The following is a 115343-nucleotide window of genomic DNA, read 5'->3' as shown; positions in this document are numbered from 1 at the left end:
CTACGCCGGCGAATGGATCTACCGCGTCGGCATCCCCGCCAAGAGCGGCGTCGGCGGCGGCATTTTGGCGGCGCTGCCGGCCCGGCTCGGGCTCGGCAGCTACTCGCCAAAGCTCGACAAGCACGGCAACAGCGTGCGCGGCATCAAGGTCTGCGAGGCGTTGTCGGCGCATTACGACCTGCACATGCTGAACCGCAGCGATGACGCCCGCCACAGCATCATCGCCGACTACAACATCGGCAAGAACCCGTCGCGGCGGGTGCGGCGGCCGCAGGAGCAGGAGATCCTGGCAAGGCACTTCCAGGAGGTGCGCGTGATCGAGCTGGTCGGCACGCTGTCGCTCTCCAATGTCGACTATGTCTCGCGCCGCCTCGCCGGCAGCCCGCGACCGGAATTCGTGATCTTTGACCTGCGCCGCGTCACCGCGACCACCCGCGCGGGTGCCCGGCTGGTGGCGGAAGCCTTCCAGGAACTCGCCGAGCTTGGCGTCACCGTGATCCTCTCCGGCATCAAGCGAACCTCGCGTGAATGGACCACGATCAGCGAGTGGACCAACCGGCTCGGCAACATCAGGGATTTCTATCTGCTCGACACCGCGATCGAATGGGCCGAGGACCAGATCGTCTACCGCTATGGCGGCTCGATCGACTTCCTCGAGACCACAGAGCTGTCCGAGCAGCCGCTGCTCGCGGGATTGAGTGAGGCTGAGATCGCCGATCTCACCACGCTCTGCGCGGTCAGGACCTACCAGCCCAACGAGAAGATCGTTGCCGCGGGCAGTGAGGCGACGTCGCTGTTCTTTTTGCGCAGCGGCGTGGTCCACGTCACCCTGCCCGACGGCATCCGGCTCGCGACGCTGACCGCCGGCATGGCGTTCGGCGAGATGGCGCTATTGGAGCCCAAGCGCTCGGCGGACGTGCTCGCCGACATGTCGGCTACCGCCTACGAGGTGGAGATCAGGGATTTCGAGCGCTTCCGCGAGCAGCACCCACGCGCCGGCGAACGGATCATGCGCAACCTCGCGCAAATCCTCGCCGACCGGCTGATCGTGGCGAATGCGAAGGTCAATCTGCTGACATCGGGGTAGGTGCATAATTCACCCTCTCCCCGTTCTTACGGGGAGAGGGCTGGGGTGAGGGGCTGCTTCAGCAAAATGACTTCGAGTCGGACTCGCGGAGACTCCCCCTCACCCGGATCGCATTTCATGCGATCCGGCCTCTCCCCGCAGGCGGGGCGAGGCGAAGAACTCCGCGGCGCGAGCCGTTCAGCTCACCACTTCCGTCACCGGCTGCATGTCGATCTCGAACGTCTCGAGAAATTTCGACGTCATGATGTAGAAGCCGACCGAGAGCTGCAGCTCGATCAGCGCGGCCGGCGTCAGCAGCGCCGCGATCGCCTTGAAGGTCGCATCCGTCGGCTTCTTCAGCTTGACGATCTCGTCGGTGAAGGTCAGCGCCGCGCGTTGCACCTCGTTGAAGCAGCTCGCGGACTGCCAATTCTCCAGCGCGGCGTTCTGCTCGTCGGTGACGCCGACATTCTTCCCGATGCGCTTGTGTGCGACGATCTCGTATGGCGCCTCGCAGAGAATGCCGGTGCGCGTGATCGCGAGCTCGCGCACGATCGGATCGAGCTCGCCCTTGTGGCGGATCGCGCCGCCTAGCCGGCAATATTGCTCAAAGTAGCTTGGCGAATGCGCCATCATGCGAAAGATGTTGGCGTTGCGGTTCTTGTCGAGGATCTCGCGGGTGCGCGGGCTTGCCTTCGCGGGATCGGAGTAGTCGATACGGGCCATTTCCTAACCTTGATCGCTGTCGTTTCTGTCTGGTTCCGAAACAGTATCCGCCGGCCGTCGCAGGAGCAACACGCGCGAGTCAAATTGCCGCCGCATTCCCAGACAACCCTGACACAGTCGATATTCGCTGAGTGGGGACTCATCAAAAGCGAATGCTCGACGCGGGGTGTTCCGAGTAAAAATCTGGCCGTCGTTCGCGCAATTTGCGCCACGATGAGTCACGCCCAGTCTAGGGGAAACGCATGAAGGAAGCCACCAAGAGGGCGGCCTCGGAAGCGCTTGCGCAAATGCTGGCGGTGACGGCGATGCTCGTCATCGCCAGCTTTGTCTTTTATTGGCGATAGTATCTTGAAACCATGAAGGGCAAGAGCGAACCAATTCAGCCTGGTCTTGCGTTCTGACCGGTTCGTTCAGCCTCTCATTTTGCCCTTGCGAAATACGGAACCAGCCGTCCCGCGAATTGCGTGAAGCGCGCCAAAACCTTGTCGCCGATGGCGAGGTCGTTGTCGCCATGCGCCATCATGCGAAAGCCCTCGTCGGCATCGACAAGCACGATGTTGTAGGGCACATGCGCCCGGGTGTCCGGTGTCGCGGCGCGACAGACCAGCGACGTCGCATACACGGTCGCTGCTCCGCTCGCGCGGTGCTCGGCGAGATCGGGCGAGCCGCAGGCCGCGCAGAAGCTGCGGCGGAAATACTGCCGCGCGCCGCAGGCGTTACAGGTCTGATAGACGATGGCTTCCGCGCCCCTGGTCCCGTCAATGATCGGTCCGCTCATCGCACGCGCTCCAGGAACATGCTGACATGGGAGGACAGCACGCCGCCGTCGCCGTGCAGCAGTGCGACCGAGGCATCGCGCACCTGGCGATTTCCGGCGCGACCGGTCATCTGCAGATGGGTTTCGACCAGATGCGCCATTGCGCCGCCGACGCCGCAATGGCCATAGCTGAGCAGGCCGCCATGGGTGTTGAGCGGCAGCTCGCCATCCTGATTGAAATAGCCGGCGCGCACCCGCGCTGCGGCCTCGCCGCGCTTGGCGAGGCCGAGATCTTCCAGCAGCATCGCCAGCGTGATCGTGAAACTGTCGTAGACCGCAGCGTAACGCACATCTGATATCGCGACACCCGATGCCGCTTTCGCCTTCGCGATCGAGATCTCCGCGCCGAGCTCACTCAGCGCGGGCGCGGCCGTGACGTGCTGATGGGTATGCGCCTGGGCGCAGCCGCGGATGCGAACCCGCCGCTCGCCGGTCGGCTCGCGGCTAATCACGCAGGCCGCGCCGCCGTCGGATACCGGGCAGCAGTCGAGCAGCTTCAGCGGCATCGCCACTGGTTTCGAGGCCATCACGTCGGCAACCGTGATCGGTTCGTGGAATTGCGCGCCGGGATGCATCAGCGCGTGCTTGCGCATCAGCACCGCGAACTCGGCGAGGTCTTCCTGCGTGAGGCCGTACTCATGCATGTAGCGCGTCGCGACCAGGCCGTAATAGGCCGGGATCGTCGGCCCCAGTGTCACCTCGTAATCGGGATGGCCAACCTGGGCCAGTGCCTGGATCGAGGCGTCGCGGCTCTGGCCGGTCAGCCGGTTCTCGCCACCGACCACCAGCACATGCTTCGCCACGCCGGCATCGACGAGGTGATGCGCCAGCATGGTCATCGCGAGGCCCGTGGCGCCGCCGACCTGCACGGCATGGGCATAGGACGGACGAATACCGAAATGCTCGGCGAATACGGTGGCCAGCATGATGTGCGGCGAAACCGTGGAGTAACCGCACAGGATGCCGTCGATGTCGGCACGCTTCAGCCCGGCATCGGAGATCGCAAGCTCGGCCGCCTTGCTCATCAGGTCGAGCGAGGACAGGCCCTCATGCTTGCCGTAGGATGTGAGGCCGACGCCGGTGACGAAGCTCATGTCAGCGTACCTCTAAGTGCGTCATTCCGGGGCGCGCGTAGCGCGAGCCCGGAATCCATACTGACGATCGTGGTTATGGATTCCGGGCCTGCGCCTCGCGGCGCATCCCGGAATGACGAATGGAAATATCTGTCGCTGACCATCAATACGACTTCGGAAGGCCGAGCACCTTCTCGCCGATGAAGCTGAGGATGAGCTGCGGGCTGATCGGTGCGATGCGCGGGATCAGCGATTCCCTAAAATAGCGCTCGACATGATATTCCTTGGCATAACCGAAGCCGCCATGGGTCATCACCGCCTGCTCGCAGGCGTGAAAGCCGGCTTCCGCCGCGAGATATTTTGCCGCGTTCGCGGCGGGGCCGCAGGGCAGGTTCTGGTCGTATTGCCAGCCGGCGCGTAGCACCATCAGCCACGCAGCCTCCAGCTCCATCCAGCACTTCGCCAGCGGATGCTGGATCCCCTGGTTCATGCCGATCGGGCGGTTGAAAACGATGCGGCCCTTGGCATATTCCGACGCCCGCTTTAGCGCGATCTGGCCGAGGCCGACCGCTTCGGCTGCGATCAGGATGCGCTCGGGGTTCATGCCGTGCAGGATGTATTCGAAGCCGCGGCCTTCCTCGCCGATGCGGTCCTCGACCGGAATCTCGAAATTCTCGAAGAACAGCTCGTTGGAGTCGACGGGCTTGCGGCCCATCTTCTCGATCTCGTGCACGGTGACGCGCTTGCGGTCGAAATCGGTGTAGAACAGGCTGAGGCCGTGGGTCGGGCTGCGCACCTCCTCCAGCGGCGTGGTGCGCGCGAGCAGCAGGATCTTGTTGGCGACCTGCGCGGTCGAGATCCACACCTTCTGGCCGTTGACGATGTATTTGTCGCCCTGGCGCACCGCGCGGGTCTTGAGCTGCGTGGTGTTGAGGCCGGTGTTGGGCTCGGTCACCGCAAAGCAGGACTTGTCGCGGCCGTCGATGATCGGCGGCAGCATGCGCTGGCACTGCTCCCTGGTGCCGAACACCACCACCGGATTGAGCCCGAACACGTTCATGTGCACCGCTGACGCGCCGGACATGCCAGCGCCGGATTCGGAGATCGTGCGCATCATGATCGCGGCATCGGTGATGCCGAGCCCGGAGCCGCCATATTCCTCGGGGATGCAGATGCCGAGCCAGCCGGCATCGGCCAGCGCGCGATGGAAGTCGGCCGGATAGCCGCCTTCCTTGTCCTTCTTCAGCCAGTAGGTCTCGTCAAAGCGGGTGCAGATCTTGGCGACGGCGTCGCGGATCGATTCCTGGTTGGCGGAGAGTGCGAAATCCATCTGTCGTGCTCCTATGCCTTCACCACTTTGGCCGCGCCGTCGCGCACCATCGCCGCGATCTCATCGGTCGAGAAACCCGCCTCGCGCAAAATCTCCGCGCTGTGCTCGCCGAGCCTGGGCGCCAGCCGGCTCGGCTCCACCTTGGTCTCCGACCAGCGCGCCGACGGCGTCATGCTGCGGATGCGGCCCTCGGTCGGGTGATCGACCACGGGGAAGACGCCGGTCGCGACCATATGCGGGTCCTCCAGCAGGCTCTCGAGATCGTGCATCGGCATCACGGGCACATCGGCCTTCTCCAGGATCTCGTTCCACTCGGCCGTGGTCTTGGTCTGCAGGATGCGCGCAAGCTCGGCGTAGACGACATCGATGTTGGTGGCGCGGCCGGCGAAGGTCGCGAATTTCGGATCGCTGCGCAGATCGTCGCGGCCGGTCGCCTTGAAGAAATTCTCCCACTGCTTGTCGTTGTAGACGATCACGCAGATATAGCCATCCAGCGTCTTGTAGGGCCGCCGGTCCGGCGACAGATGCCGCGCATAGCCGCCTTTGTCGAGCGGCGGATCGTAGGTCAACCCGCCCATGTGGTCGCCCATGACGAAGCCGGCCATGGTCTCGAACATCGGAATGTCGACGCGCTGGCCCTGCCCCGTGCGATCGCGATGCACGAGGCTCGCGCAGATCGCGCCGACGGCGGTGAGGCCGACGATACGATCGACCAGCGCATTCGGTACATAGCGCGGCACGCCGTCCGAGGTCTGCGCCATCAGCGCCGGCAGCGCGGTGGCGCCCTGGATCAGGTCGTCATAGGCGGGCTTGGCTGCGTATGGTCCCTCCTGGCCGAAGCCGAACACGCCGGCATAGATCAGCCGCGGATTGACCTTGGCGACGACGTCGTAACCGAGTTGCAGCCGCGCCATCGCCTGTGGGCGCACATTGTAGACCAGCACGTCGGCCTGCGCGATCAGCCGCAGCACGGCCTCGCGCCCCGCCGGCTTTTTGAGGTCGAGGCAGACCGAGCGCTTGCTGCGGTTGGTGTTGAGGAACACCGGTCCCATGCCGGGATGCCGTGTCGGACCGATCTGCCGCGTCACGTCGCCGTCGGGCGATTCCACCTTGATGACGTCGGCGCCGTAGTCGCCGAGCATCTGGGTGGCATAGGGTCCCATCAGCACGGTCGTCATGTCGACGACCTTGATACCCCGCAGTGGTCCCATCGTCCTGTTCGCTCCCGGAATGTTCTGGTTACGCAGCTAGTAACGGGAGCTCTTCGCCGAGATCAAGCTGCGCCGGGCGTATGGGCGTATGCGCGGCGTCGGCCGGATCGTTTCCGCGCGGCGGAACGCAGGCCGGGCAAGACGAAGCCCACCGCCGGCCCGAGGCCGGTTACTGCCCGGTCATCGCCTCGCGCGCCTTCAGGAGCCTTTCCAGTTCCGCGTTCTGCTGCTCGAGCCGCTCGGCGATGCGCTCCTCGACTTCGGCGCCCGCGGCGCCTGCGGCCTGCTCGATCAGCTGCCTGATATTGTCCCGGAGGATCGCGATGCGATCGTTCACTTCCGACAGCGACAGCGACGTCTCGATTCCCATGGTCCGTTCTCCCGGTGGCGGGCGCAGGCAGCTTAGCGCGACGGAAGGCGGCGGCCTATCCCCTAACCGCTTTGGTGACCCCAATCCCTACTGTGCATGGGGTTGTTTTCGATGTTTTCGATTCAACCCGGCCTCATCGCGCTTTTGCCCATGCCCTTGGCCATCATTTCCCGCAAAGCGGTCTTCAGCACCTTGCCGTAATTGTTCTTCGGCAGGGCCTCGAGATAGACGTAGCGCTTGGGCCGCTTGAAGCGGGCGATCGAGGCCAGACAATGCGCGTCGAGCTTGCCGTCGTCGGCGATGGCACCGTCCGCGAGCACGACGCAGGCGACGACGATCTCGCCCCATTCCGGATCAGGCACGCCGATCACCGAGACCTCGCGGACATCAGGATGCGTCAGCAGCGCCTCCTCGACCTCGCGGGGATAGATGTTGGTGCCGCCGGAGATGATCACGTCCTTGGAACGGTCCGACAGCGTCAGGAAGCCGTCGGCATCGAGGCGGCCGACATCGCCGGTGCGCAGCCAGCCGTCCTTCAGCGTCTCTTCATTGGCCTTCGGATTGTTCCAGTAGCCGAGCATCACGGTTAGGCCCTTAACCTCGATCTCGCCGGTCTCGCCCGCGGGCAGCGGCTTGCCGTCCTTGCCGGTGATGCGCACGGTGACGACGCTCTGCGCGGTGCCGACCGAAGCCAGCCGTTCGAGATACCGGGGATGATCGCTCGCGCGGTGCCAGTCACGCGACAGCGCCGTGATCGTCATCGGCGACTCGCCCTGGCCATAGATCTGCACGAAGCGCTGGCCCATGGTCGCCATCGCATCCAGGATGTCGGCGCTGTACATCGGCCCGCCGCCATAGATGATGGTGCGCAGTCCCTCGCCGTTCTCGCCACGCTTCTTGGCGGCATCGACCAGGCGGCGCACCATGGTGGGTGCCGCGAACATCACGACATTGTCGAGCTGGCGGCCGAGGTTGAGCACCTCGTCCGGATCGAAGCCGCCGGTTTCAGGAACGACGTGGCGGCCGCCCATCCGGACATGCGGGAAGTTGTAGAGGCCCGCACCATGCGAGATCGGCGCCGCATAGAGCGAGGCATCGTTCGGCGTCGCAGGATCGACGTCGGCGAGATAGCACAGCGACATCGCAACCAGATTGCCGTGGCTGAGCATCACGCCCTTGGGTCGACCTGTCGTGCCCGAGGTGTAGAACAGCCAGGCAAGATCGTTGCTTTCGCGCGGCAATGGCGCAGCTGGCCCCTCGCCGCTTCGCATCGTCCTGTACGCGTCGCTGTCGACCGACAGCATGGTCATGCCGGCGGGGCAGTCGTCCTTTGCTTCGGTCAGCGCGCCGATCGTGTCGTCGGAGACGAAAGCCAGTTTGGCGCCGCCATTGCCGCAGATCCACGCCGCCTCGCGGCCGTGCAGCTTGGCGTTGATCGGGATCGCCGCGGCGCCGATCCACCAGATGCCATAGAGGCATTCGAGATATTGCGTGCAATTGCCGGCAAATAGCGCGATGCGGTCGCCGGCGGCAATGCCGTGATCGCACGCCAGCGCCGCCCCGATCGAGGCGGCGCGGCGGGCAAAGGTTGCATAATCAGCGTCGAGATCGAAGCCAGTCAGCAGCGCCGGCGCATCGGGACGCGCCCGTGCCGTCGCCGCCAGCCATTCGGCAATGTTCAAGCTACTTCGCCGGCTCGAGGATCGAGACGTAGTTGGCGACCGCGGCGCCGCCCATGTTGAAGATGCCGCCAATCTGCGGGTGCTTGAGCTGCATGCCCTCGGGCGCCTGTCCCGTGAGCTGCATCGCGCTCATCACGTGCATGGAGACGCCGGTGGCGCCGATGGGATGGCCCTTGGCCTTGAGGCCGCCGGACGGATTGACCGGCAGCTTACCGTCCTTCTGGGTCCAACCTTCCATGATCGCGCGCGCACCCTGCCCCTTTGGCGTCAGGCCCATCGCTTCATATTCGATCAGCTCGGCGACGGTGAAGCAGTCGTGGGTCTCGACAAAGGAGAGATCGGAGAGCTGCAGGCCGGCCTTCTGCAGCGCGCGCTGCCAGGCGACGGTGCAGCCTTCGAACTGCAGGATGTCGCGCTTCGACATCGGCAGGAAGTCCTGCGCATGGGCAGTGGCGCGGATGTTCACCGCCTTGCCCATGGTCTTGGCGGTCTCGGCATCGGTCAGCACCAGTGCCGCGGCGCCATCGGAGACCAGCGAGCAATCGGTGCGCTTCAAGGGACCCGCGACGAACGGATTCTTGTCGCTCTCGGCGCGGCAGAAATCGAAGCCGAAATCCTTGCGCATCTGCGCATAGGGGTTGGCGACGCCGTTCTTGTGGTTCTTGGCGGCGATCATCGCCAGTGCATCCGACTGGTCGCCGTATTTCTGGAAATAGGCCTGCGCGATCTTGCCGAATACGCCCGCGAAGCCGCCGACCGTGTCGCCGTCTTCAGGCAGATAGGACGCCTTCAGGAGGTTCTTGCCGATCTCCGGACCTGGCGTCTTCGTCATCTGCTCGACGCCGACGACGAGCACGATCTTCGCGGCTCCCGCCTCGATGGCGCGGATGCCCTGGTGCACGGCGGCCGATCCGGTGGCGCAGGCGTTCTCGACGCGGGTGGTCGGCTTGAAGCGCAGCGCCGGATTGGCCTGCAGCACAAGAGACGCCGTAAAATCCTGCGGCGAGAAGCCGGCGTTGAAATGGCCGAGCATGATCTCGTCGACATCGGACGCGGCAATGCCGGCATCGGCGAGCGCCTCGTTGGCGACCTTGACGACGAGGCCCTCGACGGTCTCCGCGTCAAACTTTCCGAATGGCGTGTGCGCCCAACCCACAATGCTGGCTGCTGTCATGGCCGTATCTCCCTGTTCCGGTTCGGGAGTCATGTAGCGCATCTCGAGAGCGTTTTCGAGCGAAGTGGACACCGGTTCGCGTGAAGAAAACGCGTCAAAACCAGAATCTAGAACCCCGTTCCTATCGGAACGGCGTTCTAGCCGGCTTTCAGCGTTTTCATCGCCTTCGCGCACATGGCGGTTATGCCTTCCCAGTTGCCGGCGCGGATATCGGCCGCCGGGCACAGCCAGGAACCGCCGACCGCCAGCACATTGGGCTCGGCGAGCCAGGTCGCCGCGTTGGCCTCGCCGATGCCGCCGGTCGGACAGACCCTGACGCTCGGGAATGGACCGGCCAAGGCGCGCAGTGCCTTGATACCGCCGGCCTGCTCGGCGGGGAAGAATTTGACGACGTCGAAGCCGTGCGCCAGTGCCTGCATCAGCTCAGAGGCGGTCGCGATCCCCGGCGCGAAAGGCAGCCGGCTGGCAGCCACCGCCTTCAGCAGCTCGGGCGTCGCGCCCGGGCTGATGCCGAATTTGGCGCCGAGCGCCTCGGCGCGCGCCAGATCGTCGGCATTGAGGATCGTGCCGATCCCGACCACAGCATCGGGCACCTCGGCGATGATGGCCTTGGCCGCATCGGCCGCGACCGCCGTACGTAGCGTCACCTCGAGCGTCCGCACGCCGCCCGCGACCAGCGCCTTGGCGAGCGGCACCGCATCGGCAAGTCGCTCGATGGTCAGCACCGGGATCACGGTGGCCTGGCGGATCAGCTCGGCGATCCGGTCCTGCTTCGATGTCGTTGTCATTGCGAGGCCTTGCGGGATGGTGGGGGACGAGGCGCCTTCTTCGGCGGCATGGCATAACGCGGAATGATCGCACCAGGATAGCACACCACGACCCCGGCCAGACGATGGCCGGCGCGGGCCGCCTCCTCGGGCTCCGCCCCGCCGAGCCGCGCGGCGAGATAGGCCGCGGCAAAACTGTCGCCGGCCGCCGTGGTATCGACCACGGGCTTCGGCAGCGGCTCCGCCCTCACCTCGCGCGTTCCGCCGGCCGAACGCACGATGCAGGCGGGCTCGGCGAGCTTCAGCACGACCTCGGGGCTCGAGATGCCGGCGAGCAATGCCGTATTGCTCTCGCCGGGATAGAGCGGCGCCAGATCCTCGGTCGAGGCCAGCACGATATCGGCGGTCTCGAATGCGCTGCTGAAGACCTTCCGCGCAAGAGCCAGGTCAGGCCAGCCGCGGGCGCGGAAATTGGTGTCGAACGCGAAGCGCGTGCCCAGCAGCCGCGCGCGCTTCAGCGCCGCCATCAGGCGGTTGCGTCCGTCCTCGCGCAGGATCGAGAGCGTGATCGCCGAGAGATAGACGATGTCGTAAGTCGCGAGCGAGTTCAGGGTGTCGTCCGTCTCGGGCAGGTCCATCAGCTCGCGGGCGGCGGCGCTGTCGCGCCAGTGGAAGAAGCGCCGCTCGCCCTTGTCGTCGGTCTGGATCAGATAGAGCCCCGGCAGCATGCCTGCCAATCGCGCGACATGCTTGGTGCCGATGCCTTCGCTCGCCCAGCCCGCGATCATCTCATCGCTCAGCGCATCATCGCCGAGCGCCGTGATGTAATCGCTGTGGACACCGAGCCGGGACAGATAAACCGCCGTGTTGAGCGTGTCACCGCCATAGGAGCGCGAATACAGCCCTCCGGGCTGACCGCCCGGAGCCTGACGCAGCTCGATCATGCATTCGCCGATGCTGGCGACCCTGGTCATACCAAGACCCGCGTGCCTGAGCGGAGCTAGGCGGCGAACTTGCCGCCCAGCTCGTCCTCGATGTGGATGCGGATGATGTCGTCGAACGTCTTTTCGGCCGTCGTGAAGCCGAGCTTCAGCGCGCGGTCCGTGACGAAATCGCGCGGCCAGCCCGAGACGATGCCGATGATGGTCGGATCGGGCACCCGCTTGATGCGCGCGGTGACGTTCCTGCCGGCGACCCGTTCCAGCGCCTCAATCTGCTCGCCGACGGTGACGGACATCCCGGGCATGCTGAGATTACGCCGCGGTCCGATCGCATTGAGGTCCATGGTACCGGCATGGACCAGGAAGCCGACCGCCGATTTCGGCGAGGCGTGCCAGTGCCGCACGTCCTCCGACACCGGCAGCACCGCCTCCTCGCCCGCCAGCGGCTCGCGGATGATGTTGGAGAAGAAGCCGGACGCCGCCTTGTTCGGCTTGCCCGGACGCACGCAGATCGTCGGCAGACGGATCGATATCCCGTCGAGCAGGCCCTTGCGGGTGTAGTCGTTGATCAGCAGCTCGCAGATCGACTTCTGCGTGCCGTAGCTCGTCAGCGGCGTATGGAAGAACTCGTCGCCGATCTTCTCCGGGAACGGCGCACCGAACACCGCGATCGAGGAGGTGAACACCAGCCGCGGCTTGTAGCCGCCGCCGACGGCGCGGATCGCGTCGATCAGGTAGCGGGTGCCGTCGAGATTGATCCGGTAGCCCTTGTCGAACTCGGCCTCCGCCTCGCCCGAGACGATTGCGGCGAGATGGAAGATCACGTCCGGGCGCCCGGCGATCAGGGGCGCGGCGGCGCCGGCATCGGCGAAATCGGATGCGACGACATTGACCGGGATCGAGGCGTTGGCGGGCTTGGCCGGCGCGACCACGTCCTGCAAGGTCATCCTGCTGATGTCCTGCTTGCCGAGGCGGCCCTCGCGCAGCAAACGCTCGGTGAGCTTGCGGCCGACCATGCCCGCGGCGCCCAGAATCAGAATGTGCACGACCCTGCTCCTTTTCTTCTCTTCTTCGAATTCAGCTGCGGGCCTTGCGCGCTTATTCCTTCACGGCACCCGTCATCGCCGAGACATAGTGCTCAACGAAGAAGGCGTAAAGAATAACCAGCGGCAGCGAGCCGCATAGCGCCCCTGCCATCAGGGAGCCCCAGCGATAGATGTCACCGTCAACGAATTCGTTGACGATGGCGACCGGCACGGTCTTGTTCGGGGTCGACTGCAGGAACGTCAGCGCGTAGATGAACTCGTTCCAGCACAGCGTGAAGCAGAAGATGAAGGCCGAGATCAGGCCGGGAATGGCAAGCGGCAGCACGATCTTGATCAGGATCTGCCAGCGGCTGGCGCCGTCGATCAGTGCGCACTCCTCGAGCTCGAACGGGATGGTCTTGAAATAGCCCATCAGAAGCCAGGTCGAGAACGGGATCAGGATCGTCGGATAGGTCAGGATCAGCGCCATCGGCGAGTCGAACAGGCCGTACTGGAACACGACGGTGGCGAGCGGAATGAACAGGATCGACGGCGGCACCAGATAGGCCAGGAAGATCAGCCCGCCGACGACGTTGGCGCCCTTGTAGCGCAGCCGCACGATCGCATAGGCCGCGAGCACGCTCGCGATGATCGACAGCACGGTGGCACCGATCGCCACATACATCGTGTTCCAGAGCCAGTGCGGATAGTAGCTCTCGAACAGCAGCTTGTGGATGTGCTTGAAGGTCGGATTCCAGGTCCAGAACGGATTGTACCTGTCGAGGTCGAGCAGCTGGTCGTCCGGCTTGATCGCGGTCAGCCCCATCCAATAGAACGGGAACAGCAGGATGATGACGATGATCGACAGCGGAATGTAGAGCGTCACGATCCGCCGCGGCACCGACTGCAAATAGCTCATCCCCTCGCTGTTGTCGGCGCGCGCCGGCGTCGACAGGATGGACTTGAGATCGACCTTGGGGGCCGGAAGGTCAGTCATTGCTTTCTCCCTGCTGCCACTTCCTGCGCTGCAGGCCGAACCAGGACACCATGATCGCGGCGAGCAGGAACGGGATCATGGCACTCGAGATCGCGGCCCCCTCGCCCAATTGTCCGGCGATGATCGCGCGCTGGTAGGACAGCGTCGCCATCAGATGGGTGGCGTTGACCGGGCCGCCGCGGGTCATCGCCCAGATCAGCTGGAAATCGGTGAAGGTGAACAGCACCGAGAACGTCATCACGACCGCGATGATCGGCGTCAGCAAGGGATAAGTGATGAAGCGGAACATCTGCCAGCGCGAGGCGCCGTCGAGCGTCGCCGCCTCGTAGAGCGAGGGCTGCACGGTCTGCAGGCCTGCCAGCAGCGTGATCGCGACGAACGGCACGCCGCGCCAGATATTGGCGAAGATCACGCAGATGCGGGCCCAGGTGGTGTCGCCGAGGAAATTGATGTTCTGGGTGATCAGGCCGAGATGCTTCAGCGACCAGGAGATGATCGAGAACTGCGAATCGAAGATCCACCAGAACGCCAACGCCGACAGCACGGTCGGCACGATGAAGGGGATCAGCACCGCGGCGCGCAGCAGCGCCTTGAACGGCATGCGCTCGTTGAGCAGTAGCGCGAGATAGAGCCCGACCGCGAATTTCACCGCGCTCGCGACGGAGGTGTAGAGCAGCGTGTTGAACACCGACAGCCAGAAGATGGAATCATCCCACAGCCACTCATAGTTCTCGGTACCGATGAAATGACCGACGCGGCCGATGCGGGTGTCGGTGAAGGACAGCCAGATCCCGAGCCCCAGCGGATAGGCCAGGAAGAAGATCAGGAACGCCATCGCCGGCACCATGAACCAGAAGCCGAGCCAGTTCTTGTTGTGGCGCAGCTGATCCCAGGCGGTCGCTTCGCGGATTTCGGTCTTCGCACGTCGCGGCGCAAGGGCGATGTCAGCCATAGGCGATGTCCCGATTGCTCAAAGGATTGAGCATGACTACGCAATATTCCAGTGATGGCATTCCAATGACGGCGCGGGCGGCGGTCGTCCGCCGCCCGCGGCCATCACATCAGCGATAGATCCGCTTCAGCTGCCGCTCGGCCTCCGCCATCGCGGTCTTGCCGTCCTTGGCGCCGGTGCAGTAGTTCGCGAACATGTCGACCACGATGAAGTCGGCGATCGCGGTCGCCGCCTTCTCGCCGGGCGTGCCGATGCCGGAGGCCGGCAGCGCGCGCTTCGAGGCCTGGCCGAACACCGCGTTCTTCGGGTCGGCGGTCCAGACCGGCGCCGTGTCGTAGGCGTTGAGCGTGTGGGTGAGGTAACCCCGCGCGCCCGACAGCCACTTCTCGAAATTCTCCTTCTCCAGCATGAAGGCGATGAACGCCTTTGCCGCATTCGGATATTTGCAGAAGTTGAAGGCGAGGATCGGAACCGCGAGTTGCAGCTCGGTCGGCTTGCCGATCGGGCCGACCGGCCACAGCGCGTGGTCGATGTCTTCGGCGAGCTCCTTCTTGCTCGGGTCGTCCTTGGCCGCGACGTAGATCGAGATGCCATTCGAGGTCAGGTACAATTCGCCGGACAGGAACGCCTTGTTGTTGGAGGAATCGTTCCAGGATGCGACACCGGGAATGAAGGTATCCGACAGCGCCTTGGCGTATTCCAGCGCCTTCATCGTCTCCGGCGAGTTGATGATGACCTTGTCGTCCTTGTCGACGGTCCAGCCGTTGAAGCCCCAGAGGATGTTGTGGACCCAGGCATTGGCGTCGCCGGTGGCATGGCCGAGCGCGAAGCCGGCCGGCGTGTTGTTCGCCTTCAGCGCCTTGCAGAGTTCGAGATAGGCCGGGAAGTCGGACGGCACCTGCTTGAAGCCGGCCTTCTCGACCGCCGACTTGCGATAGGTCAGATAGCCGCCGATGGTCGCGACGGGAATGCCGAGCCAGTCATCGCCCTGCTTGCAGGTCTTGGCCGCGGCCTCGGTCCAGCCGCCGTACTTCTTGCCGAGATAATCGGCAACGTCGTTCATCTTGAGAACCTTGGTCGGGAACAGCTGCGGCAGCGTGTGCAGGCCCCAGGCAAGGTCGAGACCCGAGCCGGTGTTGGCGGCGACCGAGGCCTTCGGCTGCACGTCCTCGAAGGACTCGCTGAACACGTTCATCTCGGTGCCGGTTGCCGCCTTGAAGGCCGCCACCATGGCATTGAAGGCATCGTCTTCCGCGGGCACGAAGCGCTTCCAGCGCATCACGGTGAGCTTGGCGCCGGGCTCCGCCTTCCAGGGCGCGCTTTGCGCCCAGGCCTTGGCGAAGTCAAACAGCGCCGGCCCGGTCAGCATCCCGGTTGCGGCCAGCGCGGTGCCGCCCTGAAGTAGCGAGCGGCGAGTAAAATCGTGCATCGTCCTTCCTCCCAAATGACTGTGTTTTTCTTGTTTTTGATCTGGCCTGTTGGTCGGCCATTCAGATCGATCAGTCGGTCAGCTATTCAGTCGTTTCCCCGTCGAATCGTCGAACAGATGGACCAGCGCCGGATCCGGCTTGAGCCGAACCTTGTCGCCCGGGTTGAACTGATGGCGTTCGCGGAACACGGCGACGACCTGCTCGCCGCCGAGCTTGGCGAACACCTGGGTCTCCGAGCCGGTCGGCTCGACCACCACGATCTCGGCTTCGGCGCCGTCATCGGCGATGGTGAAATGCTCGGGCCGCACGCCGTAGACCGCGGGCTTGCCGTCGGAATTGGCCGGCGCCGATTTCAGCGGCAGCTTGACGCCGTTCGGTCCCTCGAAATAGGCGGCACCGTTCACCTTCACCTTGCCCTTGAGGAAATTCATCGCCGGCGAGCCGATGAAACCGGCCACGAACTGGTTCTCCGGCTTGTCGTAGAGCTCCAGCGGCGAGCCCATCTGCTCGACGATGCCATCATGCATCACCACGATCTTGTCGGCCATGGTCATGGCCTCGATCTGGTCGTGGGTAACGTAGACGGTCGTGGTCTTCAGCCGCTGATGCAATTCCTTGATCTCGGTGCGCATGGCAACGCGCAGCTTGGCGTCGAGGTTCGACAGCGGTTCGTCGAACAGGAACACCTGCGGATCGCGCACGATGGCGCGGCCCATCGCGACACGCTGGCGCTGGCCGCCGGAGAGCTGGCGCGGATAGCGCTCGAGCAGCGGCGTCAGCGCGAGGATTTCGGCTGCGCGCTTGACCCCGCTCGAGATTTCCTCGGGCTTGGCGCCGCGCAGCTTCAGCGAGAAGCCCATATTGTCGGCGACCGTCATGTGCGGGTAGAGCGCGTAGTTCTGGAACACCATCGCAATGTCGCGCTCTTTGGGCTGGACATTGTTGACGACGCGGTCGCCGATCGAGATCGTTCCGGAGGTGATGTTCTCAAGTCCGGCCAACATGCGCAGCAGGGTCGACTTGCCGCAGCCGGAGGGGCCGACCAGAACGACGAACTCGCCGTCCTCGATCGGGATCGACACGCCGTGCAGGACTTCAAAATTGCCGAACGACTTCCGCACGTCGCGAATCTGGACCGACGACATCCACTTCCCTCCCTCAAGTTCCCGACGGCGTACGACGAGTGCCGCCACCGCTCTGCTTTGTTCCGGCCACGCTGGGTGCGCGGCTCTGTTGGACTTGCGTTATTGTCCGCAGTTTATCCGGTTTTGGCAATCGTTCGATTAGCAATCGCTTGGTAGCGCTGTCAATATCGGTTTGTCTGCAACGAACGTCGTGATATGAGCGGCAAATGGCCCGAAAACACATCACGCCAGGCAAGATCCGGCTCGCCGAAGTCGCGAAGCTTGCCGGCGTCAGTCCGATCACGGCCTCGCGTTTCTTCAGGAATCCGGATGCACTCTCGGCCGGCAAGCGCGCCCGGGTCGAAAGTGCGGCAAAAGAACTCGGTTACGTGCCCAATCTCGCGGCACGCGCGCTTGCGTCGCAGCGCACCGAGGTGATCGGTGTCCTGATCCCGTCGCTGACCAACAACGTGTTCGCCGACGTGCTGCGCGGCATCTATGACGCGCTCGACGGCAGCCGCTACAGCATTCAGCTCGCCAACACCCGCTACAGCATCCTGCAGGAAGAGCGCCTGCTGCGTCTCTTTCTGGCACAGAAGCCGGCCGGGCTGATCATCACCGGCATCAACCAGACCGCCGATTCCCGCCGCATCATGGAAACGGTCGATTGCCCGATCGTGCAAATCATGGAAGTCGGTCCCTCCCCGATCGACATGATGATCGGATTCTCGCATTTTGACGCGGCAAAAGCCGCAATCGCCCATCTGCTCGCGCAGGGCAACCGGCGGATCGGCTTCCTCGGCGCGCGAATGGATCCGCGGGTGCAGCGGCGGCTTGACGGCTATCGCGCCGCGATGACCGAGGCCGGGCTGTTCGATCCGCAGCTCATTGTCACGACGGCGATTCCGACCTCGGTGACATTGGGTGGGACGCTGTTTGCCGACCTGCTCGCCAAGACGCCCGACATCGACGCCGTGTTCTGCGTCAATGACGACCTGGCGCTCGGCGCGCTGTTCGAATGCAAGCGCCGTCACATGGCGGTGCCAGAGCAGATGGCGATCGTCGGCTTCAACGATCTCGAATTCATGGCATCGAGCGAGCCGACGCTGAGCAGCGTGCGCACCAATCGCTACGAAATGGGCAGAAACGCTGCCATGATGGTGATCGAGACGCTCGAAGGACGCCGGCCCGCCGAGCCCGTCGTCGATCTCGGCTTCAGTGTCATGGAGCGGCAAAGCTCGGCGCGACGCAGCTGACATCCACCCGACACCATCCGGTCAGGAGTGACGCGAAAAATGACAAAATGGTAGCGCAACCAAGCGCCTTCAACTAAGGTCCAATCCATCCAGTGAAACACCTGTGCGTGATCGTCGAGGTTTGTAGTGCGTGACGATTTGCGCCAGGTAGAACACGTTGAACCAGAGCCCTTGAATGGGCCCATCAAGAGTTTGCATTGCGGGAGAAACCAATGACAAAACCCCACACCAACGGGCACAGCGCCGCAGGCGAGACCAAGACGGGCAAGGGCCGCAGGCTCCGCTCCCAGGAATGGTTCGACAACCCGCACAATCCGGGCATGACCGCGCTCTATCTGGAGCGCTACCTGAACTACGGCCTGACCCGCGAGGAATTGCAGTCCGGCAAGCCGATCATCGGCATCGCCCAGACCGGCAACGACCTGTCGCCCTGCAACAGGCACCACCTTGAGCTCGCGCACCGCGTCCGCGAGGGCATCCGCGCCGCCGGCGGCATCGCGATGGAGTTTCCGACCCATCCGATCCAGGAGACCGGCAAGCGCCCGACCGCGGCGCTCGACCGCAATCTCGCCTATCTCGGCCTGGTCGAGATCCTGTTTGGCTATCCGCTTGATGGCGTGGTGCTGACCACCGGCTGCGACAAGACCACCCCGGCCTGCATGATGGCGGCTGCGACCGTCAACCTGCCGGCGATCGTGCTGTCGGGCGGCCCGATGCTGAACGGCTGGCACGAAGGCCAGCGCACCGGCTCCGGCACGGTGGTGTGGAAGGCGCGCGAACGGCTCGCCGCGGGCGAGATCGACTATGAGCAGTTCATTGAGATCGTGGCCTCTTCGGCGCCCTCGGTCGGCCATTGCAACACGATGGGCACCGCCTCCACCATGAACTCGCTCGCCGAGGCGCTCGGCTTCTCGCTGCCAGGCTGCGCGGCAATCCCGGCGCCCTATCGCGAGCGCGGCCAGATCGCCTACGAGACCGGAAAACGCATCGTCGACATGGTCTGGGAAGATTTGAAGCCGTCGGACTTCCTGACTCGCGAGGCGTTCGAGAACTGCATCGTTGTCAACTCCGCGATCGGCGGCTCAACCAATGCGCCGATCCACATCAATGCGCTGGCGCGCCATGTCGGCGTCGAGCTGTCGATCGACGATTGGCAGAAATACGGCCATGACGTGCCGCTGCTGGTGAACATGCAGCCGGCCGGCTTCTATCTCGGCGAGGAATATCACCGCGCCGGCGGCGTGCCCTCGGTGGTGCGCGAGCTGATCAAGCACAAGCGCATCCATGAAGGCGCCCTCACCGTCAACGGCCGCACCATGGGTGAGAACTGCAAGGAAGCGCCGAAGCCCGACGGCGACGTGATCTGGGGCTACGACAAGCCGCTGGTGAAGGACGCCGGCTTCCTGGTCTTGCGCGGTAATCTCTTCGATTCCGCGATCATGAAGACCAGCGTGATCTCGAAGGAATTCCGTGACCGCTATCTGTCCAACCCGAAGGACCTCAACGCCTTCGAGGGCCGCGCCATCGTGTTCGAGGGCCCGGAGGACTATCACACGCGGATCGAGGATCCCGCGCTCGACATCGACGAGCACTGCGTCCTGTTCGTTCGCGGCACCGGTCCGATCGGCTATCCCGGCGGCGCCGAGGTCGTGAACATGCAGCCGCCGGCGGCGCTGATCAAACGCGGCATCCTGTCCCTGCCCTGCATCGGCGATGGCCGGCAGTCCGGCACCTCGGGCTCGCCGTCGATCCTCAACGCCTCGCCGGAAGCCGCCGCCGATGGCGGGCTCGCGATCCTCAAGACCGGCGACAAGGTGCGCATCGACCTCAACAAGGGCAGCGCCAACATCATGATCTCGGAGGATGAGCTGCGTACCCGCCGCGCCGAGCTGAAGGCCAAGGGCGGCTTCCCGCACCCGGCCAACCAGACGCCGTGGCAGGAGCTCTACCGGCAAACCGTCGGTCAGCACGCGACCGGCGCCTGCCTCGAGCTCGCGACCCGCTACCACGACATCGCCGGCAAGGTCGGCGTGGCGCGGGACAATCACTAGCTCCGCATCGTCATTGCGAGCGCAGCGAAGCAATCCATTTCCCCGCCGCGGAAGTATGGATTGCTTCGTCGCTTCGCTCCTCGCAATGACGGCGGCAGCAAATTCAATCAAAACTTCGAGGAGACTTCCATGTCAGACAGACTGAAGGGAAAGCGCGCCGTTGTCACCGCCGCGGCGGCGGGCATCGGGCGCGCATGCGCGATCGCATTCGCGCGTGAAGGCGCGACCGTGATCGCCACCGACATCAACGAGAGCGGAATCGCCAACCTCGCCAAGGACGGCGTCGCCGAAACCGCCCGTCTAGACGTTCGCAGCACCGCTGATGTCAACGCTTTCGCCAAGCGCGTCGGAAAGATCGACATCCTGCTCAATGCGGCGGGCTTCGTACACCACGGCACCATCCTGGAGTGTTCCGACGAGGACTTCGACTTCTCGTTCGACCTCAACGTCAAGTCCATGCACCGGACCATCAAGGCGTTTCTGCCGGCGATGCTGGAAGGCGGCGGCGGCAGCATCGTCAACATTTCGTCCTGCGCGGCGTTGCGGCCGCCGGCCAACCGTTATGTCTACAGCGCGTCGAAGGCGGCGGTCTCGCTGCTGACGCGCGCGGTTGCGCTCGACTTCATCACCCAGGGCATCCGCTGCAACGCGATCTGCCCCGGCACCGTTGAGACGCCCTCGATGCTGGAGCGCGCGGCTGCCGCGGGCCCAGACGGACGCGAGAAATTCGTCGCGCGCCAGAAAATGGGCCGGCTTGGCACCGCCGAGGAAATCGCGGCCATGGCGGTCTATCTGGCAAGCGACGAAGCTGCATTCACCACCGGTGTCGACATGGTCGTCGACGGCGGCTTCATGCTCTGACGTTTCCCGATCAAAGGCATTTGGCATGAACAAGATCGATCTCAACGGCCGCTGCGCCGTCGTCACCGGCGGCGCGCAAGGGTTCGGCCGCGCCATCACCGAGCGCTTCGTCGCATCCGGCGCCAGGGTCGCGATCTGGGATTTCGACCAGCCGCTGGCAGAGAAGACCGCCAGGGCGATCGGCGAGAACGTGATCGCAATCAAGACTGATGTCACCGATCCCGCCGCGGTCGACGCCGCGTGCGATCAGACGCTGCGGGCGTTCGGCAAGATCGACATTCTCGTCAACAACGCCGGTATCACCGGAGCCAACAAGCCGGTATGGGAAACCGATCTCGACGATTGGCGCAGGGTGATGCGCATCAATCTCGAGGGTCCCTTCATCTGCTGCAAAGCGATCGTGCCGACCATGATCGGCCAGAAATACGGCCGCATCGTCAACATCGCCTCGATCGCCGGCAAGGAAGGCAACCCGAACGCCGCGCATTATTCGTCGTCGAAGGCCGGCCTGATCGCGCTGACGAAATCGCTCGGCAAGGAACTCGCGCAGCACGACATCCTGGTCAACGCGGTGACCCCGGCCGCGGCAAAGACCGCGATCTTCGACCAGATGACGCAAGCGCACATCGACTTCATGCTGTCGAAGATTCCAAAGGCCCGGTTCGTCCAAGTCGAGGAACTCGCTTCGATGGTGGCGTGGCTGGCCTCGGAGGATTGCGCGTTCTCGACCGGCGCCGTGTTCGACATCTCCGGCGGCCGGGCGACGTACTAGAGCGTTTTCGAGCGAAGTGGACGCCGGTTCGCGTGAAGAAAACGCGTCAAAATAAGAAGCTAAAGCTTCGGTTCTGATTCAATCAGAACCGAAGCTACTGCGCCCCGCTTGGCGGGTTGTCGCAGCGCTGCGACGAGATGATCTGCGAGCAATGACGCCGCGCGCGCAAGATTCGGCGCGCGGTGCAGACGGATCTCCGCGCGCGGCAGCCGCGGCATGCCATCGCGCGCGGTCAGGCGGCGCAACGACGGCGGAAAGGTCCCCGACTTCACGACCGTCACGGCGAGGCCCTGTGCCGCGATCGCCTCGACCGCGGACAGGCTGTGGCTGACAAAGGCGAGCCGCCACGGCCGGCTCGCTTCATCCAGCGCCTGCATCGCCCAGCTCCGGAACAGGCAGCCCTGCGGATAGAGCGCAACCGGCAGCGGGTCGAGTTCCTCGACACGATGCGTGGCGCTCGCGGCCCACACCGCCTGCTCGGTGCGCAGCCATTCGCCCTCGCCGCGCCCTTCAGGGTGCATGGCGATCACGAGGTCATAGGCTTCGCCGAGCCGGTCCGTCATCGACGATGTCAGCCCGGTCTCCATCTCGACATGGATCAGCGGATAGTTGGCGACAAAATCCTTGAGCAGCGGCGGGACGATCAGCGTCCCGTAATCGTCCATCACGCCAAGGCGTACCCGCCCGCCGGTGCCGTGCGCGCGCACCCGGCCGACAGCCTCCGCATTGAGGCTCAGAATGCGGCGGGCGTAACCGAGCAGCCCTTCGCCGGCCGCGCTCAGATCGACGCTGGACGTGCTGCGGTGAAACAGCTCGGCGTGCAGCCGTTCCTCCAGCCGCTTCACCTGCATGCTGACGGCCGATTGGGTCCGGTTCAGCGCCGCGGCGGCGCGGGTGAAGGAGCGATGATCCGCCACCGCGACAAAGGCCTGCAGAAGATCCGGGTCCAGGACGGGGGTACTCATCACAATCTGTGATTTAGTTGATCAAATTTATTTCATTCAATGATTATCGCCCCTTCCCTAGATTGCGCAAGCAAAACAGAGGGGTCGAAGCGGGATGGGCGAGATCTGGGGGGTGTTGGCCGCGGTCGGGTCGAGCGCGCTCGGCGGAACCTCGATCGGAGCGACGCGGTTTCTGGTCGGCGCCATAGACCCACTGGCGATCGGCGCCTTCCGCTTCGGCATCGGCGTCCTGCTGCTGCTGCCGCTGGCGCTGTTGCAACGTGGAAGCTGGCCGCCGCGGCGCGACTGGCTTGGTGTCACCGGCCTCGGCCTCTTGTTCTTTGCGGCGTTCCCGGTCCTGTTCAACGCCTCGCTGATCTTCACCACCGCCGCGCGTGGCGCGCTCGCGCTTTCGACGCTGCCGCTGCTGACCATGCTGGTCGGCGCGGCGCTTGGTGCCGAGCCGCTCACCGCGCGAAAAACCATCGGCGTGCTGGTGACGATCCTGGGCGTCTCGATGGCGCTGCTCTCCGGCCTCGCCACGGCGCCGCCGGGCGCCTGGCGCGGCGATCTCCTCATGGTCGCGGCCGCGCTGTGCATGGCGCTCTACAGCATCTGGTCGAAGCCCTATATCCGCCGTTCCGGTCCGATCCCCTTCACCACCCTCGCCATGGCGGCCGGTGCGATGGTGCTCATTACCGCCTCGCTGCTGCGCGGCAGTTTCGCGCCGGTCGCGGATTTTGGCGCGCCGCAATGGTTCGGCGCGACCTATCTCGGCGCGTTCGGCGCAGCGCTCACCTTCTATCTCTGGGCCTTCGCGCTGGAGCGGACGACGCCGACCCGGGTGGCGATCTCGGTCACCGTCAATCCGATCGCCGCCTCGCTGGTCGGCGCAGCCTTGCTCGGCGAGCCGCTGAGTTGGAATCTGATGGCCGGCATCGTCACCGTCTTCGCCGGCATCTGGATCGCGACCACCCAGCCGCAACAGGCACGCGTGGTCGCGCCGGACACACACTGACCCGCCGCAACGCCCCCGCAAGGCCGTCAGCGAATCCGTGCTAGCCTGAGGGTCCGGTCCAAGCGAACCCGAGGCGGCACGCATTGAACATTTCCCTTTACGACATCTCCGTCTGGGTGCTGCCACTGGTGATCGCCATCACGTTCCACGAGGCGGCACACGGCTTCGTCGCGCACCGGCTCGGCGACGACACCGCCTGGAAGCTCGGCCGCGTCAGTTTCAATCCGCTGAAGCACATTGATCCGTTCGGGACGCTGATCCTGCCCGCGGTGCTGCTGTTCGCGCATTCGCCGTTCCTGTTCGGCTACGCCAAGCCTGTGCCGGTGAACTTTCGCAAGCTGAGCCATCCCAAGCTCGACATGGTGTGGGTGGCGCTGGCCGGACCGGTCATCAACATCATCCTGGCGACCGCGGCGGCGCTGGCATTCCACGCGCTGCCATTCGTGCCGTCCGATGCGGCACAATGGACCTCGGACAATCTGAAAAACGCCTTCCTGATCAACATCGTGCTTGCGATCTTCAACATGATGCCGATCCCGCCGCTGGATGGCGGCCGGGTCGCGGTCGGACTGCTGCCTCGGCCGCTGGCGGTCCCGCTCGCCCGGCTGGAGCCCTACGGCATGCTGATCCTGATCGGGTTGTTGATCCTGCTGCCCGTGATCGGCAGGCAGATCGGCCTAAATCTTGATGTTATTTCAACGATACTGCGAACTCTGACCGGCTATGTAATCAACGCCCTTCTCCTCGTTACCGGAAACACATAGCCTTTGATCTGGCGCATAATCTGGCCGGAAATCGATGCCACTTTCCGGATCATGCTCAGGGATGGGAACGCTTCGAGGCCATGGTGATCAAAGCTGCCGATATGCTGATTGCACGACGCGCCGACACCCGCGCGCGGGCTGACTTTGCAACCTGGAAGATGATGGCGAAGCTGAACGGCGCCTCTGCCCTGCCGCCGGAGGCGCAGAATTTCCTGGCCATCCACAAGAGGCTGCTGGACCAGATGAGCGACGGCGAGGCCAGCGAGGCGACGATCCAGGAGATGTATCGCACCTACTATGCGGAGATGGGCGGCGCCGGCAAGGCACCCGAGGTTCCGGCACGCTCGCGCGAACCGGCCGCCGACACCGGTAACGTCACCGCGTTCCGCCGCCTGCCCGCCAAGAAGACGGCCGCCGCTGCCCCGAACGCCAAGCGTCCGATGCCGGTGGCGCTGATCTTCGCCTGCCTCGTCGTGGTCTACGTCGCGATCCGCTACTACTGGAAATAGCGCGCTCCGCGCTGCAAGCCATCCCTCGCTTTCATCGTCGACGCGCGCACGCTGCGGCGTCCCGTCGCGCGTCACTGGCCGCTCAATCGCCGCAGCGTGGAATATCGCTCGCGATCGATCGCGCCCGTGCCCTAGGCGATACGCCCGATGCCGGGCATAATGAGGAACTCAAGAACAAAAATCATACTGGAGGGAAGATGAAGCGTTCCATTGCAGCCTCGGCCAAGACAGCCTTGGTGATGATTACGAGCCTCGTGTTCGCCGGCAGCGCGTCGGCGCAGACGATGGACAAGGTCGCCAAGGTCGGCGCCCTCGGCGATCAGTCCGGGCTCTATCAGGATATCGGCGGTCCCGGCTCGACGGTGGCGGCGCAGATGGCAATCGAGGATTCCGGGCTGCTGGCGAAGGGCTGGAAGATCGACCTGATCTCGGCCGATCACCAGAACAAGCCCGACGTCGCGGTCAACATCGGCAAGCAGTGGATCGATGTCGAGAAGGTCGACGTGTTCGTTGATCTCGCGGCCTCCAATGTCGGGCTCGCGATCGCCAACCTCGCCAAGGAGAAGAACGTCGTCAACCTCAACTCGGGCTCCGCCTCGTCCGACCTCACGGGCGCGCAGTGCTCACCGAACACGGTGCACTGGGTCTACGACACCTACATGCTCGCCAATGGCACCGGCAAGGCGCTGGTGAAATCCGGCGGCGACAGCTGGTTCTTCCTCACCGCGGACTATGCGTTCGGTCAGGCACTCGAGCGCGACACCTCAGCGGTCGTCACTGCGAATGGCGGCAAGGTGCTCGGCAGCGTCAAGCACCCGCTCAACAACGCGGACTTCTCGTCCTTCCTGCTGCAGGCGCAAAGCTCGAAAGCCAAGATCGTCGGTCTTGCCAATGCCGGCGGCGACACCACTAACGCAATCAAGCAGGCCGCCGAATTCGGTATCGTCTCGGGCGGCCAGCGGCTTGCCGGCATGCTGCTGTTCATTACCGACATCAACGCGCTCGGCCTCAACGTCGCGCAGGGCCTGAACTTCACCGAGACATTCTACTGGGACATGAACGATCAGACCCGCGCCTTCACCAAGCGCTTCATGGAGCGCTTCAAGAAGAACCCACCGACCATGGTGCAGGCCGGCGTCTATTCCTCGCTGATCCATTACTTCAAGGCATTGGAGGCGCTCGGCGGCAATCCGCATGACGGCCGCGCCGTGGTTGCCAAGATGAAGGAGCTGCCGACCGACGATCCGCTGTTCGGCAAAGGGGCCATCCGGATCGATGGCCGCAAGATCCACCCCGCCTATCTGTTCGAGGTGAAGAAGCCGTCGGAGTCAAAGTATCCGTGGGACTACTACAAGCTGGTCGCCACCATCCCTGCGGATGAGGCCTTCCTGCCGCTCGAGAAGAGCGCCTGCCCGCTGGTGAAGAAGAGCTGAGCCGATATCATCCGGGCCTCGCGAGACGAGCGCCCGGAATCGGCTGGCAGCACATTCGACGCCGAAATGGATTCCGGGCTCGCGACTTCGTCGCGCCCCGGAATGACGCAGGCTCCTGATCGAGCCTCGGCTCGCTACGACTTCGGCTTGTTGAATGTGACGGGAAGAGTGAAGGAGAACTGGTCCTCGGTCAGTCCGGCCGGCGGCGCGGGCACCGGATCGGAACGGTGAACCATCGAGATCGCGGCGTCGTCGAACGCGGCGTCTCCGGACGTTTCCATCACGGCAACGGACAAGACCTTGCCGAGACGATTGAGCACCAGGGCAAGCTTCACCTTGCCCTCCTTGGCTTTGCCGTTCTCCGGGAATTTCTTGTGCAGGTCGAGATAGGCGCTGATCTTCTTGCCCCATTTGGCCGTCAGCGCGAGCTTGTCCCTGCCAATCCCGGGGTTGGGCGCCTTCGTCGTCTCCGACTGACGCGCGTCCTCCAGCTTGGTTGGCGCGGCCGCTTCTGAAGCCTGTTGCGCTTCCTGCGCGTTGGTCTCGACCTTGGCGACCTTGGCCTCGTCCTCCTTCTGCTTCTTGGCGGTGTCCTCCGTCACGATGCGATCGGGGTCGTCGGCCTCCATCGGCTTGGCCTGTGGCAGATCGGTGTCCTTCACCTCCGCCTTCTGCTGCGCCATCTCCTGCACGGCCTGCTGTTCGTCGGCCGGCGCTCCGGGCGGTGCAGCATCATCGGGCACGTCAGGAGAGGCGAGTTCGACGGCGTATTCCGCACCGGCAGCACCGAGCCCTTCGCCGCCGTCGTCGCGCAAATTCGTCAGCGCCAGCGCCGCGCCGCCCAGATGCAGCCCGACGGCCGTCACCGCGGCGATCACCCAGAGCCGCTTCGACGTCCGCAGATCAAGATCGGGGTTGGTGGACATCGCTGTTCGCCGTCAGGGTTTGGCCGGCTCGCCCTGCGCCGCCGCAGGCGCTCCAGGCAGGCCCTCGAGCGCAACCAGCTTGACATGCGTGTAGCCGCCGGCGCGCAACAGCTCCATCACGCCCATCAGTTCGCCATAGGGCACCATGCGATCGGCCCGCAGGAACACGTATTTGTCTCTGCTCATGTCCGGCACCGCATCGAGCGAATTGACCAGGTCGACCCGCTTCACCGCGTTCTCCCCGATCGCCAGCGTCAGGTCGGGCTTGATGCTGACATAGGTCGGCTTGTCCGGCTTCTTCTGCGGCGTCGCGCTGGAGGTCGGCAGATCGATCGGCAGGTCGACGGTCGAGAGCGGCGCCGCCACCATGAAGATGATCAGCAGCACCAGCATGACGTCGATGAACGGCGTGACGTTGATCTCGTGGGATTCCGCGAAATCGTCGTCGCCATCGTTCTCGGAGATCGAGACTGCCATCGCCTACTCCGCCGCCGCGGCGCGCGGATGCGCAGTGCGCGGAACGTCGCCATGGGTGCGATCGAGATCGCGCGACAAGAGCCGTCCCGCCGCGCCCGAGGCGCGGTTGACGAGTTCGAGATAGACCTTCGTGACGCGCGAGAAATGGTTGTAGATGATGACCGCCGGGATCGCCGCGACGAGGCCGATCGCGGTTGCGAGCAGCGCTTCCGCGATGCCCGGCGCCACCACGGCAAGGTTCGTCGTCTGCGACTTCGAAATGCCGATGAAGCTGTTCATGATGCCCCAGACGGTGCCGAAGAGGCCGACGAAGGGCGACGTCGCGCCGATGGTCGCGAGCAGCCCCATGCCGACGCGGATCTTGCGGGCTTCGGCGCGCACGATCTCGGCAAAGCTCGATGCCGCGCGCTCCTTGATGCCGGCATCGCTGGAGATGCCCGCCGACAGTCGTCCCTCGCGCATCGCAGCCGCAATGAACGACGACAGCACGCTGCCCTTGGCGCCGAGCGCGAACTGCGCTTCCGCCAGCGACCGCGATTCAGCGATCTTGGCGAGCGCGCCGCGCAGCTTGCTCTGCGCCACGGTCAGCTCGACCATCTTGGCGATGAACACGGTCCAGGTCACGAGCGAGGCGAAGGCGAGACCGAGCATCACCGCCTTCACGATGATGTCGGCGTTCAGGAACATGTTCCACGGCGACAATTCGTGCAGGCCGGTCGAGGTCGACTTCAGCACCTTGCCGTCGCCGTTCGCCGGCCCGGCCGGCGACGCATCGAGCGCCGTCGGTGCCGGAGCCGCCGCGGCGGGTGTCGGCGCGGCCTGAGTTTGCAGGGCCTGGGCTTGCGGCGCAGCGGGCGCCGGCTGGGCCACCGGCGCGGTCTGGGCAGCTGCCGCTGGCTGGGCCTGCGCAGCCGGCGGTTGGGCCACGGGAGCGGACTGGGCCCGGGTCACCGGCGCGGGCTGCGCGGCAGGCGCCGTTTGCTGCTGCGCCGAAGACGGCGCAGCCAACATCAGCATCGCCAGCGAGGCGATCAGGGCGGATGCAGCGGGGAACTTGAATGTCATCATCAGTTACACTTCAGCCCAGTGGCGGATCAGGTTGTGATAAATCCCGGTCAATTTGACCGTTTCAGGGTCATCGCGGCCCAGCCGCTCCACCAGAGCCTGGATCGCAGTATCGAGATCAAAGATCAGGCTGCGCGCGTGGGCATCCCGTACCATGCTCTGCAGCCAGAAAAAAGACGCTACCCGGGTCCCCCGCGTGACCGGCGTGACCAGATGCAAGCTGGACGCAGGATAAACGACGAGATCGCCTGCCGGCAGCTTAATTTCATGCGATCCATAGAGATCTTCGATGACGAGCTCACCGCCATCGTACTCCTCCGGCTCCGATAAAAACAGCGTGACCGAGAGGTCGGTGCGGATCCGCAAGCCTGTCATTTTGTCGCCCCGCACCGCATTATCGACATGCAGGCCGAAATGGTGCCCGTCGCTTGCGGCGTAGCGGTTGAACAAGGGTGGAAAGATTTGAAGCGGGATCGCCGCCGAGATGAAGCGCGGGCTTGCCGACAACGCCGACAGGATCCGGTTGCCGAGCTGCCGCGCGACCTCGCTATCGGGCGGCAGCTGCTCGTTGCGCTTGACCATCGCTGAAGCAGCCCCCGCGGTCGAGCGGCCGTCCTCCCAATCGCTGGCGTCCATGATGCGGCGAAAGTCCGCCACATCAGCCTTGCTCAATACGTCGGGAATGCAGACCAGCATCTTGTGTCGCGAAGCCTCTGTCAGTAACGCGCAGACACAACCAGATACGCAGCGCGCCCCGGCGCTTCCAGAACGAACGGTGCTGCGCTCTGGTACAGCGCGTCGTAGTAGCGCTTGTCGAAGATGTTGTTGACGAACAGCTTCATGGTCCAGTGCTTGTCGATCTTGGCCTCGGCAAAGGCGTCGAAGCGCCAATAGCTCGGGATCGACGTGCCCTGGTTGGCCGCGAGCAGCGTGCCGCCATAGACCTTCGAGCGGTACACCGCCTGCCCGCCGAGCTCCCACATGTCGGTGAGCTGGTACTTGGTCAGCATGCTGAACGACTGATGCGCGACGTTGGCGAGCGGCAGCCCGACATTGCTCGAGTACAGGATCGTGTTGGCCGGCGGCGCCAGCGACTTCGTCACTGCCGACTGCATCAGCACGAGACCGCCGAACACGCTCCACTTGTCGGTGATCTTGCCGCCCACGCCGAGATCGATGCCGCGGATGCGGTAAGCGGCGCCTGCCGTAATGCAGGACACGTTGCCGGTCGTGTTGGCCGGATAGGTGCAACCCAGTGGGATCGACCCGGCCGGCGTCGTGTTGCTGATATTCTGCGCTTCGCGCGCGTTTTCCTTCTCGGTCTGGAACAGCGCCGCCGTCACCAACAAATGCCGGTCGAACAATTCCCACTTGGTGCCGACCTCGATGGCCTTGTTCTTTTCCGGCCCGAAGATCTGGTTGTTGCCGCCGGCAAGAACCGGATTGATGCCGCCATAGGCGGTGCTGGTGCCGTCGAACTCGGCGCCGACCGGGTTGGACGAGGTCGCGTAGGCCGCATAGACGCTGCCGTTCGGGAGCGGCTTCAACGTGAGGCCGACGTTGAAGTTGGGCATCCCGAACTCGGCCGATTGTCGGCCGAGGGTGCCATTGGTGGCATAGGCGGAGGTGTTGATGCTGTAGTCGTCGTAACGGACGCCGCCATTGAGAATGACGAAATCGTTCCAGTTGGCGGTGTCCATGATGTAGCCGCTGACCGTATCGATCCCGATCTTGGTCGGCATCCCGGACAGCCCCGAGGGAATCGGGAACGGAATGTTGGTGTATTGCGGATTGAACACGCTGACGCCGGAGAGCGAGCCGCTTCCCGTGAAGGCCGATGTGCCGGTCGTGACTTCGGAGCTCAGCCCGAGATATTTGTCGATCGACGACCGCTCGTTGTCGTATTCGACGCCGGCCGTCGTCGTATGCTTGAAGCCGAGCCCGTCGACCGACTTGTAGGTCGCCTCGGTCTGGTTGGCGAACACGTCGGTGACCTGATAGCGGCTCTGCGGATTGAGACTGAGCGTGGAGGCCGACAGCGGATCCTTCAGCACGGGGCCTTCAGGCAGCGTGCCGATGTAGTTCTGGGTCGAGCGCGATTCCCTGATCTTGTTGCTGATCACGAGGTCCGGCGTGACCTGCACCTCGGCGTTGATCGTGCCGATGTCCTGCCCGGTCCTGAAGAAGTCGCGATTGACGAAGCCGTAGAAATTGTTGCGGTTGACGCCGAAATCCGGGAACGGGCCGCCTGCCGTGCTCGCCGTGCTCGGCCGGTAGTACGGCACGCCGAAATCCGGGATGCCGGTGAGCTCGGTGTGAATATAGTTGCCGGTGATCTTCACCGCATCGACCGGCTTCCAGGTGCCGGCGACGAACGCGCCGTCGCGGTTGTCGGTGACATAGCTGCGGCCGGCGACGCCGGCATCCTGGAACAGGCCGCCGGCGCGGATCGCCAGCGTCGGGCTGATCACCTGGTTGACATCGAGCGTCACCCGCTTGGTGCGATCGGTGCCGAAGGTGGTGTCCATGTTGTAGAAGCTGTTCTCCGTCGTCGCCTGCTTGGTGACGATGTTGATCGCGCCGCCGGTGGTACCGCGGCCGGCAAAGGACGAGCCGGGACCGCGCAGGATCTCGACCTGCTCGGTGAAGAAGTTCTCGCGGACACTGACGCCGGCATCGCGGACGCCGTCGATGAAGATATCGTTGCGCGCGTCGAAGCCGCGGATGAAGAAGCGGTCGCCGAACGCGTTGCCGCCCTCACCCGTGCCGAGCGTGACGCCAGCGGTCGACAGGATCGCCGATTTCAGCGAGGTCGCGTTCTTGTCTTCGAGCACGTCCTTCGTCAGCACCGTGACCGACTTCGGCGTGTTCAGGATCGGTTCGGGAAACTTGCTGGATGCCTGCAAACGGTCGCCCTTGTACGGCGCAGCCGGATCGGCATAGGGGTCGCGGTCGGCGGGAAGACCGCCGGCGTTGGGAAACGGCACAGGCGCCTGCTGGGCCTGCTGGTTGGCGCGCCGCGCGGCGCGGCGCAGCGCATTGCGGGCGCGGACCTGGTCCGATGTCGGCTTTGACGAGACGGGCTTCGGACGAGCGACCGGGGCATCGACATTCACCGGCGGCAGGTTGGTCTGCTGCGCCTCAGCCCCCAAAAACGACGCCACCGCGATCAAGCTGGCGACAGCGGAGACCTTCGTGGCGGAATAACTGGTATCATCAGCCGAACCGATCGCCGCATCGAAGCGCAGCGATCTCGGCGCCTTCACATTGCTCATTTCATGCACGCCCCAAAAAGCGAGTCCGTTCGCGAAATCACCGTGCGACGAACTGTCTCTTTCGGTTATCGAGCGCGCCTTTGTTTGTCAATGCGATCAGCGCCACAGTCTGCTTGAATCGCCCCAATTCAAAGCGATTCTAATCTGTGGTTTGAAACCGTTCTAAACTTGAGTTTTTAAGCGTTCTAATAATGGTTCTAAATCGGTGCCGAGACGCCTCGCCGATCATTCGGCGCTTGGTGGCTTCATCAGCGAGAACAGCTCGTCGATGGTCCGCTGCGCGACCTGCCGCACGCGGTCGCTGTTCTCGAGGCCGGCGATATTGACGCCGTTGACGACGGCTTTGATCTCGTCGCGGAAGTCGGTGAGAAAGCGCAGCGGGTCACGCTGCTCGTTGGCGACACGCGCGATCAACCCCGTGACCAGGATCTGGCATGCCATCATGCGTCCGTTCAACTCATCCATCGCTGCCCTCATCCTGTCGCATCGTCGCTGCGCGATATGAACGACATCCCGCGGCGTTTCAACCGCGTCGCGCAAATTGCATCAGGTGAACAGATGGAGAGCAGGTCGCGGCGACGCTCGCGCTATTTCGCGGCGATGTCCGCGGCATCCTCGCCGAGCGCCTTGATGCGATCCTTGACCTCGCGCAGCGTGGCCAGTCCGCTCTCGACATGTTTGTCCGATACGTCGCGGAGCACGTCGCCGGCGATCGCATCGCGCAGACTGTCGAGATCGTCGACGAGGCGGCGCCCGCTCTTCGTCAGGAACAGCCGATTGGCGCGGCGATCCCGGGGATCGGGACGGCGTTCGAGCAGGCCATGTTCGACGAGGCGGTCAAGCAGCCGCACCAGCGAGATCGGCTGCAACTCGAGCACGTCGGCAAGGTCGACCTGGGACAATCCCTCCTGCTCGCGCAGGCGGAACAGCACGATCCATTGGGCCCGCGTGGTGCCTCGCGCCTTGGCGCGATGATCGATATAGTTGCGCAGCAGCCTCGAACTCTCGACGAGCTGCGCAATGAACTGGCGTTTGAGATCGAGCGACATAGGGTCCTCGGTGGGTTTCCCAGACAGAATATTTCTGCTCGTTTCTGGCCTAAACCTTTCCGAATGTTTAGGATTCTCAAGCCTTGGTGTGTTTACACATTAAGTGCACGCATATTATATCCGCAAGCTCTGTGAACCGTTTCGATCACCCTTTATTGTTACGTCGAACCCAAGAGTCCGTATGTCAAAGTCACGCACCATCGGTTGGGTTTTAGTGATCGCTGCGGTCGGCGCGGCCGGTTATTTCGGCTGGCAGAAATACACGAGCAACCAGCAGGCGGCAGAAGCCGCGCAAAAGCGTTCCGCCCAGCGCCCGGCCGTGCCGGTCAAGATCGCGCCGGTCGAGAAGGCCGACTTCCCGGTCTACCTGACCGGCCTCGGCACGGTGCAGGCATTCAACACCGTTCAGGTCCGCACCCGGGTCGACGGCCAGATCACCAGGATCGCGTTCAAGGAAGGCCAGTTCGTCAAGGCGGGCGACACGCTGGTCGAGATCGATCCGCGGCCCTACCAGGCGACGCTCGACCAGGCCAAGGCCAAGAAGGCCCAGGACGAGGCCAACATCGCCAACGCCAATCTCGACCTGCAGCGCTACACCAAGCTCGGCGAGTTCGCGACACGCCAGCAGCTCGACACCCAGCGCTCCACCGTGGCCCAGCTCACGGCCCAGATTGCGGCCGACGATGCCGCCATCTTCAATGCCCAGACCCAGGTCGACTACGCCACCGTGAAGTCGCCGATCGACGGCATCGTCGGCCTGCGACTGGTCGATATCGGCAACATCGTCAATGCCTCGGCGGCGACCGGCATCGTGACGATCACCCAGATCGAGCCGATCACGGTGATCTTCACCGCGCCGGAAGACCAGCTGCCCGATATCAAGGCGGCACTGGCCGTTGCGCCGCCCAAGACCATTGCCCTGACCACCGACGGCAAGCGGGTGCTGTCCACCGGAACCCTGGCGCTGATCAACAATCAGGTCGACACCACCAGCGGGACTGTCCGGCTGAAGGCGGTGTTTGATAACAAGGACCATGCGCTGTGGCCGGGCCAGTCGGTCTCGACCCGGCTTCTGGTCAGAACCTTGAAGGATGCCACCGTCGTCCCGGATGACGCGGTGCAGCATGGCACCGAAGGCCTGTACGCGTATTCAGTCAATCAGGAGAACAAGGCCGAGCTTCGCAAGCTCAAGGTCAGCCAGTCGATCGACGGCAAGTCGGTGATCGAGGATGGCCTGTCGCCGGGACAGCAGGTGATCACGGCGGGCCAGTACAAGGTCTCGCCGGGAACCCTGGTGACGACGGCGGTGGCGAGCACGGACCCGTCCCAGTCGAAGGTTACGCAGGAATGAGCGACGGAATTTCCGCACCATTCATTCGCTTCCCAATCGGCACCTCGCTGCTGATGGCCGGCATCCTGTTCGTCGGCCTTGTCGCCTATCCACTGCTGCCGGTCGCGCCGCTGCCGCAGGTTGACTTCCCCACCATCCAGATCACCGCGACGCTCCCGGGCGGCAGCCCGGAGACAATGGCAACTTCGGTCGCCCAGCCGCTGGAGCGCCAGTTCGCGCAGATCCCCGGCATCGCACAGATGACCTCGACGAGCTATCTGGGCACGGCGTCGGTCACGATCCAGTTCGACCTCAACCGCTCGATCGACGGCGCCGCCAACGACGTGCAGGCCGCCATCAACGCCGCCAGCGGCCAGTTGCCGAAGAACCTTCCCTCGCCGCCGACCTATCGCAAGGTCAACCCGGCGGACGCGCCGATCATGCTGCTGTCGGCAACCTCCGACACGCTGCCGCTGACCACGGTCAGCGATTCCGTCGACGCCCAGCTTGCCCAGCAGATCAGCCAGATTTCCGGCGTCGCGCAGGTCATCATCGGCGGCCAGCAGAAACCGTCGGTTCGCGTCCAGATCGACCCGGCCAAGCTGGTCGCGAAAGGCCTGTCGCTGGAGGACGTCCGCGCCGCGATCAACATCGCAACCGTCGACAGCCCGAAGGGCAATATCGACGGCGCCACCCGCGCCTACACCATCTATGCCAACGACCAGCTGCTCACGGCGGACCCGTGGAACGACGTCATCATCGCCTACCGCAATGGCGGGCCGCTGCGCATCCGTGACATCGGCCAGGCCGTGACCGGACCTGAGGACGCCAAGCAGGCCGCCTGGGCCAACGGCAAGCGCGGCGTGTTCCTCGTCGTGTTCAAGCAGCCCGGCGCCAACGTCATCGACACCGTCGACAAGATCAAGGCGACGCTGCCGCGGCTGGTGGCGGCGATCCCGCCGGCGATCAAGATCGAGGTCATCTCCGACCGGACCACCACGATCCGCGCCGCAGTGGAGGACGTCCAGTTCACCCTGCTCCTGACCATTTTCCTGGTCGTCATGGTGATCTTTGCCTTCCTGCGCAGCTTCTGGGCGACCGTCATCCCTGCCGTGACGGTGCCGCTGGCGCTGCTCGGCGCCTGCGCGCTGATGTGGGTGTTCGGCTACACGCTCGACAATCTGTCGCTGATGGCGCTGACGATCGCGGTCGGCTTCGTGGTCGACGACGCCATCGTGATGCTGGAGAACATCAGCCGCTACATCGAGGAAGGCGAGAGGCCGATGGCCGCCGCCTTCAAGGGTTCCAAGGAAATCGGCTTTACCATCGTCTCGATCAGCATCTCGCTGGTCGCGGTGCTGATCCCGCTGCTTTTGATGGGCGGCATCATCGGCCGCCTGTTCCGCGAATTCGCGGTCGTGCTGGCGATGACGATCTTCGTCTCGATGTTCGTCTCGCTGACGCTGACGCCGATGATGGCCTCGCGCTTCCTGCGCGCCCACAACGAGGAGAAGCACGGCCGCTTCTACCAGCTCAGCGAGCGCGGCTTTGACGCCATGCTGCGCGGCTATCAGAGCGGGCTCGACCTCGCGCTGCGCTGGAGGTTCACCACCCTGATGATCTTCTTCGCGACGCTGGCGCTGTCGATCTACATGTTCGTCATCATCCCGAAGGGCTTCTTCCCCCAGCAGGACGTCGGCCTGATCACCGCGACGTCGGAAGCTAGCCAGGACATCTCGTTCGCTGAAATGAAGGGGAAGCAGGAGGAGCTCAGCAAGATCGTCATGCAGGATCCCGGCGTGGCGACGGTCGCGATGGCGATCGGCGGCAGCGGCCGGGCCGGCAACAACGGCAACATGTTCATCACGCTCAAGCCGCTGAACGAGCGCGATGCCAACGCGCAGCAGATCATCGCCCGCCTGCGGCCGAAGCTCGAGAAGGTGCTCGGTGCCCGGCTGTTCATGCAGGCCGCGCAGGACGTTCGCCTCGGCGGCCGCCCGACCCGCACCCAGTTCGAGTTCACGCTGCAGGATGCCAACCTCGCCGAGCTGAACGAATGGGCGCCGAAGATTCTCGGCAAGATGCAGACGCTGCCGCAGCTGCGCGACGTCGCCACCGACCAGCAGACCAACGGCACCACGGTCGAGCTGAAGATCAACCGCGACACCGCCTCGCGCTATGGCATTCAGCCGCAGCTGATCGACGACACGCTCTATGACGCGTTCGGCCAGCGTCAGGTGACGCAGTACTTCACCCAGCTCAACAGCTACCACGTCATCCTCGAGGTGCTGCCGGAGCTGCAGGGCTCGGTCGACACGCTCAACAACATCTACATCAAGTCGCCGTTGACCGGCGAACAGGTGCCGCTGTCGACCTTTGCGAAGTGGACCACCGTTCCGGTGCGGCCACTGTCGATCAGCCACCAGGGCCAGTTCCCGGCGATCACCATCTCGTTCAACCTGGCGCAGGGTGTCGCGCTCGGTCAGGCGACGGAGGCGGTGCAGAAGGCCATGATCGACCTCGGCGCGCCGCCGACTCTGAGCTCAAGCTTCCAGGGCACCGCGCAGGCGTTCCAGCAATCGCTGTCGACCGTGCCGCTGTTGATCCTGGCGGCGCTCGTGGTCGTCTACCTGATCCTCGGTATTCTCTACGAGAGCTACATCCATCCGATCACCATTCTGTCGACGCTGCCCTCGGCCGGCGTCGGCGCGCTGGCGATCCTGATGTCCGCCGGCTTCGACTTCTCGCTGATCGCGTTGATCGGCATCATCCTGCTGATCGGCATCGTGAAGAAGAACGGCATCATGATGGTCGACTTCGCGATCGCCGCCGAGCGCGATCAGCACATGGAGCCGGTGGCGGCGATCCGCCAGGCCGCCCTGCTCCGCTTCCGCCCGATCATGATGACGACGATGGCCGCGATGCTCGGCGGCGTGCCGCTGATGCTAGGGACCGGCACCGGCTCCGAAATCCGCCAGCCGCTCGGCTACGCGATGGTCGGCGGCCTGATCGTCAGCCAGGCGCTGACATTGTTCACGACGCCCGTGGTTTATCTCTATCTGGACAGGCTCTCCAACGCGTTTGCGAACTGGGGCCGCTCGCCGCCCGCCGACCACGATGCCGACGATGGCGAGGATCGGTCGGTCAAGCAGGCCGCCGAGTGACTTGACTTTTGCCCGCATACCGGCACACCCGAAAGATGTTCGTTTCGGAGCCGGTATCGTGAAGATTGTCGCAAAATCGCTCTTCGTCCTGTTCACCGTGTTCGGCATGGCCGGCCTCGGCCACGCCCAGGTCCCTAAGGGCAAGAATGCGCCCGCGCCGGTTCCGGCAGCTGCTCCCGCGGCTCCTCAAGGTGACGCCCCGGCCGGGAACAATACCGGCTGGGTCGCGCGCTGCACCAGCGCGAGCCGCGACGCGCCGCTCGAATGCGCGATGGAGCAGACCGCTGTTCTCACCAAGACCGGCCAGCTCATCGTGCTGGTCAATATCCGCGTTCCCGGCGACACCCGCGCGCCGGTTGCGCTGATCCAGCTTCCACTTGGGTTGAACCTGCCCGTCGGCGCCAAGCTGCAGGTCGACGACGGCAAGGCCGTCGATGTGCCGATCCAGACCTGCGAGGCGCGCGGCTGCTACATCAATGCGCCGATCGCGGCCGATGTCCTGACCCAGCTGAAGTCGGGCAAGCAGCTCAAGGTGTCGTTCCAGAATCTCGGCAAGGAAACCATCAGCATCCCGATGCCGCTCGCAGATTTCGCGACGGTGTACGACAAGATCAAATAATAGCGCGGAATTGTAGGGCGGGTTAGCGAAGCGTAACCCGCCGCCCTGCCTCGAGAGAAATGGTGGATTACGCTTCGCTAATCCACCCTACGCCTACGACGCTGGCGTTCGTCTACTGCCGCGCCATCTGCGCATTCCCGACGCCATCGCCATCGAGCTTCTGGTCGTCATGCATGACGACCGTCACCTGCAACAGCTTGCCGGTGAATTCGAACGGCCCCGCGTAGTGCGAGACCGGACTGCCGCGATCGCGGCCGATGTCGAGTCCGGACCATGAGATGAAATTGTGGAAGCCGAGCTGGGTCTGCATCGATCCCACCGGCTCGCCGTCGATCGTCAGCGTGTATTCGGTGACGCCGGTCCGCGCGCCCTTGACCGGCGGCTCCTTGCGCAGCAGCCGCTTGACATGCACGCCGAGCCGATGCGCGCCCGCAGGCACCTTGCGGCTGGAGGTGACGAGTTCATGGCCGCCGCCGACATTGAGGTCGTGCACCAGAAAGCCATCCTTGATGTAGAGGCTGTAACCCGAGGTGGCGTCGCCATGCGCGATCAGCACGCCGCTCGCGCCCTCGGCGATCTCGACATGCGCCTCGATGGTGTAGCTGCGGCTGCGGACATCCGGCGCGACATCGGTCGGCACGTGCCCCATGCCGGCATGAAAGGTGAACTTCGTCCGCGCGCCGTGAAAGCGCGCCGCGTTCTCGGCAAAGCGCGGCCCGAAACGATCGTCGAGCGGCAGCACGTTGTGCGCCTCGGCCTCGCTCCACCACTGTTTTGTCATCTGCTCCAGACGTTCGGGTTCCTTCGCTGCGAGGTCATCGACCTCGGAGAAATCCTGATCGAGATGATACAGCTCCCATGTGTCGTTTTCGAACGGCGTGCCGGAGGGATGAAACGACACTGCCTTCCAGCCGTCCTTCCAGAGACCGCGATGGCCGAACATCTCGAAATACTGCGCCGATGTCTTCGACGGCGCCGCGGCGTCGTCGATCGACCGCGCAAAACTCTCGCCTTCGAGCGGCATCTGCGGGCAGCCCGCGACCTCGGCCGGCGCGGAGATCCCGATCAGATCGAGCAGCGTCGGCGTCAGGTCGCAGGCGTGCACGAATTGATGACGCAGTTCGCCTTTGGCCTCGATGCGCTTGGGCCAGCTCATCACGAAGGGATCGCGGATGCCGCCGCCATGGGTGTTCTGCTTGTAGCGCCGCAGCGGCGTGTTCGAGGCCATCGCCCAGCCGTGCGGAAAGTTGGAGTGCGTGTCCGGCCCGCCGATGTCGTCGATCCGCTGCAATTTCGCCGGCAGCGGCTCAGGCCGGAAGTTGTACGGCCCCATCGCGTTGACGAAGCCGAGCGGCCCGCCCTCCTGGCTCGCGCCATTGTCGGACATCACGATGACCAGCGTGTTGTCGCGAATGCCGGCCTTGTCGAGGAAAGCGATCAGCCGCGCCAGATGCCGGTCGGCGTGGTCGAGCATGCCGGCATAGGCCGCCTGCAACCGCGTGAAGACGCGCTGCTCGTCGGCCGAATGTGCGTCCCACGCCTTCACGCCGTCGTTTCGCGCCGGCATCTGGGTGGCTTCCGGCACCAGCCCCATCGCCTTCTGACGCGCCATCCGTTGCGCGCGCTCGACGTCCCAGCCATGGGCAAAGGTTGCGTCATAGCTCTTGATGATATCGGCGGGCGCCTGATGCGGCGCATGGCAGGCGCCAAGCGCAAGCCACGTCAGCCACGGCAGATCGGGACGATCGGCCACGTGATCGGCGATGAAGCGGATCGATTGATCGACCAGATCGGACGTCAGATGATAGCCGCTCTCGTATGTGCCCGGAGGATCGATCTGGGTGTTGTCCGACACGAGCTCCGGCGCATATTGATCGGTCTCGGCGTCGAGGAAGCCGTAGAAGCGATCGAAGCCGCGGCCGAGCGGCCAGCCGTCGAACGGACCGGTGGCGCCGCTCTCGGTCAGCGGCGTGACGTGCCACTTGCCGACCATGTAGTTGCGATAGCCGTGCTGCCGCAGCATCTCGGCAAGCGTCCCCGCCTCGCGCGCGATCTTGCCGCGATAGCCGGGATAGCCGGAATCGAAATTGGCGAGGCAGCCGACGCCGACCGAATGATGGTTGCGCCCGGTGAGCAGCGCCGCGCGCGTGGTCGAGCACATCGCGGTGGTGTGGAAGCCGCTATAGCGCAGGCCCTCGGCGGCGAGCCGGTCGATGGTCGGCGTCCGGATCGGTGAGCCGTAGCAGCCGAAATCGGAGAAGCCGACATCGTCGAACAGCACGACCAGGATGTTCGGCGCGCCGGCCGGCGGCTGACGCGCGTCGGGCCACCACGGCTTCGAGGTCGCAACCGTCTTGCCGATGCTGCCTCCGAACGGCGGCTTCCGATGCTCGCTCATGGCGCTCTCCCTGTCCTCGCCGCGGCTGACCCACCGCCCGTTCCGGCACGATGCGGCCGGATTGCTTCAAATGATAATCCGAATTATGATTATGAAAATCAGGAGACGCAAGCGCAAATGCCGCGGCTTTCGGACCAGTTCGATCTTCCCGGCGTCACCCCGTCGCGCCAGAAACGCAGCCGCGAGACGACGCTGGCGCTGCTCGATGCAGGCGCCGAGCTGTTGCGGACGCGGAGCCTTGCGGAGTTGTCGATCGAGGCCTTATGCGGCAAGGTCGGCGCCACGGTCGGCGCCTTCTACAGCCGCTTCGAGAGCAAGGAAGCCTACTTCAACGCCCTGATCGCGCTGGCGGCGCAGGACGGCGCGCGGCATCTCGCCCGGATGGACAGTCCCGCCGGCAATCTCGCGCTCGAGGACCTCTGCCGCCGCGTCGTGTCGGGCGTCATCGGATGGATCCGCGCCCATGAAGGCGTGCTGCGCGCCGCGCTCCAGCACGACGACACCAGGCCGGACAAGTGGACCACCTTCAAGAGCCTCGCACGCGCGACCACCGAACACGCCACCCCACTCCTGCTGCCTGCGATGGGCAAGGGCCGCAAGGCGGCGAAGACCCGCACCATCGCCTTCGGCTTCCAGGTCGTGTTGGGCACACTCGTCAACGCGATCCTCAACGATCCCGGCCCACTTTCGCTGCACGACAGGGAGATCGAGCAACGGCTGGCCGATTGCCTCGCGCTGCTGCTGAAGGCGGAGATCAGATAGCGCGCGGCAGGCGTTGGCCGGCCGCTATCGCTCGCGCTTGTAGAGGAACGCGTTGTCCGGCTGCGGCATGCCGATGGTCTTGTAGAACCCGATCGAGTCGGGCGCCGACAGCAACAGGCACATCGATTCAGGTCCGGCGTGGCGCCGGGTTTCCGCGATCAGGCGCTTGCCTATGCCATGCCCCTGAAATTCTCGATCGACCGCAAGGTCCGACAAATAGCAGCAATAGGCGAAATCGGTCAGCGCGCGCGAGACGCCGACGAGCCTGGACGCCTTCCGCGCCGTCACGATCAGGTTCGCATTGGCGATCATGCGCGCCATGCGGTCGGCATCCGCCAGCGGCCGCCGCTCGCCGAGGCCCGACTGGCGCAGCACCTCGATGAACTCGTCGACGCCGATCGACGGTTCGCGGGCATAAAGAATTTCGTTCATTACCTTCAACCTCTGTCGCAACAAGCTGCACCACAGGCGCGAGACCATGGTGGATTACGCCGGGCTAATCCACACTGGACGCCGTGACGGCACAAGCCATCTCACGTGCGGCACGCCATCGGGAGCCGGCCGCAACGAGCAATCATCGGGATTTCAGAGGATGGTCGGGGCCACGGAGGCAGATTGGCTGGGGAACCTGGATTCGAACCAAGACAAACAGAGTCAGAGTCTGTTGTGCTACCGTTACACCATTCCCCAAGAATTGTCCGTGGTATCAACAGCTTAGCTGGATGACTGGACATCTCGGTACAGCGGGTTCGCCTGCCAAATCAGCGCCCGCGCGAGTGCGACCTTCTACCCGCTTGGTCCCACGCTTGGCAAGCATTGATGGCGTGGAATGGACGTGAAAATCGCGGCCGGGACGAGCGATCAGCGTTCGGCCAGAGGTTTACATTTCAGCGAGCAGTTCAATCAGCACTTCGGGGCAGGCTGCAAGCAGCGGCCCAAGGCCAAATCCTGCAGTGCCGAGCGCGATGGCACCAATCCAGCTGTGCCACGCCGATCCAAGGACCGCGCCCATCAGGGTTGCGGCCCCAACCACGAGAACGGTCCAGATCAGCCGTACTACGACAAGCAGCGCCTTGATCATCGCGATCCACGGCTCAACATGCGCGGACGCGAAAGGAAACACCGCGCTTCAGGGGTTCTCCGGTCGAGGCCTCAATTTTGGGTCGGCGTCGCGCGCGGCACGTTCAACCACGGCGGCGTGATGCGCCCTGACAAAGCGCCGCACCACCCGAACCGCGAATGCCCTGCCGTTTGGGCTCAATACAGCCCGCTTGGACTGGACTGCATGACCGCACGGCCCGCGTCCGGCGGGATAGCCTGCTGGGTCCCGTCGATCACGTCGGTGCCGGCGACCAACGTCGGATCATAGAACGGCGGCGCCTGGCCCGGCTTGAAGGCTTCGAGCACCACGCCCCGGTTCTGACCAGGCGTGGCGCGCAGGCCGGTCTTGGCATCGACCAGCACCAGCCGGATGCCGACCGGCTGCTTGAACGGGGTGGCGGGCTTGTCGGCCAGCGCGAGCTTCAGGAAGTCGCGCGCGATCGGCGCCGCGGTGTGGCCGGCCTGCGCGTTGCGGCCGAGCGAGCGCGGCTTGTCGTAGCCGACATAGAGACCGACCACGAGGTCCGGCGAGAAGCCGACGAACCAGAGGTCCTTGGCCTCGTTCGAGGTGCCGGTCTTGCCGGCGAGCGGTTTGCCGACGTCCTTCAGCGCGGTGCCGGTACCGGCCTGAATCACGCCTTCCATCAGCGAGGTGATCTGGTAGGCAGTCATCGCGTCGAGCACCCTTTCGCGGCGGTCGACGAGCTGCGGCTCGGGCTGGTTCTTCCAGCCCTCCGGCGCGTCGCAGCCGCGACATTCGCGCTGGTCGTGCCTGAAGATGGTGTGGCCGTAGCGGTCCTGGATGCGGTCGATCAGGGTCGGCTTCACGCGGACGCCGCCATTGGCGATCATCGAATAGGCCGTGGCCATCCGCATCACCGTGGTCTCGCCGGCGCCGAGCGCGTAGGCGAGATAGTTCGGCAACTCGTCATAGACGCCGAAGCGCTTGGCATACTCGCCGATCACAGGCATGCCGATTTCCTGCGCCAACCGCACGGTCACGGTGTTGAGCGACAGGCGGAGCGCGTTGCGCAGCGTGACCTGGCCCTGATACTTGCCGGTGGAGAAGTTCTCCGGCCGCCAGATGTTGCCCTGCCCCTGGTCGATCTCGATCGGCCCGTCGATCATCACGGTCGATCCGGTGTAGCCATTGTCGAGCGCCGTCGAATAGACGATCGGCTTGAAGGTCGAGCCGGGCTGCCGATAGGCCTGCGTCGCCCGGTTGAACTGGCTCTGGTCGAACGAGAAGCCGCCGACCATCGCGAGCACACGGCCGGTGTGCGGATCCATCGCCACCATCGCGCCCGACAGTTCGGGGATCTGGCGCAGCCGGTACTGGCCTTCGACGGCCTTGCCGTCCTTGAACAGCGGATCGGCGTAGATGACGTCGCCGGGCTGCAGCACCTGCGCCACCGATGTCGGCGTCTTGCCCTTGTACGGGCCCGACAGCGCCCTCGCCCATCGCACGCCTTCCAGCGTGACGATGCCGGTCTCGCGCTGCTTGCTGATGGCGCCGCCGAGCTCGCGGCCGGGCTGGAAGCCGATCCGCGCCGACTGGTCGTTGCTCTCCAGCACCACCGCCATCCGCCATGGCGAGATGTCCGAGAGCGACTTGATCTCGGCGAGCGGAACGCCCCAGTCGCTGGTGAGGTCGAGCTTCTGGATCGCGCCGCGATAGCCCTGTTGCTCGTCATAGTTCACGAGCCCCGCCACCATGGCCTTGCGCGCCATCACCTGGACCTTGGGGTCGAGCGTGGTGCGCACCGACAGGCCGCCCTCATAGAGCTTCTTCTCGCCATAGCGCTCGAAGATGTCGCGGCGAACCTCTTCGGAGAAATATTCGCCGGCGAAGGTGTGCGCGCCGTTGCTGCGGTTGGTCACCGTCAGCGGATCCTTGCGCGCCTTGTCGGCATCGGCAGCGGTGATCCAGCCGTTCTCCTGCAGGCGGTCGATCACGTAGTTGCGCCGCTCGATGGCGCGCGCGCGGTTGCGTACCGGATGCAGGCTGGCTGGCATTTTCGGCAGCGCCGCCAGATAGGCCGCTTCCGAGATCGTCAGTTCGTTGACGGATTTGTCGAAATAGACCAGCGAGGCCGCCGCGATGCCGTAGGCACCGAGGCCGAGGTAGATTTCGTTGAGATACAGCTCGAGGATCTTGTCCTTGGAATAGGCCCGCTCGATTCGCATCGCCAGCAGGGCTTCCTTGATCTTGCGGGTGAACGACACCTCGTTGGTCAACAGGAAGTTCTTGGCGACCTGCTGGGTGATCGTGGAAGCACCCTGCGGACGGCGGTTGGAACCGAAGTTCTGGATGTAGGAGACGCCCGCACGCGCCATGCCGGTATAGTCGATGCCGCCGTGCTCGTAGAAATTCTTGTCCTCGGCCGCGAGGAACGCGTTGATCACGAGCTTCGGCACCGCCTGGATCGGGAGGTACAGCCTGCGCTCCTTGGCGAATTCGCCCAGCAGCGATCCGTCGGCCGCGTGCACGCGGGTCATCACCGGCGGCTCGTAGTTCTGGAGCTGCGAATAGTCGGGCAGGTCCTTGGAAAAATGCCAGAACAGCGCTGCGACCGCGGCGAGACCAGCCAGGAACAGGATGGTTCCTGCGGTGAACAGGAACCCGAAGAACCGCAACAGAAATTTCATCGACCAGATTTTCCGTGGCGAATACGTCGCTCGTTCTGAGTGCGCTGCGTGCCACTTAGGCCGCCCGGTATATCGGTCGCACCATGGACCTGCAATTCAACACAGGAGAATTAAAGCGCGCCAGGCGTCAAACTTATGCCATAGAGCCCGGCTCGGGCGCGCAGCCAAATCAGCCCCTCCCGGCTCTTCGGACGCTCCGCAGGACTGCATCGCCCCAGCCTTCCGTCCCTCGATTCGCCGCGCGCTCGGCGGACGGCATGCCGGTCACCACTCGCTGCGCTTGCGCGGTGAGCCGCTTGCGAAAGAAAAGCGCGGGCCGGACCGAGTGCTAGCACTACCCGGCTGCCGTTCGAGGTGCCGTGTCGTCAGAAACCAGTGGACAGTGCCGGCCGGCCGACAGGATCAATGGTTTGTTAACCATAACTACCGCAAGTTGTTGTCACACACGCGACTCGCGAGGGCTGGTTTGCATGGCACTGCGCGGATTTAGACGGCCTTTTCCGGCCGACCCGAATGTCCTCGGATTTCCGAGACCTCCCACATCGGCGATGGGCACGGAAGCCTTGGACCTCGTCTATCAGGCGGCGGACCTGTTCCGCAGCATCGAGGACCGGGCCCGTGCCGGCGAGGCACGCGCCGAGGCCGCCGAGCAGGCGCAGCTCGAAATCATCGCTGCCACCGAGCGCAAGCTGAGGGATGCGTCCCGGGCGCTCGAGGAAGCCCGACGGCGCATCGAGTCGCAGCAGGAGCAGCTCGATGCCGCCGAGTTCCGGGCCCAGGCCGCCGAAGCCGAGGCGCGTGAAGCCAGGCAATCGCTGGCCCTGGTCGAGGATGCGATCCGCCGGCGCCTGCTGCTCACGAGCGGGCACGACGACGGCAGGTCGACGGCCGTCGCCTGACGCACCACGGGTTTTGCAAGCGGCGCTCCCTGGCTGTCCCGGCGCGATCGCGCAACGACAATCAGTAGCCGGCGGCAAGCCCCGAATTGCGGCGCGGATCGTTCGCCCCATAGAAGCGGTTGTTGCCGACCGGCTTGCCGTCCAGCGACGGCGCCCCGATGATGATGACCGCGAGGTGATTGGCAGGCTGCGGCGGCCCGAACTTCTGGCCCATGCCTTCCAGAATCTTCCGCGTGTCCGGCGATAGCGTGAAGTCCTCGAGGTTGGTCGCCTCAGGAAGCCATTGCTGGTGGAAGCGCGGCATGTCCACGGCTTCCTGTGCGTTCATGCCATAGTCGATGGCATTGATCATCGTCAGCAGCACGGCGGTGATGATGCGGCTGCCGCCCGGAGTCCCCACCACCATGACCGGCTTGCCGTCCCTGGTGACGATGGTCGGGCTCATCGAGGACAGCGGACGCTTGCCGGGGAAGATGGAATTGGCCTCCCCCTGCACCAGGCCATAGAGGTTCGGCACGCCGACCTTGGCGGTGAAGTCGTCCATCTCGTCGTTCAGGAGCACGCCGGTCTTGGCCGCGGTCACCTTGGCGCCGAACCAGTCGTTGAGCGTGTAGGTCACCGACACCGCGTTGCCGTCCTTGTCGGCGATCGAATAGTGCGTGGTGTTGCTGCCCTCGTGCGGCGGAACGCCTGGCTTGATGTCCTTGGACACGCCGGCCTTGGCCGGGTCGATCACGGCGCGGATCTTCGCGGCGTAGTTCTTGTCGAGCAAACGCTCCAGCGGATTCTTCACGAAGTCGGGGTCGCCGAGATAGCTGTTGCGATCGACATAAGCGTGGCGCATCGCCTCGATCTGGTAGTGCACCGCCTGCGCGGAATGGTAGCCGAGCTCCTTCAGGGGATAGCCCTCGAGGATGTTCAGGATCTCGCAGATCACCACGCCACCCGAGCTTGGCGGCGGCGCCGAGACCACATGGTAGCCGCGATAGTCGCATTCGACCGGCGCGAGCTCACGAACCTTGTAGTTGTCGAGATCCTCCTGCGTCAGCAGGCCCTTGCCGGCCTGGCTCGAGGCGACGATCGCCGCCCCCACCCAGCCCTTGTAGAAGCCGTCGGTGCCGCGCTTGCTGATCTCGCGGAGCGTTTCGGCGAGTTCGTGCTGCGTCAGCCGCTCGCCGACCTGGAACGGCTTGCCGTTGTTGAGGAAGATCGCGGCCGAGGCCGGATCGTCCCGAAAATCCTTGGTCGAGGTCTGCAGCATGCTGACGTCGCCCTGGTCCAGCACGAAGCCGTCCTCGGCGAGTTGCAGCGCCGGCGCGATGACGTCCGCGCGCTTCATCGTGCCGTATTTCTCGCGTGCATATTCCATGCCGGCCACCGAGCCGGGCACGCCGACGGCGAGATGCCCCTTGGTTGACAGGTCATTGATGACGTTGCCGTCCTTGTCGAGATACATGTTGGCGGTGGCGCCGTTCGGCGCCGTCTCGCGGAAATCCAGGAAGGTCTTGCGGCCGTCGGCAAGCTGGATGGTCATGAAGCCGCCGCCACCGAGATTACCGGCCGCGGGATACGCCACCGCCAGCGCGTAACCGACCGCAACCGCGGCGTCGACCGCGTTGCCGCCCCGCTTCAATACCTCGATGCCGACCTGCGTCGCGAGATGCTGCGCGGATACCACCATGCCGTTCTCGGCGGCGACCGGCGCAACCGACGCGGCGTGGCCGGGAGCTGACGTCGTGACGCCGATCGCGACAATGGCCGCGACCATCCATCGCGCGCCCGTTTGTGGATTTCGCATTGGAGTTCCCCCGATTGCGCCGTTTGGGTGCGGCGTATGTTCCTTCTATCGGAGCGAGCAAGTGTAGCAGGCCGCGCGCCCGCGCACTATAGGCTCGTCGCGCGCCGCATCGGCCTTGACTTTCCGTCAGCCCGACGCGCGCTGTGGCTTGCCCGGCCGCGATCGATCTGAAGCCGCACAACGATGCTGCGACGACGATAGCATCCTGATCCGCGCCGCCGCCGATACATTGATGATCTCACCGCCCCTGGTCATCGCCCAGGACCAGATCGAGGCGATCTTCGCAGCGATCCGCCGCGCGTTGCACGCGATCGAGTGAACCTTTGGCCGCGGACGTTTGACTTTCAATGCCGCAACAAATTCGGTGTCGTCCCTGCGAAAGCAGGGACGCATAACCACGAATGTTGATTGGTTTGCCTCGTTGGAACAACGAATCCCATCCACAACACCCGCCGCGGCGTATGGGTCCCTGCCTTCGCAGGGACGACAGCTTCTTCGCGGAGACGGGCTCGCAGTATCCCACACAAGGCGGATCCTCGCCGCGCTTACACCCCACCCCTCGCCCGCAGCCGGCTGTGGCGTCTGCCGTAGGCCGCATAGATCACAAGCCCGATCACGAGCCACACCGCGAGCCTGATCCAGGTGTCGAGCGGCAGGCCGAACATCAGGAACAGCGACGTTCCAGCGGCAGCCGGCGCCACCAGCCAGATCGCCGGCGCCCTGAATGGACGCGGCAAGTCCGGATCGCGGACACGCAGCACCAGCGTTCCGATCGAGACCACGGTGAACGCGAACAGCGTGCCGATCGAGACGAGCTCGCCGACCAACCCGATCGGCAGCAGCCCGCCGAGAACAGCAGCGACGCTGCCGGCGAAGATGGTCGAGACATAGGGCGTCTGGAAGCGCGGATGGATCCTTGCGGCGATGCCCGGCAGCAGCCCGTCATGCGCCATGGCGCGGAAGATGCGCGGCTGCGCCAGCAGCATGATGAGGATCACCGACGTCAGCCCGAACAGGATGCCGAGCTTGATGAAGGGACCGAGCCAGCCGATGCCAACGGCATCGATGCCGACGGCGATCGGATCGGGCACGCTGAGCTTGTCGTACGGTACGATGCCGGTCAGCACGAAGCCGACCGCGACATAGAGCGCGGCGCAGATCACCAGCGAGCCGAGAATGCCGATCGGCATGTCGCGCTCCGGCGTCTTCGCCTCCTGCGCCGCGGTCGAGATCGCGTCGAAGCCGATATAGGCGAAGAACACCACCGCCGCGCCGCGGACCACGCCGGACCAGCCGAATACGCCGGGACCGGCGTTCGGCGGGATCAGCGCGCCTGACGGATTGCCTGCCGTCACCCAGTTCGCCAGCGATACCGAGGAGGCTGCGGTCGCGAGAAACAATGCGATGACGACGAGCTTGACCACGACGACGAAGCTGGTGAAGCGCGCGGACTCGCGGATGCCGACCACGAGCAGCGCGGTGACGAAGGCGATGATCGCCATCGCCGGGATGTTGATGACCGCGCCAGTCGACGACCACGCACCGCTGTTGGCGTCGTAGGCGAGCGGCGCCGAGGTGAATTGCTGCGGCAGGTTGATGCCGAAATCGCGCATGAAGCTGACGAAATAGCCGGACCATCCGACCGAGACCGCGATCGCGCCGACCGCATATTCGAGGATCAGGTCCCAGCCGATGATCCAGGCGATCAGTTCGCCGAGCGTGGCATAGGCGTAAGTATACGCGCTGCCGCAGATCGGCACGGTCGACGCCATCTCGGCGTAGCACAGGCCGGCGAAGGCGCAGGCGACGGCACCAAGCATGAAGGAGAGCGTGACGGCGGGTCCGGCATTGGCGGCCGCCGCGTGCCCCGTCAGCACGAAGATGCCGGCACCGATGATGCCGCCGATGCCAAGCGTGACCAGCTGCAACGCCGAGAGCGAGCGCTTGAAGACCGGCGTCTCCGCGTCGCCATCGGCACGCGCCGCTTCCCGCAACAGCTCCGCGGTCGACTTTCGGTCCCAGAAACCGGCCAGGGTGTCTGTCACGCCAACTGTCCTCCACCGCTCGGGTCCGGCGGGACCCGACACGATCATCGGACTATAACGCGTCCGACGTCCAGGCGTTCGGGCACAGGGTGATGGCTGGCGTGCTTATCCACCGCGAAGCGGGATGCGGCGCCCTATTGGCAGGGATGGCGGCGGCCGTCGCGGCCAAGGAAGGTGCCGGACGCCGGATCGAAGGAATGGTAGCGTGCGCAAGAGGACGATGGTGCCGCGGGTATGGCGCCATAGGCATTCGCCGGGTTGCCGCCGCGTTGCGCCGCCTGCTGGGCCTCGCCCCATGGCGTCAGGGCGCCGCCGTTGATCGCACTCCGCCCCGGATTCTGCGCGTCGAAAAGTGCCGGCTCCGACATCTGGGCCGCGACTGGCGTGAACGTCATTCCCACGAGCAGCACAGCGGCTGCAACGGCCTTGAGTCCGGCCATAGGACCTCTCCGATGGATCAATTGAAATTTGTCCAAGAAACTACGCAAGGGCGGCAGCGCCGTCCCTGTGCCCAGAACTGATGTGGTGACGGCCAAACTCCCGATGCAGGGACCACCAGGTCACAATGCCGCGAGGCAGCCGCCGGCGCGGCACGACGACCGCGACGCGCAATGGCCGCCCGGCCCGCGCTTCACCGATTATGCACGTCAGGCCGCGGGTCGGAGACGAACCCGTCTCGGTTCGGCATTTTGACGGCGGCGAGCGACTTCGCATCGAGCACCGCGTTGGCGGAGACGACGCCGTTGAGGCTGAGGATGTAGGCGGACACCGCGTAGACATCCTCATTGCTCAGCGACTGCGGCGCGTTCTGCGGCATCGCGCGTCGGATATAGTCGAACAACGTCGGGGCATAGGGCCAGTAGCTGCCGACAGTGCGGATCGGCTTTGGGCTCGCCAGCGTACCCTGCCCGCCGACCAGGCGATCACCGACGCCGCCCTGCCCGCTGTCGCCATGGCACGCCGCGCATTGCTCGCTGAACACGATGCGGCCGCGCTCGACGCTGCCGCTGCCCGGCGGCAACGCCGCGCCGTCACGGCCGATATCGATGTTCCAGCCGGCGATCTCCGCCGGCGTCGCCTCGCGGCCGATGCCGTAGCGCTCCTCGGCATGAACAGCGACGCCGAGCATCGCGATCGCACTCACCAGCGCGGCGGTCTTCAGATTACGCCTGGCCATTGGTCACCTCGCCATTCGCATCGATGCGCCAGGGCCAGATCGCGTTGTTGTGGTAGAACGAGTTGAGACCGCGCACCGCCACCAATTCCGCCAGCGTCGGCTGCGCATAGCCGGTCTCGTCGATGGCGCGGCTCTGGATCACTGCGGGGGTGCCGTCCCAGTGCCAGGGCAAGCGGAAGCGCGTGAGCGCGCGCGTCAGCACCGGCTCCTGCAGCTCGGCCTGTTGCCAGCTCTTGCCTTTGTCGAGCGAGATCTCGACGCTCTTGATCTTGCCGTGGCCGCTCCAGGCTATCCCGGTGATCTCGTGAAAGCCGTGCGTGGCCAGCTTCTGGCCGCCGGACGGCCGCGTGATGATCGACTTGGCCTCCATGTAGAAGGTGAATTCGCGCGACGTGCCGTCGGGCATCGGGTCGGTGTATTTCGAGGTCTCCTCGCGCGAATAGACCGGCTCGGCGACCACCTTGAGCCGGCGCAGCCATTTCACGTTCATGTTGCCCTCGAAGCCCGGCAGCAACAGGCGCAGCGGATAGCCCTGCTGCGGACGCAGCCGCTCGCCGTTCTGGCTGTAGACCAGCATGGCGTCGTCGAGGCACTTCTCGATCGGGATCGAGCGCGTCAACGCGGCGGCGTCGGCGCCTTCGGCGACGATCCATTTGGCGCCCGCCTGCAGGCCCGCTTCGTCCAGCACGGTCTTCAAAGGCACGCCGGTCCATTCGGCGCAGCTCAGCAGGCCGACGAGGTCGGAAGCCGTCTTGCCGTAGGGCTTGGTGTAGACCGGATTGCCAGAGCACTCGATGAAGTGGATGCGCGACTGCGACGGAAAGCGGCGGATGTCCTCCATCGTGAACACCAGCGGGCGATCGACCATGCCGTGCAGCATCAGCCGGTGCTCGGCCGGATCGATGGTCGGCACGCCGCCATGGTGACGTTCGTAGAACAGCCCGTTCGGCGTGATGATGCCGTCGAGCTCCTGCAACGGCGTGCGGCCCGACGCGGAGATATATTGCGGCAGCGTCTTCGAGATGTTCTTGACCACGCCCTTCTCGTAGACCGATGGCGCGCCATAGGGCTGGCTTCCCATCGGATCGCCGGGCGCTTTCATCCATTCCGGCACGTTGGGCGGAAGATTATTCCCCTGTTCGGCAAGCGCGATAGAACCGGCAACTCCAGATATCGCGGAGCCGCCGGCCAGTGCTGCGCCCGCCTGAAGAAATCGCCTGCGAGACGCCTCTCGCACGCGCTTGTCCGTCGTGTGTTCGCTCATCGACGTTTTCCTCTGACGTTACCAGAGCATGATCCGGAAAAGTGCGAAGCGGTTTTCCGAAAGGATCATGCCAGGACAACAACCTGAAGCACGACGATTCATCGTGCTCCAGTGCAGCCTAACACCAAACGCCCGAGGCGGGGCAACGCTCGCGCGCGCAGGGCTGTATCGACGGCGCGTCGTGGCCATTGCCCCCGCGGTCCTGACCTGCATGGCCACTCACATCCGTTCGCCGGGCAATTGACCGGCTTGCTTCACCCAGGCGGTGAACTGGGCTTCATCGAGCTCGTCGTTCTCATGAATATCGAGATAACGCGTGTGCTGCTGCTTGGACTCGCCCGGCGGCACCGGATGCAGCGATGCGCCGCGAAAGAACGCCACTTTTACGTAGCGCGTGAAGACATGGATGCCGAGGAACCAGCCATCGCCTTCGATGCCGTAGAGCGGCGAGTTCCATTTCACCGCCTTGTGCACGCCGGGGATGGTACGCACGATGAGCGCGTCAAGCTTGCGCCCGACGTCGCGCTTCCACCCCGGCATCGCCGCGATAAAGGCTTGCACCGGAGCGTCACCATACCCCTTTGCGATCTGCGGATTGCCGCCTGCGAGCAGGCGCGGCTTTGCAGCCCCGCGCTTCGCAGCTCCCTTCCTTGCGCGCTTCGCCGACGTCTTGGGCGTCCTGCCAGCCATTGTGCCTGTTCTCACCGTTCACGCGTCGCGCGCGACGTAGCGTCCGCCCTCTCAAAGCGGATTATACCGGATACGCATCCATGTTGTCGTCCGACCGCGCGTGTTCGAGGCGACGGATCGATGCGCGGGGTCAGTTTGCTTGCGGCGGTCGAGCATCTAATCGATCACCGGCGGCGTGCCGTGGGTGTGGAACGACTCGATCGTCTTCAATCCCCAGGCCTGGCCCTTCTTGCGCTCCTCCTCGGTCCACACGATCGGCTTCCAGTCCGGCGCGAGGATCAGGCGGGCTCCTGCATTGGCGACCTCGACGCGATTGCCGCCGGGCTCGTAGACGTAAAGAAAGAACGTCTGCTGGATCGCATGCTTGTGCGGTCCGGTTTCGATATGCACGCCGTTCTCGAGAAAAATATCCGCGGCCCGCAAGATCTCCTCGCGGCTGTCGAGCGCGTAGGTGACGTGATGGAAGCGGCCCATCTTGCCGTAATGATCGCGGGTATAGGCGAAGTCGTAGCTCTTGTTCGACATCGTCATCCACATCGCCGCTTCCGTGCCGTCGTTGAGCACGATCTGCTCGGTGGTCCGGCACCCCAGGTAGGTCTCGAAGAACAGGCGATTGGCCTTGATGTCGACCGCGAGGCAGTTGAGATGGTCGAGCCGGCGCACATTGACGCCGCGCGCCGGAAAGCGCTGCGCCTGGTTCTTCAGCGCCGGCTTCAGCTCGGCCGGCGCCTCGTACCATTCGGTCTCGTAATAGAGCTCGATGACGTGGCCGTCGGGATCGCGGCAGCGGAATGCCGATCCCTGCCCCATGTCGCCTTCGATCCAGCCGATGTCGAAGCCCGAGCCCTTCAGCGCGGCGATGCGGCGTTCGAGCGCCTGCGGGCTGCGGGCCCGCAGCGCCATGTGCTCCATGCCGGAGGTCTTCGACGCGGTCAGCTTCAGCGAGTAGCGCTCGTAATCGTCCCAGCCGCGCAGATAGACCGACTCGCCCTTCCGGCCGCTGACCGTCATGCCCATGACATCGACGAAGAATTTCAGGCTCTCGTCGGGCTTCGGCGTCAGCAGCTCCACGTGCCCCAGATGAGCGAGATCGAAGACCGGTTCCGGCTGCATGGGGCGGGCTCCTTCCACGACGACGACGCCCGATCGACGGCTTGCCGCTCCGGCGCGCGAGCTTCGGTGCGTCGATTTGTACTAGTGTACAAAGGATTAGGTCCCGTCAACAAAATGTTGATCCCAGAAATTGTGGCAGCCGTTGAGGCCATCATCCGTGCCTAGCCCTTGGACACCATCACCGGTGCCTGACCGTGCGGCCGGGATAGCGTCGCCGAAACCGTCAACGCGACCGCGAGCGCGCACACCATGCAGAGCTTCATGCGCGCGGTACGGCGATCGGTCATCGGAAGAAGAATGCGATTGCCAGAACGAGAAGCGCGTTCACGAGAATGTACATAACGGAGCCCTCTTGTTGCGTATCGACAAGATGGTCGGCGCTCGCGCGGCATTCCGTGGCTGAGATTACATATTGAAAGTGGCCGGGGCCGGCGGTCAGGCGACCGAGACGGCCCTCTCGCGATGCGACGACAGCAGCTTGCGGATTTCGACATCCGGCACCGGCCGGCTGAACAGAAAGCCCTGCATCTCGGTGCAGCCGAGGGTGCGGAGCAGGTTGCGCTGCTGCTCGGTCTCGACGCCCTCCGCGGTCGTCGTCATGTCGCTTGCGGCAGCAATGTTCACGACGGCCTGGACGATCGTGGACGACGCGCCGGTCCCGGCGATATCCTTGATGAAGGCGCGATCGATCTTGATCTTGTCGAACGGGAAGCGCTGCAGATAGCTCAGCGACGAATAGCCGGTGCCGAAATCGTCGAGCGCGATCCGGACGCCGAGCTCGCGCAGCTGATGCAGGATATCGAGCGCGGCCTCGTCGTCACGGATCAGCACGGCTTCGGTAATCTCGAGCTCGAGCCGAGACGGCGCGAGCCCCGACGCCGCGAGCGCGGCCGCGACGTTCAGCGCCAGCGTCTGGCTCTTGAACTGAATCGGAGACACGTTGACCGCGACGTTGATGTGATCCGGCCAGTTCACCGCTTCCCGGCACGCGGTGTTGAGCACCCAGTGCCCGAGATCGTTGATCAGGCCGGTATCCTCGGCGACCGGGATGAAATCTGCCGGCGAGATGGTGCCGCGTTCGGGATGCCGCCAGCGCACCAGTGCCTCGCAGCAGCTGACCCGGCCGTCCTCGAGATGGAGCAACGGCTGATAGTGCAGCTCGAAGCTGCCGTCGGCGATGGCCTGGCGCAATTCCAGTTCGAGGCTGCGCCGCGCCTTGGCGCGCGCGTCCATGCCGGCTTCGAAGAACCGGTAGGTGCGGCGCCCATCGCTCTTCGCGCCATAGAGCGCAAGGTCGGCGTTGCGCAGCAATTGATCGAGGTCGAGGCCGTCGGCGGGCGCGACGGCGATGCCGATGCTGGCGTCGGTCGTGATCAGGTGCCCGCTGCAATCGATCGGCTGGCGGATTGTCTGATAGATCGCGGCCAGCAGCTGCATGGTCTCGGTCTGATCGCGGACCGCAGTCTGGATCACGGCAAACTCGTCGCCGCCGAGCCGCGCCGCGACATCGGCCCCCCCGACGCAGGAGCGCAGGCGTTCGGCGATGGCCCTCAGCAGTTCGTCGCCGATCTGATGGCCGAGCGCGTCGTTGACGCTCTTGAACTCGTCGATGTCGATATACATGACCGCGATCTGTTCGTCGGGTCCGATCGCCTTCAGCGCCTGCTCGAGGCGCTGACGAAACAGCAGGCGGTTGGGCAGATCGGTAAGCGCATCATAGTGCGCCATATGCGCGATCTTGTTCTCGGTGCGCGTCCGCTCGGTGATGTCCTCGATGGTCGCCACCCATCCGCCCTCCGGGAGCGGCTTGTTGACGATCTCGATGGCGCGCCCGCCGGGTGCCTCAGTCAGCTGACGCGTCCCGCGGCCGAGCTTCACATTGCGGATGATGGCATCGCAGAATTCGTCGACGTCGCCATCGAACGAGCCGGTCTCCTGCCGGTGCGCGATCAGCCGCTGCATGGTGCAGCCGGGCTTCGCCACATCAGGCGAGAGCCCGAACATCTCGATGTAGGGACGGTTGCAGATGATGATGCGCGCCGACGCATCGTAGAGCACGAGCCCCTGCGGAATGTTGTCCACGGCGGTCATGAGATTGCGGCGTTCGCTGGCGAGCCGCGCGTCGGAGATTTCATGCCGCTTCAGCAACAGGAAGACGATCACGGCCATGATCGCAAAGGCCGCCATCAACAGGCCTTCGCGCTCGCTCCATTGCGCCGTCACGCTTCCGAACAGGCTGCCCACGAGCAGGCCGGCACAGAACGCCAGCCCCTTGGTCGAGCCGGCGTCGGCATTTCCTGACGATGAATTGCGGTGTTCGACGCGCACGCTGATCTCTCCCGGGCGCGGCATCGTTACGCAGCACTGATGGAAAGGTCGTTACAACTCGCAGTTAGCAATCGGTTACACGATACCTGGAGACAGGGCGAAACCCATCGCGCCGAAACCTCCGTAAACCTACGGAGCTGCCGATGCACTCCTCGAAGATGGTGAATCCCGCCTTAACGGAAAAACCGCGAAACAAACCCGGCTGTACCGGAAAGCGACGATTTCGCCGCCGATGGGCGCGACCGAGCGCAATCTCGCTGCACGATAGAAACAAATCGTCACCGGGAAGGTGTAGATTTAGCTGATGCGCAACCTCGGCGATTTAACGGTTTTTCCAAACCCGGGCGCGCATATTGGTCCGGACATTTAGATTTTGCGAACGAGCCAGGCTGGAACTGTGACATCCTTCGGACGTGTGATCTCTGTGCGCGGCTCGCAGGCCCGGGTTGGGCTGCTGACGGGCGGCCAGATACAGCTTTCAGAAATGCGCGCGACCGTCGGCCGGTTCGTCAGTATCCGCTGCGCGAGCTCGGTCATCGTCGCCATGATCACCGAAGTGTCGTGCGAGAACCTGGCGGCGTCCGACGAATACATGGCGACCGCCTCGGTTGACCTGCTCGGCGAAATCCTCGGCGGCGACCGCCCGAAATTCCAGCGCGGTGTCACCCACTATCCGACCATCGGCGACAGCACCGATCTGATCACAAACCAGGAGCTGCGCACGGTCTATGCGCCGAGCGGCTCGGACCAGATCAATGTCGGCACGCTGCAGCAGGATCGTTCGGTTATCGCCTATGTCGACGTCGAGGAGATGCTGTCCAAGCACTTCGCGGTGCTCGGCTCGACCGGCGTCGGCAAATCCACCGGCGTGTCGCTGCTGCTCAACGAGATCCTGAAGTCGCGGCCGAACCTGCGCATCTTCCTGCTCGACGTGCACAACGAATACGGCCGCTGCTTCGGCGAGCGCGCGCAGGTGCTCAACCCGCGAAACCTGAAGCTGCCCTTCTGGCTGTTCAACTTCGAAGAGATCGTCGACGTGCTGTTCGGCGGCCGGCCCGGCGTGCCCGAAGAACTCGACATCCTCGCCGAAGTGATTCCGATGGCGAAGGGCATCTACACCCAGTACCAGAACTCCGACCGGGTCGGTCTCGGGCTCAAGCGGGTCGACCCCAAGCAGGTCGGCTACACCGTCGATACGCCGGTGCCCTATCGCCTCGTCGACCTGATCTCGCTGATCGACGAGCGCATGGGCAAGCTCGAGAACCGTTCCTCACGCATCATCTATCACAAGCTGATCTCGCGCATCGACGCGGTGCGCAACGATCCGCGCTACGCCTTCATGTTCGACAATGCCAATGTCGGCGGCGACACCATGGCCGAGGTGATCAGCCATCTGTTCCGCCTGCCCGCCAACGGCAAGCCGATGACCATCATGCAGCTCGCGGGCTTCCCGGCCGAAGTCGTCGATTCCGTGGTGTCGGTGCTGTGCCGCATGGCGTTCGATTTCGGGCTGTGGAGCGACGGCGTCTCGCCGATGCTGTTCGTCTGCGAGGAAGCGCACCGCTACGCCTCCGCGGACCGCAACGTCGGCTTCGGCCCGACCCGCAAGGCGGTGTCGCGCATCGCCAAGGAAGGCCGCAAATACGGCGTCTATCTCGGCCTGATCACCCAGCGTCCGGCCGAGCTCGACGCGACCATCATCTCCCAGTGCAACACGCTGTTCACGATGCGCCTCGCCAACGACCGCGACCAGGCGCTGCTGCGCTCCGCGGTGTCGGATGCCGCCGCCAACCTGCTGTCGTTCGTGCCTTCGCTCGGCACCCGCGAAGTGCTGGCGTTCGGCGAAGGCGTGGCGCTACCGACCCGGCTGCGCTTCAAGGAGGTGCCGCCGCACCAGCTGCCGCGCGGCGAAGCCACCATCGCAACGGTGCCGTCGGTCACCGCCGGCCATGACATGCATTTCGTCAGCGCCGTGCTGGAGCGCTGGCGCGGCGCCACCTCGCATCGCGACACGCAGAGCGACGCCAACTTCAACCCTCCCGCACCGCCGCGCACCGTGGCGCCCGCCGAGGCTCCGATGCTGCAGCCGTCACTGGGCCTCGATCCGGACCGCTTCTCGCTCCTGAAGAAGCCGCTGCGCTGACGTCATTATGGCAGGGCGCCGATGCGCCTTGCGCCCAAGCCGTCATCCACTATGGTTTCGCGTGACGCCGCGTTCCAGCGGCACGCCGGAACCATCTCATGACGCAGCCGACCGCAAAACGCTTCCCGACGCCAGCTCTCGACAAGCTCCCCGAGGATATCCGCACCCGCATCCTGGCGGTGCAGGAGAAGTCCGGCTTCGTACCGAACGTATTCCTCACTCTGGCCTACCGCCCCGACGAGTTTCGCGCGTTCTTTGCCTATCACGACGCGCTGATGGAAAAGGACTCCGGCCTCTCCAAGGCCGAACGCGAGATGATCGTGGTAGCGACCAGCGCCGCCAACCAGTGCCAGTATTGCGTGGTCGCCCATGGCGCGATCCTGCGCATCCGCGCCAAGAACCCTGAGATCGCCGACCAGATCGCGATCAACTACCGCAAGGCCGACATTACGCCGCGGCAGCGCGCGATGCTCGACTTCGCGATGAAGGTCAGCCGCGCGGCCGAGGAGGTCTCGGAGACGGACTTCGCCGCGCTCGCCGCCCACGGCTTCAGCGACGACGACGTCTGGGATATCGCCGCAGTCGCGGCCTTCTTCGCGCTTTCGAACCGGCTGGCGAACGTCACCGGCATGCGGCCGAACGCCGAGTTCTACATGCTCGGCCGGCAGCCGAAATAGAGGACGCCTTGGTAGACTGGAGCGACATCATCCTGCGTCTCGGCGCAGCTACTCTTGCCGGCAGCGCGATCGGGCTCGACCGCGACCTGCGCGGCAAGCCGATCGGGCTGAAGACACTGGGTCTCGTCAGCCTCTCGACGGCCACGGTCGTGCTGCTGGCCTTGCAGGCGGTCGATCCGGGGAAATTCACCGATGCGGTCAGCCGCGTAATCCAGGGTGTGCTGACCGGCATCGGCTTTCTTGGCGCCGGCGTGATCGTCCGACGGGGCGACCGCTATCACGTCCACGGCCTGACCAGCGCCGCATGCGCGTTCTTCGCCGCCTGCGTCGGGATTGTCTGCGGCGCCGGACACTGGCCGATCGTCATCACCGCGCTCGTGCTGGCATTCCTGCTGCTGACCTTCGGCAAGCGGACCGAGCGGTGGCTGCACCACGCGCTCGGCGGCAGGGAGGACCCGCACAGACCGGAGGCCACGCCGGTCAGTCGTCGGATGCCGGCCCGCACCAGCCGGGCAGATAGACCGCGTCCTTGCCGCGGCCCAGCGCCAAGCCCTTCTCCAGCGCCTTGGCGAAATTGTTCTCCACAGTCTTGCGCGGGATGTGGCGGCGCAGGAAGTCGGCCCACAGAAATTCGCTGAACGGCGTCGTGTCCTTGGCGAAACCGCCGGCCCGGCGCATCTCGCCGGCGAGACTGCGGAACGGATCGTCCTTGAGATCCTTGATCGATCTCGGAATGTCCCTGAAATGGCAGCGCTCGCCCTTTGCATTATAGGGATAGACCCAGCGCTTGTTGTCCATCACGCCCCAGAACACGTCACGTTCGACCATCGTGAGATCGCCGATCACAGTGACCAGGATGTCCTTGACGCCCTCCTCGTGCAGCGCCCGCGCCATGTGATGATGGTCGACCACGTAGTAGCGATCGTCCGGTCCATGGACCACCGGGATCATGTGCTTGCCCAACAGCTCCGCGCGCTTCTTGTTTGAAGCATGCTCGCGCCAGCGCTTCCGCTTCTCCTTCACCTCCTGCATGCCGACCGTCATCTGGGTCGGTCGCAGCGACATGATCGGGACCGGTTTGACGTAGGGCTCGCGCGTATGGGCCATGCTTTGTACTCCCGTTTGACCGGCACTCCGGAATGGGTTCCATTATGACATGATGTCAAAGGCAGGCGGAAGAGCCGGTTCGTCGGAATGGCACTGAGAGCAAGCGAACGCGTGAAGGCGCGCACGATCCGTTTCGGCAACCGCGAGGTCGTGACCGAAGGGTTGGAGCTCAGTTTCTGGGCAGACATCAGCCATCGCTGCATGACGGCATCGTGGCCCGCCTTTATTGGCGGTGCAGCATTGGTGTTCATCACCTTCAACGCCGTCTTCGCCTTGATGTATTGGCTTGGCGATCATCCGATCGCCAACGTGCCTGACGGCCAATACATCGACTACCTCTATTTCAGCATCGAGACACTTTCGACCGCGGGCTATGGCGACATGCACCCGCAGACGCATTATGGGCACTTCATCGCCGCCATCGAACTCTTCACCGGCATCTTCTCGATGTCGCTAATGACCGGGCTGATCTTCGCCCGCTTCTCGCGGCCGAGCGCGCGCCTGCTGTTCGCCGACAATCCTGTGATCTCGGAGCATGAGGGCCAGCTCACGTTGATGATCCGCCTGGCCAACGAGCGGCACAACATCATCGCCAATGCCACCGCGCGGCTGTGGCTGTTCAAGAGCGGCGTCAGCAAGGAAGGCATGCCATACCGCCGGTTCTACGAACTGCCGCTGCTGCGCAACGAGAGCCCGGCGCTGGCGCTGAGCTGGACCCTGTTTCATGTGATCGACCAGGACAGCCCGCTCTACGGTCTCGACGCCGCGGAGCTGGAAGCCGTCAATGCCGGGCTCGGCCTCTTCGTGTCAGGCTATGACGACGTTGCAGCGCAAACTGTGCATGCGCGAAAATCGTATGAACATTCCGACGTCCGCTTCGGCCATCGCTATGCCGAGATCCTGCAGGCGACCGAAGACGGCCGTCTGCGCATCGACTACAGTCGGTTCCACGAGACCATCGAAGGATAAATACCACCTCTGCGCGCATCAAGATTTTAGGTGTGAAGCGCAGCGAACATGCTAAACATGGGCGGCGACGCGACCGGACTGACAACAGTGAAGACGCAGCGGCCAATTTCCTCGGATGACGAGCACGTGGTGCTGAAATTCCGGCCGCGTACCTCGGCGCAGCCGCCCGGCAAGCGCGAGGAGGCGGTCCGATCGACCTGCTCGACTTCCGTCGCTCCTGTGTCCGTCGCCAACGACCTCTCCCGCTATGAGAAGCCGCGCGAGGAGCCGGACGATTTCCGCCAGCGCATGCTTGCCAACATCGCCGCCTTCGCCTTCACCGTGGCGCTCACCGCGATCGGTATCTGGCTCGCCATGAGCATCGCCGATTTGCGCAAGACCCAGGATTGCGTGCTGATGGGACGCCGGGATTGCGCGAAGATTACGGTGATGCCACGCAGCTAGGCAGGCCGGAACCGTACCCAAAAACCGTCCTCGCCAGGCCGGCCAAGCTCCATTGAACTAACGGCCCTGCTCCGATATACGGGCACACGACTCCGGCTGCAGCAATCAGGCAATCCGGGGCACCGCGCCCGCCTCCTCCGAGCCGACCCGGAATTACCTTCAATATATCAAAGGCTTAATGATGTCCTCCACATTCGAGCAGATCGCCAACATTATCGCGGAGACCTGCGACATCCCGCGCGATACGATCAAGCCGGAGAGCCACGCGATCGACGATCTGGGGATCGACAGCCTAGACTTCCTCGACATCGCCTTTGCCATCGACAAGGCTTTCGGGATCAAGATGCCGCTTGAGAAGTGGACCCAGGAGGTCAACGACGGCAAGGCCACGACGGAGCAGTACTTCGTGTTGCAGAATCTCGCCGACCGCATCGACGAGCTGGTTGCGGCCAAAAACGCGGGCACAGGCTCGGCCTCGTAATCGCCCATCATGCAGCTTGAGACTTTTCAGCTGATCGATCGGATTGTCGACCTCAACCTCGACGCAAAGACGATTGTCGTCGAGGCGGATGTCCCGCCGGACAGCCACTCTGTGTTCACGGGGCACTTCCCGGGCTACCCGATCATGCCCGGCGTGTTGCTCACCGAAGCAATGGCCCAGAGCTCGGGCTGGCTGATCCTCGGTCTGACCAAGTTCGAGCGCATGCCCTTCCTCGCCATGGTCAAGGAAGCCAAGATGCGTGGCTTCGTCAGCCCCGGCTCGGTACTGACGATCGAAGCCAGGATCGAACACGAAGGTTCAGGCTTCACCGTGACCTCGGCGAAGGTCCGCGTCGGCAAGGAGCTGAAGTGCAACGCCGAGCTGACCTTCCGTCATATCCCCTTCCCCAGCCCGGACTTGCGTGTGCACATGGATGCGCTCGCAAACAAGATCGGGTTTCCACTGCAGGCAATGAGTCATGGCTGAGAAGGAAGTCTGGATCACCGGCGTCGGCCTACTCTCCTCGCTCGGCGAGGGGCTGGATGCGCATTGGGAGGCGCTCGGCGCCAAGCGCGTCAATGCCGACGAGAAGCGTCTCGCGCCGTACGTGATCCATCCGATCGCCCCCGTCAGCTTCGACGCGCAGATCCCGAAGAAGGGCGATCAGCGTCAGATGGAGACGTGGCAGCGGATCGGCACCTACGCCGCCGGGCTGGCGCTTGATTCCGCCGGCGTCAAAGGCAATCAGGAAATCCTGTCGCGGATGGACATGATCATCGCAGCCGGTGGCGGCGAGCGTGACCTCAATGTCGACCTGGCGATCATGAACGCCGATGCGCAGGGCAAGCTGCCGCCTGCCGCCCTCAACGAAAAGCTGATGAACGAGCTGCGCCCGACGCTGTTCCTGGCGCAGCTCTCCAACCTGCTTGCCGGCAACATCGCGATCGTTCACGGCGTGTGCGGGACGTCGCGCACCTTCATGGGCGAGGAGGCCTCGAGCATCGACGCTGCGCGAATCGCCGTCGCACGCATCGGGGCCGGACAGAGCGACATCGCGCTGGTCGGCGCGGCCCACAATGGCGATCGCGGCGACCTCTTGATGCTCTATTCGTTCGGCGACTTCGCCCTCAAGGGTGAATACGCCTCGGTCTGGGCCCGCCGAAACAACCCGGGCTTCGCCATCGGCTCTGCCGGCGTATTTCTGGTGATGGAATCGCGCGAGCACGCTGAGGCGCGCGGCGCCAAGCCGTATGCCAAGCTGACCAAGGTGGTCGCCGATCTTGCCAAGCGCAAGCAGCCCGGCGCAGTGACGAAGTCGCTGCAGGCGATGTGGCCGCAGCTCGGGGTCAGCAACGACAACGCGATCCTGATCACGGGCGCAACCGGCGCCGAGCCGGCGACCGCCGAGGAGCGCGAATTCCTCGGGCAGCATCCCGGCCTTGCCGTGCGCGCCACCGGAACGACCTTTGGGCATACCATGGAGGCGCAGTTCCCGCTCGGGCTCGCGCTGGCCGCGTTGTCGATTTCTCGCGGCGCGCTCTATCCGGCCAACGACCCGACCGGGCTGGAGGTTGAAAAGACCGAAGCGCCAACCCAGATTGTCGTGTTGGGGGTCGGCCACTGGCAGGGCGAAGGCATGGCACTGGTCGAGGCCGTCAAGTAATTCGGCGCAAGCACCGACGGGGACACCATGACAGCACCACGCGATAAATTCGGCCGACCGATCGTCGTCGTGACCGGCATGGGAATCGTGACGTCGCTCGGCGGCGGCAAGACCGACAATTGGAAGCGCCTCAGCGCGGGCGAGTCCGGTATCAAGACCGTGACGCGCTTCCCGCTCGACAGTCTGAAGACGACGATGGCCGGCGCCGTCGACTTCGTCACCGTCGACCCGTTCTCCTCAACCAGCCTGTCGCAGCGCCTGGCGGAGATCGCGACTGAAGAGGCGCTGGAGCAGTCCGGCATCGGCAGCAAGGGCGACTTCCCCGGCCCGCTGTTTCTGGCGGTCGCGCCGATCGAGACCGAGTGGCCGCAGCGGCTCGAAGTGGCGCGCGAGGTTCCGACCAGGGACTTTGGCATCATCGACTATCTGGCGACCTGCAGCGGCGGCAAGTTTGCGCACTTCCACCGGCGCTTCACCTTCGGTTCGGTCGCGCTCAACCTCGCCGAGACCTTCGGCACCAAGGGGTCGCCGATTTCGCTCTCGACGGCTTGCGCGTCCGGCGCGACCGCGATCCAGCTCGGCGTCGAGGCGATCCGCCGCGGCGAAACCGATGCAACGCTGTGCGTCGCGACCGACGGCTCGGTCAATCCGGAAGCCCTGGTGCGCTTCTCGCTGCTGTCGGCCCTCTCTACCCAGAACGATCCGCCCCAGGGCGCCTCGAAGCCGTTCTCGAAAAACCGCGACGGCTTCGTGATGGCCGAAGGCGCCGGCGCACTGGTGCTCGAGAGCTACGACGCCGCGATGGCGCGCGGCGCGCGCATCCTGGGCGTCGTCGCCGGCTGCGGCGAGCTCACCGACTCCTTCCATCGCACCCGCTCCGCCCCCGACGGCAAGCCGGCGATCGGCTGCGTGCGCAAGACACTTGCTGACGCGGGCATGGAGCCCGAGCAAATCGACCACATCAACGCGCACGGCACCTCGACGCCGGAAAACGACAAGATGGAATATCTTGCGACCGCGGCGGTGTTCGGCGAACACACCAAAAACATTCCGGTGTCGTCGAACAAATCGATGGTCGGCCACACCATCTCGGCAGCCGGTGCGGTCGAGGCGATCTTCTCGCTGCTCACGCTCGAGCATCAGCGGATTCCGCCGACGATCAATTACGAGGTGCCCGATCCCGCGATCCCGTTCGATGTGGTCGGCAACAAGGCGCGCGACGCCAAGGTGACCGCCGTGATGTCGAACTCGTTCGGGTTCGGCGGGCAGAACGCTTCGCTGATCCTGACGCGCGAGCCGGCCTAGCGCCGCCCTCGCCTCATCAGATGAAACGCCTGCTCCTTCGCGCCCGCGCGCATCTGCGTGATGCCGCAAAGCCTGTCACCGATGCGGCGATCGGCGGGCTGACGATCGGCCTGCTGCGCACCACGCGCTATTTCGATCCGGAGAAGACCGCACGGTTCTTCGGCCGCGCCGCGCATTTCATCGGCCGCCGGCTGCGCGAGGACCGCATCGGCCGCGAGAACCTCACTGCCGCCTTCCCGGAAAAGTCGCCGCAGGAGATCGAAGAGATCCTGACCGGCGTCTGGCACAACCTCGGACGCATCGGCGCCGAATTCGCGCACATCGACCGCATCTGGGACCACGATCCCCGGAATCCCGACAAGCCTGGCCGCGTCGAATTCTCGGCGCGCAGCAAGCAGCTGTTCGACCAGTTGCGTGACGACGGCAAGCCGGCCTTGTTCTTTGCCGCACATCTCGGCAACTGGGAGCTCTCTCCGATTGCCGCGGCGGCACATGGGCTCGATGCTACGATTCTGTTCCGGCGGCCGAACATCGAAGCCGCCGACCGCGCCATCGAACGCATCCGCGCAGTCAATCTGGGCACGCTGGTCCCGGCCGGCCGCGACGCGCCGCTCAAGCTGGCGCAGGCGCTTCAGCGCGGTCAGCACGTCGCGATGCTGGTCGACCAGTATTTGACCAACGGCGTTCCGGTCACCTTCTTCGGCCGCAAGACCACCGCTAACCCGCTGCTGGCGCGCCTGCGCCGCCAGATCGACTGCCCGATCCACGGTACCCGGATCATCCGCCTGCCCGACGGCCGCTTCCGCGGCGAGGTCACCGAGGAAGTGAAGCCGGTATTCGACGCATCCGGCCAGATCGATATCCAGGGCACGATGCAGGCGATCACCGACATCATCGAGGGCTGGGTCCGCGAATATCCGGATCAGTGGCTCTGGCTGCACCGGCGCTGGCGGTAGGTTAGCGGCAGCCTTACCCCGTCATTGCGAGGAGCGAAGCGACGAAGCAATCCAGGTCCACCTCGTGTGGCGAGATAGATTGCTTCGCTGCGCTCGCAATGACGGCTCATACAACCGTGGCGCTTCGCGTCACTTCCCGGTCTTCACGCGGGTCCACAGCCGGTTGATGATCCGCTGCGTCGCCGGATCGCGCGCCGTGATCACGAACAGCTTCTTCTGCATCGCCTCGTCGGGATAGATGTTCTTGTCGTTGAATATCTTCGGATCGATCAGCTTCTGGCTCGCCAGATTGCCATTGGCATAGGACAGGAAGTTCGAATTCTGCGCCGCGACGTCGGGACGGTAGAGGTAGTTGATCAGCTCATAGGCTTCAGCGACGTTCTTTGCGTCCGCCGGAATTGCGAGATTGTCGAAGAACATCTGCGCGCCCTCCTTCGGAATCGTGTAGCCGATCTCGACGCCGGACTTGGCTTCCGCTGCCCGGCTGCGCGCCTGCATGATGTCGCCCGACCATCCGACCACGAAGCAGATCTCACCAGAGGCCAGCGCGCTGAGATATTCGGACGAGTGGAATTTGCGCACATAGGGCCGGATCTTGATGACGAGATCGGCGGCCTTCTCGAGGTCAGGCTGCTTGGTCGAGTTCGGATCCAGCCCGAGATAGCTCAGCGCCGCCGGCAGGATGTCGTCGGCGGAATCCAGCATGTGGATGCCGCAATCCTTGAACTTGGCGAGGTTCTCCGGCTTGAACACCATGTCCCAGCTGTCGATCCTGGCGTCGGGCCCGAGAATCTTCTCCGCCATCTTGACGTTGTAGCCGATGCCGGTGGTGCCCCACATGTAGTTGGCGCCGTAATTGTTGCCGGGATCGTAGGTCGCGAGCTGACCGGTTACCACCGGCCACGCATTGGCAAGGTTCGGCAGCTTCGACTTGTCGAGCTTGAGGAACACCTTCGCGGTGATCTGGCGCTGCAGGAAATAGCCGGTCGGCACCACGACGTCGTAGCCCGACTTGCCGGCAAGCAGCCGCGTCTCCAGCGTCTCGTTGGCGTCGAACGTGTCGTAGACCACCTTGATACCGGTTTCCTTGGTGAAGTCCTCGAGGACTCCCGGCGCCATGTAGTTCGACCAGTTGTAGAAGTTGACCGTGCGCTCCTCCGTACGTGCGGAGGCAGCAAACAACAGAACCGTGGCGACCGTACCGACAAAGTTGACGAGACGACGGCTCTGCTTCTGCATTCTGGTCTACCTCTTGCGACGATGCACTGCGTCGGACAGCCGCTCCAGCGCGGTGTCGAGCGTCGAATCCTTCTTGGCGAAACAGAACCGCACGACCGACGTCACCGCATCCTGCTCGTAAAACGCCGACACTGGAATAGCCGCGACCTTGTAATCCTGCACAATTCGCCAGCAGAACTCCGCATCGGTCTCATTCAGACCAAGCGGCGACAGATCGACGGTGAGGAAGTAAGTCCCCTGCGACTTCAGCACCGGAAAGCCAATGCTCTCCAATCCCTTTGTGAGGCGGTCGCGGCTGCGCGCCATGTCCTTGCGCATGTCGAAGAAATAATCGTCCGGCTTGCTGAGGCCGTACGCGACCGCGGCCTGCAGATTCGGCGCCGTCGTGAAGGTGAGGAACTGGTGCACCTTCGCAGTGACGCGCAGCAGCGGCGGCGCGGCGCAGACGAACCCGATCTTCCATCCGGTCAGCGAGAAGATCTTGCCGGCGCTGCCGACCTTGATGGTGCGGTCGCGCATGCCCGGGATCGTGATCAGCGGGATGTGCTCGCGGCCGTCGAACACGACGTGCTCCCAGACCTCGTCGCAGATCGCGACCACGTCGAACTCCTGGCAGTACCGCGCCAGCAGTTCGAGGTCCTCGCGCGGATAGACCACCGCCGCCGGGTTGAGCGGATTGTTGAACAGCACCGCCTTGGTCTTGTGGTTGAAGACGCTGCGCAGCATCTCCTCGTTCAGCCGCCACTCCGGCGGCTCGAGCCGCAACAGACGCGGAATGCCGCCGGCCTGGCGGATGATCGGCAGATAGGAATCATACACAGGCTGAAAGCAGACCACCTCGTCGCCGGGTTCGACCACGGACAGGATCGAGGAGGTCAGCGCCTCGGTGCCGCCGGAGGTGACCATCACCTCGGTCATCGGATCGAGCTTGAGCCCGTGCCAGTGGCCGTAATGCGATGCGATCGCCTGACGGAGTTCCGGAATGCCCATCATCGACGGATACTGGTTGTAGCCGTTGATGGACGCGTCCGCGGCGGCGCGGCGGATGTCCTCCGGTCCGGGATCGTCGGGAAAGCCTTGGCCGAGATTGATGGCGTTGTTGTCGCGCGCCGCCTGCGACATCGCCTCGAAGATGGTGACGGGAAGGTCCGCGAAGACCTTGTTCATGGAGGTCATGTCAGGGATCAGCCGCCCGTCTTGGTGGGCAGTCCCGCCGCCTTCCAGCCGATAATGCCGCCCGCCAGATGCCTGTCGTAGGGCAGGCCCGCGGCCTGAGCCGCCAGCGAGGCCGTCACCGAGCGCTTGCCGGAGCGGCAGGCGAACACCACCTGCTTGCCCTGCGGATCGGGAATCGCTGATGGATCGAACGTCGACAACGGCACCACGACGCCATCGGGATAGGCCTCGACGGCGACCTCATTGGGCTCGCGGACGTCGACCAGGAGATAGCGGCCTTCGGCTATGCCCTTCGACACCTCGTCCGGAAACAAATCTTCCACCTTGTGGTCCGCCACGGAAATATCCTCCCGATATCAGCTTGGGCGAGCGTCGTGCGGCTCGCCGGTCCGGGCCGCAAAGTCGCCTCTCGCGCGGAGAAAATCAAGCGCCCGAAACGGGTTAGATGCCGCGCGGAAACGCTGGATCGTGGACCCTAGATCGTGACTTGCGTACCGACCTCGACCACCCGCCCGGTCGGGATCTGGAAATAGTCGGTGGCATCGTTCGAGGAGCGGCTCAGCGCGATGAACAGATGGTCCTGCCAGCTCGGCATGCCCGAGTGTACCGCCGGCTTCAGCGCGCGGCGGGACAGGAAGAACGAGGTCGACATGATGTCGAACTGCCAGCCGAGCTTGCGGGCGATCGCCAGCGTCTTCGGCACGTTCGGCTGCTCCATGAAGCCGAACTTCAGTGTCACCTTGGAGAAGGTCTCGGTCAGCTGCTCCATCCGGACCCGCTCGGACGGATCGATGCGCGGCGTCGGCGCGGTCTCGATGGTCAGGATGACGTTCTTCTCGTGCAGCACCTTGTAGTGCTTGAGGCTGTGCATCAGCGCGGTCGGCGCGCTGACGGGATCGCTGGTCAGGAACACAGCCGTCCCGGAGACGCGCTGCGGCGGCCGCTTCTCCAGCATCGCGACGAGATCGGCGAGCGGGAATTCCAGCTTGCGCGACTTCTCGAACAACAGCCGGCTGCCGCGCCGCCAAGTGTACATCACCACGATCATCGCCCCGCCGAGGGCAAGCGGCACCCAGCCGCCCTCGAACACCTTGAGCAGGTTGGCGGCCAGGAATGTGATGTCCAAGAACAGGAACGGCGCGACCAGCGCGGCGGCGGCGAGCGGCGACCAGCGCCAGACCTTCCAGATCACCACGAAGCCCATCATCGCCGTCACCACCATGGTGCCGGTCACTGAGATGCCGTAGGCCGACGCCAGCGCGCTCGACGAGCGGAACATCAGCACCAGCACGATCACCGCGATGAACAGGAACCGGTTGATGCGCGGCATGTAGATCTGGCCGGAATGCGCCTCCGACGTATGGCGGATTTCGAACCGCGGCATCAGGCCGAGCTGGATCGCCTGCCGGGTCAGCGAGTAGGCGCCGGTGATGACGGCCTGGCTCGCGATCACGGTCGCCATGGTCGCAAGCGCGACCATCGGAATCAACGCCCAGTCCGGGAACATCAGGAAGAACGGGTTCTCGATGCCCTTGGGATCGCCGATCAGAAGCGCGCCCTGCCCGAGATAGTTCAGCGCCAGCGACGGCAGCACGATGAACAGCCACGCGGTCTGGATCGGGCGTTTGCCGAAGTGACCGAGGTCGGCATAGAGCGCCTCCGCGCCGGTCACCGCGAGGAAGACCGCACCGAGGGTGATGAAGCCGATCACGCCGTGATGCAGCATGAACGACACCGCAAGGATCGGGTTGAACGCGTACAGCACCTCGGGGTGCCGCACGATCTGCGGCAGCGCCGCGATCGCGATCACGGCGAACCACACGCACATTACCGGGCCGAAGAACGCGGCGACGCGCGCGGTGCCGCGCGACTGCACCGCGAACAGAGCGACCAGGATCACCACCGTGAGTGGGACCACATAGGGATCGAATGTCGAGGTGACGAGCTTGATGCCCTCGATGGCCGACAGCACCGACAGCGCCGGCGTGATCACGGCGTCGCCGTAGAACAGCGCGCCGCTGATGATGCCGAGCAGCACGATCGCGGCTCCGCCCTTGGTGACTGCGCGCTGCGCCAGTGCCATTAGCGCCAGCGTGCCGCCCTCGCCATTGTTGTCGGCACGCAGCAGGATCACGACATATTTGAGCGTCACGACGACGATCAGCGCCCACAGGATCAGGCTGAGCACGCCGAGCACTGCATGCGCCGTCACGGCGCCCTCGCCGCCGGCGGCTGCGACGACGGCTTCGCGCAGCGCGTATAGCGGGCTGGTACCGATGTCGCCATAGACAACGCCGATGCTGCCGAGCATCAGCGCCTTGAAGGTGGCGGTTGAATGCGCCTCGCCATGGCCGTTTGCCGCGGGCGTTTCCGCCGCGGTGATCGCACTCTCGGATGACATGGGAAGCTGCGCCTCTGTCTTCTGCCGCACCGCACAATGCCGGGTTGCAGGCCTATACTCCCGGCAGGAATGCATAGGTTAGCCCGGATTCAGGTCTCCGCCATGCATATCACGCATAGATCACGGCTTTTCAACTGCCGAATCCGTTGCCGCATCAAATAGTTACCTGAGTACCCACTTCAACGACCCGCCCGGTCGGGATCTGGAAATAGTCGGTAGCGTCGTTGGCTGACCGGCTCATCGCGATGAACAGGTGGTCCTGCCACTGCGGCATCCCGGATTGGGCGGACGGCTTCAGCGACCGGCGCGACACGAAGAACGAGGTCGACATGATGTCGAACTGCCAGCCGAGCTTGCGCGCGACCGCGAGCGCCTTCGGCACGTTCGGCGATTCCATGTAGCCGAAGCGCAGCCGCACCGCGGTGAACTTGTCGCTGACCTTCTCCATGGTCACGCGCTCCGACACGTCGACGCGCGGTGTCGGTGCGGTCTCGATGGTCAGGATCACATTGTGCTCGTGCAGCACCTTGTTGTGCTTGAGATTGTGTAAGAGCGCGGTCGGCACGAAGCTGGGATCGCTGGTCAGGAACACCGCGGTGCCCTTGACGATATGCGGCGGCCGCTTCTCCAGGCTGTGGATCAGGTCGCGCAGCGGCACCTCGATGCGGCGGGTCTTGGCGATCAGGATCGCGGCGCCGCGACGCCAAGTCCAGATCATCGTCGCCATCACGACGCCGAACAGCAGCGGCACCCACGCGCCCTCGAACAGCTTCAAGAGATTGGCGCTGAAGAAGGTCATGTCGACGATCACGAAGGGCAGGATCAATGCGGCGGCCGACGCCACGCGCCAGTTCCACAGCTTCCAGATCACGATGAAGCCCATGATGCCGTCGGCGACCATGGTGGTGGAGACGGCGATGCCGTAGGCCGAGGCGAGCCCGCTCGAGGTGCGGAACAGAAGCACCAGCAGCAGCACGCCGATCAGCAGCAGCCGGTTGACGCGCGGCAGGTAGATCTGGCCGGCATGGGTCTCCGAGGTGTAGCGGACCTCGAAGCGCGGCAAGAGCCCAAGCTGCACCGCCTGGCTGATCAGGGAATAGGCGCCGGTGATCACGGCCTGGCTCGCGATCACGGTCGCAGCAGTGGCGAGCCCGATCAGCGGCAGCAGCAGCACCTCCGGCACCATGCGGTAGAACGAGTTCTCGATCGCGGCCGGATCGGACAGCACCAGCGCGCCCTGCCCGAAATAATTCAGCAGCAGCGACGGCAGCACGAAGAACAGCCAGCCGGACTGGATCGGCTTGCGGCCGAAATGCCCGAGGTCGGCGTAGAGCGCCTCGCCGCCGGTCACCGCGAGGAACACTGCGCCCAAGGTCACCAGGCCGACGGTGCCGTGGGTCAGCAGGAACTGGATTGCGTAATAGGGATTGATCGCCGCCAGCACCGACGGATCGTCCATGATGTGGACCAGCCCCATCACCGCGAGCGAGGCGAACCACACCACCATCACCGGGCCGAAGGCCGAGGCGACGCGCGCGGTGCCGGTGCGCTGCACCGAGAACAGCAGCACGAGGATCAGGATCGTCAGCGGCACCACATAGTGCTCGAGATGCGGCGTCGCGAGCTTGAGGCCTTCGACCGCCGACAGCACCGAGATCGCCGGCGTGATCATGGAATCGCCGATGAACATCGAGGCACCAACCACGCCGAGCGCGAGCAGCGGCCAGCTGCGCCGCCCGATCGCGCGCTGGCCGAGCGCCATCAGCGACAGCGTGCCGCCCTCGCCATTATTATCGGCGCGCAGCAGCAGCAGGACGTATTTGGCGGTGACGACGGTGAACAGCGCCCACAGGATCAGGCTGAGCACGCCGAGCACCATGATGCGGGTCACCGGCTGGCCGTGCGCGGCGCCGCCGACCGCCTCGCGGAATGCGTAGAGCGGCGAAGTTCCGATATCGCCGAACACCACTCCGATGCTGCCCAGTGTCAGGGCCCAGAAGCCGGAGGCGCCTTGGCCCTTGCCTTGCCCCGTGCCTTGGGTCTCCTGGGCTTCGGTGGATGAGACGCTGACAGCCATGGCGAGGTTGGAACGCCCGATCGGTTGATTTTGATCCGCGCGGCTATCGACGCTTCCGCCCCGCCTGTCAACCAACCAACATGGCAAAAGGCGGTAGCATGGTAACCCTGAGCTACGGCTTCAGATCCGGCGGCAATGGCGGATTTTCCCGCATCAAAGTGATGGTCACGCGACGGTTCGCCGGCAGCGTCGGATCGTCGGGAAACAGCGGCTGGCCGTCCGCCTTGCCGGAAACCGCGAAGATATGGGACGGCGGCAGCCCTTCCCGCTCCAGGATCTGCCGCACCGCATTAGCGCGGTCCGCGGACAGGTCGAAGGCATCGTAATCGCTGCGCGCCGGCACGAAGCCTGCGGCTGTATGCCCCACGATCGCGATCCGCAGCGGCGTCGCCTTCAGCGGCGCGGCGAGCTTCTGGATCAGCCGGCGGGTGCGCTCATATGGCTCCCGGGAGCCGTCGGCGAACATCGAGCGGCCGTCCTGGTCGACGATCTCGAGGTTGAGCCCCTCCTTGGTCTCCTCGAACATGATGTTCTTGGAAATCTCGGTCAGCTCCGGCATGTCCTGCAGCGCCTGCCGCAGCGAGGCCGAGGCCAGCGCGAATTCGCGGTCGATCTTCAGCCGCGCGCCGTTGATCTGGCTGCGCTCCTTTTCGTCCGGCGTCGGATTGGCGGAGGATTCCTCCGGTGAGATGTGCTCGACATTCTTCAGCTTCGGCCGGGTCGGCAGGCCATCGGACTCGACGATGCCGGAATAGCGCACATTGGTCTGCACGCCGAAGGCGTCGCGCATCGAGCCCGCGACGATCTTCAGCTTGTTGTTGTCCATGGTGGAGAACGCGACGAGCATCACGAAGAAGCTCATCATCAGGCCCATCAGGTCGGCGAAGGTCACGAACCAGCCGTGACCTCCGGTATGGGCGTCGCCGCGCTTTTTCTTGGCCATCGCTGCTGTCCCGGGAGCGCCAGTCGGGGCCGTCAGGCCGGAACCGGCTCACCCTCCTCGTTGCGATGCTTTTCCGGCAGGTAGGCCAGCAGCATCTCGCGCACCAGCGCCGGGCTCTTGGAATCGCGGATCATCAGGATGCCGTCGATGATCAGCGTGCGGTTGGTCTCCTCGTCGAGCAGCTTGCCGTGCAGCTTGTCGGCGATCGGCAGGCAGAACAGGTTGGCCACCAGCGCGCCGTACAGGGTCGCGAGCAGCGCGGTCGCCATGAACGGGCCGAGCTTGGAAGGGTCGGTCATGTTGGCGAACATCTGCACCATGCCGATCAGCGTGCCGATCATGCCGAAGGCCGGCGCGCAGTCGCCGATCGCGCGGTAGATCTTGCTGCCCTCGTCGAGGTGCATCAGGAAATTGTCGCGGTCGCGCTCCATGTTGTCGCGGATGAATTCGAGGTCGTAGCCGTCGGCGACGTAGCGGATGCCCTTGGCAAGGAACGGCTCGTCGGTCTCGACCTTCTCCAGGCCGACCGGGCCCTGCTTGCGGGCGATCTCGGCGATGCGGGCGAGCTCGTCGACGAGGTCGCGGGCCGACAGCCGGCTCATCGTGAAGGCAAACTTGGCGCCGAGCGGCAGCCCGTGCAGCATCACGCCGAGCGGAAAACGGATCATCGTCGCCGCGATCGAGCCGCCGAAGATGATGATCATGGCGTGTTCGGAGATGAACATGTGCAGGTCGCCGCCCATGAACATCATCACCGCGATGACGATGATGCCAGCCAACAGCCCGGCGCCAGTCATGATATCCATAGGAGACTCCAACGCGTACGCAACCTGCCCGTCCTGGACGGCGCGCAGCCCAGTGCGGGCCGCGTGGAAAACCCTAGCGTTAACGCCATTAAGGACGCGTTACCGAATTTGGTAGGGATAACAACGGGTAAACGTCGGCCTTTTCGCGATGTCGTTGAAGATGCTGGCTTTCCGCATGGGACGCCGCCGCTGCATGCGCAAAAGGCCTCCCCGTAGAACAACGGAGATGAGATAGGTTTGCCGAGAGCGTTTTCGAGCGAAGTGGGTACCGGTTCGCGTGAAGAAAACGCGTCAACACAAGATTCTGGAGTTCCGTTCCGATTCAATCGGAACGGAAAAGGCTCCGGGGGAAACGAACCAATGAGCAGGACAGGATGAAGGCGGTCGTCGTTGAGCAATATGCGCCTATTGATCAGATCGAGCTGAAGCAGATCACCACGCCCGAACCCGGCCCCGGACAGATCCGCGTCCGGGTCCACGCCGCGAGCATCGGCTTCGTCGATGGGTTGAAGGTCGAGGGCCGCTACCAGACCAAGGATGCCCTGCCCTTTACGCCGGGTGCGGAATTCGCTGGCGTGGTCGACGCGGTCGCGGGCGACGTCGCCGGCATCACGCCGGGCATGCGGGTGATGGGCGCGGCGCGCTCGGGCGCGCTGGCCGAGTACATCGTGGTGCCGCCTGCCGCCGTCGAGGTCATGCCCGATGGCCTGTCGATGGAGGCCGCCGCGGCCTTCCGCACCAATTACCTCACCGCGCTGTATGCGCTCGCCGAGCGCGGCTCGCTCAAGGCCGGCGAGCAGCTGCTGGTGCTCGGTGCCGCCGGCGGCACCGGCATCGCCGCGATCCAGGTCGGCAAGTTGCTCGGTGCGCGCGTCGTTGCCGCGGCCTCGACGGACGAGAAGCGCAGCTTCGCCGCAAGCTTCGGCTCCGATGCTGTCGTCGACTACACGAAGCCCGATTGGCGCGATGCGCTGAAGGACGCAACCGGCGGCAATGGTCCCGACGTGATCTTCGATCCGGTCGGCGGCGAGGTCTCGCTGCAGGCGTTCCGCTCGATCGCCTGGAACGGCCGCCATGTCGTGGTCGGCTTCGCGGCAGGCCAGATCCCCGCTCTGCCGTTCAATCTGCCGCTTCTGAAGGGTGGTCTCCTGATCGGCGTCGATGCCGCCCAGATCGCGCGCCGCGAGCCCGAGGCGCAGGCGCGCGTGATGACGCAATTGTCGGCATGGCTGAACGACGGCCGACTGACGCCTGTGGTCGGCAAAGTGTTCGAGCTTGACGATTTCCGCGCGGCGTTCACGACGATGCAGACCCGCGCGGCGCTGGGCAAGATGGTGGTGCGGATCGGATCGTGAGAGAGGCACCGCTATCGTCGCATCTTCCCTGTCGTCCCTGCGAAAGCAGGGACCCTAACCACAGGGTTGTGTTGTTGAGATGAGCTGTGGCTACAGCTCTGCAATCCAATTCGCATTCGTGGTTATGGGTCCCGGCTCAAGGCCGGGACGACACTGAATGTGTTGCACGGTCTATGAGTCACACACCCGCCTTCTCGCGACATCAATTGTCCGAGTCTTGCATTTCGTTCCGCCACTCTGAGAACAGAGGGCGCAGGGAAAGCCGGGTGCCGATCGCACCCATGGGTCCCGCGTAGTAAAAAACGCGGGAGGTAGGACCACAGGTGTAACCGGAAACAGCCCGGCTTTCCCTGCGCGATGGGTTACGGCTTACTTCGTGCTCTCCCCGGCGAGACTGGGCTTGCTTGTCACCGTCTCCGCAAAAGCACTTGCGCGTTTTGCGGGGAGACACCGGCCGCTAGGGCGTCAGGACCACACGACTTCACCGTCCGCGTCGCGCGCACTCGTCTGTTGCGCACTCGGCGTCCACCGCATCTCGACCCGCGTTCGTGACGACCGCGAAGCGCCCCTCGTGTCGGGCGAGACGGGCGTATTGAACATCTGAGTTGGGTCCGGCGTCAAGTTAAATTCTGAAAAGCCGAACGATCCAAGGATACGCGACTCGTAGGATGGGTTTCGCTGCGCTCTACCCATCCCACAATTCTGCGATCCTGATCCGGCACGGCCCCTTGGGTCACCCGAGCGTCCGTCCCGACGTTGCCATCGCACCGCAGGAACCAACACCGCAACGACGCATTGTCATTTCACCCAACGGTTGAGAGGTAATATGCCGCCAGTATCGGTATCCGCACCGATCCTGTAGCATTCCTGTCCGCCGAAGAGCCAATTAGCCGTCATCTGTTGTGTTTCAGGATTCTTCCCTTGGCACTTTTTGCATATCGAACATCCAGCACCACGTCCCGATCGCGCGGGCTAACCACCGTCGCCTGAGACGCGCGATGAAGATGGACAAGGCCACCTGGTACGTCTCGTTCGCCATCAGAACCCCTGACGCCGGACACCACCGCTTCGCGCGCCAGACCCGCACCTTCACGACCGAGCAGGATGCCAAGGCGTTTGCGCGCACCCTGCTTGTGCAGACTCAAGACGTCAGCGCCGGAACGATCAACCCGCACACGCCGAGGCGCGTGATCGCGCCGGCCGCGATCGCGGCCTGGGCCGGCGAGAGCTGACGTCGGCGTGCCTCCGCGGCTTCCTAGAGGAAGCGTGACGGCGCGAACGGCTGCAGCGGTATCTCCGGCGCCTTGCCGCTGAGCAATTGCGCGACCAGCCGGCCGGTGCGGGCCGAGCCGACCAGGCCGACATGGCCGTGGCCGAAGGCATAGACAACGTCGCGCGAGGCGCGGCTGTGGCCGATGCACGGCCGCCCGTCGGGCATGCTCGGGCGATGGCCGAACCAGGTCTTGATCCGCGAGGATGGAATGTCCCTCGGCAGCTTCGGGAACATGCTGAAGAGATGCTCGCGCAGGATCTCGGCGCGCTTCCAGTTCGGCTCGGCGTCGAGCCCCGCGATCTCCACTGTGCCAGCGGCGCGCAGGCCCTTGTCGGTCCAGTTGACCACCATCTTGGCGTCCGACGCCATCATCGAATTGCGCGGGCCGGATTCCGGATTCTCGATCATGACGTGATAGCCGCGCTCGGTCTCGAGTGGCAGCGGGTCGCCGATCGATGCGGTCAGTTGCTTCGAGCGTGCACCGGCGGCGACGACCGCGGCATCGCAGGCGATCTCGCCGGTCTCGGTGACCACGGCGACGAGCCGGTCGCCCGCGAGCTTGAGGCCTGTGGCCTTGGCGGCGACGCGTTCGGCGCCGTTCGCGATCGCGTGCGCGGCGAGCGCTGCGACGTAGGCGCCGGGATCGCGGCAGCGACCGGCTTCCTCAACCACGACGCCGAACTTGTAGCGCGGATGCAGATCGGGCTCGCGCTGGCGCATCTCGTCCTCATCGAGCTCCAGCCATTCGATGCCGACGCGCTTGCGGATGCGCCAGCCGAGGTCGCGGTCGAACGGCGCGCGCGAGGGAAATACGTGCATCACCCCGCGCCGCTCGATCAGTTCGGGCACGCCGGCTTCCTCGGCGAGCTGCCGGTGCAGCAGCGGCGCATCCTTCAAGAGATCGCGCATCGCCCGCGCGGTGGCCTCGACCTGCGCCTCGGTCCGGCTCGACAGCAGATACTTGATCAGCCACGGCAAGGCTTTCGGCAGATACGACCAGCGGATCGAAAGCGGCCCGAGCGGGTCCATGAGATAGCCAGGCACCTTCTTCCAGGTGCCCGGCTCGGCCGGCGGGATCACCGAATGCGACGACAGCCAGCCGGCATTGCCATAGCTCGCGGCCTGGGCGCCGCCGGGCTCGCCCGGGTCGATCAGCGTGACTCGGTGGCCCGCGCGCAGCGCCTCGATGGCACTGATCACGCCGACCGCGCCGGCGCCGATGATCGCAACGTGACGGCCGGCGGATTCAGGCATCAGCGTTTCGCCTGCTCGGGCATAAAATCCTTGCCGACCGACAGCGCGCGCTGATCGACCAGGCAGTGCAGGATCGCCGGCTTGCCGGAGGCCAGCGCCCGCTCAAAGGCCGGCGCGAAGTCTTCGGTGCGCTCGACCCGCTCGCCATGGCCGCCGAACGCCTTTGCATAGAGCGCGAAGTCCGGGTTCTTGAGCTGGGTGCCGACGACTCGGCCGGGGTAGTCGCGTTCCTGATGCATGCGGATGGTGCCGTATTGCGCGTTGTCGATGACGACGACGATCAGCGGCGCGTCGTACTGCACGGCGGTGGCGAACTCCTGCCCGTTCATCAGGAAGCAGCCATCGCCGGCGAACGCGACGACCACGCGATCCGGATGCTGCCGCTTAGCCATCACGGCCGCCGGCACGCCATAGCCCATCGATCCCGAGGTCGGCGCGAGCTGGGCTGCGAAAGCGTGGAAGCGATGGTGGCGATGAATCCAGCCGGCGTAATTGCCGGCGCCGTTGCAGACGATCGCATCCTTCGGCAGCCGATCGCGCAGCCAGGTCACGACCTCGCCGTATTGGAAATGGCCCGGCAGCTCGCGCGGCTTCTCGGTCCAAGCGAGATAGTCCGCGTGCGCCTTGGCCGCCTCGCCCTTCCAGGCGGGCGCGGCTGCGGGCTTCATGCTCTCGACCGCGGCGGCGAAGGCCGCGGGCGTCGCCTGGATCGCCAGCGCCGGCTGGTAGACGCGGCCGAGCTCTTCGGAGCCCGGATGCACGTGAATGAGCTGCTGGCTCGGCACCGGAATGTCGAGCAGCGTGTAGGACGAGGACGGCATCTCCGACATGCGGCCGCCGATCAGGAGAATGACGTCGGCACCGGTGAAGCGATCCCTGAGCTTCGGGCTCGGGCCGATGCCGAGATCGCCGGCATAGTGCGAATGGTCGGCGTCGAACAGCGAGGCGCGGCGGAACGAGGTCGCGACCGGAAGGTCGAAGCGCTCGGCAAAGCGCGCAATGCCCTTGGCCGCCTCTGCGGTCCAGGCCGAACCGCCGAGCACCACGATCGGCGCCTTGGCGCCGGCGAGCATGCTGCCGAGCCGTTCGAGATCCGACGGCGCCGGCCAGGTGACCGCAGGCTCGACCTTCGGCGCGTCGGCGACCGCTGCGGTTTCAGTCAGCATGTTCTCCGGCAGCGAGATCACGACCGGACCGGGGCGGCCCTGCAGCGCGACACGGAAGGCGCGCGCGACCAGCTCCGGGATGCGGTCTGGACGATCGATCTCGACCGCCCATTTCGCCATGGTGCCGAACACCGCCTTGTAGTCGAGTTCCTGGAACGCCTCGCGCTCGCGCATGCCGGTGTCGACCTGGCCGACGAACAGGATCATCGGGGTGGAATCCTGCATCGCGATGTGCACGCCATGCGCGGCATTGGTCGATCCGGGACCGCGGGTGACGAAGCAGATGCCGGGGCGCCCGGTGAGCTTGCCATAGGCCTCCGCCATCATCGCCGCACCGCCCTCGGCGCGGCAGATCACGACGTCGATCGGGCTGTCATGCAAGGCGTCGAGCGCCGCCAGGTAGCTCTCGCCCGGCACGCAGGTGACGCGCTCCACCCCTTGCGCGACCAGCTGGTCGATCAGGATCTGGCCTCCGGTGCGGGCGTTGCTTTTGGTCATGAGAGCTCCCTGCGGCATTGGCGCGCGCTTGCGGCTCGCGCGGAACGTGGTCCGACGGGGGTATGATAGACGGGAATATGGTGCAAGGCCGAAGCCGCTTCTCGCGGGCGAAGCCGGGGCAAGCCATGCGATAGGCAATGGGCATCGCCCTTTCGTCATCGATTTCCGCAGAGCGGACGATCGCCGGTGGGATCGTCGCGGCCCGGTCGGAGAGCAGGCAGGTAACCTTCCGCCGATTTCGGAGCGCTCGCCGTCAGCGTGCCGATGATACGTTCCGTCGCCAGCCGGCAAGTTCGATCCGGTATCGCGGCGCCAGCATCAACCTGTGCGTGTTTCTTTCAACAACAACCCCAGCGGCGATGCGGCAGCCTCGTGGTCATCACGCGGCACCAGTGCGCATGCGGGAGAGACGATCCGCACGCACCGCAATGACCGACCGCGCGCGGCTGCCGCGCGGGACGCGTGAAAGCCAGCGCGTTGCGGCGCGCGCGACAACAGCGTGGCACAAACTGCATGAACGATCGCGTCATATGCACGATAACAATCATTCGAAACGCGCGTGTGTGCTTCCGTAAGACTACGGTGCAGCGATCGGTCGCTTCGCACCGTTCGATGCAGGATCGCGCGGATTTCGCGGAAAATCGCAGTCTGGCGCGTCGATTTCGGCTGCACTCATTGCACGCATCGCCCGTTCGGTTTTGCGCGATCGCGCGCGACACGCTGCACGCACTTCTTGATGGAACTCGAATCGCCTACGGTTTCGTGCAGTCACAAATTGTAAATCGTGTATCGCACCTGCCCGCCGTCCTGCGGCGGAAAGTGATCTGCTGCCGAGCAGGGTGCATCCATTCAGTTCACCAATTAATATCAATGCTGGAGGCAATGCATGTTGGGGATGAAGAGCGTCGCAAGCGTGGTCGGCTCGGACAGTTCTTACCGGCTGTTCGACGACATGCCGATCAGTGTCATGCTCTGCGAGCTGGACAATTTCAGGATCACCTACATCAACGAGTCGACGCGGCAGAATCTGAAAAAGATCGAGCATGTTCTGCCGGTGAAAGTCGACGCGCTGATCGGACAATCGATCGACATCTTTCACAAGAACCCGCAGCATCAGCGCCGGCTCTTGTCCGATCCGAAGAACCTGCCGCACAAGGCGCGCATCACCATCGGCGGCGAGACGCTCGATCTCACCGTGACGGCGATGACCAATTCGCGCGGCCGCTACAGCGGACCGATGCTGACCTGGGAGCTCGCGACCGAGAAGGCGCGGCTTGAACTCCAGACCGAGCGGCTGTTGCAGATGCTCGACAACATGCCGATCAACATCATGATGTGCGATACCGATTTCAACATCACCTACATCAACCAGACCAGCCTCAAGACGCTCGACACCGTGAAGCACCTGCTTCCGGTAGCGCCGGACAAGATCCTCGGCAACTCGTTCGACATCTTCCACAAGAACCCGGCGCATCAGCGTCGCATCGTCGGCGATCCCAAGAACCTGCCGCACGCGGCCAAGATCAAGCTCGGCCCGGAAACGCTCGACCTGCGGGTTTCCGGGCTGACCGACAAGCGCGGCAACTATACCGGCGCGATGCTGAGCTGGTCGGTTGTCACGGGCAATGTGAAGCTCGCCGACGATTTCGAGAAGGACGTGAAGGGCCTTGCCGGGATGCTGGCATCGGCCTCGACGCAAATGCAGGGTACCGCGCGATCGCTGACGACAACAGCCGAATTCGTCAATCAGCGCTCGGCGAGTGCGGCGTCCGCCTCCGAAGAGCTGTCGTCCTCGGTCAACGAGATCAGCCGCCAGGTGTCCGAAGCGAGCCGCATCGCCCGCATGGCGGTCGAGGAAGCCGAGAAGTCCGACAGACTGGTCGCGGGCCTCGTGACCATGGCGCAGAAGATCGGCGACGTCGTCGCGCTGATCAGCCAGATCGCCGGCCAGACCAACCTGCTGGCGCTCAACGCCACGATCGAGTCCGCGCGGGCCGGCGAGGCCGGACGCGGATTTGCCGTCGTCGCATCCGAGGTGAAGGCGCTGGCCAACCAGACCGCCAAGGCCACGGAAGACATCTCGGCGCAGATCAACGAGATGCAGACCGCGACCGGCAACACCGCCACGGCGCTGAAGTCGATCTCGCAGGTCATCGTCCAGATCAGCGAGATCTCGACTGTGATCGCCAGCGCCGTCGAGGAGCAGGCTGCGGCCACCAAGGAGGTCACCGCCAACATCAACGGAACCACCAAGGCGATCGACGATGCGAGCAAGGCCGCCGAGAACGTTCTGGCGGCCTCCGGAGAGCTCGCCAGCAACGCGTCCGAGCTGGAAGTTCAGGTCGACAAGTTCCTCAAGAACGTGCGCGCGATGTAATGCGGCGACGTCGCGCGCTTGCCCTACAGCGAGCGCGCGATCAAAACCTTCATGATCTCGTTGGTGCCGCCATAGATCTTCTGGATGCGGGAATCGATGAACATGCGCGAGATCGGGTATTCCTGCATGTAGCCATAGCCGCCGTGCAGCTGCAGGCATTCGTCGGCGGTTTCGACCTGCTTCTGCGAGCACCACCATTTCGCCATCGAGGCCGTCACGGTGTCGAGGTCGCCGGCGACCAGGCGTTCGACGCACCAGTCGACGAACACGCGGGCGATCATCGCCTCGGTCTTGCGCTCGGCGAGCGTGAACGCGGTGTTCTGGAATTCGATCAGCGGCTTGCCGAAGGCGGTGCGCGCCTTGGTGTATTCGGCGGTGATCTTGACCGCGCGCTCCATCGAAGCGACCGCCCCGATCGCGAGCGACAGCCGCTCCTGCGGCAATTGCTGCATCAGCTGGACGAAGCCGTTGCCCTCCTCATTGCCGAGCAGGTTTTCCGGCGGCACCGTGACATTGTCGAAGAACAGCTCCGAGGTGTCGGACGCGTGCAGGCCGATCTTGTCGAGGTTGCGGCCGCGCCGGTAGCCCTCAGCGCCGGCGGTTTCAACGACGATCAGCGAGATGCCTTTCGCGCCCGGCGCTCCGGTGCGCGCCACCACGATGACGAGATCGGCGGCCTGGCCGTTGGTAATAAATGTCTTCTGGCCGTTGATGACGTAGGAATTGCCCTGCTTCTTCGCCGTGGTCTTGACGGCCTGCAGGTCGGAGCCGGTGCCGGGCTCGGTCATCGCGATGGCGCCGACGATCTCGCCCGACGCTATCTTCGGGAGCCAGCGCTGCTTCTGCTCCTCCGAGCCGTAGTTGACGATGTAGTGCGCGACGATCGCGCTGTGCACGGAAACGCCGGTGGTCAGTTCCGGCACCGTGCTCTCGAGGTCATCGAGCACGGCGGCGTCATAGGCGAAGCTGGCCCCGAGGCCGCCATAGGCCTCCGGCACGCTCGGCAGCAGCGCGCCCATCTCGCCGAGCGCGCGCCAGGCGGAGCGGTCGACCAGCTTCTGCTCGCGCCATTTCTCCGCATGCGGCGCCAGATCCTTGGCGAGGAATTTGCGGAACTGGTCACGGAAGGTGTCCAGCTCATCGGTCATCCAGGACGATCGGTAGTGCATCATTCCCTCGCGCTAAATCAAGAGACCGCCGCCGGCGACGATCACCTGACCACTGATGTAGTTCGATTCCGGTGCGCAGAACAGATAGACCGCGTCCGCCGCCTCTTCCGGCGTGCCGCCGCGGCCGAGCGGGATCATCCGGCCCATCGCCTCCAGCATCTGCGGCTGGACGCCGACCTTGATGTCGCGGCCGGCGACGTCGATGGTCTTCTGCTGGCTCTCGATCGGCTGGGTCAGGCGGGTGTTGATCAGGCCGAATGCCACGCAGTTGACGTTGACCTTGTAGCGCCCCCACTCCTTGCACATCGTGCGCGTCAGCCCGATCAGCGCCGCCTTTGCCGAGGAATAGCTCGCCTGCCCGGCATTGCCATAGAGGCCCGCGATCGAGGAGATGTTGACGACCTTGCGGAACACCTCGCGGCCGGCCTCGGCCTCCTTCTTCGCCATCACCCGGATCGGCTCGGACGCTGCGCGCAGAATCCGGAACGGGGCAACGAGATGGACGTCGAGCATCGCCTGGAACTGCTCGTCCGACATCTTCTGGATCGTCGAGTCCCAAGTGTAGCCTGCATTGTTGACGATGATGTCGAGGCCGCCGAACTGCTCGATCGCGCTACCTACGAAACGATCGGCAAAGCCCGCGTCGACGACGCTGCCATTGACCGCGATCGCCTCGCCACCCATGGCCTTGATTTCGGCGACGACGGCGTTGCCCGGCTCGGCGTCGAGGTCGTTGACCACGACCTTCGCGCCCTCGCTCGCGAGCTTCAGCGCAATCGCGCGCCCGATGCCGCGGCCCGATCCAGAGACCAGCGCGACTTTGCCTTGCAGTTTCGACATGATCTCTCCTACAGCGCGATAACGGCTTCCCCAGCGAGCTTGACCTCGCCGGTCTGATCCTTCGTCGTCAGCGCGAGTTTTGCCCGTTTCTCGCCGCCCTGCTCGATCAGCTCCGTCACTGTGCCCTCGCAGGTCAGCTGGGCGCCGAGTTGGGTGATCGCGGCAAAGCGGGTCGAGAACGAGCGGATGCGCGACGGGCCGACTGCGTCCGTCAACGCCTGGCCGAGATAGCCCATCACGAGCATGCCGTGCGCGAACACGTCCGGGAAGCCGGCCTGCTTGGCGAAGTCGATATCGACATGGATCGGGTTGTGATCGCCGGAAGCGCCGCAATACAGCGCGAGGCGATGCCGGGTGATCGGCGGAAATTCCTTGTGGACGATGCGGTCGCCGACCGACGGGATGCTGCTGCTCATGACGGCCTCGCATTGCGCACCACGATGGTGCGCGAGGTATCGGCGACATGGACGCCGGCCTGGTTGGTGACCGCGGTCTCGACCACGATCAGCGTCATCACCCCGCCCTTCTTGTCGGTCACGCTGGTGACGCGCGGCCGGAACGTCAGGGTGTCGCCGATGACAACGGGCGCGTGATAGTCGAAGCGCTGCTCGCCATGCAGCACGCGGGCGAGATCGATGCCGAGCGCGGTCAGGAACTCGAACGCATCAGGCGCATCCATCATCTCCAGGCAAAACAAATAGGTCGGCGGCACCGGCGCCGCCGTCCCGTTGCGATAGACCGGATTGGTCTCGCCCAGCGTGTCGAGGAAGAAGCGCAGGCGCCCCGGCTCGACGCGCGCAGTCACGGGCGTAAACGTACGCCCGACGGCGGATTGATCGACCATGGCGGCCTCAGGCGCGTTCGTAGAGCGTCACGACGCAGGCGCCGCCGAGGCCGAGATTGTGCTGCAGCCCGAGCCGCGCACCCTCCACTTGCGTCGCAGCGGCGGTGCCGCGCAGCTGCCGCGTCAGCTCGTAGCACTGCGCAAGCCCGGTGGCGCCGAGCGGATGGCCCTTCGACAACAGCCCGCCGGACGGATTGGTGACGATCCTGCCGCCGTAGGTGTTGTCGCCGTCGTCGATGAATTTCGCGGCCTCGCCCTCGCCGCACAGGCCGAGCCCTTCATAGGTGATCAGCTCATTATGGGCGAAGCAATCGTGCAGCTCGACGACGTCGAGATCATCAGGTCCGATACCGGCCGCCTCATAGACCTTCTTCGCGGCATCACGCGCCATGTCGTAGCCGACCACCTGCATCATGTCCGACGCACCGAAGGTCGAGGGCGTATCGGTCGTCATTGCCTGCGCGGCGATGCGGACGCTCTTGTTGAGGCCATGCCGGTCGGCGAACTTCTCCGAGACCAGGATCGCGGCGGCGCCGCCGCAGGTCGGCGGGCATGCCATCAGCCGCGTCATCACGCCGGGCCAGATCACCTGGTCGTTCATCACGTCGTCGGCGGTGACTTCCTTGCGGAACAGCGCCAGCGGATTGTTCTTGGCATGACGGCTCGCCTTGGCGCGCACTTTTGCAAAGGCGGACAGTGGCGTGCCGTACTTGTTCATGTGGCTCAAACCCGCACCGCCGAAATAGCGCAGCGCCAGCGGCACGCCGGGCGCATCGACCAATTTGTCGGCGGCCGCATCGAAATCGTCGAACGCGCTGGGGCGGTCGGTGAACACGGCGCCCAACGCGCCGGGCTTCATCTGCTCGAAGCCGAGCGCCATCACGCAATCGGCCGCGCCCGACTCGATTGCCTGCCGCGCCAGGAACAGCGCGGTCGAGCCGGTCGAGCAGTTGTTGTTGACATTGACGATCGGGATGCCGGTCATGCCGACCGGATAGAGCGCGCGCTGCCCGCAGGTGGAGTCGCCATAGACATAGCCGACATAGGCCTGCTGCACACGGCCGTAATCGAGCCCGGCATCAGTGAGCGCGAGCTTCGCCGCTTCGGCGCCCATCACATGATACGGCGCGTTGGCGCCGGGCTTGACGAACGGGATCATGCCGACCCCGGCAACATAGGTGCGTGACGTCATCGCGTGTCCTCCCGGAAATTACCCACTGGACTATTTATTACCCATGGGTAATATACGGGCACCCTTCCGGAGTCAATGCGACAACAGCCACGCGATGGACGCCCGCTTCCCCCCTTCCAACACCGAGTCGCCCTGGCTGCCGTTCGAGAGCCGGCGCCGCGCCCGCGACGAGAAGCGCGAGGCGGTGCTGCGCGCCGCCGTGCAGCTGTTCCTCGAACAGGGCTATCACCGCGCCACGCTGAACGACGTCGCCAAGCGGCTCAACATCACCAAGCCCGCGCTCTACAATTACTTCCGCGGCAAGGACGAGATCCTGTTCGAGTGCTGGTCGATCGGCCATGAACTCGTCGACGAATGCATTGCCGAGACCTCGGCCGGCGGCGGCAGCGGCCTCGACAAGCTGCGCAAGCTCACCATCCGCTACGCCGAGCTGATGACGACGGACTACGGCAAGAGCCTGGTCCGCTTCGATCTCCGCGATCTCAGCGAGCATAACCGCAAGATCGTGCAGACCGCGAAGCGGCGGATCGACCGCGCCTTCCGCGACTATATCGCTGCCGGCATAGAGGACGGTTCGGTGAAACCCTGCGACCCGAAGCTCGCGGCGTTCGCCATCGCCGGTTCGCTGAACTGGATCGGCCACTGGTTCCAGCCCGGCGGCGAGCTGACCGGACACGCCGTCGCCGAAGAATTCGCGATCCGCCTCACCGAAGGCATCGCCAAAACAACAACGCAAATGACATCAACGCGCGAGACAACAACGCGCAAAGCAGCCGTTCCGGCTGCAGCGAAGGCGGACAAACCGCCTCGCAAGGGAAACGTCGGAAACGCATCAAGGGAGGACGGGAGTGAACATCACACACGGGCTGCGGCGGGCGCCGCAGGTCAATCCAAACGGGCTCGCGGTCGTCTGCGGTGAGCGGCGGCGCAGCTGGCGGGAGGTCGGCACCCGCGTCGCCCGCCTCGCCGCCGCGATCCGCTCGCTTGGCGCAGGCAACGGCGACCGCGTCGCAATCCTGTCGCTGAACTCCGACCGCTATCTCGAGCTGTACCTCGCGGTCGGCTGGGCCGGCGCCGTGATCGTGCCGCTCAACATCCGCTGGTCTCCGATTGAGAACGAAGATGCGCTGCGCGACTGTCGCGCAACGATCCTGTTCGTCGACAAGGCGTTCGCGCCGGTCGGCGTAGCGCTCGCCAAGACCATCGCCGGATTGAAGTTGATCTATGCCGACGAAGGCGAGACGCCCGCCGGCATGGAGAATTACGAGACGCTGATCGCGCGCAGCGATCCTATACCGGACGCGATGCGCACCCGCGACGATCTCGCCGGTATCTTCTACACCGGCGGCACCACCGGCCGCTCCAAGGGCGTGATGCTGAGCCACGGCAATCTGATGGCCAATGCGCTGAATGCGCTCGGCGAAGGCCTGTGGCCGGGCACCTCGATCTACCTGCATGCGGCGCCGATGTTCCACCTCGCCAATGGCGCGGCGATGTATTCGGTGCTGCTGTCCGGCGGATCCAATGTCGTGATCCAGGGCTTTACGCCCGACGGCGTCGCAAGCGCCGTGCAGAAGGAACGCATCACCGACGTGCTGCTGGTGCCGACCATGATCCAGATGTTCGTCGATCACCCGACGCTCGGCACCTACGACCTGTCGTCCCTGAAGCGGATCGCCTACGGCGCCTCCGTCATCAGCGACGCCGTGCTGATGCGCGCCATAAAGGCGCTGCCGCATGTCGAGTTCACCCAGGCCTATGGCATGACCGAGCTGTCGCCGATCGCCACCCTGCTGCACTGGAAGGAGCATATCGGCGACGGCCGCGCCAAGGGACGGCACCGCGGCGCCGGCCGCGCCACGCTCGGCGCCGAGGTCAAGATCGTCGATGCGGAGGACAAGGTCGTGCCGACGGGCACCGTCGGCGAGATCGCGGTGCGCGGCGATATGGTGATGATGGGCTATTGGGAGCGGCCCGAGGAGACCGCGCGCGCCGTGATCGACGGCTGGATGCACACCGGCGACGGCGGCTACATGGACGAGGACGGCTTCCTCTACGTGGTCGACCGCGTCAAGGACATGATCATCTCCGGCGGCGAGAACGTCTATTCGGCCGAGGTCGAGAACGCGCTGGCCCAGCATCCGGCGGTGGCGCAATGCGCCGTGATCGGCATCCCGAGCGAGCGCTGGGGCGAGCAGGTCCACGCCGTCGTGGTGATGAAGAGCGGCGCCAGCGCCACGCCGGAAGAGCTGATGGAGCACTGCAAGACGCTGATCGCCGGCTACAAATGCCCGCGCAGCGTCGACATCACGGCAACTCCGCTGCCGCTCTCCGGCGCCGGCAAGATCCTGAAGCGCGAGCTGCGCAAGCCGTATTGGGAGAACCGCGAGCGGCGCGTCAGCTGATCGCAAGAACCGTACGGCGGGTTAGCCGAAGGCGTAACCCGCCATCCTGGCCGCGTGCGAGACGGCGGGTTACGCTTCGCTAACCCGCCCTACGCAATACATGGCGCCGCGCAGACAGCGGCCGTTGACATCGGAGCTTGCCGCCGATTGGATCAATTCGAGATTCAATCCAGCGAGTTCCGATGTCCACACCTGATACCAACGCCGACGGCAAGCCTCGCCGCCTGATGCACCGCCGCTCCGTCGAATGTCTCGGCTATCTCCGTGACGACGGGCTGTGGGAAGTCGAGGCGCGACTGGTCGATACCAAACCCTATCCGCGGCACGACAAGCATCGCGGCCTGCAGCAGCCCGACGATCCCGTGCACGACATCAGGCTGCGGCTCGCGGTCGACGACACCTTCACGATCCGCGAGACCGGGACCACGATGGCCTCGACGCCCTACCCGTCCTGCCTCGACGTCGAAGGCATCCTGCAGCGCCTGGTCGGCGAACGCATCGGCAAGGGCTGGCGCGAGTTGGTCCGCCGCAAGATCGGCAGGCTGGAGACCTGCACCCATCTCGCCGAGCTGCTCGGCCCGGCGGTGACGACGCTGTTCCAGACCGCGACCTCCGGCAAGGACCCGCAGGGCCGCGGCGCGCTCGATCACCAGCAGGGCGCCACCGAACCGCCGTTCTTCGTCGGCGGCTGCTATTCGTGGCGGCTGGATGGTCCCGTCGTGGCCGAGACATTTCCGCAGTTCGCAACAACGCCTGCCGAGGTGAAGCAGGATTGATGAGATTTGTTTGGCTTCAGCGGACACACAGCTTTACCCCGGCGCGGCTGGGGCGAGCCCATCGATGATGCTGAAGAGCCGGTCGCAGGAAGCCTCAATTGTCTTTTGCGGAGATGTGGCGATGCCGAGCAGCAGACCGGATCGCACTGGCGGCTTGGACGCATACCAGAGCGACAGAGGCGTGGGCGCCAACCCGAACGATGCCATTGCCCTGGCGATCGAGAGGTCGGAGCTCCCGTCCGGCAGGCGCAGGATTGCGGCCAGTCCACCGATCGTCACGTTGTTGGTCCGGGCTCGCAGGCATTTGAGCAACGCGTCGGCTTGCGCTGCATAGACCCGCTTCGTGCGGCGAAGGTGCCGAAGATAGTGACCGTCCCGCACGAACTCGGCGGTCGCGAGTTGCACAGCGGGCCCGGGCGCCGGCGCAAGACACGCAGCAGCTTCGGCAAACCGCGGCGCCAGAGATGGCGGCGCAACGACGAAGCCCAACCGCAAGGCCGGGGTCAAGGTCTTGCTGAACGATCCGATGTGAATGACACGCCCGGCGCGATCGAGCGAAGCGAGCGCCGCCGTGGCCCTGCCCTTCAACTGAAGCTCGCTCAGATAGTCATCCTCGATCACCCACACCCGCTCCTGCGCGGCCCAGTCGAGCAGGCGCGAGCGTCTGGCAAGCGAGAGCGTGAAGCCGAGCGGTGCCTGTTGTCCGGGAGTTACGACCACCAGTGCGGCGCCAGGGGCGTGTTCCAGGCCGTAACTGACGTCGATGCCGTCAGCATCAATCGGGATCGGTGCAATCGACAACCGTGCAACCTCGAGGCCGTGCCGGGTAAAGGGAAAGCCCGGATCCTCCATCCAGACTTTCTTCTGTTCGAGGCCGAGAACACGGAGTGTCAGCCCAAGGCCGCTGCTGAAACCTCCTGTGATGAAGACCTGGGAGGCCGTGCACGCGATCCCGCGCGCCAACGCAAGGTACGCCGCGATCTCGCGCCGCAATTCCAATTCGCCACGCGGATCCGGGTATAGGGCCGGCGCGCTCATTCCTGCGCGAACCGCCTGCGTGTGGATCCTCGAGAATAATTTGGCCGGAAATGTCGCCTGCGCCGGTACGCCCATCTGGAAAATGGCAGGCCCCGCAGTGAGCTCCTGGTACATCTCCATGAACGAGCCGTGGTCGGGCGCCTCTTCCTGTACAATTGTGCGGGAAGAAGGCCGATCCGCGACATGCGTTCCGGTCGCGCGTGACGCGACGATCAGCTGCGCAGAGGAAAGCCTCTCGTAGGCAGCGCGCACGGTGCCTCGCGCAACGCCAAGCTGAGCCGCGAGGTCCTGCCAGGAAGGCAGACGCGCGCCGGGGGCGAGCACGCCGCTCTCGATAGCGGCGCCGATTCCTCTGCGTATCTGCTCCGCCAGTGGTGTCTTCGCGGATCGATCCAGTTCCAGTCGCAAGGGCCCGGCCATAGCCCCTGGTACACGATTTTTGCCGGTTCTTGGTACTTTTTTATGGACTAGAGCGGAGGCACCTATGGGCGGAAAGGAGAGCACCGACCATGCAAATACCCTCCATCCTCGCCGCCTGTGCCGCCCTCGCCATCGCCGCGGCAACGCCTGCCTTCGCCGATGAAACGGGCCAGACGGTCACGCCGACCTTCCAGCAGCCGATCACCAACATTCCGGGCAAGTCGCTGATCGCTGTCGTCGTCGACTATGCGCCGGGCGCAGCGTCGCCTCCGCATGTCCACGCCAAGTCGGCTTTCATCTTCGGCTACGTGTTGTCTGGCGAAATTGAATCGCAGGTCAATGACGGACCGACGCGAGTCTATCGCACCGGCGAAAGCTTCTACGAGACGCCGGGTTCCCGCCATCCCGTCAGCCGCAATGCCAGCAAGACCACGCCCGCAAAGCTGCTTGCCGTGTTCGTCGTCGACACCGACGACAAGCAACTGACCACTCCCGTCAATAAGAACGATCGTTAAGGAGCCCATCATGAGCATGCGTCTCGATTACAACCGCATTGCACCGGCCGGCGTCAAAGCCCTGGGCGGAGTCTACGGCTATGTCTTGCAGAGCAACCTGCCCGCCACGCTGATCACTCTCGTCTATCTGCGCGTATCCCAGATCAACAACTGCGCCTATTGCCTCGACATGCACACGCGCGACCTGCTCAAGAGCGGGGTGAAGACCGAAAAACTGGCACTGCTGCAGGCATGGGCGGAAGCGGGCGATCTCTTCGACGAACGCGAACGCGCTGCCCTCGCCTGGGCCGAAACGGTGACCCGCGTCGCCGATACCGGCGTGCCGGATCAGGCTTACGAGGCTGCCCGCGCGGTCTTCGATGAACGCGAGCTCGTCGACCTGACCATCGCGATCAGCCTGATGAATGCGTACAATCGCATGGCGATCAGCTTCCGGAACACCCCGCAAGCTGCGATGCGAATGCCGGCTTGATCATGATCGAAGATATGCAGAGAGGAGCCCTGCAAATGACCGATATTTCCGGCGTCAAGATTCCCGATAGCAAGCTGGCGCGGGAAGCAGCCGAGCTGGTGCGTCAGTACGAGAACGAGATGTTGTTCAACCATTCGGTTCGCGTCTATGTGTTCGGCGCCATGAAGGGAATCCGCCAGAAGCTGAAATTCGATTCCGAACTGCTCTATGTTGCGGCACTGTTCCACGATCTCGGCCTGGTCGATCACTATCACACCGAGACGAAACGGTTTGAGGTCGACGGTGCCGACGCTGCGCGCGAATTTCTCCGCGTGCGCGGCATCGCGGAACCAGAGGCCGATCTGGTGTGGGAAGCGATTGCGCTCCACACCACCCCCGGCATTCCACAATACATGCGACCGGAAATCGCGCTCACGAACGCAGGCGTTTTGGTCGATGTGGTGGGCGTTGGATATGACGACTACACGCCAGAGCAACGCCAGCAGGTGATCGCCGCATTTCCGCGCGGTGATTTCAAGAACGAGTTTCTTGAGATACAGACTTGCTCGGCCTTGAAGAAGCCCCAGACCACGTTCGGAACCGTCAATTTCGATTACATCGAAGATCGCGATCCGACATTCCGGAAACCGAATGCATGTGTTCGCATCCGCAACACTCCCTGGCAAAGCTGAGCTCTCTCGAGCCACCTGGATCAAGACCCCGCCTAAGCTGACATTCCCAGCGACGCGTGGATGTCGCCTCCTGATCCAGATGCCCGGCACGATAACCCGGTCGTGACGCCTCGGCCGCAGCCCGCGTGATACTCTGCGAAGGGCAATCAGGAGGTGAGCGTGGAGAAATACGGCGCCGGGCCGATCGTCGTCTCCGACTATGACCCCAACTGGCCCGCCTTGTTCGCGCAGGAGCGCACGCGGATCGCGCAGGCTCTCGGCGCGTTCGCATCGGCCATCGAGCATGTCGGCAGCACGGCCGTTAAAGGTCTCCCGTCGAAGCCCATCATCGACCTGCTGGTCGGCGTCCGCAGCCTCGATGAGGCCGGGCAACGTTGCATCAAGCCGCTCGAGGCGCTCGGCTACATCTACATGCCGGACTACGCGTCGTGGATCCCCGGCGAGCTGTTCTTCCGCAAGGGACCTCCGGGTCCGTGGACCCACCATCTGCATATGATGGAGCCGTCCCATCCGCGTTGGGAAGCACGCCTGGTGTTTCGCGATTATCTGCGCGCGCACCGCGAGGCGGCCCGCGCCTACGCTGACATCAAGCGGGCCCTCGCCGCCTCCTCAAAAGACGACATCGAAGCCTATCGAACCGGCAAGGATGCATTCGTCCAGGAGAACATGGCCAAGGCACGTGCATGGCGCGCCGCGGCACGAGACCAATAGCACAAGCGGACCGCGGCAAGCCTGCACGTTCGTCGCTAAAGAAGAACTTCGCAATCGGCCGCTGCGCCAAGCAGCCCTGCATCGCGATGGGTTGATCCGTCCTGCGCGCTAACGTAGTCGTCCGGCATGAACAAACATGCGGCCCGCCCCAAGATGGCGGCCCTTCCTGACAAGAAAGCCATTCTGCTCGGGGTCGCATGCGGTCTCGGCGCGGCGCTTTGCTGGGCTCTCGGCTTCGTGGCGACCCGGCACGGCCTCAAGGTCGGGTTCACGCCTGTGGACCTCTTGATGCATCGCTTCCTGTGGTCGGGCATCGTGTTCATCCCGCTCGTTGTGCGCGCCGGCCTGAAAGACCTCTGCGGCATCGGATGGGGCCGCGGCATGGCGCTGATGATGCTGGGCGGGCCGGTGATGTCGCTCATCAGCTATGCCGGCTTCGTGTTCGTGCCCCTCGGCCATGGCAGCGTGATCCAGCCTTCCTGCGCGACGCTGGGCGGACTGTTTCTGGCGGTCGTCCTGCTGAAGGAACAGATCTCGTCCTCCCGGGTCGCCGGCGCCGTCGTCATCGTGATCGGGCTTGCGGTGATCGGGAGCGAGTCGATCGGCCATATGGGATTGAGCGCAGTGATGGGCGATCTGATCTTTGTCACGACCGGATTGATGTTTGCAGGCTTCGCCACGCTGGTACGCTATTGGCGCGTGTCCGCGTTCTCGGTGGCGACCGTCATCAGCGTGCTATCGCTCTCGCTGTTTCCACTGTATGCCGCCTCAGGCGGGCTCGCGCGCGATGCGGCCATCGGCCTGGACGAGAATGCGCTGCAAGCCGTCGCCCAGGGCATCCTGGCCGGGCCCGCAGCCATGTATTTGTTCGCGCTGTCGATCCAGCGGCTCGGCGTAGCCCGCGCCGCCGTATTTCCTGCGACCGTGCCGGTGCTCACCTTGCTGCTGGGATGGCTGCTGATTGGCGAGCCGCCGACCACGCTGCAGGCGGCCGGATTGGTTACGGTATTGGCCGGGTTCTACCTCGCGCAACGCCAGAGCTAGTCTAGACGGTTTCCGGACCCGCCGACGGCCTTCGCCCAGTGGGCGCCGGCCGCGCGCCGCGTCAGGAAATCCGCAGCCCGGTGAGCGCAAGGCTCAACGCCTTGAGCCGCTTGCGCGCCTCGGCGTCATAGGCTTGCGCATGGGCACGCGCCTCGCGCTTGCCGTCGAAGAACAGCCCGCTCCTGCCGGCGACGTCGTCATCCTGGACCAGCCGCAGGATGGCGTCGCCGCCCTGCTCGACGGTCGAGATCGGCGTCGCGCCGCTGGCGCGCACCATCGTGGTGTTCATGTAGGTCGCCGGGTGCAGCGAATTGACGGTCACGCCGCTCCCTTCGAGCTCCGCGGCGAGGTCGATGGTGAACATGATCTGCGACAGCTTGCTCTGCGCATAGGCGCGGGCGCCGCTATAATTCTTCGTGATCATCACGTCGCCGAAATCGATCGGGTGCTGGCCGAGCGAGGCGACATTGACGATGCGCGCCGGCGTGCTGGCCTTGAGCCGCGGCAGCAAGAGATGCACGAGCAGGAAGCCGGCGAGATAGTTCACCGCAAAGCGCAGCTCATGGCCGTCCTTGCTGGTCTGCCGCGCCGGCCCGTCGTTCTGCGAGCCGATGCCGGCATTGCTGACCAGAACATCGAGGCGCTCCTGGTCGTCGAGCACCAGCTGGGCGAACTCGCGGACCTCGGCAAGCGAGGACAGATCAGCCTGATAGAACATCGGCTCGCGGCCGGAGACCCGCTTGATCTCGTCGGCGAGGGTCTGCGCCCGCTTGGTATCGCGGCCATGGATCAGGACCCGGGCGCCAGCGGCGGCCAGCTTCATCGCCACGTAGCGGCCGACGCCATCGGTGGAACCGGTGATCAGCACGGTCTTGCCTGCCATATTCATGGACATCGCCCTTCGCTCTTTCGCCCAGCGCTGCGACTAAAGATAAATGCACAGCCTGGACTTTGCCATGGCATGCCGCAGCGCGATCAACCCCAAAACGGCGCCGAAATGGCCGCCCACGGCCCTCGTCCGTGGCCGCAAGTGTACAGTCTGTCGCGCGGCCTGCGGTCGCGCGGCGCCGCGCCGCGCCTCAACGTGAACACGTTCTGATATCGTCGGGATGAACGACAAGGCCAGGATCGGCAAGGATCGGCAAGGGTTGGCAAGAGTCGGCAAGAATCGGAATGTCCTCGACCATTCCAGACGGGTTCTCGCGGAAGGCTCCCTCGCTGGAGCCGTTCGGCATGCTCCTGCTATTCGCGGTGCTGACCGCGCTGCCGATCATCCTGACCGTTCGTCTGGTTGAGCTTGCACTCGTGCTGCCCGCGCTCAGCCTGGTGTTGTTCGCGGAGGCAGCCATTGCCGCGCTTGCGGCGCGCGTGATCCACATGCGTGCGAGCGTGGCGAACCTCACGCTGTGGGATTTTGCCGGCGCATTCACCTTCATGGGGTGTGCGGCGGCGATCCTCGGCGAGCCGGATCAGGCGGCGCTGTTCTTCGAGGAACAGGCCGCGCTGCGTCCGGTGTAGAGCATGATCCGGAAAAGTGCGAAGCGGTTTTCCGAAAAGATCACGCTCAAATAAGAACAAAGCACGATGAATCCAATCTGATTTCATCGCGCTTTGACCGTAAATCCCAGGCCGGGCCCCTCTGGCAGCCACAAGCTGCGATGTCGGACTGGAACTCAGTTGGAGTGGCCCTGCTTCGGCCCGCGACGCGGACACGCGCCGTGGTGGGTTTGCTGTCCGCAGGACGGCAACATCCGGTTTCGTCGAAACGGTCCACTCCCCGACCTCAAGGGGAGCATTGCTCATGTCCGAACTGTTTTCACTCGACGCCCTCAGCGCGTTGCTGCAAGTCGTCGTCATCGACCTCGTGCTGGCCGGCGACAACGCCGTCGTGATCGGCCTCGCCGCGGCCGGTCTGCCGGCGAAGCAACGCGGCAAGGCGATCCTGATCGGCATCGCTGCTGCGACGCTGCTGCGCATCCTGTTCGCCCTGCTCACCACGCAATTGATGCAGATCGTCGGCCTGCTGCTGGCCGGCGGCATCCTGCTGCTATGGGTGTGCTGGAAGATGTGGCGCGAGCTACGCGCCACCGCGCATGAGACGACGGCCGAGCATGCCGCCGATGGCGCGGAGGGACAACGCAAGACGCTGTGGCAGGCCACGACCCAGATCATCGTTGCCGACGTCTCGATGTCGCTCGACAACGTGCTGGCGGTTGCGGGCGCGGCGCGCGAGCAGCCGATCGTGCTGGTGTTCGGCCTTGCGCTCTCGATCGCGATGATGGGCGCGGCCGCGACCTTCATTGCAAAACTGCTGCAGAACCACCGCTGGATCGCCTATGTCGGCCTCGCCGTGATCCTCTATGTCGCCGTCGACATGACCATTCGCGGCGCATCCGAGATCGCGAAGGTCGCGCCGGCCTGATCGCTATGAATGTCGGCGGATCTTCACCTCTCCCTTGGGAGAGGTCGGCGCGCAGCGCCGGGTGAGGGGTTACGGTCTCTCATGAGCGCCACCGCCCCTCACCCGATTTGCTGCGCAAATCGACCTCTCCCCATCGGGGAGAGGTGAACCGAGAGTTCGTCGGACGGGTTTAAACTCAAGAACGCTTAGTGGATTTCCGCCGAGCGCTTCAGTGCATCCTTCAGCTTCTCGAGCGTGAAGTCCTTGCTGCGCGCGATGTCCAGGATCGGGGTCTCGCGGCGGCCGCAGAGTTCAGCGGCCTCGGGCAGGTTTGCCGCGATCTCATAGGGGATCACGATCGCGCCGTGGCTATCGGCGTGGATCAGATCGTCGGAGCGGACCGTCATGCCGGCGACACGGACCTCGCCGCCAAAACTTTCGGCATGCACCCAGGCGTGCGACGGACCGATCGAGCCGGCCAGCGCCTGGAAGCCCGGCGCCCATTGCGGGATGTCGCGGATCGAGCCGTCGGTGATGACGCCGAGGCAGCCGAGCGCCTTGTGCACGGCGCTCTGCACCTCGCCCCAGAACGCGCCGTAGCCGACGTCGGGACCATCGATGTCCTGGATCACGGAGATGCGCGGACCAAAGCCGGTGCCGACATATTCGTAATATTCGATGCGGCGCTTCGACTGCTCCTCGGCCGAGAGGCCGGACTTCAGCACCGAGCGGATCGCGACCGTGCGCGCGTAACCGACGATCGGCGGCAACGTCGGGAACGGGCAGACCAGCGGCTTCACGGTGTAGCCGATCAGACGGCGCTCCGGCGCGACGATCTCCATCGCATTGCAGATCGTCGGCGTGTCGTAGCGCGCCAACGCCTCGAGGACGGACGCGGGCAGCGGGGCGGAAGCGGATGTCGTCACGGCGTTTCTCTCCTGATTTTTGGCGTTCGCTGGGCCGCCTCAGCCTATAGCCGAGATCGCAGGCGAACCCAACCGAGGCACGCTCATGGCTGATATTTGGGAGAAGAGGACGCAGTCACATTCCATCACCGTCACCCCCGCGCAACGGCGAAGCCGTTGTCGCTGGAGGAGCGCGGAACGCGCGTCTCGAAGGGTCGACGGCCCGGCGGGTGGCCGTGCATCCTTCGAGACGCGCTGCGCGCTCCTCAGGATGACGGATTACGCAGGCCTCAATGCAGATGCGTCGGACGATCGTCGTTGTCAGCATCCGCGACCGGTGCCGCATAAGGAGCCGCAGGTGACGCCGGCACCGGCGCGCTTGCGCCTTGCGTCTGCGCCGCAAGCTGGCGCTCCTGGTCGCGATACGATTTCCAGCCCCAGGGCAGGCTGATCAAATAGGCCACCGAACCCGCCGACAGGATGTGCCAGGGATAGCCGATCAGCAGCGCGACGAAGAACACCACCGACACGAACACCGGCAGCACCATCTCCGGCGGCACGCGCATCTTCACGGTCTTGCCGGAGAACACCGGCAGCCGCGACACCATCAGGAAGGCGATCAAGAGCGTGTAGAACGCCGTCAACGTCGCCGGCGGCATCGGCACGCCGAGGAAGGCGAGATAGATCGGCAGCAGCACCGTGATCGCACCGGCCGGCGCCGGCACACCCGTGAAGTAATTGGCGGCGAAGGCCGGCTTGTTCGGGTCGTCAATCGAGGCGTTGAAGCGCGCCAGGCGCAGGCCGCCGGAGATCGCGAACACCATCGCGGCGATCCAGCCGCCATTGTTCAATTCATGCAGCTGCCAGAAATACAGGATCAAACCTGGCGCGACGCCGAAATTGACGAAGTCGGCGAGGCTGTCGAGCTCGGCGCCGAATTTCGACTGGCCCTTGATCATGCGGGCGACGCGGCCGTCGATGCCGTCGAGGATCGCGGCGAACACGATGGCGGCAACCGCCAGCTCCATCCGCCCTTCCGTCGACAGCCGGATCGCAGTCAGGCCGGCGCAGATTGCCAGCAGCGTGATCATGTTGGGCACGAGCATCCGCACCGGGATCGGGCGGAACCGGCGGCGGCGAGACTCGGTGGAGTTGGGATCAAAGGGCATCATGGTCTTGCAATATAGCAAGCAAGGCCCGGCTCCGCCATTGGCGCCGGAACCACCTGATCGGCCTGCCGAAACAGAGTTAATCGGCGCGGTAGGTGCGGCCCGGGTCAGCGTTGCGGAAATCCGCCAGAATCGTCTCGCCGGCCACCGCGGTCTGCCCCTCGGAGACCAGCGCCTTGGTGCCCTCGGGCAGGTAGACGTCGAGCCGCGAGCCGAAGCGGATCAGGCCAAAACGCTCGCCGGCGCCGATCGATTGGCCTTCCTTGACGAAGCAGACAATGCGGCGCGCCACGAGGCCGGCGATCTGAACCACGCCGATGCGTCCGTTGGCGCCCGAGATGACCAGCGAGTTGCGCTCATTGTCCTCGCTCGCCTTGTCGAGCTCGGCATTGATGAAGGCGCCGGGCCGGTAGGCGATGCGGTCGATGCGGCCGGCCACCGGGCTGCGGTTCACATGGCAGTTGAACACGCTCATGAACACCGAGACCCGCGGCAGCGGCTTGTCGCCGAGGCCGAGCTCGGCCGGCGGCAGCGCCTGCACCACCATCGAGACGCGACCATCGGCCGGCGACACCACGATGCCGTCGCGCAGCGGCGTCACGCGGACGGGATCGCGGAAGAACAGCGCGCACCAGACCGTGAGCAGCGTCCCGATCCAGCCCAGCGGGGTCCAGATCCAGAACAGGATCAGGCTCGCCAGGGCGAAGCCACCGATGAACGGATAGCCCTCCGGGTGGATCGGCGGGATCTGCGCGCGGATGGAATTGGCGATCGACATCAGAGCTCGCTTGCGTTTCCCCGCCCCGTTTGGCGGGAGAGGCCTAAAGCGCGATGAGATGGGGTCGAAGCGTCATCGCGCTTTAGTTCATTGTTTAAGCATGATCTTTTCGGAAAACCGCTTCGCACTTTTCCGGATCACGCCCTAAATCGACTATTCCGCGGCGGTCGGCAAGGGTTTCTCACCCGCGTCAGGGGTGGAATCATCAGACGAACCGGTGACTACGGGCGGCAGGCGATTCGGCGCGCTGCCATCGTCATCGACCTGGGCGAGCCGTTCGCGGGCCTCCTCGGCCTCGCGCTGCCGGTTCCACATGCTGGCGTAGAGGCCGCCCGAGGCCAAAAGCCGCGCATGGGTGCCGCGCTCGGCGATCCGACCCTGGTCCAGCACGATGATCTCGTCGGCGCCGACGATGGTCGACAGCCGGTGCGCGATCACCAGCGAGGTGCGGTTGCGCGAGACCCGCTCCAGCGCGCCCTGGATCTCGTGCTCGGTGTGGCTGTCGAGCGCCGAGGTCGCCTCGTCGAGCACCAGGATCGGCGGCGCCTTCAAGACGGTGCGCGCAATCGCGACGCGCTGCTTCTCGCCGCCGGAGAGCTTCAAGCCGCGCTCGCCGACCTGCGTCTCGTAACCCTGCGGCGACATCCGGATGAAGCCGTCGATCTGCGCCAGCCGCGCCGCCTCCTCGACCTCGTCGTCGCCGGCATCCCAGCGGCCATAGCGGATGTTGTAGCGGATGGTATCGTTGAACAGCACGGTGTCCTGCGGCACCATGCCGATCGCCGACCGCAGCGAGGCCTGCGTCACATTCTTGATGTCCTGGCCGTCGATCAGGATGCGGCCGCTCGAGACATCGTAGAGCCGGAACAGGAGCCGCGAGATCGTCGACTTGCCGGCGCCGGAGGGACCGACGATCGCGACCGTCTTGCCGGCCGGCACCTCGAAGCTCAGGCCTTTCAGGATCTGGCGGTCGGGCTCATAGGCGAAGCGGACATCCTCGAAGCGCACGCTGCCTGTGGACACCACGAGCGGCTTGGCGCCCGGCACGTCCTTCACCTCGGGATCGCGTGCCAGCACGTCGAACATCTTCTCGATGTCGATGATCGCCTGCTTGATCTCGCGATACACCATGCCCATGAAATTCAGCGGCTGGTACAGCTGGATCATCATCGAGTTGATCAGCACGAAATCGCCGACGGTGTGGGTGCCGTTGCGGATGCCGAACGCGCACATCAGCATGGTCGCGGTCAGCCCCGCGGTGAAGATGATCGCCTGCCCGGTGTTGAGCACGGCGAGCGAGGTGTAGGTCTTCACGCTCGCCTGCTCGTAGCGCTCCATCGAGCGGTCGTAGCGCCTGGCCTCGCGCTCCTCGGCGCCGAAATACTTCACCGTCTCGTAGTTGAGCAGCGAGTCGATCGCCTTGGTGTTGGCCTCGGTGTCGGAATCGTTCATCTTGCGGCGGATCTCGATCCGCCACTCGGTCGCAATGTAGGTGTAGTACATGAACACGACGACCGTGATCAGCACCGCGAGCACATAGCGCCAGTCGAACTGCCAGAGCAGCACCGCCGCCAGCAGCGCGACCTCGACGATGGTCGGGATCAGCTGCAGGATCACCATCCGCACGATGGTCTCGATGCCGGAGCGGCCGCGCTCCAGCACGCGGGTCAGGCCGCCGGTCTTGCGCTCGAGATGGAAGCGCAGCGACAGCTCGTGCATGTGCACGAAGGTGATGTAGGCGAGCCGCCGCACCGCGTGCATCGCGACGCGGGCGAAGATGCCGTCGCGCCACTGCGTCAGCACCGCCATGATGATGCGCACCGCGCCGTAGCTGATCGTCATCAGCACCGGCGAGGCGATCAGCCAGACCATCCAGTTCGAGGTCGCGACCGGCGCCGAACCCGTGCCGTTCAGCGCATCGATCGCCCATTTGAAGGTGAACGGAACCGACAGCGTCGCGAGCTTGGCGAACAGCAGCAGCACCACCGACCAGATCACGCGCATCTTCAAATCGGCGCGATCGCCGGGCCAGATATAGGGCCAGAGATGAACGAGAGTGCCGAGCAGCGTCCCCCTCTCGGCGGCTGGCGTCGTGGCCGTGGGCTGATCGGCCGCGGTCACAGTCTGTTGCGGCGGCACCATCAGGAGCCCGCTCTTGCCGTCATGGCGCGGCGGTCCGCGGCCACATCTTTTCCACGATTTACCATTGTGCCCGTCATATAGATCGTTTCAACGTGGCGTACAGGCTTATGGCGAAAATTGTTCGCGATTCGCGGGAATTTACGGGATTTTTGGCCCTCAATGCCCATATGCGAGTCTTGACCCTGTTTACGCTGCAGTGCCACAAGGATCGTATGAACCAAATCAAGACTGTCTGTGTTTATTGCGGCTCCGGCCCCGGTAACAATCCCCGCTTCATCGAAGCTGCCATCGCGCTCGGCAAGGCCTTTGCCGAAAACAACGTGCGCCTGGTCTACGGCGGCGGCTCGATCGGCCTGATGGGCGCGGTCGCCAAATCCACCCTCGATCATGGCGGCTCCGTCACCGGCATCATTCCGGAATTCCTGCGGGCGCGCGAGAATGCGCTGACCTCGATTCAGGAGATGATCGTCACCCCCGACATGCATGAGCGCAAGCGGCTGATGTTCGAGCGCTCGGATGCGTTCGTCGCACTGCCCGGCGGCATCGGCACGCTGGAGGAGTTGGTCGAGCAACTGACCTGGCAACAGCTCGGCCGTCACTCCAAGCCGATCCTGCTCGCCAATATTGATGGATTCTGGGAACCCCTGCTCTCGCTGCTGAGCCACATGCGCACGACCGAGTTCATCCGCGCGACGCTTCCGATCAACGTGCTGATGGCCGACCGCGTCGACGAGATTTTGCCGCGGCTGCGTTCCGCCGTCGCCGGCAAGCCGGCAGCCGCGAAGGAGCTCGCGCCCGAAGTGGCGCGGCGGCTGTAGGCGTTCACCACGCCTTCAGCTCCATCACCGTCATACCGAGGAGCGCGGAACGCGCGTCTCGAAGCATGCACGGCCCGGCTGGTGGCCGTCTATCCTTCGAGGCTCGCCCAGCGGCGCAATTTGCGCCGCAAGGCTCGCACCTCCAGCGACAAAGGCGAAGCCTTTGCGCGGGGATGACGGGTTCAACAGCTTCACCGCGTATCGAGGCCCTACTCGCTTGGAAACGTCACGGCCTCGATGCGATTGCCGTCGGGGTCGAGGATGAAGGCGGCGTAGTAGCGCACGCGGTCGTGCGGGCGCAGGCCCGGGGGACCATCGGAGAGGCCGCCTGACGCCAGCGCGGCGGCATGGAAGGCATCGACCTCGGCGGTGGTTTTCGCCCGCAGGCAGATATGCGTGCCGCTCTCATGCGCGACCTGCGCCATCGTGGCGCGCAGATTGATCCAGAATTCCGGATAGGCCTTGCCGAAGCCGATCGTCGCCGGCCGCGTGACGAGACGGTTCAGGCCGAGCGCGGCCAGCGTCGGCTCATAGAACCGCGCGGCGCGCTCGAGGTCGCGGACGCCGACGGAGACGTGGTCTATCATCTGCTCTCCTTCCCGTCATTGCGAGCGAAGCGAAGCAATCCATCGCGCCGCAAGCTGAGACATGGATTGCTTCGTCGCTATCGCTCCTCGCAATGACGATTGCGGTACCACTTGCGCGCAAACCTCACGCCTGCGCGCCCGACTTCACCAGCTTGTAGAACACCGAATCCATCAGCGCCTGGAACGAGGCGTCGATGATGTTGGGCGAGACGCCGACCGTGGTCCAGCTCTCGCCAGTCTCGTCCTCGCTTTCGATCAGCACGCGCGTGACCGCCTCGGTGCCGCCATTGAGGATACGCACGCGGTAGTCGATCAGCTTCAGGCCATCGATGTATTTCTGGTACTTGCCGAGATCCTTGCGCAGCGCCACGTCGAGCGCATTCACCGGGCCGTTGCCCTCGGCGGCCGAGATCAGCCGCTCGCCGTCGACGTCGACCTTCACCACCGCGAGCGCCACCGTGACGCGCCGGCCGTTGGCGTTATAGCGCTGCTCGACATTGACATCGAACTGCTCGACCTTGAAATATTCCGGCACCTTGCCGAGCGTGCGACGCGCCAACAGGTCGAATGAGGCATTCGCCGATTCATAGGCAAATCCCGCGGCCTCGCGCTCCTTCAGCTCCTCGACCAGGCGCGTCAGCCGCGGATCGCCCTTGTCGTAGACGATGCCGGCGCGGTCGAGCTCGGCCATCACATTTGAGCGGCCGGCCTGGTCCGACACCAGCACCTTGCGGTGGTTGCCGACGGAATCCGGCAGCACGTGCTCATAGGTCTGCGGATCCTTCATGACAGCGGAGGCATGGATGCCGGTCTTGGTGACGAAGGCGCTCTCGCCGACGTAGGCAGCATGGCGGTTTGGCGCGCGGTTCAGCATGTCGTCGAGCGTGCGCGACACCTTCATCAGCGTCGCCATCTTCTCCGTGGTGACGCCGATCTCGAACTTGTCGGAAAACTCCTGCTTCAGCTTCAACGTCGGGATCAGCGAGCATAGATTGGCGTTGCCGCAGCGCTCGCCGAGGCCGTTGAGCGTGCCCTGGACCTGTCGTGCGCCGGCGCGCACCGCGGCGAGCGAATTGGCCACCGCCTGCTCGGTGTCGTTATGGGCGTGAATACCGACATGAGCGCCGGGCACCTGCCTGACGACATCGCCGACAATGGTCTCGATCTCGTGCGGCATGGTCCCGCCATTGGTGTCGCACAGCACCACCCAGCGCGCACCGGCCTCATAGGCCGCCGTCGCGCAGGCAAGTGCATAGTCGCGGTTCTCCTTGTAGCCGTCGAAGAAATGCTCGCAATCAACCATCACCTCGCGGCCCAATGCCTTCGCGGCCGCGACGCTGTCGCGGATCGAGGCGAGGTTCTCCTCGTTCGTGGTCTCGAGCGCGACGCGGACCTGGTAGGCCGAGGATTTTGCCACGAAGCAGATCGCGTCCGCCTTGGCCTCGAGGATACCGGCGAGCCCCGGATCGTTGGACGCCGAGCGGCCCGGCCGCCGCGTCATGCCGAACGCGGTGAAGCGCGCATGATCGAAGGCAGGCTTCTTGCTGAAGAACTCGGTGTCGGTCGGATTGGCGCCGGGATAGCCGCCCTCGACATAGTCGATGCCGAGCGCGTCGAGCATGCCCGCGATCACCTGCTTGTCCTGCAGCGTGAAGTCGACGCCATTGGTCTGCGCACCGTCGCGCAGCGTGGTATCGAACAGATAGAGGCGTTCGCGGCTCATGCGTGGCCTCCTGGCACGGCAACGCCGTCGAGCGTCTTCTGCATCGTGGTGTTGGCGAGCCATTCGTCGTTGATGGTGACCGTATTGCGCTGCTGCGCGACGTAGCCGCGCTTGCGGAAGAATTCGAGCGCGGTGTCGCTGGCATCGACCTTCAGGGCCTTGCTGCCGCGAGCACTCGCAATCTTCTCCAGCGCATCGCACAGCGCGCTGCCTGCACCCTGCCCGATCGCGCTCGGATGCACATAGAGCATGTCGATGTGATCGGCCCCCTTCAACGAGGCGAACCCGACCGGCGCGCCCTGCAATGTCGCGATCAGGGTCAGCTGCCCGGCGAGCTTCTTGCCGAAGGCCTCCTCGTCATCGGCGGCCATCGCCCAGGCTTCCTGCTGCGCCTCGCTGTAATCGTCGCCGGTCAGGTCCATGATCGACGCCGCGAAGATCGCCGCCAGCAGCGGCGCGTCGTCAGGCAGATACGGGCGCAACGCGGGTGCGGATCGGCTCATCGCGCAACCTCCCAGGTCGTGATCGGCTTTCCTTCGGCATCCTTGCCGTCCTTGATCGCGACGCCCATCGCGGCGAGCTGATCGCGGATCCGGTCGGATTCCTTGAAATCCTTGCGCGCACGCGCCGCGGAGCGCTCGGCGATCAGCGCCTCGACCGCTGCGGCATCGACGCCGCTGGCCTGCTCCTTGCGTCCCTTCCACGACGCCGCGCTCTCGGCGAGGAAGCCGAGCAACCGCAGCGAGCCGGCAAATTCCTTGCGGGCCGCTTCACTGCTCGCGGCAGCATTCCGCAAACTGTGCAGCACGGCCATGGCCTGCGCCGTGTTGAGGTCGTCGTAGAGCGCCTCGACCATCGCCGGCGACGGCGCGCCGGACTCGGCGTCGGCCGCGACCGCATACCAGTCGTCGAGCGTCCGTGCGGCTTCCTCCGCACTCTTCAGCGTCCAGTCGAGCGGCGACCGGTAATGCGTTCTCAGCATGCTGAGCCGCAGCACCTCGCCCGGCCAATCGGCCAAGAGATCGCGGATCGTGAAGAAGTTGCCGAGCGACTTCGACATCTTCTCGCTTTCGATCTGCAGGAAGCCGTTGTGCATCCAGACATTGGCCATGCGGTCGGTATGGAACGCGCAGCAAGTCTGCGCGAGCTCGTTCTCATGGTGCGGGAACACCAGGTCGATGCCGCCGCCATGGATGTCGAACTTCTCACCGAGATGCTTCCAGGCCATCGCCGAGCACTCGATGTGCCAGCCGGGCCGGCCCTCGACGGCAATGCCTGCCGGTGACGGCCAGGACGGCTCGCCCGGCTTCGACGGCTTCCACAGCACAAAGTCGGTGTTGTCGCGCTTGTAAGGCGCGACATCGACGCGGGCGCCCGCGATCATCTCGTCGAGCGAACGCTTCGACAGCGCGCCGTAGCGCGGCAGCGTGGAATTGGCCGCGTTCATCGCCTGCGGCGAGAACAGCACGTGATCCTCGGCGACATAGGCAAAGCCGCCGGCGACCAGCTTCTCGATGATCGCGCGCATCTCCGGGATATGCTCGGTCGCGCGCGGCTGCACGGTCGGCGGCAAGCAGCCGAGCGCTGCGACGTCGTCCTGATATTGCTGATAGGTCAGCTCGGTGACCTTGCGGATCGCCTCGTTCAGGGGCACGCCGGGATAGTCCCGCGCGGCCCGAACGTTGATCTTGTCGTCGACGTCGGTGACGTTGCGGACATAGGTGACGTGGCCGGCGCCGTAGCGATGGCGCAGCGCGCGGAACAGCACGTCGAAGACAACAGCCGCCCGGCCGTTGCCGATATGGGCGAAGTCGTAGACCGTCGGTCCGCAGGCATACATGCGGACGTTATCGGCATCGAGCGGCACGAACGGCCGCTTCTCCCGGGTCAGCGTATCGTAGAGGCGCAAATCCATGGGTACCCATCCCTTGCGGCCGGGCGTCCAGTGATCTCAGGGTGATTGAGAAAAGACGGCCTCAGCCAGCGAATCGCTAGCTCATAATCTCGCGGCAAATGCTGCAGATGGCGAGGTGGCCGTTCATGGTTCCATCGTGTCTCACGGCCCCCTGATCGCGTCAAGGGGCTGTTTTGGGTCGTTACGCAACCCGCACCGCACCGAAATCACGCCAACGCCCTCATGGTTAATCATTATTAAGGAATTGGGCGTACGGGAGGGCCTGCGGATTCCCCGCCATTTTCACTGGTGCACCATGCGGCCCATTTCGGCATTGATTGCCTCTACGTTCGTCCTTGTCGCCTCGGCCGCCCTGGCCGACAGCCGCGTTTTCATCGTCGCCAACCAGGCCGACGGCTACGGCATCGACCAATGCCTGGCCCGCGGCGACCGCTGCGGCGCGTCCGCCGCCCGCGCCTACTGCCGGTCACGCGATTTTGCGCAGGCCACCAGTTACCGGCGCGTCGATCCCGACGAGATCACCGGCGCGGTTCCGCATGCCACGGGCGAGACTTGCACCGGCAATAGCTGCGGCGAATACGTCGCCATCACCTGCCAGCGCTAGGCCAAGCCGCTGGACAAACGGGGGTTATTGCCACACCGGCGCCCCGGAAACGACGTGACGCTGCCCCGAGAAACGGCTATTGCAGGCGGCCTTTGCAGGTGGTCTTGGCAGGTGGTCCTGGCCGCGCGCTTTGGCGTTGATTGCCGCGCGGCGTCGTTTTAATGGCCGGATATGCCCCATAGCTCCCGTTCTCGCTTCTCCCGCTGGTTCCTGACTTGCGCCCTGCTGGCCGGTATCGCCCTGCCTGCCGCGGATGCCCTGGCGCAGGTGCCTCCGGGCCCGCCCGGCCCGGCTCCACAAGGCGCGCAGGCCAATCCGATGTGCGCGCGGCTGGAGGGCCAGCTGGCGGCGATCGATCGCGGCGGCGGCGATCCAGCCAAGGACGAGCAGATCCGCCGCTATCAGGACGCGGCAACCCGGCAACAGGGCGAGTTGGATCGCGTGACCGCGCAGGCCCGGCGCATGGGCTGCGACAGTTCCGGATTCCTTTCGCTCTTCAACAATAACTCGGCGCAGTGCGGACCGGTCAACAACCAGATCCAGCAGATGCGCGCCAATCTCGACCAGATGACCGCAAATCTCGAGCGGCTGCGCACCGGCGGGCTCGGCGGCGCCGATCGCGAGAACCAGCGCCGCTCGGTATTGACCGCGCTGGCGCAGAACAATTGCGGCCCGCAATACGCGGCGGCCGCGCGCGGCCCCGGCAACTTCCTCGAGAACCTGTTCGGCGGCGGCGGTGGTGGCGGCAATCCCAACGAACCGCTTCCCCCGCCCGATGCGCAATATGGCGGACAGTCCGGCACCTTCCGCACCGTCTGCGTCCGCACCTGCGACGGCGCCTACTTCCCGATCTCGTTCGCGACCTCGCAGGCGCGCTTTGCCGCCGACGAACAAATCTGCAAGGCGCAGTGCCCGGCCGCGGAGGCCAGCCTGTTCGCCTACCGCAATCCCGGCGAAGACATCAACCAGGCGGTCTCGATCAGCGGCCAGCCCTACTCGTCGCTGCCGAACGCCTTCAAGTACCGCACCGAGTTCAATCCGGCCTGCTCCTGCAAGCCGGCCGGCCAGAGCTGGGCGGAGGCGCTGAAAGCCGTCGACGACCAGGCGGCCGCCGCGCAGCAGGGCGACATCATCGTCACCGAGGAGAGCGCGCGGAAGATGCAGCAGCGCGCGCAGACCAAGGCTGCCGCCGGCAAGAAGGGCGCGCCCGCTGCAGCGGCGGCTCAACCGCAGCAGCCCGCCGCCGCTGACGCCACCGCGCCGGCGGCGCCCGCGAGCGACGGCCAGATCCGCACGGTCGGCCCGACCTTCATCCCGAAGAAGCAGTAAGGCGCATTACATTTTGAGCGTGATCTTGCGGAAAACCGGTCTCCACTTTTCCGGATCACGCTCTACCCCTCGAACGCTTCCGCCGACGCGCGCAAGGTGCGCGTCACGAGCTTCTCGTCCGGCTCCGGCAGCGCATTGCCGAAATCGCGGAAGCGGTTGGTGATTGGATAGCGGCGGTCGCGGCCGAAGTTCTTGCGCGTCACCTTCACCCCCGGCGCCGCCTGCCGCCGCTTGTATTCGGCGATGTTGAGCAGGCGATCGACGCGCGTCACCACATCGCGGTCGAAGCCGGCCTCGATGATGGTCGCAAGCGGCTCCTCGCGCTCCACCAGCCGCTCGAGGATCGCATCCAGCACCTCGTAGGGCGGCAGCGAATCCTGGTCGGTCTGGTTCTCGCGCAACTCCGCGGTCGGCGGCCGGATGATGATGTTGACCGGGATCACCTCGCCCGACGGTCCGAGCGCGCCGTCCGGCTTCCAGGCATTGCGCAGGCTCGACAGGCGGAACACCTCGGTCTTGTAGATGTCCTTGATCGGGTTGAAGCCGCCATTCATGTCGCCGTACAGCGTGGCGTAGCCGACCGACATTTCCGACTTGTTGCCGGTCGTCACCACCATGGCGCCGGTCTTGTTGGAAATCGCCATCAACAGCGTACCGCGGGCGCGCGCCTGCAAATTCTCCTCGGTGATGTCGCGCTCCAGCCCTTTGAACACCGGCGCCAAAATCGTCTCGAACCCGTTGACGGCATCGGCAATCGGCAGGATCTCGTAGCGGATGCCGAGTGCGGCGGCGAGCTTGGCGGCATCGTCGAGCGAGACCTGCGCGGTGTAACGGAACGGCAGCATCACGCCGCGGACCTTGTCGGCGCCGAGCGCGTCGACCGCGATCGCCGCGCACAGCGCCGAGTCGATGCCGCCGGAGACGCCGAGCAGCACGCCGGGAAAACCGTTCTTGCGGACATAGTCGCGCATGCCGAGCACGCAGGCCGCGTAATCGGCCTTGTCGCCTTCGAGCTGCGCCGTGATCGGCCCGTTGCAGCGCCAGCCATCCGCGGTCTTGCGCCAGGTCAGCGTCGTGATGTTCTCCTCGAACGCCGGAAGCTGTGCTGCGACGGAGAGATCGGCATTGAGCGCAAACGAGGCGCCGTCGAAGATCAGTTCGTCCTGGCCGCCCATCTCGTTGAGATAAATCAGCGGCAGCCCGCTCTCGGTGACGCGCGCCACCACGATCGACAGCCGGAGATCGGTCTTGTCGCGGGCATAGGGCGAGCCGTTCGGCACGATCAGGATCTCCGCGCCGGTCTCGGCCAGGCACTCGACGGCGTTCTCGTAGTCCTCGGATTCCTCGAGCCAGATGTCCTCGCAGATCGGCACGCCGATACGCACGCCGCGCACGGTCACCGGGCCCGATGCCGGGCCGCGCGCAAACAGCCGCTTCTCGTCGAACACGCCGTAATTCGGCAGGTTGGCCTTGAAGCGCAGCGCGGCGATGCGGCCGCCGTCGAGCAGCGCGCAGGCATTGTAGAGCTTGCCGTCCTCGACCCAGGGCGTGCCGATCAGCATCGCCGGGCCGCCATCTTTGGTCTCGCGCGCCAGTTCCTCGATCGCGGCGCGGCAGGCCGACTGGAATGCCGGCTTGAGCACCAGATCCTCCGGCGGATAGCCGGCGATGAACAGCTCCGACAGCACCACGAGGTCGGCGCCGTCGGCCTTCGCCTTGTCGCGCGCGGCGCGCGCTTTCGCGGCGTTGCCGGTGACGTCACCGACCGTCGGATTCAGTTGCGCCAGGGTGATCTTGATCTGTTGTTCGCTCATAGCTTTATGTTGTCCCGCACAACGGCAAACTGCAATGGTCGTCCGATCATGGTGCGATTGCAGAAATCGCACTGGGATCGCCGGCGCCGGTCAGGGGGCAAGCTCTGCCCTCACCTCGCCGAGCAGCGCCATGCCTCCCAACCGGCCCAATTCGTCCGAACATTTCGCGCTCTTGCCATAGCAGCCGAATGCGACCGTGACCCGCTCGGAAAGCGGTCCGATGCTGGGCAAGCCGGTGTCGCCGAAGGTGGTCATGCAGGGCACGACGCGGCGTTCCTCGAATTTGAGGTCGCGAATGCGGTCAAGGATCTGGCTTTGCAGCCGATCAGCCACGTCAACCGATCCGCCCGACCGGAACCAGTCCTTGATTTCAGCCTCGCTCTCGAGCGCACGATCGACCGGATCGCCGCCGAGCTTCAGCCAGGTCTGGCCATCCGGATAAGGGATCGGCGGCAGGATGTAGGGATTGTCGCCCTTGGGCCCGAGACAGCGCATCGACGGCATACCGGCCAGGCGTTGCACCTCCGCCGCACCGAGCCGGAACAGCGCCGCGGTCCGCGCATAGACCGTAAAGCCTAATGAGCGACCGAGCAGCAATTGGGTGTGCCCGCCGGCGGCAACGAGCACGCGCTCGGCCGCGACGCTGCCCGATCGCGTCCGGATCGTCACACCGGAGCCGTTCTCTGAAATCCCCAGCGCAGGCTCGTCGACGATCCGGGCGCCTGCGCGCTCCGCCGCGATCGTCTGCGCCCGGACCAGGCGGCGCGGTGAGATGTATCCGGCATTGCGCGGCTCGAAATAGCCCAGCATTCCCGCCGTCGATTTCAGGAACGGAAACCGCTCCGCAAGCGCCGCATCCTGATAGGCTTCACGAGCGATCCCCTCGTCGGCGCAGACCTTGCCGACCGATGCGACATCGGTGGTCTCGCGATCGCCGATGTGAAGCGCACCGGCTTCGCGGTAGAAGTCGACACCGCTTTCCGCCGCAATCTCGCCATAGCGCGCAATCGCAGCGCGATTCATCTGCCGCCAGAATGGCTGCGGATCGTAGGTCCGCGTGATGCGGCCCTCATCATAGTGGCTGCCGAAGACGCCGCTGTGCTGCGAGAAATCGGCCGGCTCATCGGGCCCGATCAGCGCAACGTCATGGCCCATCTTGCTCAGATGTCGCGCGGCCGCGGACCCGATCAGTCCACGTCCGATCACCGCAAGCTTGATCGGCTTGTTGGCGCTCACGACGAGAATGCGCCCAGGCGTTCGGCCAGGGCGAACAGCCAGAACAGCCCGGCCATCACGAGCGCGACGCCGACGGCTGCGGAGCCCATGTCCTTGACCCGCCCGATCTGCGGATCGTGATCCATCGTCAGGCGGTCGGCGAGCTTCTCGATCGCGGTGTTGAGCAGCTCGATGACGAGCACCAGCACCACGGTCGCGACCAGCTCGACCCGCCGCATCACGGTGGCGCCGACCAGCCAGGCCAGCGGCACCGACAGCACCAGCGCGACGACTTCCTCGCGAATCGCCTGCTCCGAGCGAATGGCGAATGCCAGCCCGTTGCGCGAGTTGATGGTGGCTCGCCAGAACCTCAGCAAGTCACTGCCCTCAAGTCACGGCCCCCAAATCACAACCCAGCGGCGGCCGGCATCGGTTTGACCTTGCCGGCGCGCTCCTGCTTCAGGAGCTCGGCGATCAGGAAGGCCATGTCGATCGACTGTTCGGCGTTGAGGCGGGGATCGCAGACCGTGTGGTAGCGATCGTTGAGATCCTCATCGGTGATGGCGCGCGCACCGCCGATGCACTCGGTGACGTCCTGCCCGGTCATCTCCAGATGCACGCCGCCGGCATGGGTGCCTTCGGCGGCGTGGATTTGGAAGAACGCCTTCACCTCGGACAGCACGCGGTCGAACGGCCGCGTCTTGTAGCCCGAGGTCGAGGTGATGGTGTTGCCGTGCATCGGATCGCACGACCACACCACCTTGCGGCCTTCCCGCTGCACGGCGCGGATCAGGCCCGGCAGATGGTCGCCGACCTTGTCGGCGCCGAAGCGGTTGATCAGCGTCAGGCGTCCCGGCTCGTTGTCGGGGCTGAGCACGTCGATCAGCTTCAGCAACTCGTCGGGCTTCAGCGACGGACCGCATTTCAGGCCGATCGGGTTCTTGATACCGCGGAAATATTCGACATGGCCGTGATCGAGCTGCCGGGTGCGGTCGCCGATCCAGATCATGTGGCCGGAGGTCGCATACCAGTCGCCGGTGGTGGAATCGACCCGCGTCATCGCCTGCTCGTAGCCGAGCAGCAGCGCCTCGTGGCTGGTGTAGAAATCGGTGGCGCGGAGCTCCGGGTGGCTCTCGAGATCGAGGCCGCAGGCGCGCATGAAGTTCAGCGCGTCCGAGATGCGATCGGCCAGCTCCTTGTAGCGGCGGGACTGCGGCGAATCCTTCAGGAAGCCGAGCATCCATTGATGCACGCTGCCGAGATTGGCGAAGCCGCCGGTCGCGAACGCGCGCAGCAGGTTCAGCGTCGCCGCGGATTGGCGATATGCCATCAGCTGGCGCTGCGGATCGGGAATCCGCGCTTCCGGCGTGAAGGCGATGTCGTTGACGATGTCGCCGCGATAGCTCGGCAGCTCGACGTCGCCCTGCTTCTCGGTCGGCGACGAGCGCGGCTTGGCGAATTGGCCTGCGATGCGGCCGACCTTCACCACCGGCAGCGCGCCGGCATAGGTCATGACCACCGCCATCTGCAGCAACACGCGGAAGAAGTCGCGGATGTTGTTGGCACCGTGCTCGGCAAAGCTCTCGGCGCAATCGCCGCCCTGCAGCAGGAACGCCTCGCCGGCGGAGACACGCCCCAGCGCCTTCTTCAGGTTGCGCGCCTCGCCCGCGAACACCAGCGGCGGAAAGGTCGCAAGCTGGGCCTCGACATCGGCCAATGCCTTGGCATCGGGATAATCAGGCACCTGCAGCACCTTCTTGGCGCGCCAGCTATCGGGTGTCCACCGCTCGGACATGAGGTCAACTCCTGAGCAAAAACCGCGACTTAATCGACGGGAAAACCCGGCTTATACACAGCCGCCCGCTCCCCCGCTAGAAGGATTCCTGCAATCCCGTCAAACTCTTGCAGGAAAATACGAATTCGCATTTGCTGGACCATACCATGAATGCCAGGGAATTTGCCGCAGCCTCCGCCGCGCTGGACGACGTTTTTAGCGACGACATCGTCGTGCCGGCCGCGGATGGCTATCCGCTCGCAGCGACGCTGTTCCTGCCGCGCGGCAAGAAACGCCGTGCCGTCCTGATCAACTCGGCGACCGCCGTGCCGCGGAAGGTCTATCGCGGCTTTGCCGGCTACCTCGCCCGCCGCGGCGCGGCGGTCTTGACCTACGACTACCGCGGCACCGGCGATAGCAGGCCGATGGCGGCAACCGGCCTCAACAAGCCGAAGTCGCTGGCCGGCTTCAAGGCCACGATGGCGGACTGGGCCGCGCTCGACACCACCGCGGCTGTGAGCTGGATGCGCGATCGCTACCGCGAACTCCCCTTCGCCTATGTCGGCCACTCCTTCGGCGGCCAGGCGCTCGGGCTCCTTGCTAACAACGCTGAAATTCCGCGCGCGCTGCTGGTCGCCTCGCAGGCGGCCGCCTGGAAGCTGATGGCCTCGCCCGAGCGCTACCGCGTCGTCGCCTTCATGAACGTCATCGGCCTGCCGCTGGCGCGCACGCTCGGCTATGTGCCCGCCTGGGCCGGGCTCGGCATGGACCTGCCGCGGGGCGTGTTCGAGCAATGGCGCGGCTGGGTGATGCGCGAGCGCTATCTGCTCGATGATCCAGCGCTCGCAGCGCGCGAAAATTTTCCGAAATTCAAGGGCAAGCTCCGCGCGCTTGTCATCACCGACGACACCTGGGCGACGCGGCCGGCGGTCGAGTTGCTGTGCTCCGCCTTCACGTCGATCACGCCGGAGATCATCTCGATCCGCCCCGCGGATGCCGGCGTGAAAGCGATCGGCCATTTCGGCTTCTTCCGCAGCGAACACCGCGACGCGCTGTGGCGCGGCGCCGCGGAGTGGCTCGAGGCGGAGGGGTAAGGGCCAGATTCTCCGCCGTCGTCCCTGCGAAAGCAGGGACCCATACGCCGCGGCGGATGTTGTGAAAAGGGGCTCGTCGTTCCAGCATCGCGCGCCAATCGGCGTTGGTGGCTATGGGTCCCTTGGGTTCACGACACAAGTGCAACACCTGCTAGGGTGTTGTGGCGATGGGACAATGTTATGGCCAGCTCAGCCTTGAAGAGCGCGTTGAGATTTACCGCCTGCATGCAGGCGGTAAATCTCAAA

The 115343-nt window shown here is 64.8% G+C and carries 106 protein-coding genes, 1 tRNA gene and 1 pseudogene (1 of these 108 running past the window's edge); 42 read left to right on the top strand and 66 right to left on the bottom strand.

The genetic code is table 11. From position 1 onward, the window contains the following. A protein-coding gene (glsA, locus tag AC066Y_RS18995) for a glutaminase A (RefSeq protein WP_478275211.1) crosses the window boundary here: on the top strand, positions 1–1087 show its 3' portion. 773 nt of this gene lie to the left of the window's left edge; 1087 of the gene's 1860 nt are visible here — the last part of the coding sequence; the start codon falls outside the window, past its left edge; its stop codon occupies positions 1085–1087. A gap of 177 nt (positions 1088–1264) precedes the next feature. Here the strand turns inward: glsA and AC066Y_RS18990 are convergent, their stop codons facing one another. From AC066Y_RS18990 to AC066Y_RS18920, 15 genes are all read right to left on the bottom strand, one after another. Further along, a complete protein-coding gene (locus AC066Y_RS18990; protein WP_342722529.1) occupies positions 1265–1792 on the bottom strand; it encodes a carboxymuconolactone decarboxylase family protein in 528 nt (175 codons plus the stop codon). A gap of 418 nt (positions 1793–2210) precedes the next feature. Next, positions 2211–2570, bottom strand: coding sequence for a Zn-ribbon domain-containing OB-fold protein (locus tag AC066Y_RS18985; protein WP_478275210.1), 360 nt, complete (start codon positions 2568–2570; stop codon positions 2211–2213). Beyond that, positions 2567–3703 carry a thiolase family protein gene (locus tag AC066Y_RS18980; RefSeq protein ID WP_478275209.1) on the bottom strand — a complete coding sequence of 379 codons (1137 nt, stop codon included), beginning with the start codon at positions 3701–3703 and terminating at the stop codon, positions 2567–2569. Before AC066Y_RS18980 ends, AC066Y_RS18985 begins: the two co-directional genes overlap by 4 nt. A 142-nt stretch (positions 3704–3845) precedes the next feature. Beyond that, on the bottom strand, positions 3846–5012 hold the full coding sequence (locus tag AC066Y_RS18975; RefSeq protein ID WP_478275208.1) for an acyl-CoA dehydrogenase family protein: 1167 nt from the start codon (positions 5010–5012) through the stop codon (positions 3846–3848). Between the two features lie 11 nt (positions 5013–5023). Next, positions 5024–6223 (bottom strand): CaiB/BaiF CoA transferase family protein, encoded by a 1200-nt coding sequence (locus AC066Y_RS18970; RefSeq protein ID WP_478275207.1) that lies wholly within the window; start codon positions 6221–6223, stop codon positions 5024–5026. Positions 6224–6392: 169 nt separating this feature from the next. Then, a complete protein-coding gene (locus AC066Y_RS18965; RefSeq protein WP_050404710.1) occupies positions 6393–6593 on the bottom strand; it encodes a hypothetical protein in 201 nt (66 codons plus the stop codon). A gap of 122 nt (positions 6594–6715) precedes the next feature. Further along, complete coding sequence (locus AC066Y_RS18960) at positions 6716–8275, bottom strand: class I adenylate-forming enzyme family protein (RefSeq protein ID WP_478275206.1); 1560 nt, start codon at positions 8273–8275, stop codon at positions 6716–6718. Position 8276: 1 nt separating this feature from the next. Next, entirely contained in the window at positions 8277–9449 is a 1173-nt protein-coding gene (locus tag AC066Y_RS18955; RefSeq protein ID WP_478275205.1) for an acetyl-CoA acetyltransferase, read from the bottom strand. Positions 9450–9586: 137 nt separating this feature from the next. Then, positions 9587–10237, bottom strand: coding sequence for a bifunctional 4-hydroxy-2-oxoglutarate aldolase/2-dehydro-3-deoxy-phosphogluconate aldolase (gene eda, locus AC066Y_RS18950; protein WP_478275204.1), 651 nt, complete (start codon positions 10235–10237; stop codon positions 9587–9589). Further along, entirely contained in the window at positions 10234–11190 is a 957-nt protein-coding gene (locus AC066Y_RS18945; RefSeq protein ID WP_478275203.1) for a sugar kinase, read from the bottom strand. The genes eda and AC066Y_RS18945 overlap by 4 nt, the downstream gene beginning before the upstream one ends. A 26-nt stretch (positions 11191–11216) precedes the next feature. Continuing rightward, positions 11217–12203: a D-erythronate dehydrogenase gene (gene denD / locus AC066Y_RS18940; protein WP_478275202.1), complete on the bottom strand. Its 987-nt coding sequence runs from the start codon at positions 12201–12203 to the stop codon at positions 11217–11219. Between the two features lie 52 nt (positions 12204–12255). Next, complete coding sequence (locus tag AC066Y_RS18935) at positions 12256–13179, bottom strand: carbohydrate ABC transporter permease (protein WP_478275201.1); 924 nt, start codon at positions 13177–13179, stop codon at positions 12256–12258. Beyond that, positions 13172–14131, bottom strand: coding sequence for a carbohydrate ABC transporter permease (locus tag AC066Y_RS18930; protein ID WP_212315055.1), 960 nt, complete (start codon positions 14129–14131; stop codon positions 13172–13174). The genes AC066Y_RS18935 and AC066Y_RS18930 overlap by 8 nt, the downstream gene beginning before the upstream one ends. Positions 14132–14240: 109 nt before the next feature. Further along, on the bottom strand, positions 14241–15560 hold the full coding sequence (locus AC066Y_RS18925; RefSeq protein ID WP_456656299.1) for an ABC transporter substrate-binding protein: 1320 nt from the start codon (positions 15558–15560) through the stop codon (positions 14241–14243). 78 nt (positions 15561–15638) lie between these two features. Then, positions 15639–16706 (bottom strand): ABC transporter ATP-binding protein, encoded by a 1068-nt coding sequence (locus tag AC066Y_RS18920; RefSeq protein ID WP_092113040.1) that lies wholly within the window; start codon positions 16704–16706, stop codon positions 15639–15641. 206 nt (positions 16707–16912) lie between these two features. On the opposite strand from AC066Y_RS18920, the gene gntR reads away from it, so the two are divergent. The 4 genes from gntR (at position 16913) to AC066Y_RS18900 (ending at position 21625) form a co-directional block, all read left to right on the top strand. Then, entirely contained in the window at positions 16913–17941 is a 1029-nt protein-coding gene (gene gntR / locus AC066Y_RS18915; protein WP_478275200.1) for an HTH-type transcriptional regulator GntR, read from the top strand. A gap of 212 nt (positions 17942–18153) precedes the next feature. Continuing rightward, positions 18154–19992: an IlvD/Edd family dehydratase gene (locus tag AC066Y_RS18910; protein ID WP_478275199.1), complete on the top strand. Its 1839-nt coding sequence runs from the start codon at positions 18154–18156 to the stop codon at positions 19990–19992. A gap of 129 nt (positions 19993–20121) precedes the next feature. After that, complete coding sequence (locus AC066Y_RS18905; RefSeq protein WP_478275198.1) at positions 20122–20853, top strand: SDR family oxidoreductase; 732 nt, start codon at positions 20122–20124, stop codon at positions 20851–20853. A 25-nt stretch (positions 20854–20878) separates the two neighbouring features. Next, positions 20879–21625 carry an SDR family NAD(P)-dependent oxidoreductase gene (locus AC066Y_RS18900; RefSeq protein WP_478275197.1) on the top strand — a complete coding sequence of 249 codons (747 nt, stop codon included), beginning with the start codon at positions 20879–20881 and terminating at the stop codon, positions 21623–21625. A 59-nt stretch (positions 21626–21684) separates the two neighbouring features. Here AC066Y_RS18900 and AC066Y_RS18895 read toward each other — a convergent pair whose 3' ends face one another. Continuing rightward, positions 21685–22590 (bottom strand): LysR substrate-binding domain-containing protein, encoded by a 906-nt coding sequence (locus tag AC066Y_RS18895; protein WP_478275196.1) that lies wholly within the window; start codon positions 22588–22590, stop codon positions 21685–21687. 94 nt (positions 22591–22684) lie between these two features. Here AC066Y_RS18895 and AC066Y_RS18890 point away from each other — a divergent pair, with 94 nt between their 5' ends. From AC066Y_RS18890 to AC066Y_RS18875, 4 genes are all read left to right on the top strand, one after another. Further along, positions 22685–23587 carry a DMT family transporter gene (locus tag AC066Y_RS18890; RefSeq protein ID WP_478275195.1) on the top strand — a complete coding sequence of 301 codons (903 nt, stop codon included), beginning with the start codon at positions 22685–22687 and terminating at the stop codon, positions 23585–23587. Between the two features lie 83 nt (positions 23588–23670). Further along, a complete protein-coding gene (locus AC066Y_RS18885) occupies positions 23671–24351 on the top strand; it encodes a site-2 protease family protein (RefSeq protein ID WP_478275194.1) in 681 nt (226 codons plus the stop codon). 101 nt (positions 24352–24452) lie between these two features. After that, on the top strand, positions 24453–24860 hold the full coding sequence (locus tag AC066Y_RS18880) for a hypothetical protein (protein WP_478275324.1): 408 nt from the start codon (positions 24453–24455) through the stop codon (positions 24858–24860). A gap of 197 nt (positions 24861–25057) precedes the next feature. Beyond that, positions 25058–26293, top strand: a complete 1236-nt coding sequence (locus AC066Y_RS18875) for an ABC transporter substrate-binding protein (RefSeq protein ID WP_478275193.1) — start codon at positions 25058–25060, stop codon at positions 26291–26293. A 134-nt stretch (positions 26294–26427) separates the two neighbouring features. Here AC066Y_RS18875 and AC066Y_RS18870 read toward each other — a convergent pair whose 3' ends face one another. The 7 genes from AC066Y_RS18870 to AC066Y_RS18840 all read right to left on the bottom strand — a co-directional run bounded on the left by AC066Y_RS18870 (position 26428) and on the right by AC066Y_RS18840 (position 33085). Next, positions 26428–27219 (bottom strand): TonB family protein, encoded by a 792-nt coding sequence (locus AC066Y_RS18870; protein ID WP_478275192.1) that lies wholly within the window; start codon positions 27217–27219, stop codon positions 26428–26430. 12 nt (positions 27220–27231) lie between these two features. Beyond that, positions 27232–27696, bottom strand: a complete 465-nt coding sequence (gene exbD, locus AC066Y_RS18865) for a TonB system transport protein ExbD (RefSeq protein ID WP_478275191.1) — start codon at positions 27694–27696, stop codon at positions 27232–27234. A 3-nt stretch (positions 27697–27699) separates the two neighbouring features. Next, positions 27700–28764, bottom strand: coding sequence for a tonB-system energizer ExbB (gene exbB, locus AC066Y_RS18860; RefSeq protein ID WP_478275190.1), 1065 nt, complete (start codon positions 28762–28764; stop codon positions 27700–27702). 3 nt (positions 28765–28767) lie between these two features. Continuing rightward, the gene (locus AC066Y_RS18855; protein ID WP_478275189.1) at positions 28768–29457 is read right to left on the bottom strand and encodes a Fe2+-dependent dioxygenase; all 690 of its coding nucleotides are present in this window, start codon (positions 29455–29457) and stop codon (positions 28768–28770) included. Positions 29458–29477: 20 nt separating this feature from the next. After that, positions 29478–32036: a TonB-dependent receptor gene (locus AC066Y_RS18850; protein WP_478275188.1), complete on the bottom strand. Its 2559-nt coding sequence runs from the start codon at positions 32034–32036 to the stop codon at positions 29478–29480. 225 nt (positions 32037–32261) lie between these two features. Beyond that, complete coding sequence (locus AC066Y_RS18845) at positions 32262–32501, bottom strand: hypothetical protein (protein ID WP_028344615.1); 240 nt, start codon at positions 32499–32501, stop codon at positions 32262–32264. 122 nt (positions 32502–32623) lie between these two features. Further along, positions 32624–33085 carry a MarR family winged helix-turn-helix transcriptional regulator gene (locus AC066Y_RS18840; RefSeq protein ID WP_478275187.1) on the bottom strand — a complete coding sequence of 154 codons (462 nt, stop codon included), beginning with the start codon at positions 33083–33085 and terminating at the stop codon, positions 32624–32626. Between the two features lie 181 nt (positions 33086–33266). Between AC066Y_RS18840 and AC066Y_RS18835 the strand changes: the two genes are divergently transcribed. The 3 genes from AC066Y_RS18835 (at position 33267) to AC066Y_RS18825 (ending at position 38198) form a co-directional block, all read left to right on the top strand. After that, positions 33267–34436 (top strand): efflux RND transporter periplasmic adaptor subunit, encoded by a 1170-nt coding sequence (locus AC066Y_RS18835; RefSeq protein WP_478275186.1) that lies wholly within the window; start codon positions 33267–33269, stop codon positions 34434–34436. Continuing rightward, positions 34433–37579, top strand: coding sequence for an efflux RND transporter permease subunit (locus AC066Y_RS18830; RefSeq protein WP_478275185.1), 3147 nt, complete (start codon positions 34433–34435; stop codon positions 37577–37579). Before AC066Y_RS18835 ends, AC066Y_RS18830 begins: the two co-directional genes overlap by 4 nt. Positions 37580–37685: 106 nt before the next feature. Further along, positions 37686–38198 (top strand): invasion associated locus B family protein, encoded by a 513-nt coding sequence (locus AC066Y_RS18825; protein ID WP_478275323.1) that lies wholly within the window; start codon positions 37686–37688, stop codon positions 38196–38198. A gap of 112 nt (positions 38199–38310) precedes the next feature. On the opposite strand, the gene AC066Y_RS18820 is transcribed toward AC066Y_RS18825, so the two are convergent. Continuing rightward, a complete protein-coding gene (locus tag AC066Y_RS18820; protein WP_478275184.1) occupies positions 38311–40596 on the bottom strand; it encodes an arylsulfatase in 2286 nt (761 codons plus the stop codon). Between the two features lie 117 nt (positions 40597–40713). Here AC066Y_RS18820 and AC066Y_RS18815 point away from each other — a divergent pair, with 117 nt between their 5' ends. Next, positions 40714–41358 carry a TetR/AcrR family transcriptional regulator gene (locus AC066Y_RS18815; protein ID WP_478275183.1) on the top strand — a complete coding sequence of 215 codons (645 nt, stop codon included), beginning with the start codon at positions 40714–40716 and terminating at the stop codon, positions 41356–41358. Positions 41359–41382: 24 nt separating this feature from the next. Here AC066Y_RS18815 and AC066Y_RS18810 read toward each other — a convergent pair whose 3' ends face one another. The 4 genes from AC066Y_RS18810 to AC066Y_RS18795 form a co-directional block, all read right to left on the bottom strand. Continuing rightward, positions 41383–41790, bottom strand: a complete 408-nt coding sequence (locus AC066Y_RS18810) for a GNAT family N-acetyltransferase (RefSeq protein ID WP_478275182.1) — start codon at positions 41788–41790, stop codon at positions 41383–41385. Between the two features lie 184 nt (positions 41791–41974). Beyond that, a tRNA-Gln gene (locus AC066Y_RS18805) sits at positions 41975–42048 on the bottom strand. Positions 42049–42238: 190 nt separating this feature from the next. Further along, positions 42239–42439, bottom strand: coding sequence for a hypothetical protein (locus tag AC066Y_RS18800; protein ID WP_478275181.1), 201 nt, complete (start codon positions 42437–42439; stop codon positions 42239–42241). A gap of 176 nt (positions 42440–42615) precedes the next feature. Beyond that, a complete protein-coding gene (locus AC066Y_RS18795) occupies positions 42616–45108 on the bottom strand; it encodes a penicillin-binding protein 1A (RefSeq protein ID WP_478275180.1) in 2493 nt (830 codons plus the stop codon). 563 nt (positions 45109–45671) lie between these two features. On the opposite strand from AC066Y_RS18795, the gene AC066Y_RS18790 reads away from it, so the two are divergent. Next, positions 45672–46007: a hypothetical protein gene (locus AC066Y_RS18790; RefSeq protein WP_478275179.1), complete on the top strand. Its 336-nt coding sequence runs from the start codon at positions 45672–45674 to the stop codon at positions 46005–46007. Between the two features lie 61 nt (positions 46008–46068). Here the strand turns inward: AC066Y_RS18790 and ggt are convergent, their stop codons facing one another. Further along, entirely contained in the window at positions 46069–47775 is a 1707-nt protein-coding gene (ggt, locus tag AC066Y_RS18785; protein ID WP_478275178.1) for a gamma-glutamyltransferase, read from the bottom strand. Positions 47776–47920: 145 nt separating this feature from the next. Here ggt and AC066Y_RS18780 point away from each other — a divergent pair, with 145 nt between their 5' ends. Next, positions 47921–48124 (top strand): hypothetical protein, encoded by a 204-nt coding sequence (locus AC066Y_RS18780; RefSeq protein WP_478275177.1) that lies wholly within the window; start codon positions 47921–47923, stop codon positions 48122–48124. A gap of 226 nt (positions 48125–48350) precedes the next feature. Here AC066Y_RS18780 and AC066Y_RS18775 read toward each other — a convergent pair whose 3' ends face one another. The 8 genes from AC066Y_RS18775 to AC066Y_RS18740 all read right to left on the bottom strand — a co-directional run bounded on the left by AC066Y_RS18775 (position 48351) and on the right by AC066Y_RS18740 (position 56422). Beyond that, entirely contained in the window at positions 48351–49838 is a 1488-nt protein-coding gene (locus AC066Y_RS18775; protein ID WP_478275322.1) for an amino acid permease, read from the bottom strand. 146 nt (positions 49839–49984) lie between these two features. Continuing rightward, positions 49985–50290, bottom strand: a complete 306-nt coding sequence (locus AC066Y_RS18770) for a BA14K family protein (RefSeq protein ID WP_478275176.1) — start codon at positions 50288–50290, stop codon at positions 49985–49987. Between the two features lie 191 nt (positions 50291–50481). Continuing rightward, positions 50482–50979: a c-type cytochrome gene (locus tag AC066Y_RS18765; RefSeq protein ID WP_478275321.1), complete on the bottom strand. Its 498-nt coding sequence runs from the start codon at positions 50977–50979 to the stop codon at positions 50482–50484. Positions 50980–51013: 34 nt separating this feature from the next. Beyond that, positions 51014–52291, bottom strand: coding sequence for a sulfite dehydrogenase (gene soxC, locus AC066Y_RS18760; protein WP_478275175.1), 1278 nt, complete (start codon positions 52289–52291; stop codon positions 51014–51016). Positions 52292–52510: 219 nt separating this feature from the next. After that, positions 52511–52981 (bottom strand): DUF1801 domain-containing protein, encoded by a 471-nt coding sequence (locus AC066Y_RS18755; protein ID WP_478275174.1) that lies wholly within the window; start codon positions 52979–52981, stop codon positions 52511–52513. A 156-nt stretch (positions 52982–53137) separates the two neighbouring features. Beyond that, entirely contained in the window at positions 53138–54094 is a 957-nt protein-coding gene (locus AC066Y_RS18750) for a catechol 2,3-dioxygenase (protein WP_478275173.1), read from the bottom strand. 161 nt (positions 54095–54255) lie between these two features. Further along, on the bottom strand, positions 54256–54381 hold the full coding sequence (locus AC066Y_RS18745) for a hypothetical protein (RefSeq protein ID WP_478275172.1): 126 nt from the start codon (positions 54379–54381) through the stop codon (positions 54256–54258). Between the two features lie 148 nt (positions 54382–54529). Then, positions 54530–56422 carry a putative bifunctional diguanylate cyclase/phosphodiesterase gene (locus AC066Y_RS18740; RefSeq protein WP_478275171.1) on the bottom strand — a complete coding sequence of 631 codons (1893 nt, stop codon included), beginning with the start codon at positions 56420–56422 and terminating at the stop codon, positions 54530–54532. A 397-nt stretch (positions 56423–56819) separates the two neighbouring features. Here AC066Y_RS18740 and AC066Y_RS18735 point away from each other — a divergent pair, with 397 nt between their 5' ends. The 3 genes and pseudogenes from AC066Y_RS18735 to AC066Y_RS18725 form a co-directional block, all read left to right on the top strand. Beyond that, positions 56820–58565, top strand: a complete 1746-nt coding sequence (locus AC066Y_RS18735; RefSeq protein WP_478275170.1) for an ATP-binding protein — start codon at positions 56820–56822, stop codon at positions 58563–58565. A gap of 98 nt (positions 58566–58663) precedes the next feature. Then, entirely contained in the window at positions 58664–59242 is a 579-nt protein-coding gene (locus tag AC066Y_RS18730; RefSeq protein WP_478275169.1) for a peroxidase-related enzyme, read from the top strand. A gap of 8 nt (positions 59243–59250) precedes the next feature. Beyond that, positions 59251–59604: pseudogene (locus AC066Y_RS18725) on the top strand (MgtC/SapB family protein); the annotation flags it as partial. 118 nt (positions 59605–59722) lie between these two features. Here AC066Y_RS18725 and AC066Y_RS18720 read toward each other — a convergent pair. Continuing rightward, complete coding sequence (locus tag AC066Y_RS18720) at positions 59723–60349, bottom strand: ParB-like protein (RefSeq protein ID WP_478275168.1); 627 nt, start codon at positions 60347–60349, stop codon at positions 59723–59725. 87 nt (positions 60350–60436) lie between these two features. On the opposite strand from AC066Y_RS18720, the gene AC066Y_RS18715 reads away from it, so the two are divergent. The 7 genes from AC066Y_RS18715 to AC066Y_RS18685 all read left to right on the top strand — a co-directional run bounded on the left by AC066Y_RS18715 (position 60437) and on the right by AC066Y_RS18685 (position 66167). Then, positions 60437–61318 (top strand): ion channel, encoded by an 882-nt coding sequence (locus tag AC066Y_RS18715; protein WP_478275167.1) that lies wholly within the window; start codon positions 60437–60439, stop codon positions 61316–61318. Positions 61319–61405: 87 nt separating this feature from the next. Next, a complete protein-coding gene (locus tag AC066Y_RS18710) occupies positions 61406–61762 on the top strand; it encodes a hypothetical protein (protein ID WP_478275320.1) in 357 nt (118 codons plus the stop codon). Between the two features lie 181 nt (positions 61763–61943). Then, positions 61944–62243, top strand: a complete 300-nt coding sequence (locus tag AC066Y_RS18705) for an acyl carrier protein (RefSeq protein ID WP_021081038.1) — start codon at positions 61944–61946, stop codon at positions 62241–62243. A 9-nt stretch (positions 62244–62252) separates the two neighbouring features. Further along, the gene (locus tag AC066Y_RS18700; RefSeq protein WP_092112914.1) at positions 62253–62729 is read left to right on the top strand and encodes a 3-hydroxyacyl-ACP dehydratase FabZ family protein; all 477 of its coding nucleotides are present in this window, start codon (positions 62253–62255) and stop codon (positions 62727–62729) included. Then, the gene (locus tag AC066Y_RS18695; RefSeq protein ID WP_478275166.1) at positions 62722–63906 is read left to right on the top strand and encodes a beta-ketoacyl-ACP synthase; all 1185 of its coding nucleotides are present in this window, start codon (positions 62722–62724) and stop codon (positions 63904–63906) included. The genes AC066Y_RS18700 and AC066Y_RS18695 overlap by 8 nt, the downstream gene beginning before the upstream one ends. A gap of 27 nt (positions 63907–63933) precedes the next feature. Next, a complete protein-coding gene (locus AC066Y_RS18690; RefSeq protein ID WP_212315125.1) occupies positions 63934–65211 on the top strand; it encodes a beta-ketoacyl-ACP synthase in 1278 nt (425 codons plus the stop codon). Between the two features lie 20 nt (positions 65212–65231). Continuing rightward, positions 65232–66167 (top strand): lipid A biosynthesis lauroyl acyltransferase, encoded by a 936-nt coding sequence (locus AC066Y_RS18685; RefSeq protein WP_478275165.1) that lies wholly within the window; start codon positions 65232–65234, stop codon positions 66165–66167. A 129-nt stretch (positions 66168–66296) separates the two neighbouring features. Here AC066Y_RS18685 and AC066Y_RS18680 read toward each other — a convergent pair whose 3' ends face one another. The 7 genes from AC066Y_RS18680 to AC066Y_RS18650 all read right to left on the bottom strand — a co-directional run bounded on the left by AC066Y_RS18680 (position 66297) and on the right by AC066Y_RS18650 (position 74809). Next, entirely contained in the window at positions 66297–67406 is a 1110-nt protein-coding gene (locus AC066Y_RS18680) for a polyamine ABC transporter substrate-binding protein (RefSeq protein ID WP_478275164.1), read from the bottom strand. Positions 67407–67412: 6 nt separating this feature from the next. Then, entirely contained in the window at positions 67413–68582 is a 1170-nt protein-coding gene (locus tag AC066Y_RS18675) for an aminotransferase (RefSeq protein ID WP_478275163.1), read from the bottom strand. 8 nt (positions 68583–68590) lie between these two features. Further along, on the bottom strand, positions 68591–68920 hold the full coding sequence (locus AC066Y_RS18670; protein ID WP_478275162.1) for a rhodanese-like domain-containing protein: 330 nt from the start codon (positions 68918–68920) through the stop codon (positions 68591–68593). Between the two features lie 137 nt (positions 68921–69057). Beyond that, the gene (locus tag AC066Y_RS18665; protein ID WP_478275161.1) at positions 69058–70983 is read right to left on the bottom strand and encodes a potassium transporter Kup; all 1926 of its coding nucleotides are present in this window, start codon (positions 70981–70983) and stop codon (positions 69058–69060) included. Between the two features lie 154 nt (positions 70984–71137). After that, complete coding sequence (locus AC066Y_RS18660) at positions 71138–73060, bottom strand: potassium transporter Kup (protein WP_478275160.1); 1923 nt, start codon at positions 73058–73060, stop codon at positions 71138–71140. A gap of 112 nt (positions 73061–73172) precedes the next feature. Next, positions 73173–74003 (bottom strand): OmpA/MotB family protein, encoded by an 831-nt coding sequence (locus AC066Y_RS18655; protein WP_097672457.1) that lies wholly within the window; start codon positions 74001–74003, stop codon positions 73173–73175. A gap of 32 nt (positions 74004–74035) precedes the next feature. Then, complete coding sequence (locus AC066Y_RS18650; protein ID WP_029078588.1) at positions 74036–74809, bottom strand: motility protein A; 774 nt, start codon at positions 74807–74809, stop codon at positions 74036–74038. A 374-nt stretch (positions 74810–75183) separates the two neighbouring features. Between AC066Y_RS18650 and AC066Y_RS18645 the strand changes: the two genes are divergently transcribed. Beyond that, complete coding sequence (locus AC066Y_RS18645) at positions 75184–76164, top strand: NADPH:quinone oxidoreductase family protein (protein ID WP_478275159.1); 981 nt, start codon at positions 75184–75186, stop codon at positions 76162–76164. A 998-nt stretch (positions 76165–77162) separates the two neighbouring features. Beyond that, positions 77163–77396 (top strand): hypothetical protein, encoded by a 234-nt coding sequence (locus AC066Y_RS18640; protein WP_212315139.1) that lies wholly within the window; start codon positions 77163–77165, stop codon positions 77394–77396. 23 nt (positions 77397–77419) lie between these two features. Here the strand turns inward: AC066Y_RS18640 and AC066Y_RS18635 are convergent, their stop codons facing one another. Next, the gene (locus AC066Y_RS18635; protein ID WP_478275158.1) at positions 77420–78691 is read right to left on the bottom strand and encodes an NAD(P)/FAD-dependent oxidoreductase; all 1272 of its coding nucleotides are present in this window, start codon (positions 78689–78691) and stop codon (positions 77420–77422) included. After that, entirely contained in the window at positions 78691–80355 is a 1665-nt protein-coding gene (locus AC066Y_RS18630) for a thiamine pyrophosphate-binding protein (protein WP_478275157.1), read from the bottom strand. The genes AC066Y_RS18635 and AC066Y_RS18630 overlap by 1 nt, the downstream gene beginning before the upstream one ends. Positions 80356–81241: 886 nt before the next feature. Here AC066Y_RS18630 and AC066Y_RS18625 point away from each other — a divergent pair. Further along, positions 81242–82732, top strand: coding sequence for a methyl-accepting chemotaxis protein (locus AC066Y_RS18625; RefSeq protein ID WP_478275156.1), 1491 nt, complete (start codon positions 81242–81244; stop codon positions 82730–82732). A 23-nt stretch (positions 82733–82755) separates the two neighbouring features. Here the strand turns inward: AC066Y_RS18625 and AC066Y_RS18620 are convergent, their stop codons facing one another. Genes AC066Y_RS18620 through AC066Y_RS18600 form a run of 5 tightly spaced genes read right to left on the bottom strand, consistent with a single transcriptional unit; the run spans position 82756 to position 86777 of the window. Continuing rightward, on the bottom strand, positions 82756–83901 hold the full coding sequence (locus AC066Y_RS18620; protein WP_478275155.1) for an acyl-CoA dehydrogenase family protein: 1146 nt from the start codon (positions 83899–83901) through the stop codon (positions 82756–82758). 12 nt (positions 83902–83913) lie between these two features. Then, a complete protein-coding gene (locus AC066Y_RS18615; RefSeq protein WP_478275154.1) occupies positions 83914–84741 on the bottom strand; it encodes an SDR family NAD(P)-dependent oxidoreductase in 828 nt (275 codons plus the stop codon). 8 nt (positions 84742–84749) lie between these two features. Next, a complete protein-coding gene (locus AC066Y_RS18610) occupies positions 84750–85157 on the bottom strand; it encodes a MaoC family dehydratase (protein WP_478275153.1) in 408 nt (135 codons plus the stop codon). Further along, entirely contained in the window at positions 85154–85585 is a 432-nt protein-coding gene (locus tag AC066Y_RS18605) for a MaoC family dehydratase N-terminal domain-containing protein (RefSeq protein WP_478275152.1), read from the bottom strand. The genes AC066Y_RS18610 and AC066Y_RS18605 overlap by 4 nt, the downstream gene beginning before the upstream one ends. A 7-nt stretch (positions 85586–85592) precedes the next feature. Next, positions 85593–86777 (bottom strand): lipid-transfer protein, encoded by a 1185-nt coding sequence (locus tag AC066Y_RS18600; protein WP_478275151.1) that lies wholly within the window; start codon positions 86775–86777, stop codon positions 85593–85595. Between the two features lie 94 nt (positions 86778–86871). Between AC066Y_RS18600 and AC066Y_RS18595 the strand changes: the two genes are divergently transcribed. The 3 genes from AC066Y_RS18595 to AC066Y_RS18585 all read left to right on the top strand — a co-directional run bounded on the left by AC066Y_RS18595 (position 86872) and on the right by AC066Y_RS18585 (position 89958). Continuing rightward, complete coding sequence (locus AC066Y_RS18595; RefSeq protein ID WP_478275150.1) at positions 86872–87696, top strand: TetR/AcrR family transcriptional regulator; 825 nt, start codon at positions 86872–86874, stop codon at positions 87694–87696. Next, the gene (locus AC066Y_RS18590) at positions 87626–89182 is read left to right on the top strand and encodes an acyl-CoA synthetase (protein WP_478275149.1); all 1557 of its coding nucleotides are present in this window, start codon (positions 87626–87628) and stop codon (positions 89180–89182) included. The genes AC066Y_RS18595 and AC066Y_RS18590 overlap by 71 nt, the downstream gene beginning before the upstream one ends. A 182-nt stretch (positions 89183–89364) precedes the next feature. Beyond that, entirely contained in the window at positions 89365–89958 is a 594-nt protein-coding gene (locus tag AC066Y_RS18585; RefSeq protein ID WP_478275148.1) for a DUF2889 domain-containing protein, read from the top strand. Positions 89959–89991: 33 nt separating this feature from the next. Here AC066Y_RS18585 and pdxR read toward each other — a convergent pair whose 3' ends face one another. Beyond that, complete coding sequence (pdxR, locus tag AC066Y_RS18580) at positions 89992–91416, bottom strand: MocR-like pyridoxine biosynthesis transcription factor PdxR (RefSeq protein WP_478275147.1); 1425 nt, start codon at positions 91414–91416, stop codon at positions 89992–89994. An 89-nt stretch (positions 91417–91505) separates the two neighbouring features. Here pdxR and AC066Y_RS18575 point away from each other — a divergent pair, with 89 nt between their 5' ends. The 5 genes from AC066Y_RS18575 to AC066Y_RS18555 all read left to right on the top strand — a co-directional run bounded on the left by AC066Y_RS18575 (position 91506) and on the right by AC066Y_RS18555 (position 94829). Then, the gene (locus AC066Y_RS18575) at positions 91506–91931 is read left to right on the top strand and encodes a cupin domain-containing protein (protein WP_478275146.1); all 426 of its coding nucleotides are present in this window, start codon (positions 91506–91508) and stop codon (positions 91929–91931) included. A gap of 10 nt (positions 91932–91941) precedes the next feature. Continuing rightward, positions 91942–92403 carry a carboxymuconolactone decarboxylase family protein gene (locus AC066Y_RS18570; RefSeq protein WP_478275145.1) on the top strand — a complete coding sequence of 154 codons (462 nt, stop codon included), beginning with the start codon at positions 91942–91944 and terminating at the stop codon, positions 92401–92403. Positions 92404–92438: 35 nt separating this feature from the next. Beyond that, positions 92439–93074, top strand: a complete 636-nt coding sequence (locus AC066Y_RS18565) for an HD domain-containing protein (protein WP_478275144.1) — start codon at positions 92439–92441, stop codon at positions 93072–93074. A gap of 159 nt (positions 93075–93233) precedes the next feature. Then, entirely contained in the window at positions 93234–93785 is a 552-nt protein-coding gene (locus AC066Y_RS18560; protein WP_478275143.1) for a GrpB family protein, read from the top strand. A gap of 126 nt (positions 93786–93911) precedes the next feature. After that, a complete protein-coding gene (locus AC066Y_RS18555; RefSeq protein ID WP_478275142.1) occupies positions 93912–94829 on the top strand; it encodes a DMT family transporter in 918 nt (305 codons plus the stop codon). A gap of 61 nt (positions 94830–94890) precedes the next feature. Here AC066Y_RS18555 and AC066Y_RS18550 read toward each other — a convergent pair whose 3' ends face one another. After that, positions 94891–95718: an SDR family NAD(P)-dependent oxidoreductase gene (locus AC066Y_RS18550; RefSeq protein ID WP_478275319.1), complete on the bottom strand. Its 828-nt coding sequence runs from the start codon at positions 95716–95718 to the stop codon at positions 94891–94893. A 344-nt stretch (positions 95719–96062) separates the two neighbouring features. Here AC066Y_RS18550 and AC066Y_RS18545 point away from each other — a divergent pair, with 344 nt between their 5' ends. After that, a complete protein-coding gene (locus AC066Y_RS18545; RefSeq protein WP_478275141.1) occupies positions 96063–96347 on the top strand; it encodes a hypothetical protein in 285 nt (94 codons plus the stop codon). A gap of 283 nt (positions 96348–96630) precedes the next feature. Next, a complete protein-coding gene (locus AC066Y_RS18540) occupies positions 96631–97251 on the top strand; it encodes a TerC family protein (protein ID WP_092127228.1) in 621 nt (206 codons plus the stop codon). 185 nt (positions 97252–97436) lie between these two features. Here the strand turns inward: AC066Y_RS18540 and AC066Y_RS18535 are convergent, their stop codons facing one another. From AC066Y_RS18535 to AC066Y_RS18520, 4 genes are all read right to left on the bottom strand, one after another. Further along, a complete protein-coding gene (locus tag AC066Y_RS18535; protein ID WP_478275140.1) occupies positions 97437–98156 on the bottom strand; it encodes an RraA family protein in 720 nt (239 codons plus the stop codon). Positions 98157–98425: 269 nt separating this feature from the next. Then, positions 98426–99304, bottom strand: a complete 879-nt coding sequence (gene pssA, locus AC066Y_RS18530) for a CDP-diacylglycerol--serine O-phosphatidyltransferase (RefSeq protein ID WP_478275139.1) — start codon at positions 99302–99304, stop codon at positions 98426–98428. Positions 99305–99383: 79 nt separating this feature from the next. After that, positions 99384–100082 carry a phosphatidylserine decarboxylase gene (locus AC066Y_RS18525; protein ID WP_092127222.1) on the bottom strand — a complete coding sequence of 233 codons (699 nt, stop codon included), beginning with the start codon at positions 100080–100082 and terminating at the stop codon, positions 99384–99386. A 153-nt stretch (positions 100083–100235) separates the two neighbouring features. After that, positions 100236–102224, bottom strand: a complete 1989-nt coding sequence (locus tag AC066Y_RS18520; RefSeq protein ID WP_478275138.1) for an ABCB family ABC transporter ATP-binding protein/permease — start codon at positions 102222–102224, stop codon at positions 100236–100238. A gap of 212 nt (positions 102225–102436) precedes the next feature. On the opposite strand from AC066Y_RS18520, the gene AC066Y_RS18515 reads away from it, so the two are divergent. Next, positions 102437–103042 (top strand): LOG family protein, encoded by a 606-nt coding sequence (locus tag AC066Y_RS18515; RefSeq protein WP_478275137.1) that lies wholly within the window; start codon positions 102437–102439, stop codon positions 103040–103042. 209 nt (positions 103043–103251) lie between these two features. Here the strand turns inward: AC066Y_RS18515 and AC066Y_RS18510 are convergent, their stop codons facing one another. From AC066Y_RS18510 to cysS, 4 genes are all read right to left on the bottom strand, one after another. Continuing rightward, positions 103252–103629 carry a VOC family protein gene (locus tag AC066Y_RS18510; RefSeq protein ID WP_478275136.1) on the bottom strand — a complete coding sequence of 126 codons (378 nt, stop codon included), beginning with the start codon at positions 103627–103629 and terminating at the stop codon, positions 103252–103254. 124 nt (positions 103630–103753) lie between these two features. Further along, positions 103754–105352: a citramalate synthase gene (gene cimA, locus AC066Y_RS18505; RefSeq protein WP_478275135.1), complete on the bottom strand. Its 1599-nt coding sequence runs from the start codon at positions 105350–105352 to the stop codon at positions 103754–103756. Next, positions 105349–105855, bottom strand: coding sequence for a GNAT family N-acetyltransferase (locus AC066Y_RS18500; protein WP_478275134.1), 507 nt, complete (start codon positions 105853–105855; stop codon positions 105349–105351). Before AC066Y_RS18500 ends, cimA begins: the two co-directional genes overlap by 4 nt. Next, a complete protein-coding gene (cysS, locus tag AC066Y_RS18495; protein WP_478275133.1) occupies positions 105852–107267 on the bottom strand; it encodes a cysteine--tRNA ligase in 1416 nt (471 codons plus the stop codon). Before cysS ends, AC066Y_RS18500 begins: the two co-directional genes overlap by 4 nt. A 295-nt stretch (positions 107268–107562) precedes the next feature. On the opposite strand from cysS, the gene AC066Y_RS18490 reads away from it, so the two are divergent. Both AC066Y_RS18490 and AC066Y_RS18485 read left to right on the top strand, forming a co-directional pair. After that, a complete protein-coding gene (locus AC066Y_RS18490; protein ID WP_478275318.1) occupies positions 107563–107871 on the top strand; it encodes a hypothetical protein in 309 nt (102 codons plus the stop codon). 171 nt (positions 107872–108042) lie between these two features. Continuing rightward, the gene (locus tag AC066Y_RS18485) at positions 108043–109200 is read left to right on the top strand and encodes a DUF2865 domain-containing protein (protein ID WP_478275132.1); all 1158 of its coding nucleotides are present in this window, start codon (positions 108043–108045) and stop codon (positions 109198–109200) included. Between the two features lie 62 nt (positions 109201–109262). Here the strand turns inward: AC066Y_RS18485 and AC066Y_RS18480 are convergent, their stop codons facing one another. The 4 genes from AC066Y_RS18480 to AC066Y_RS18465 form a co-directional block, all read right to left on the bottom strand. After that, on the bottom strand, positions 109263–111014 hold the full coding sequence (locus tag AC066Y_RS18480; protein WP_478275131.1) for an NAD+ synthase: 1752 nt from the start codon (positions 111012–111014) through the stop codon (positions 109263–109265). A gap of 90 nt (positions 111015–111104) precedes the next feature. Continuing rightward, positions 111105–112250 carry an NAD(P)/FAD-dependent oxidoreductase gene (locus AC066Y_RS18475; RefSeq protein ID WP_478275130.1) on the bottom strand — a complete coding sequence of 382 codons (1146 nt, stop codon included), beginning with the start codon at positions 112248–112250 and terminating at the stop codon, positions 111105–111107. Next, positions 112247–112606 carry a diacylglycerol kinase gene (locus tag AC066Y_RS18470; protein WP_229170836.1) on the bottom strand — a complete coding sequence of 120 codons (360 nt, stop codon included), beginning with the start codon at positions 112604–112606 and terminating at the stop codon, positions 112247–112249. Before AC066Y_RS18470 ends, AC066Y_RS18475 begins: the two co-directional genes overlap by 4 nt. Before the next feature lie 29 nt (positions 112607–112635). Then, a complete protein-coding gene (locus AC066Y_RS18465; protein ID WP_478275129.1) occupies positions 112636–114024 on the bottom strand; it encodes a class II 3-deoxy-7-phosphoheptulonate synthase in 1389 nt (462 codons plus the stop codon). A 146-nt stretch (positions 114025–114170) separates the two neighbouring features. Here AC066Y_RS18465 and AC066Y_RS18460 point away from each other — a divergent pair, with 146 nt between their 5' ends. Next, positions 114171–115097, top strand: coding sequence for an alpha/beta hydrolase family protein (locus AC066Y_RS18460; protein ID WP_478275128.1), 927 nt, complete (start codon positions 114171–114173; stop codon positions 115095–115097). The last annotated feature ends 246 nt before the right edge of the window (positions 115098–115343 follow it).

Source organism: Bradyrhizobium sp. USDA3010, assembly GCF_056429065.1.
This window is presented reverse-complemented; position numbering and strand designations above follow the sequence as displayed.

Bases quoted from the DNA above. Each gene is read 5' to 3' on its own strand.
- AC066Y_RS18990 (WP_342722529.1), bottom strand. From the start codon at position 1,792: ATGGCCCGTATCGACTACTCCGATCCCGCGAAGGCAAGCCCGCGCACC.
- AC066Y_RS18985 (WP_478275210.1), bottom strand. From the start codon at position 2,570: ATGAGCGGACCGATCATTGACGGGACCAGGGGCGCGGAAGCCATCGTC.
- AC066Y_RS18980 (WP_478275209.1), bottom strand. From the start codon at position 3,703: ATGAGCTTCGTCACCGGCGTCGGCCTCACATCCTACGGCAAGCATGAG.
- AC066Y_RS18975 (WP_478275208.1), bottom strand. From the start codon at position 5,012: ATGGATTTCGCACTCTCCGCCAACCAGGAATCGATCCGCGACGCCGTC.
- AC066Y_RS18970 (WP_478275207.1), bottom strand. From the start codon at position 6,223: ATGGGACCACTGCGGGGTATCAAGGTCGTCGACATGACGACCGTGCTG.
- AC066Y_RS18965 (WP_050404710.1), bottom strand. From the start codon at position 6,593: ATGGGAATCGAGACGTCGCTGTCGCTGTCGGAAGTGAACGATCGCATC.
- AC066Y_RS18955 (WP_478275205.1), bottom strand. From the start codon at position 9,449: ATGACAGCAGCCAGCATTGTGGGTTGGGCGCACACGCCATTCGGAAAG.
- eda (WP_478275204.1), bottom strand. From the start codon at position 10,237: ATGACAACGACATCGAAGCAGGACCGGATCGCCGAGCTGATCCGCCAG.
- AC066Y_RS18945 (WP_478275203.1), bottom strand. From the start codon at position 11,190: ATGACCAGGGTCGCCAGCATCGGCGAATGCATGATCGAGCTGCGTCAG.
- AC066Y_RS18935 (WP_478275201.1), bottom strand. From the start codon at position 13,179: ATGACTGACCTTCCGGCCCCCAAGGTCGATCTCAAGTCCATCCTGTCG.
- AC066Y_RS18930 (WP_212315055.1), bottom strand. From the start codon at position 14,131: ATGGCTGACATCGCCCTTGCGCCGCGACGTGCGAAGACCGAAATCCGC.
- AC066Y_RS18925 (WP_456656299.1), bottom strand. From the start codon at position 15,560: ATGCACGATTTTACTCGCCGCTCGCTACTTCAGGGCGGCACCGCGCTG.
- AC066Y_RS18920 (WP_092113040.1), bottom strand. From the start codon at position 16,706: ATGTCGTCGGTCCAGATTCGCGACGTGCGGAAGTCGTTCGGCAATTTT.
- gntR (WP_478275200.1), top strand. From the start codon at position 16,913: ATGGCCCGAAAACACATCACGCCAGGCAAGATCCGGCTCGCCGAAGTC.
- AC066Y_RS18910 (WP_478275199.1), top strand. From the start codon at position 18,154: ATGACAAAACCCCACACCAACGGGCACAGCGCCGCAGGCGAGACCAAG.
- AC066Y_RS18905 (WP_478275198.1), top strand. From the start codon at position 20,122: ATGTCAGACAGACTGAAGGGAAAGCGCGCCGTTGTCACCGCCGCGGCG.
- AC066Y_RS18900 (WP_478275197.1), top strand. From the start codon at position 20,879: ATGAACAAGATCGATCTCAACGGCCGCTGCGCCGTCGTCACCGGCGGC.
- AC066Y_RS18895 (WP_478275196.1), bottom strand. From the start codon at position 22,590: ATGAGTACCCCCGTCCTGGACCCGGATCTTCTGCAGGCCTTTGTCGCG.
- AC066Y_RS18890 (WP_478275195.1), top strand. From the start codon at position 22,685: ATGGGCGAGATCTGGGGGGTGTTGGCCGCGGTCGGGTCGAGCGCGCTC.
- AC066Y_RS18880 (WP_478275324.1), top strand. From the start codon at position 24,453: ATGCTGATTGCACGACGCGCCGACACCCGCGCGCGGGCTGACTTTGCA.
- AC066Y_RS18875 (WP_478275193.1), top strand. From the start codon at position 25,058: ATGAAGCGTTCCATTGCAGCCTCGGCCAAGACAGCCTTGGTGATGATT.
- AC066Y_RS18870 (WP_478275192.1), bottom strand. From the start codon at position 27,219: ATGTCCACCAACCCCGATCTTGATCTGCGGACGTCGAAGCGGCTCTGG.
- exbD (WP_478275191.1), bottom strand. From the start codon at position 27,696: ATGGCAGTCTCGATCTCCGAGAACGATGGCGACGACGATTTCGCGGAA.
- exbB (WP_478275190.1), bottom strand. From the start codon at position 28,764: ATGATGACATTCAAGTTCCCCGCTGCATCCGCCCTGATCGCCTCGCTG.
- AC066Y_RS18855 (WP_478275189.1), bottom strand. From the start codon at position 29,457: ATGCTGGTCTGCATTCCCGACGTATTGAGCAAGGCTGATGTGGCGGAC.
- AC066Y_RS18850 (WP_478275188.1), bottom strand. From the start codon at position 32,036: ATGAGCAATGTGAAGGCGCCGAGATCGCTGCGCTTCGATGCGGCGATC.
- AC066Y_RS18845 (WP_028344615.1), bottom strand. From the start codon at position 32,501: ATGGATGAGTTGAACGGACGCATGATGGCATGCCAGATCCTGGTCACG.
- AC066Y_RS18840 (WP_478275187.1), bottom strand. From the start codon at position 33,085: ATGTCGCTCGATCTCAAACGCCAGTTCATTGCGCAGCTCGTCGAGAGT.
- AC066Y_RS18835 (WP_478275186.1), top strand. From the start codon at position 33,267: ATGTCAAAGTCACGCACCATCGGTTGGGTTTTAGTGATCGCTGCGGTC.
- AC066Y_RS18830 (WP_478275185.1), top strand. From the start codon at position 34,433: ATGAGCGACGGAATTTCCGCACCATTCATTCGCTTCCCAATCGGCACC.
- AC066Y_RS18825 (WP_478275323.1), top strand. From the start codon at position 37,686: ATGGCCGGCCTCGGCCACGCCCAGGTCCCTAAGGGCAAGAATGCGCCC.
- AC066Y_RS18820 (WP_478275184.1), bottom strand. From the start codon at position 40,596: ATGAGCGAGCATCGGAAGCCGCCGTTCGGAGGCAGCATCGGCAAGACG.
- AC066Y_RS18815 (WP_478275183.1), top strand. From the start codon at position 40,714: ATGCCGCGGCTTTCGGACCAGTTCGATCTTCCCGGCGTCACCCCGTCG.
- AC066Y_RS18810 (WP_478275182.1), bottom strand. From the start codon at position 41,790: ATGAACGAAATTCTTTATGCCCGCGAACCGTCGATCGGCGTCGACGAG.
- AC066Y_RS18800 (WP_478275181.1), bottom strand. From the start codon at position 42,439: ATGATCAAGGCGCTGCTTGTCGTAGTACGGCTGATCTGGACCGTTCTC.
- AC066Y_RS18795 (WP_478275180.1), bottom strand. From the start codon at position 45,108: ATGAAATTTCTGTTGCGGTTCTTCGGGTTCCTGTTCACCGCAGGAACC.
- ggt (WP_478275178.1), bottom strand. From the start codon at position 47,775: ATGGTCGCGGCCATTGTCGCGATCGGCGTCACGACGTCAGCTCCCGGC.
- AC066Y_RS18770 (WP_478275176.1), bottom strand. From the start codon at position 50,290: ATGGCCGGACTCAAGGCCGTTGCAGCCGCTGTGCTGCTCGTGGGAATG.
- AC066Y_RS18765 (WP_478275321.1), bottom strand. From the start codon at position 50,979: ATGCTCGGCGTCGCTGTTCATGCCGAGGAGCGCTACGGCATCGGCCGC.
- soxC (WP_478275175.1), bottom strand. From the start codon at position 52,291: ATGAGCGAACACACGACGGACAAGCGCGTGCGAGAGGCGTCTCGCAGG.
- AC066Y_RS18755 (WP_478275174.1), bottom strand. From the start codon at position 52,981: ATGGCTGGCAGGACGCCCAAGACGTCGGCGAAGCGCGCAAGGAAGGGA.
- AC066Y_RS18750 (WP_478275173.1), bottom strand. From the start codon at position 54,094: ATGCAGCCGGAACCGGTCTTCGATCTCGCTCATCTGGGGCACGTGGAG.
- AC066Y_RS18745 (WP_478275172.1), bottom strand. From the start codon at position 54,381: ATGACCGATCGCCGTACCGCGCGCATGAAGCTCTGCATGGTGTGCGCG.
- AC066Y_RS18730 (WP_478275169.1), top strand. From the start codon at position 58,664: ATGACGCAGCCGACCGCAAAACGCTTCCCGACGCCAGCTCTCGACAAG.
- AC066Y_RS18720 (WP_478275168.1), bottom strand. From the start codon at position 60,349: ATGGCCCATACGCGCGAGCCCTACGTCAAACCGGTCCCGATCATGTCG.
- AC066Y_RS18715 (WP_478275167.1), top strand. From the start codon at position 60,437: ATGGCACTGAGAGCAAGCGAACGCGTGAAGGCGCGCACGATCCGTTTC.
- AC066Y_RS18705 (WP_021081038.1), top strand. From the start codon at position 61,944: ATGTCCTCCACATTCGAGCAGATCGCCAACATTATCGCGGAGACCTGC.
- AC066Y_RS18700 (WP_092112914.1), top strand. From the start codon at position 62,253: ATGCAGCTTGAGACTTTTCAGCTGATCGATCGGATTGTCGACCTCAAC.
- AC066Y_RS18695 (WP_478275166.1), top strand. From the start codon at position 62,722: ATGGCTGAGAAGGAAGTCTGGATCACCGGCGTCGGCCTACTCTCCTCG.
- AC066Y_RS18690 (WP_212315125.1), top strand. From the start codon at position 63,934: ATGACAGCACCACGCGATAAATTCGGCCGACCGATCGTCGTCGTGACC.
- AC066Y_RS18685 (WP_478275165.1), top strand. From the start codon at position 65,232: ATGAAACGCCTGCTCCTTCGCGCCCGCGCGCATCTGCGTGATGCCGCA.
- AC066Y_RS18680 (WP_478275164.1), bottom strand. From the start codon at position 67,406: ATGCAGAAGCAGAGCCGTCGTCTCGTCAACTTTGTCGGTACGGTCGCC.
- AC066Y_RS18675 (WP_478275163.1), bottom strand. From the start codon at position 68,582: ATGACCTCCATGAACAAGGTCTTCGCGGACCTTCCCGTCACCATCTTC.
- AC066Y_RS18665 (WP_478275161.1), bottom strand. From the start codon at position 70,983: ATGTCATCCGAGAGTGCGATCACCGCGGCGGAAACGCCCGCGGCAAAC.
- AC066Y_RS18660 (WP_478275160.1), bottom strand. From the start codon at position 73,060: ATGGCTGTCAGCGTCTCATCCACCGAAGCCCAGGAGACCCAAGGCACG.
- AC066Y_RS18655 (WP_097672457.1), bottom strand. From the start codon at position 74,003: ATGGCCAAGAAAAAGCGCGGCGACGCCCATACCGGAGGTCACGGCTGG.
- AC066Y_RS18650 (WP_029078588.1), bottom strand. From the start codon at position 74,809: ATGGATATCATGACTGGCGCCGGGCTGTTGGCTGGCATCATCGTCATC.
- AC066Y_RS18645 (WP_478275159.1), top strand. From the start codon at position 75,184: ATGAAGGCGGTCGTCGTTGAGCAATATGCGCCTATTGATCAGATCGAG.
- AC066Y_RS18640 (WP_212315139.1), top strand. From the start codon at position 77,163: ATGAAGATGGACAAGGCCACCTGGTACGTCTCGTTCGCCATCAGAACC.
- AC066Y_RS18635 (WP_478275158.1), bottom strand. From the start codon at position 78,691: ATGCCTGAATCCGCCGGCCGTCACGTTGCGATCATCGGCGCCGGCGCG.
- AC066Y_RS18630 (WP_478275157.1), bottom strand. From the start codon at position 80,355: ATGACCAAAAGCAACGCCCGCACCGGAGGCCAGATCCTGATCGACCAG.
- AC066Y_RS18625 (WP_478275156.1), top strand. From the start codon at position 81,242: ATGTTGGGGATGAAGAGCGTCGCAAGCGTGGTCGGCTCGGACAGTTCT.
- AC066Y_RS18620 (WP_478275155.1), bottom strand. From the start codon at position 83,901: ATGCACTACCGATCGTCCTGGATGACCGATGAGCTGGACACCTTCCGT.
- AC066Y_RS18615 (WP_478275154.1), bottom strand. From the start codon at position 84,741: ATGTCGAAACTGCAAGGCAAAGTCGCGCTGGTCTCTGGATCGGGCCGC.
- AC066Y_RS18610 (WP_478275153.1), bottom strand. From the start codon at position 85,157: ATGAGCAGCAGCATCCCGTCGGTCGGCGACCGCATCGTCCACAAGGAA.
- AC066Y_RS18605 (WP_478275152.1), bottom strand. From the start codon at position 85,585: ATGGTCGATCAATCCGCCGTCGGGCGTACGTTTACGCCCGTGACTGCG.
- AC066Y_RS18600 (WP_478275151.1), bottom strand. From the start codon at position 86,777: ATGACGTCACGCACCTATGTTGCCGGGGTCGGCATGATCCCGTTCGTC.
- AC066Y_RS18595 (WP_478275150.1), top strand. From the start codon at position 86,872: ATGGACGCCCGCTTCCCCCCTTCCAACACCGAGTCGCCCTGGCTGCCG.
- AC066Y_RS18585 (WP_478275148.1), top strand. From the start codon at position 89,365: ATGTCCACACCTGATACCAACGCCGACGGCAAGCCTCGCCGCCTGATG.
- pdxR (WP_478275147.1), bottom strand. From the start codon at position 91,416: ATGGCCGGGCCCTTGCGACTGGAACTGGATCGATCCGCGAAGACACCA.
- AC066Y_RS18575 (WP_478275146.1), top strand. From the start codon at position 91,506: ATGCAAATACCCTCCATCCTCGCCGCCTGTGCCGCCCTCGCCATCGCC.
- AC066Y_RS18570 (WP_478275145.1), top strand. From the start codon at position 91,942: ATGAGCATGCGTCTCGATTACAACCGCATTGCACCGGCCGGCGTCAAA.
- AC066Y_RS18565 (WP_478275144.1), top strand. From the start codon at position 92,439: ATGACCGATATTTCCGGCGTCAAGATTCCCGATAGCAAGCTGGCGCGG.
- AC066Y_RS18555 (WP_478275142.1), top strand. From the start codon at position 93,912: ATGAACAAACATGCGGCCCGCCCCAAGATGGCGGCCCTTCCTGACAAG.
- AC066Y_RS18550 (WP_478275319.1), bottom strand. From the start codon at position 95,718: ATGAATATGGCAGGCAAGACCGTGCTGATCACCGGTTCCACCGATGGC.
- AC066Y_RS18545 (WP_478275141.1), top strand. From the start codon at position 96,063: ATGCTCCTGCTATTCGCGGTGCTGACCGCGCTGCCGATCATCCTGACC.
- AC066Y_RS18540 (WP_092127228.1), top strand. From the start codon at position 96,631: ATGTCCGAACTGTTTTCACTCGACGCCCTCAGCGCGTTGCTGCAAGTC.
- pssA (WP_478275139.1), bottom strand. From the start codon at position 99,304: ATGCCCTTTGATCCCAACTCCACCGAGTCTCGCCGCCGCCGGTTCCGC.
- AC066Y_RS18525 (WP_092127222.1), bottom strand. From the start codon at position 100,082: ATGTCGATCGCCAATTCCATCCGCGCGCAGATCCCGCCGATCCACCCG.
- AC066Y_RS18520 (WP_478275138.1), bottom strand. From the start codon at position 102,224: ATGGTGCCGCCGCAACAGACTGTGACCGCGGCCGATCAGCCCACGGCC.
- AC066Y_RS18515 (WP_478275137.1), top strand. From the start codon at position 102,437: ATGAACCAAATCAAGACTGTCTGTGTTTATTGCGGCTCCGGCCCCGGT.
- AC066Y_RS18510 (WP_478275136.1), bottom strand. From the start codon at position 103,629: ATGATAGACCACGTCTCCGTCGGCGTCCGCGACCTCGAGCGCGCCGCG.
- cimA (WP_478275135.1), bottom strand. From the start codon at position 105,352: ATGAGCCGCGAACGCCTCTATCTGTTCGATACCACGCTGCGCGACGGT.
- AC066Y_RS18500 (WP_478275134.1), bottom strand. From the start codon at position 105,855: ATGAGCCGATCCGCACCCGCGTTGCGCCCGTATCTGCCTGACGACGCG.
- cysS (WP_478275133.1), bottom strand. From the start codon at position 107,267: ATGGATTTGCGCCTCTACGATACGCTGACCCGGGAGAAGCGGCCGTTC.
- AC066Y_RS18490 (WP_478275318.1), top strand. From the start codon at position 107,563: ATGCGGCCCATTTCGGCATTGATTGCCTCTACGTTCGTCCTTGTCGCC.
- AC066Y_RS18485 (WP_478275132.1), top strand. From the start codon at position 108,043: ATGCCCCATAGCTCCCGTTCTCGCTTCTCCCGCTGGTTCCTGACTTGC.
- AC066Y_RS18480 (WP_478275131.1), bottom strand. From the start codon at position 111,014: ATGAGCGAACAACAGATCAAGATCACCCTGGCGCAACTGAATCCGACG.
- AC066Y_RS18465 (WP_478275129.1), bottom strand. From the start codon at position 114,024: ATGTCCGAGCGGTGGACACCCGATAGCTGGCGCGCCAAGAAGGTGCTG.
- AC066Y_RS18460 (WP_478275128.1), top strand. From the start codon at position 114,171: ATGAATGCCAGGGAATTTGCCGCAGCCTCCGCCGCGCTGGACGACGTT.